Genomic DNA, 112,986 nt, shown 5'->3' with positions numbered 1-112,986 from the left:
GTGGGCTCGGCACACGGACCGTGCCGATGCCGCCGGCGCAGGCGCAGGCGCAGGCGCAGGCGCAGGCGCAGGCGCGAGCGGTGCACTCGGTCGCCTCTCGGGGGCGAGAAGCGAGGGAGGACGTGATCGGCATATGACGGAGACGGGGACGAGGACGGGGCTGGGGGCAGGGACGACGCGGCAGCAGCAGGCGGCGCGTTGCGCGATCGCGCTGGTCTGGTTCTACGAGGGGTTCTGGTGCAAGGTCTGGCCGGGGCGAGCGGATCAGCGGGCCATCGTCGCTGACGTTCCGTTCCTGCCGGGGTGGGCGGTGACAGCGGCGCTGGTGCTGATCGGACTGGCCGAGGTGGGGATCGGAGTGTGGGTCCTCAGCGGGTGGAGGACGCGTGCGGCGGCGGTCGTGCAGACGGCACTCGTGGTGGGGTTCAACTCAGGAGGGCTTCTGTTCAGTCCAGGCCAGATCGAGGAGCCAGGTCGGCTGGTCACGCAGGATCTGGCCTTTGTCGCGCTGATCTGGGCGGTGGCCCGGACGGCGCCGCGCAAGGTGGTGGTCGTGTGAAGGGGACACCTTGGCAGCGCGGCCGGCTCCTCGCCGGCGCGGGAGGGCCCCGCCTGTTGTTCGGGCGGATGTACGAGGACTGGGGCATCGAGCTGACGGTGCTCCCAGAGCCGGGCGCACGGGTGCTGTGTATCGCGTCGGCGGGCGACACCGCCGCGGCCTTGCACGACGCGGGCCACGACGTGACAGCGGTGGACATCAATCCGGTGCAACTCGCCTACGCTCGCGAGCGCCTCGCCTGCGGCAGGACCACCGAAGGATCGGCCGAGGCGATGATGCGGCTGGGGCGACACATCGCAGCGGCGATGGTGCCCGCGTGGCGACAACCGGCGCTGCGCGCCTTCCTGAGCCTCGAAGACCCGGTGGAACAGGCTCGCGTCTGGCGTGCGGAACTGGACACTCCGGGGCTGCGACGGCTGATGAGGGTGGCACTTCGCCCCAGCGGGGCCCTGGCCGTGGCGCTGCGCCCGTCGTTCGCGGACGTCGTGCCGCGACGGTTCGACAACGTGCTCCGGCGGCGCATCGAGCGAACAGTGGCCACTCACCCCAACGCCCGCAACCCGTGGCTGTGGCACCTGCTCTGCGGCACTGAACCGCCGGGTACCGCGGTCCCGACAGCCTCCGGGCCGGCACTCGTCTGCGACGACGTCGTGCACACCCTGGAGCAGGCGCCGGCGGGCAGCTACGACGCAGTGACCCTGTCCAACATCTTGGACGGTCCCGGACCGGACTTCGCCCGTCGGCTGCGCACCGCCGTGCGGCATGCCGTCCGCCCCGGCGGTGTGGTCGTCATACGCAGCTTCCGCGAACCGGGCCCCGCCGGAGCCGGCTGGGCCTCACAGGACCGCTCCGCACTGTGGGGCATCGTGCGGGTGATTCGCCTCGGCGGCGGCCGTGGCCCACGCGAGGACCGGAGGATCGAGCCGTGAGATACCTGCTGCAGCGTCACCCCATCGCGATCAAGGCGCACTTCGCGCATTCGCTGGTGCTGACGTACGCGCTTTCCGCCGAGGCGCTGCGTCCACTCGTCCCGCCCGGTCTTGAACTCGACACCTACCGGGCCACGGAGCAGGATCCGGAACTCGGGTTCGTCGCGGCCGCTCTGGTCGACACCCGCGCCCTGCGGCCGGCACGGTTGCCCGCCCGATTCGGCGGCAACTTCCGGCTGACCGGCTACCGCATCTTCACGCGTTTCCGTACCCCCGGCGGGCGCACCATGCGGGGGCTGCGCATCCTGCGCAGCGATACCGACAGCCGTCTGATGTCACTCGGCGGCAACGCGCTGACCCGCTACAACTACCGCCTGGCCCGCATCAGTTCACAGCTGAACGCCGGAGGGGACACTCTCGATTTCCGCGTGGACAGCGCCGACGGCCAGGCGGACCTGCAGGTGCGCGCCCACCTGCACAGTGCCCCCGCGCCACTGCCCGTCGCCAGCCCGTTCGCGGACCAGCACGCCGCCCGTCGCTTCGCCGGCCCGCTGCCGTACACCTTCGAACACGAACCGCAGACTCGCTCTGTGGTGATCGTCAAGGCGTTCCGTGCGCACTGGGACCCCCAGCCCGTATCCGTCGATGTGCACCGCCTCACCTTCTTCGACCACGGCCCGCTCGCCGGCACCCGTCCGGTCCTGGCCAACGCCTTCCATGTCGCCGACGTGGACTACGGATGGCACCGCGGCCTGCGCCGCGCCGAGAACGGCGGTCTCCGATGAAACGCGGGTCAGGCGTCCGTGACGTCATCGCCTACAACTGGCCTCGGTACGCCACAGGCCTGGCCACCGTCGCCCTCACGACCTCCCTCTCCGGGCGGCCGCACCGCCCTCTGCGCGCACTCGCACGAGCCGGCGCCGTCTCCGCGACGGGCCTGCTCGCCTCGGCGACGGCGGCAAGCTGGTACGTCTACGACCACTCCGGCCTGTACGACTACCACTGGCTGGAAGCACTGCTCCCCGACGTCCCGTCGGCGTACGTGGTGGTGAGCACGGGCCTCGACGAAGTGAGCGGCCCACTGGCCGCACGCTGGCCGACCGCGCGCCAGATCTCTGTCGACCTCTTCGATCCGGAACTGATGACCGAGGGCTCGATCCGCCGCGCCCGCCGCCGTGTTCCACCGCCGGAACACTCCGTCCCGGGACGACCACACGCACTGCCGCCGGAGTCCTCCTCGGTGGATGCCGTGCTGATGGTGTTCGCCGCTCACGAACTGCGCACTGCCGCGGACCGGGAGCGGCTGTTCACGGAGTGCGCCCGACTCCTGCGGCCGGCAGGCACCCTGATCCTTGCCGAACATCTCCGGGACACAGCCAACGTCCTCGCTTTTGGCCCCGGCGCCTGGCACTTCTTTGCCCGAACCGAATGGTTGCGCCTGGCCTCACACGCCAGACTGCGACCACGTGCGGCCAGCAGAATCGCGGGCCTGGTGACGGCCTTCGCGTTCACCAAGGAGTGAGGATGCATCAGTTCCCGGCGCTCGCATGGCAGTTGCGCCTGGTGGGAGTGGCCCTGATCGGAATGGGGCTCGTGCACGCCGCGCTGCCCCGCATCCTCGGCTGGCCCGCGGACCTGCGAGGCAGCAGCCTGCTGACCCGCCAAGTCTCCTACGCCCACCTGTTCTTCATCGCCCTGACGTGCGCCCTCCTTGGCACACTTCCTCTGTTCTTCGCGTCAGAACTCCTCAGCGGCGCGCCCCTGCCCACGTTCCTGTTGTGCGCGCAGACGCTGTTCTGGGGGCTGCGCTGGGCCATGGAGTTCGCGTACTTCTCGCCCAAGCTCTGGCGCGGCCACCGGCTGCGCACGGCCGGACACGCGGCGCTCGCCGTGCTGTGGACCTGGGTGACCGGGGTGTTCGTGACAGCGACGGCACACGCGATCGGCTAGCGAGCTGCTGCCGCCCACGCCAACTCACGGACCGGACAACCAGTCGGGGTCGCGGGGGCGGAGGACGGCTCAGATCACGCGGAAGAGGCCGGCGGCGGCGTGGACGTCGGTGAAGTCCTCGATGGAGCGGAGGTTGTCGCACAGCGTTTAAAGGACCGAGTCGGCTTCGGTCGCGCGTGGGGTGCCGACGGCCACGCCGAAGGCCCGGGAGTCCAACCGGTGCTTGGCGTCGTTCCAGGCGCGCATCCATTCCTCGGTGACGCCGCAGTCGTCGTCGGTGATCATCACAAGGTCGCCGCGCATGCGGGCGGCATTGTTGAACTCCTCCTCCAGCGGCCCCGAGGCTGCTGACAGCGGCCTCTGGTAGCTGGTTCCGCCGCCGAGGAAGGTCTCCGTGAAGTCGAGCAAGCTCCCTCAGGGCGCAGCCGAACACCGCGGTGGCGCAGCGCGGTTGGCCAGGTGGGGGGGGACTATGAGCGATGACGTCCTGTCGACAATTCCGACGGATCCGCGGTAACAACCTGAACGCGATGCGGTCGACCGTGTCGTCCCGTTCGCCGAAGAACTGGCTCCCGGGGTGGCCGGTGGCGTGGACGCAGCGATCGACGTGACATCCTCCTTGAGGCCCGCGGCGACGACGGTTTCACCACGCTCGCGATCGAGGCTCCGTGTTACGGAGCGTCCACCACGTTGGGCGCACTGGATTACGCCTGACCCCGTGGATTCGCCCGGTTTGAGTTCGCCATCTGGAATCCAGAACGCGCCTGGTTCAGCGAGGACCAACTGACCGTCCTGGCCGACCTGTTGGGCCACTCCATGAGGCAGGTCAGCCCGTTGCCGGTTGCTCGACCTGGGAGCGAGTCACGGCGAGCGGGGCGGTAGGAGGCGGTTCCTGTCTCGATGCATTCCGAGAGACGAAGAGCATCTCCAAGCCGCGGGTATCCGACGAGTCCCCCGCTGCCGGGACGTACCGGTCAGGGCACCTTGGCTGCCCGGGCAGTGGGCTTGCTTCCGCACCTGTCAACAGAACCCGGCGATACGTGTGACTGCTTCGGTGAGGATCTCCGGTGCGCGGCCGAAGTTGAGCCGGGCGAAGCCGGAGAAGCCGTAGCGGTGGCCGGAGTTCAGGGCGACCTTGGCGGTGTCGAGGATGTGGGCGGCGGGGTCGTCGCCCCAGCCGAGGGCGCGGAAGTCGATCCAGGCCAGGAAGCCGGCCTGTGGTGGTGTGTAGTGCGCTGCGGGGAGGTGTCCGTCGAGGAGTTCGGCGAGCAGGCTCCGGTTGCGGTCGAGGATGTCCAGGACATCGGCGAGCCAGGGCCCGCCGTCGTTGAAAGCGGCCACGGTGGCGATCACCCCCAGATGCCCGGTGCGGTAGAGGCAGTGCGGCGACATCCGCTCGACGTACCGCCGCGGCACCGGGTCGGCGGTGACGAGGGTGGCGGCCTTGAGGCCGGCCAGGTTCCATCCCTTGCTGGCGGACAAGAAGGAGAAGCCCCAGCGTCTTGCCTCGTCCGACACCGACAGGAAGGGGACGAACTCCGCGCCGGGGAGCGCAAACCGGAGCGGCCGGGCGGGGTACGGCCCGGCAGGGTGTTCGTACGGTTCAGGGGAGTGTGCGCGCGGAACGCCGGGAGACCTGAAGGTCAGGAGGAGGAGAGCCGTCCCTCTGCGGACGTCTCACCAGGGGCCGCGTCCAGGTGGCGGGTGAGCCATCCGGCGACGAGGTCCAGCAGGCCGGGGTCGACCGGCTCGCGCATCAGGCGGCGGTAGGAGTTCAGGCTGGGACGTCCGGAGTCGTGCCGCAGAATGTGGGTGAGGCCGGCGATGCGGTGGGTCTCCGCGCCGCCGGGGACCAGCCGGGCGATCCGGCCCAAGTCGGCCGGGCCGACCTGGAGGTCCTTGTCGCCGGTGACGGCGAGGACGGGGGCGTTGATGACGGCGAGGTCGTCCCGGGTGTCATGGACGAGCATCTCGCGCATCCAGCGGGCGTTGACCCTGAATCCGGCTACGCGCGCCACATCCGTACGGGTCTTCTTCACCCGGGCGAGGGCCCGGCTCCCCAGCGCCCCCAGCGGCCGGCGCAGTAGCCGGACGGGCGCGGGCATGCTTCCGACGACCGAGCGGCCCTGCCGCCGGAAGGCCTCCTCGCCCAGGTCCGCAAAGCCGGCCAGCAGCACCACCGCCCGTACGTCCGTCCGGGCAGCCAGTGCCATGGCGTGCAGGGCGCCCTCACTGTGACCGACCACGCCGACCGCCTCGGCGCGGATGTCGGACCGGCCGGCCAGGGCGAGCAGCGCCGCGGCGGCGTCCCTGCGGTTGTCGGTGAAGCCGGCGGCCCGCCAGTCGCCCGGGTTGGCGCCGGCGCCGCGCCGGTCGTAGCGCAGGGTGGCGATCCCTCGTACGGCGAGGGTTTCGGCCATCGGCCGCCCCAGATTCATGGTGAGTTTCGGGGTGTTGCCCTCGCGGTCCAGTGGACCGGAGCCGTGCAGCAGCAGGACGGCCGGGTGCGGTCCCGGGCCGGCCGGGAGTGTCAGGGTGCCGGCCAGCGAGGTTCCGTCGTCCGCGGTGACCGTCATGTCGACGTCGGGCAAGGCTCCGCCTCTTTCGTTTCGCGCCACGTTCATTCTCAACTTCATTTCAACTTTATTCTCAACTACGAGAACGTTATCAGATGTGAGATTATGAAGTCATGGCTACCGCGGATCTCCTCCTCCACCCGGTCCGGATGCGCATCCTCCAGACCCTGGTCGGCGCCGGTGAGCTGACCACCGCCCAGCTCCGGGAACGCCTCCCGGACGTCTCGCCGGCCAGCATGTACCGGCACGTCGCGACCCTCGCCAAGGCCGGCGTCCTGGAAGTGGTCCAGGAACGACCCGTACGAGGGACGGTCGAACGCAGCTATCGGGTCAGGCAGGACGGGGCACTCGTCGACGAGGAAGCCCGTGCCGCCATGACCAAGGACGACCACCGGCAGGCCTTCACCGTTTTCACCGGGGCGATGATGGCCGACGTCGACCGCTACCTCTCCCGCGACGACGCCGACCCCTCGCGCGAGGGCGTCCTCTACCGGCAGGGAGCGGTGTGGGCGACGCCCGAGGAGTTCACCGAGCTGGTGGAGGAACTGGAGGCACTGGTCGCCCGTCGTACGGGACACAGCCCCGGCGACAGCCGCGTCCGTCACGTCATCAGCCTCGCCCTGGTCCCTGACAAGGCGGCGGGGGAGGAGGACCAGGCCTCCTGACCCCCGTACAAACGCGAGCCCCGGAGGGCACCCCCGGGGTCGCCCGTTACGGGCCCGGGGCTGTGGGCCCGTAACTACGAGGTCGGGACTACGAAGATGCGCCTACGAGAATGTGTCTACGAGCCTTGGTTCTTGCTGGGGGCGACCGGGAAGGATGCCTCGTCGCGGTCCGTGCCGTCGGTGATCCACCATCTGTCGTCGCCGAGAAGGGTCAGTTCCGCGCGGCCGTCGCCGTCCCAGTCCTGGACGGCGAAGAGTGCGCCGTCGGGGCCGTCGCCATTCGGAACGGAGCGCTTGGTGGCGCGCCAGGGCTTCGACCCGAGCCCGTGCTCGGAGCCGCCCCGCAGCACCTCGATCCGCGCGTCCCCCTCCTCCTTCTTCTTGGTGAGCTGCACGGCCAGGTCGTCGCAGCCATCGCCGTTGAAGTCTCCGGCGGCGAGCCTGGTGCCGAAGCCCTCCTTGAAGTCGCCGCCCTCCATGGTGACCCACTTCCCAGGCTCCTTCCCGTAACGGACGCTGACCTGGCCGCGCCGGTGGGGAGTGTCGACCTCGTCGTAGCTGTCGACGAAGCTCCGGCCGACGGCGACGTCCTGCCGCCCGTCGCCGTCGAAGTCGCCGAAGACGACGTTCTCGCCCTCCGGCAGCCGCTCGGGTTCCTTGCTCAAACCGCCGGCGGTACGGGCGCCGCCGGTGAACAGCAGGGGCGGATCCCACGGGGAGTCGTAGAGCGCGAGATCGGTGGCGCGGTCGTCGTTCGCGTCCCCGGCGACCAGCAAGGGATTCGCGCCGTCGTGGACCGGACTGGGAATCTCCGCGGTCCGGGCGGGGGCGCCGGAGCGCTTGAACGGTCCCTTGAGGACTACCAGTTCCTTGTCCTCGATCGAGTCCCTGAAGACCACCAGGTCGGTGTGGCCGTCCCCGTCGAAGTCACCGGCGATCGGCGCGGTGTGGTACCCGCTGCCCGGCAGCGGGACGCGCCCGTGCGGTCCGTCGGCCTGCGGGCCCTTGGGGCCTCCCCACAGGACCTGGGCGGCAGAGCTGACGACGAGGTCGGCGTGGCCGTCCTCGTCCAGGTCGGCGACCGTGGGCTGCAACGGGTCGTCGCCCACCTGGATGCGGTCCGGCACACCGAGGTCTTCCTGGGTGAGGACGGTCGTGCGGTCGTGGTCCGGACCGTGCTCGGAACCGGGCACGACGACCACGTCGACCTTCAACGACCGGGAGATCTCATGCACCAGATCGACGGAGCCGTCTCCGTCGAGGTCGGGGGTCGCGGGCGGGTCCTCGCGGGCCGCATCAGCCGGGCGGCAGGGGCTGTTGGGCACCGGGCGCACGCCGTCGGACGGGCGAAGGACGAGGAACGCCACCACCGCCACCACTACGAGGGAGGCCGTCACGGCGTGCCATATGCGCAGGTGGCGGAAGAACGGACCGCCTGCTGTCGGAGAGTGCATCAGTTCACTGCACGGGCGTGAACGCGGCCCGCGCAAGGAAGTGGATCATTTTGTTACGGGGGTGATGCACGACGGTCCTTCATGGACGAGTGGCTGTGCCCCGGCCGTCACGCGGTGGGATTCACATTCCAAGCCGCAGGCAGATCAGCGCCGCAGAGGACACGGACGAAGTCGTCCTCGCGCACGATGTTGTGCTCCTGGCAGTCGGGGCACCGGCGGAACACCACCTCGTGAGTGAAGCCGGAGGGCCGCCCGGGCTCCACGTCGTCCAGAGCACGGGCGACTTCCGATCAGGAGCTGACATCCGGGCAGTACCCGGTTGACTGATTGCTGACCTCGCTCACGGCCCACCGGCCCGCCGCGCGCACGAAGCCGATCTCACCGGCACCCAGCAGCACGTCTCCGCCGGCACAGGCCACATGCTCACTTCGTCGCGGCGCCGGCCGTAGCACACCGTCCATACCGATAACGAAGGTGAAAGGTTCGGCCGGCTCCGCCGCGGATCTCTCAGCTGTCCAGCTGCCGAAGTCGGCCGCCGAGCTGATACGGCACCCGCCGCCACCAGGCCGGACCCCAGCCTTCAGTTCGACCGGTCCGACATATGCCTAACTCCGCCCCCGCGCACTCACGTCAGCCAACCTGGAGCACTTCCGGCACACGCCCCAGCTGCGTCGCGCCGCACCCTTGCCGCAGGGCCCAGGCTCCGCACTGCGCCATGGCTTGGCTCAAATCACCAGTCACCATGGAGAGTTGACCATGAGGAATTGTCAAATTCTGTGGATTGAGCAGGGGTTTCAGGGCGGTGTTTGCGTTGGGTGCGTTGCGTCGTAGCGGTGTCGGTTGTTGTTGATCTCGTGGCGGTGTGTGGTGGCCCATCCTCCGAGAGCGACGACGGAGTCCAGGAGTGTCGCGCCGAGTGCGGTGAGCGTGTAGTCCACACGTGGGGGAACGCTGGGGTTCGTTTCCCACTGTGCGGGCTGGTGCATTTCACTACACGTAAGTCGCCCAGACACCCGTGACGGGTCACGCCTCGGCGGACACGGTGGCCTTCGCCTTCTCGCGGACGTTGAGTCGCCACCGGCACCGCTCTGGCGCGCACAGCAATAACAGGACTGATCGGTGACAGTCGTCACGGTCGGTCAGTTGTGCTTCCTCCTCCCCAGAGACATGGAGTTTTCCATGCACACGACTGGAGACACCGGCCGCACCACGACCGGCCGGCGCCGGTTCCTGGGCCTGGCCACGGGGGCCGTGGTCGCCGCCCCGCTCAGTGCACCCTGCCAGGCCCAGGCGGCGACAGGCAGTTCGGTACTCGCGGGTATGACCGCTGCGGCCGTCGCATCTCAAGAGCCGGTACAGCCGGTTGCCGGGTTGGTCTGGGCAGTTGGACGAGCGGTCGTACTTCTTCGACACGCTGGCGGAGTACCAGTGAGCGCGTGACGCGGCCGGGCTCATGCCGTCCTCGAGTGACCAGCTGGTCAGGCCGGTGCTTGAGATCTGCGAGCACTCCGACCTCGTGCCGTGGCAGCTCACCTCGACGTTGCTTGACCGCTATAGCGCGAGGGGGTTGGCGTCAGGAAAGGGGCGCTGCCACCAGGTCAGCCAGGACGGCAAGGGCGGAGTGGACCGATGGGCGATCATGAGGTGGTCCTGTTTACGCGGATCAGGGTCTGCTGCCCGTTGGCGACGAGCTTGCGGGCGCCGTCGGTCTGAACGCCGTAGACCTCCAGCTGACAGACGGTCAGGGTCCGTCCGGGCTTGAGGACGGTGCCGATCGCTTCGAGGTGGTCGCCGGCGGCGGGCGCGAGAAGGTTGATCTTGTACTCCACGGTGAGGACCTCGGAGTCCTCGTCGAACAGGGTGAGCGCGGCATAACCGCCGGCACTGTCGGCGATGGCGCTGGTGGCACCGGCGTGGACATAGCCATGCTGCTGAGTGACCTCAGGCCGGGCCGGGAGCACGATGTGTACCCGGCCGGGGCCGATATGAGCGAGTCGCGCGCCAAGATGTGACATCAGGCCCTGCCGGTCGAAGCTGTCCTGGACACGCTTTTGCACCGTGGGGCTCGTCTGCTCCTGCCGCGTGTGGTCTTCCATGTGCGGACTCTCCTTCGGGTGCGTGTCGGATGAAGCGGGACGGGTTCCTCAGCCAGCCAGGCGTTCCACCAGCAAGAAGGCACCGACGGCGATCATCATGGCACCGCTGATGCGGGTGACGACCCGGGCGGCCGAGGGGCGGGTCTTCAGCACCGTGCGCGCCAAGAGACCGACGGCGAGATAGACGAGGGCGCAGGCCGTGACATGGATCGCGGCAAGGAGCCCGGTCTGCGCGGTGACAGGCCAGCCCGTCCCGTCACTGATGAACTGCGGGAACAGCGAAAAGTACAGCAGCAGCACCTTGGGGTTCAGGCCACTGATCACGGTGCCCTTGAGTGCGATCCGCCGACGCGACGGGGCCATGGCCTCCTCGGACGCTGCTACGACGCCGGGCTGCCGCAGCAGCCCCCAGCCGAGCCATATCAAGTAGGCGGCTCCGGTAACGGTCAGAGCGGTGAGGACGGTCGGGGAGTTTGCCACGATCACCACCAGGCCGACCACGGCGAGCAGCGCGTACGCCAGGTGCCCGGCTATGAGTCCGGCGACGGCCGGAATGACTGACCGCTCCCGCAGCCCGGCAGTGATCGCATACGCCCAGTCCGCGCCCGGCGTGAACACAAACAGCAGGTCCACTGCCAGGAAGGCCGCCACCGTCGTCGTATCCATCAATCGTTCCCTCTCACTCTTCCAGCCCTGGAGGGAAGATTAGGTTGGATATCCCCAAAGATGTTTGCGTATTTACCTCATGATCGCGCCTGGTCGGGGAGAATCTTCTTCATGGATGCCTTGGACCGGAAGATTCTTACCGAGCTGCAGCTCGACGGCCGTCTGACGGTCACCGAGCTGGCTGCTCGCGTGCAGCTCAGCGTCTCGCCCTGCCACCGCCGGCTGCGCGACCTCGAGCGCGAGGGCGCCATCCGCAGCTACCGCGCCGTGGTCGACCCTGGCGCCGTCGGCCTGAATTTCGAGGCCCTCGTCTTCGCCACGCTGCGCTGGGAGACTCCCGACACCGTGACGGCCTTCGAAGAGGCCGTGGCCGCCGTCCCGCACGTCATCGAGGCACAGCGCCTGTTCGGCGAGCCCGACTACCTCCTGCGGGTCGCAACCGTCGACCTTGCCGCGTTTCAGCAGCTCTACGACCAGCAGCTCGCCCGACTGCCCGGTGTCCAACGCCTGACTTCGACCCTGGTCATGAAGAACGTGGTTCAGGACAGACCGCTACCTGAATAGCTGCACCCCGGGAACAGAACTCGCACGCTCGCCGACGCCAGGGAGCCGCACGGCGTCCGGTTCGGGCGTCACCTCCTCCGGGAATTTACGAACCCGCGCGGTTCCGCGTTCGACTGCCTGATGGTGGCCGGCCGGGACCTTCGAGGCCGCCCGTACCTGGAGCGGCGCGCCGCCCTCCTGGACGTCCTGGAACCCCTCGGCCCGCCCCTGCAGTCCGTACCCGCCAGCGACGACATCGACGTCGCCCGCGCCTGGTTCGAGGTGCTGCCCGAGCAGGGCATCGAGGGCATCGTCGCCAAGCACGCCACCGGCCCCTACCGGCCTGATCGTTCGTGGCGGAAGGTGCGGCACAGCGAGACGGTCGATGCCGATGTCGTCGGATACACCGGCACTCCCGCCCGCCCCCAGCGGCTGGCTGTCCGGCTGTCCGACAGCCGCTCCGTCCTCACTCAGACCCTCACCGCTGCCCTGGCCGCTCAGGTCACGCCGTACCTGATCACGCCGGGCCCGGTGCGGCAGCTTCGCACCAGCGCGGGCGACGGCTACACCACCGTGGCCGACGGCCTGGTGGTCGAGGTCGCGGCAGGACCACGCGGCATGCAGTAGTGATCCTGATCCGCCTGCGCTGAGATTGCGTTATGCGGGCGGGGGTGCTGCGGCCGGCGAAGTGCCGGCCCTTCTGGTCCCTCTGGACGGTCGGCTGCGTGCCGTGCGAGGTTTCGATGCGACGTCACCGCGGGTCTGGTGGCGATCGGACGTGAGAGGCACGAACGGACAGCTGCCTGCAACGCGATGTCTCGCAGAAGGACCTGACATCCCGTCATCACCCCGACCAGCTGAACCGACTGGTTCGCATCCGATTGCGGCCTCAGGATTCCCTCCGCTGTGGAGCCGGCGCTGAGAATGTCACCCCGGTGAGTTCCTCGGAGACGTTCCACAGGCGCTGCTGGACGGCCTGGTCGTGGGAGTCGGGGCTGGAGGTGACCGGCTTCGGGTAGCCCCGGATCTCCCTCCGGTTTCCGGGGCCGTAGTACTGGCCGCCGGTGACGGCCGGATCGGTGGCGGCGCGCAGGGTGGGCAGGGCGCCCATCTCGGCCTTCTGGGTGAGTAGCGGCGCGAGCCAGGTGAGAGGCACGCGAAGTGCGGCGGGCGTGTTGCGGGCGAGTTCGGTGTTGGACACGCCGGGGTGGGCGGCCGCCGCGATCGTGGTGCCGTGCGGTGCGAGCCGGCGCTGCAGTTCGTAGGTGAACATCAGGTTGGCGAGTTTGGCCTGGCCGTAGGCGGCGGAGCGGCTGTACGAGCGCTCCCACTGCAGGTCGTCGAAGTGGATGGCGGCCCGGATGCGGTGACCGGTACTGCTGACCGTCACGACGCGGGAGCCGGGTACGGGCAGGAGCCGGTCCAGCAGCAGGCCGGTCAGGGCGAAGTGGCCGAGGTGGTTGGTGCCGAACTGCAGCTCGAAGCCGTCGGCGGTGGTCTGCCGCGGGGTGTACATCACGCCCGCGTTGTTGATCAGAAGGTCGATGCGGGGGTGGGCCGCGCGCAGGTCGGCCGCCGCTGACCGGATCGAGTCCAGGGAGGCCAGGTTGAGGGCCTGGACGGTGACGTCGCCGGTGATGCGGGCAGCTGCCCGCTTGCCCTTCTCGACGTCACGGACCGCCAGGACCACCGCCGCGCCGCGCGCGGCGAGCATCCGGGCGGTCTCGAAGCCCAGCCCGGTGTTGGCTCCGGTCACGATCGCCACCCGGCCGTGCTGATCGGGGATGTGCTGCTCAGTCCAGTTGCCGCTCATGACGCACTCCTAAAGAACCATCGGTCTCTTACGTGGGCCAACGTAAAAGACCGGCGGTCTCCTGTCAAGGGACCGGTGGTCTTTAAGCTAGGCTGAGGTCGTGACATTTCAGCGGGCGCGAAGCGAGGAGCAGCGGGAGATCCGCCGCCGGGCGATCCTGGACACGGCGGCGGCGATGCTCGACGAGATGCCCGTGACCGAGGTGAGCCTCAACGAGCTCAGCCGGCGAGTGGGCCTGGCCAAGTCAAACGTCCTGCGGTACTTCGAGTCGCGCGAGGCCGTGCTGCTCGAACTGCTGGACGTCTTCCTGGAGAGCTGGCTCGCCGAGCTGACGGACGAGCTGGCCGCGGGCATCGAGGCGCATGCCGCACCGGAAGTGCGGGCGGCCCAACTGGCCGAAATCCTCAGCCGATCACTGGCGGGCCGGGTGGTGCTGTGCGACCTCTTCGGCGCGCAGGGCGGCGTCCTTGAGCACAACGTCTCGATCGAGGTGGTCAAGCGGCACAAGCGTTCTTCCCTCACGCGCCTCGCGGCCATGGTCGAGCTCGTGCGCTGCCACGTGCCCGAGCTCGGCGACGGCGCGCAGATGTTCTGCCTGATGAGCCTCGTCTCGGCGGGTGCCCTGTCGGCGTACGTCCCGCCGCCGCCCAGCCTCCTCGCCGCCTACGCGGACGAGCCCGCCCTCGGCGTGCTCCACCTGGAGCTGCGTGACGCTCTGCGGATCTCCTTCACCTCGACGCTCCTGGGCGTGCTGCCGCGCGCCTGAACATTTCCGCAACCGGTCCTTCTCCGCCGATCCGTCCGGAACAGGCATCACCAGGGATCTCCTGCGCGACGATGCCAAGGGTGCCCGGGCAGACGCGTCGACCACGGCCGCTCAGCCGAACCGATAGTGCCGGGATGTCCCACCGATGCGGAGGGGCCGCGCGCGGCAGACTTGAGCACCGCACGAAGGAAGGCACCTCGATGAGTGCGCAGCTGGTCCGCCCGCACCAGCCGGAGCGGGTCCCCCGCAATGCGGAGGGCATCGAGGCCGCGCTCGTGGGCGAGCGCCGCATCTTTCGGAGCCGCTGCCCAGTCCGGTCGAGCCTGGTGCCTTCCTGGCGCGGTTCTTCCGGGACCAGCGGGAATGCGTTATCCGGTACCTCTACCTCCGTCCGACGAGCGAGGCGTTCGTGGTGTACCCCGACCTCGACTACGAGTACGAGTACGAAGCGCGGCGCGCGACGGGGAAGAGACACAGACCGATCTTGAGGATGCGGAGGAGCAGAGGGTCGCGATCCTGTGGTGTGCGCCGTTGTTCGAGGAGTTTGCCCATCGGTTCTGGGGCGAGAACCGACTCTGGCATGCGGTCAACGACCGTGACCTGCCACGGCTCGAGCCGCAACTGCAGGATTACTTGAATCACTACGCGCCGCCTGGGGCTCCCAGGTGATCGCGCAATGAGCGAGATTCCATGCGGATGCCAGAGCGTGTATGGGTTCGCGAAATCGATGACGACGAGGGCAGGCTGCTGCTGCGGATCATCCGCAGGGGCACCGGGTCGGTGGTGACCTGGCGGCGGGCCCAGATGGTGCTGCTGTCCGCGCAGGGGATGCCGGTGGCGAGGATCGCCGAGGTGTCGTTCACCAGCGACGACCGGGTCCGGGACGTGATCCACAACTTCAACACCGACGGCTTCGGCTCGCTCTATCCCCCATACAAAGGTGGCCGGCCGACGTTCACGCTGCCCGAGCGCCGCGAGACCAAGAAGAGCGTCAAGTCCAAGCCGACCGAGCACGACCTGCCGTTCTCCACCTGGACTCTGACCAAGCTGGCGGACTTCCTGGTTGCCGAGGAGGTGGGTCGCGGTGCCTGATGCGGCGGCTGAACCGGCTTCCACAGATCATCGCGAAGGCAGGCAGGACGCATCCGGCGCTGCGGGCTGCAATGGGTGGGTGCAGGGATCCAGGCCACTGGCAACGTACGGGCGGGCCGAGTCCGTGGCCGGGTGATCCAGGGCACTGCGGCTGGAGGCCCGGCGGCTGTCCGCGGAGAGCCGCTTGCTGCGCTGTCGCCGCCCGAAGGTAGGACTCGCCCAGTCGAGTACGGCCGGCTGACCCTGCCGGGGGCAGGCGGGCGAGCCCATGGCCGCGGGCCTTGTCGTAAGGGCACGCCCGGCTGCAAAGATTCAGGCGGGCAGCAGGGACTCGTCTTCGGGCCGGGCGCCGGGCAGTTGGTGGCGGGCGGCGATCAGGGCGGCGTCGATGTCGGCGGTACCGGTTGCGATGCACAGGGTGTAGGCGATGTCGCCCATGCGCTGCTGCACACCGTCGTTGCCCTCTGCGGCGTTGAGGTCCTGCAGGGTCTCGTACTGCTGGATGAGGTCGTCCAGGACGGCGGGGTGTGCCATCAGCATGACGTCGACTCCTTGGGGTGCGGTGCACGGTGAGCGGGACGAGCCCCAAGTGCCCGGCCCGGCCCTGGGCACACCTGTGAAAGCGCGGGCCGCCGCGACGGTGGCGCGTGAAGCCCCGGCGCGGGGGCGCCGTGAGTGCGGCGGCCGGTGTACGGGGGACGGGCAGGCTCCGGCGGCCGCCGAAGCAGTGCGGCCCTACGGGGCGGCCCCGCTACCTCGCGGTCATGCGCCTCGACCAAGCCTTCACCGCCCCGGCCGGTGCGCCGATTCCGCGGTGTCCGTGGCCAGTTCGAGTATGGCGCTCATGGCGCCGAGGTGGATCCCGTACTCGGTGCGCTGGCCGGGCACCAGGTCGGTGCGCAGTGCCTGGGCATAGAAGTGGCCTGCTTGGGGGTGGTCGATCTGGCGTAGTGCCACGGCGTGTGCGACGGGCGAGAGCGTGGAGCCGTGCACGGTGCGGCGGAGGTAGTACTCGACGGTACGCCGCCACGTGTCCGGGGTGCTGTCGTATCCGAGGTGGGCCAGTACGGCGAAGGTGCGTTCGGTGCCCAGCACGGTCGCCAGCATCAGGGTGTCGGCCTGCTTGGCGATCTGATAGTTGCGCGGGTGGTCTCCGTCCTCTTCCATCAGCCGGTCGAGTCGGCCGAGGTCACTGCCGTAGCGCTCGGCGAGATCTTCCAGGCTGACGTGGCGCAGCTGTTCGTAGTGGGCGAACTGCGAGATCACGCCGTCGTGGTGGGGTACGAACATACGGCGGGAGATGTGCTCCCACGCGGCTGCCCGGTCCTGGTCGAGGCCAGTGGTCTCTTGGAGGTCTTCGCGGCGGCGGTCGGGCAGATCGTGCCAGAGGCGGGCGGCGAGTTCGAGGGTGCTGGCGGCCGCGATGTTGGTGTACGCGTTGTCGTCCACGCCGGGTTCGGCGCTGTCCGGGAGCATGTCGTGGAACTCGTCGGGGCCGACGACAGTGCGCAGATGGTAGCGGCCGGCCGGCGGATCGCGGGTGCTCGCGGTGGCGTAGAACTGGGCGATCTGGAAGATCATCGCGGCGCCCTTGGTGTGCAGGTACTCCAGGTCCGAGGTACGCCGGGCGTACCGGAGGATGCTGTGGGCGAGGGCGGCGCCGACATGCTGCTGCAGGGCCGTGTGGTCCCGCTGCCAGTGGCCGGTCAGGGGGTTGCGCACCCAGGGAACAGTGACCTCGTTGCCGTCGATGCCGCTCTGCCAGGGGTAGCGGGCGCCGCTGCTGCCGTGCCGCTGTGCCTCCCGGGTCGCCGCCGCCAGACGGCGGTGCCGGTAGTCCAGTGCCGATCTCGCCGCTGAGGGGAAGGTGCGCGCCAGCCAGGCGATGGCCGGGGCCTCGTCCCAGAAGACCCGTCCCTGATACTCCTCACCGTGCAGGCCGCGCGCCGGGATGCCGGCGTCCCGCGTGCGGGTGGAGGTGTTGATGACCTGTTGCAGGTGGAAGCGGTAGAGGCGCAGTACCTCGGCGTGCTCCAGGTGTGGTGGCAGGGGAGTGGTGGTCCATTGCCGGTGCCAGGTGCGGCTGTGTGCTGTCAGAAGGTGTTCGGGGTCGGTGCCGGTGGCGAGGTCGTCGAGGACCTGGCTGCGCAGGTCCTCGATGGAGGAGGAGCGGTCGCACCGCAGTGCGGTCAACTTGTGCACGGCGAGCGGGGCGTCGGGGGCGACGTGGCATTCCATCTCGGCGGTCGCCATGTGGGCCAGACGTGTGAGGGGAGTGCCAGGGCGCGGGGGAGCGGAGCGGGGGGCGGCCGGCAGCAGGACGCAGGCGACGGCGATGCCGATCAGTGACTGGGTGGTGTGGCAGGTCAGCCACGCCGTACGGCCGCTCGGCTGCGAGACGGTGACGCCGTCGAGATGCCGGCCTTCCACATACCGCTCGACCTGTGCGTTGCGCACGTCCGCGTCGATGGCGGCCGCCGCGGTCAGGGGGCCGCTCCAGTTCTCCGCGTGGACGGTCACCTTCTGCAGGGCCAAAGACGCGTGCTCCGCGTGGATGATCCGTTGTTCGTGGATGCGAGTGCGCCGGCCGGCGGTGTCGAGCAGTACGCGGTGATGGTGCAGGATGCCGTGGCGCATGTCGAGGACGAAGCGCTCGCTCTGCACGGCACAGTGCGGACCGGGGGCCAGCGCCGGTCCTCGACGTCCGTCGGCGTCCCGGTGGTGGAAGACCAGGGGGAGCCAGTTGGGCAGGCGCACGGCGGCTTCGATGTCGACGTGGTCGCCCTCGATGATCGCGTGCGTGTTGTTGTAGACACCGGCCGCGTACGTGCCGGGATAGCAGGGTGCGGTGTGGTCGTCGCTGGTGGTGGCGCCGCGGGTGGCGAACGTTCCGTTGCCCAGCGTGCACAGCGTGGCGTGCCGCGCTGCTTCCTCCGGTGCGTCGGGGTCGGCACGGAACTCCCAGAGCCAGGGCTGAGCGCTGGACATGCCGTATGCGTGGGCGGGGGGTCTTGGGGGGCAACTGTGGTCGCTGTGCGTCATGGCGTGTCCGTCAGAGCAGTTCGGTGAGGTCGCAGACGAGAATGTCGGGGTTCTCACGGGTCAGGTGGTGCGCGGAGCCCGAGCGATGTACGGCCACCACTGTGTGGAAGCCGCCGCTGCGCGCCGCCCGGATGCCGCTGGGCGCGTCCTCGAACACGGCGCAGCGCGGGGCGGGGACGTCGAGCTGACGCGCCGCGGCGAGGAAGCTGTCGGGGGACGGTTTGCCCGCCAGGTGCTGCCGCTTGATGTCGGGGCCATCGACGACGACGGGAAAAGAGTCGCTCAGCCCGGTTTCTCGGAGCACCTCCCGGCACGACGAACTCGCGGACACCACGGCGAGCGGAATCCCTCTGTCCCGTAGGTGGGCAAGAAATCGCAGGGATCCGGGATAGGCCTCGGCTCCTTCGGCCGCGAGCATGGAGCGGTACAACTTCCTTTTGCGCGCGACGATTCCGCGGACCGTGGCATGGCCCGGCGGATCGTCGGCGGACCCTTCGGGTACGCGCACACCGTGATGATCGAAGAAGGCCGAAAGGGCGGGTAACGGCGCTATGCCGTCCAACTCGTGATAGTCGGCGGCGGTGAACAGATGTGGGTCGCCGAGCGAGGTGTTGATCGCTTCCTGCCAGGCTCGCCGGTGCTGTGTCTCCGTTTTGGTCAAGGTCCCGTCGAGGTCGAACACGCAACCTGCGACGCCTTCCGGCAATTGCTCGCAGTTCCCTGTCAACGGTCCGTCCTCAATGCAGAGTTGTACCGCGCAGAATGAAATCCGGTCCGGCGGTGTAGCGCTGTACCTCGGTCAGGAACTCCTTCGCCGGATCCGCTGTGACGTGCCTATCGAAGGCCTGCTCGTCCGCATAGGCCTCAAGGATGTAGAAGCGGCTCGGGTTCCACTCGTCTGCGAGAACGTCGAACCTCTCGGTGCCGGGCTCTGTGTCCAGGACCCTCTGCCGGGCTTTCACAGCAGCGTCCCGGAAGGCCTCACGGTGATCGTTCTCGACGGTGAAGGAGACGACGACTTCGTACACGGCTTCTCCTCAAATCGAAGCGGAATTCCTAGAGTTGCCGAGGCGCCGGCTTTCAACCGCTCTTTCAGTGGCTTGTCCAACGTACGAGCGAACCCGCTAGGCCGTCCGAGTGAACGTCGGCCTACTCCTGGCCGACCGCGATACCCGTATACCGTGAATGGAAAGGTGACTCGTTCAGGCGCTACTGAACCGACCGCAGACCTCACGACCGCACCCCCCACACAATTCCTGATGACGGCGGGCGCTCTGCGCCGCGTCGCCCTGACCCTCGTACGCGATCATGTCGTGCGGGTATGGGCGCGGGAGAAGAAGCAGCAGGCCCGATCGGAAAACGCCGCCTATCACCAAGGGCATGGATACGAACTGCCCGAGGGGCGCGAACAGACCGATCTGGCACAGCAGATCCACCATCAGGCCGACATTCTGACGGAGGAGTTTCCTCAGCACGCGGCCCTCGCGGAGCAGAGCAGACGCTATGCGCGGCAGCTCGCCGACGCAGGCATCGACATCCGCACGCAATGGGAGAACCTCCAGGCGTTCCTGCGAGGATGTGCGGAGACGGAGATCATCTCCCACACGGGCCCAGGCCTGGCGCAACTGTCCTTGCGGAACGGGCAGGTGACGGTCCGTCTGGGATCGTCGGAGCAGACCCGGGCGCAGGCCTTGCCCGCTGGGGCCCCGCAATATCTGCGCGCCGTGTCCCAGCTGCTGTCGGCCGCGCGCGGTGAGGGCCGGGCCCTGACCCACGCCGAACAGATCGCGGTGCAGGTCGCCTACTTCCTGCTGGACCAGGGAGCGCGGATCGACGAGGACTTCCAGCTGTGGGGCGCAGCGGGATTCCGTACCCGTCAGACATACCTGTCGATCACGGACCCGGGCGAGGGCCACGTGCTCGGCAGCACCCTGCGCGAAGCCCACCTCGACGGCACCGTCGTCCACGTCGAGCACATCGAGCGCGCCGAGAGCGAGGACCGAGAGGCCTGCGAGCCCTACCGCCTGCCTTCGATCCGGACCATCGCACGCGTACGGCTGCACACCGGCGTCCGCGCACCCATCTCGGTCTACGTCGGCCGCCCCATGTTCGAAGGCGACTTCGAGACCTCGTTGGTGAAGTCCGTACGCTTCATGGCCGCCGCCTGCTCGACCCTCTTCCAGGCAGGCGTGGCGGAATGCAAGATCTCCATGGAGCACATGACGGCACGCCAGGCCGTGCGCTTCATGCGCGCGGTCGCCGCCGACACGCTCATGAACCCGCACAGGCAACTGCTCTCGGCCGCCTTCAACCTCAACGACCCCTTCACCGACGACCGCGATCAAGACAAGCCGTCGCGGATCACCGACCGGCTCGCCCTGGGACGCCTGGGGATCGACCTGACCCGGCAGGGCGGTTTCGCCAAAGTGGCCTGGGACGGCGCCGGCGACTCCCACCCCAGCGACCCCGTCATCGTCCAGCTCGGCCACCGCACGGCGTCCACCCTCGTACACGAAGCCCACACCGCCGGCCTGCTCACCTACATGTCGGCGGGCATCAGCTTCGACAATCTGGCCGACGTCGTCCACACCGGCGTCGACGCCGTCGGCATCGGCAGTGCCCTGCACTACAAGGACTCCGACACCGGCTTCCACGGACCTTTCATCGAGGAACGCATCACACGCCTGCGCACTCTGCGCGACGAGGGCGAAGCGTCCGTACAGGGCAGGGCCGCCCGTCTGCTGGCACGGCTCGACCGCATGCACTTCGAAGGATCCCTCCGCGCCGCCGACGCGGGCCCGCGGGAAGAACTCGCGAACGCCGTTACCGGGCGCGGCGCACGCACAAACGAAGCGCAACTCGCCGAACTGCTGGGGCGACTCGCGCACATCGCAGCCATGCCCGACGACTCCCGGCACCCCTACCTGACGTCTGCGGCAAGGATCCTGCACGCAGGCGAACAGAGCCTTGCCGCCCGTCGCTGCGCGGGCCCGTGGGACGAACAGGCCGCCCTCCTGCAAGAACTCATCGACAGGGAAGACCTGGACGAGTTGCACACCAGACTCCGCGAGTTCGCCCCCGACGCCACGGCGCACACCACGATATGACCCCGCATTCACACGTGTGATGGGGGCGGACCCGCGAACCGTACCGTCACCCATCCCCTTTCGCCGAGGAGGCGAGCAGTACATGAAACACACGCAGACCAACCAGCTCATCCGGCAGGATGTCGAGGTCGGCGTCCTGGGCCTGGGCGGCGTCGCCCTGGCCGGACTGTACGAACCCGTCGACCACGACCAGGCCGTCGACACCGTCCGTGCCGCCCTCGACCAGGGAGTGCGCTACCTGGACGTGGCGCCCTTCTACGGCACCGGACTGGCAGAACTGCGCTACGGCGACGCTCTGCGCGAGGCCGACCGCAGTCGCTTCACCCTGTCCACCAAAGTCGGGCGGCGGCTGGAGAAACTCCCCGACGGCCGCCACCGCGAACCCGACGCCATGTTCGCCGGATCCACCCCGTACACCTTCACCTGGGACTGGTCCCGCGACGGACTCAAGCGCGGACTCGAGGGGTCCCTGGAACGCCTGGGAACCGATCACGTCGACATCGTCTACTGCCACGACTGCGACTTCTACGAGAAGGAGGAGAGCACCACCTTCGACGACCGCACCGCCCACGAGGTCTTCGAAACCCTCGACGATCTGCGCGCCCAGGGCCTGCTCAAGGCCATCGGGTTCGGGCTGAACATGGACGACTTCCTGCTCCGCATGGTCAGGAACCTCGACCTCGACGTCATCCTGTGCGCCGGCCGCTACACCCTCCTCGAACAGCCCGCCGCCCGCGAACTGCTGCCCCTGTGCGAGGAACGTGATGTGTCCGTGGTCGTGGGAGGCCCGTACAACTCCGGTCTCCTCGCCGACCCCGAGAACGCACACTACGAGTACGACGACGCACCGGAGGACAAGGTCGCCCGGGCACGCGAGCTCGCCGGGATCTGTGCCTTCCACAACGTGCCGTTGCAGGCCGCAGCCCTGCAGTACCCGCTGCGCCACCACCAGATCGCAAGCGTCCTCGTCGGCTGCAAGAGCACGCGGGAACTCACCGACAACCTCGACTACTTCAACACCGAGATTCCCGACGAGGCCTGGTCCGACCTGGACAGTTTCCACACGGAGAACCCGTGACCCCGACCACCGGCGACATCCCGGAGCCAGCCGTCACCACCACCGCACGTACACGGCGCCCGCTGCCGCCCGCGGCCGCGCTCACCCAGACCTATGACTGCGCCTTCCTCGACCTCGACGGCGTCCTCTACCTCGGCTCGCAGCCCGTCGACGGCGCGGCGGATGCGCTGGAGCAGGCCGAAGCCGAGGGCATGCGCCTCGCGTTCGTCACCAACAACGCCCTGCGCACCCCGCAGCAGGTCTCCGAAAGGCTCCGCGGCCACGGCGTCGACGCACCACCGCAGGACATCATCAGCTCCGCCCAGGCCGTTGCCGCGGTGATCGCCGACCGCCATGGGGAGGGGGCCCGCGTCCTGGTCGTAGGAGGCTGCGGACTCGAAACCGCCCTGCGGGAAGCTCAGTTGGAGATCGTGGAGTCGGCCGACGAACGGCCCGACGCGGTGGCCCAGGGATTCGGCGGCCCCGACATGCCCTTCAGCCGCTTCACGGAAGCCTGCCACGCGATCAACGCCGGCGCCGCCTGGTACGCCTCCAACCCCGACCCCACCATCCCGACCGACCGGGGGCCGGCCCCCGGCAACGGAGCCGCCGTCGACCTGCTGCGTACCAGCACAGGGCAGAAACCCTTCATCGCCGGCAAACCGTACCCACCCATCCACCGACTGGCAGCCACCCGCACCAAGACCGCCAGGCCCCTGTGCGTCGGGGACCGTCTGGACACGGACATCGCCGCGGGCCACCACAACGACTGCGACTCCCTGCTGGTCCTCACCGGCGTGACGTCCCCGAAGGGCCTCGTCGCGGCCGCCCCGCAGGAGCGGCCCACGTACATCGCCGCCGATCTCAGGACGGGCCTCCTGCAAGCACACCCGACGACCGAGAAGACTCACGAGGGGTGGTCGCGCTGCAACGGGTGGAGAGCGCGCCCGACCTCTGCGACGGACCTTGCCCTGGAAGGCTCCGGCACCGCGATGGACGCCTTGCGGGCACTGTGCCACGCGGCGTGGACGGCCGCACCTGACGCGTGCAGCACGCTCGGATGCGGCGATGCTTTGCGCGTCATCGACGCGCTGAGGGCGGAGGACGGTGTTCGGGCGGGGAGGTTCACGGGCTGATGCGCGGTCGATGTGCTGTCCGCTGTGAATGGTCGGCCTGGCACACCCCGCCTCTGTCTGGGGTGGGGGCGAATATTCCTGTGCTCTTGATCAGGGCAGGGGAGTGCGCTGGTGGGCATGAGGGGCGTTCCGCCATCCGCACTCCCGCCGCTGCCGGTGTCATCGTTCCCGGTTCCACCCGAGACAGCGGCTGCCGATTCCGGGACGCGGGATCGGGCGTCGTTGCGGTCTGTGGTGGCGCGGGACCTTCTCTCGCTGGATGAGGCCGGGAAGCTGGAGACGGTGCACGTGCGGATCTCAGATCAACCCCGCCCTCACCGTATGGCTCGTCGACGTGCGCGGAGAAGCCGTGCGCTGATCTCGGGGGATGTGCTGTCGTCCGCTGCCAGCCCGATCAGGAGGAGTTCGACGAGTCGCTGAAGGTTTGTGGAGGAGTGCGCCAGACGGAACGAGGCAATGGCGCCGAGGCATACGCGTACGTCCTCCACCGTGACGTCCGGACGCACTGCACCGGCCTCGCGGGCGCGGTCTACGAGCTGCTCCATTGCCCGTGCCTGTTCGCGGCGGTCGACAGCGAAGGCTGCCGCCGCCGGGTGGGAACCGAACAGAGCCTCATTCAGCCCGCGGTCCTGCAACCGGTGCTCCGCGAAGCTATGTACGGCGCCGCTGAGCGCGCGCCAGGGATCGGGCTCGTCCAGACATGCCTGCATGTCCCCACGGCATTCCGCGACAAGTTCAGCGAGCGCCGCCGTGACGAGGTCGGTGCGTGCCGGGAAGTGCCGATGGACCGTGGCAATACCCAGACCGGTGCGGCGGGCGATCTCGCGCATCGGCAGGTCGAGCCCTTCGTCGGCGAAGGCGGCGCGGGCGATGGCGATGATACGGCGACGGTTGAGCTCGGCGTCCATGCGTGGTTTCCGAGTCACTTCGATCTCCGGGATTCTCACTTCAGCCTGATACGGAACAGCTGCTCCACATCCATGTTTACCGTAAGGCAGCGCCCGGAAATTCCGGTCCGGAGAGGTGAGCATGCAAGCAGTACAGTTCGACCGTTTCGGCTCTCCCGACGTACTCGGCGTCCGCTCCGCGCCCGAGCCGCACGCAGGCCCGGGCGAGGTGCGCATCGCGGTCCGCACCAGCGCGGTTTCGCCGGTCGACCTCGCGCTGCGGGCCGGTGAATCACCCTCACGCGACAGCCTTGCCCTGCCCCACATCCCTGGCGTGGACGCGGCCGGCGTGATCGACGAGGTCGGCGAGGGCGTCGAAGGCTTTGCCATCGGAGACGAAGTGTTCGGCGCCGTCGATGTCGCCCGACTGGGCGGGGCGAGCGCGCAGTTCGCCGTCCTGGCGTTCTGGACGGTGAAGCCGGCCGCTATGTCCTGGGAGGAGGCAGGTGCCGCCGGGACGAGCGTGGAGACAGCGACACGTGCTCTGGACCTGCTCGGCGTGCCCGAGGAGATGGACACGACATTGCTGATCGACGGCGCGACGGGTGGCGTCGGGAGCATCGCCGTGCAGCTGGCCGTGGCTCGCGGAGCCCGTGTCGTCGGGACCGGCCGCCCCGGCAGCGAAGAATTCCTCTCCGGTCTCGGCGCGACCCCTCTGCCCTACGGGCCTGGCCTGCCCGAGCGGGTTCGCGCGCTGGGCATCTCACGCGTCGACCGCGCGCTCGACGTGGCCGGAGCCGGCTCGCTCGACGAACTCATCAGACTCACCAACGGACCTCAGTCGGTGGTCACCCTGGCGGATTTCACCGGCCCCAGCCGTGAGGTGCGCCTCTCCCTCGGCCAGTACGGCGGCCAGCCCGACGGGCGCCACGGACTCGCCGTCGCTGCAGATCTCGCCGAAAAGGGACTGTTCCACGTACCGGTCCAGGCGGTCTTCCCTGCCAGCCGGGCGGCCGAAGCACACGCGGCGGCGGGGACAGGCCCCCGCCGCGGGAAGACCGTCATCGATCTCACGGCACTCACGCCTGGCCTCTGACGCTGGTCAGGCGAGGCCAACATCCCTGATTCCCGCCAGCCAATGGGATCTCTGGTGCGCGGACCGGGGCAGAACACCCAGCGCCCCATCCAGTAAGCCACCTGCTCCTCGGCGCTCACCCGCATGCCTGTACTTCAGATCTGCCGTGCTCACACTTACTGATCCTTCCAGAATGATGTTCCGCGAGCTGGCCCCTGAGCCATCCGCTCGGAAAGTTCCGGCGAGAGCACTGGCCGTTCCAGTCCAGGGATGGTGATGAGTTGGGTAGCGCACGTGATGATCTCGGTCGACATGGGCATTGCGCTCGTCGATCTTGGTCGGACCGTGTGTCCGGGGTGCGTGCTGATCTTGTTCCTGACGACCTGTCGGAGCGGATTGCTCCGCTGCTGCCGCCCGCTCCCGAGCGACGCCACCGCTGCCCCGGACGGTCGCGTGGTGCGGACCGGGCGGCACTCGTCGGCATCCTGTACGTGATCAGGACCCTGCCGAGTGGCTGCCGCCGGTGGCCGAGGCGTACTGCCATCGTTTCCGGCTTGTGGCGCAGTGTCATTCATTGGGACCATCTCCGCATGTTCGAGTTACTCCCCGAAGTCGGTCTCCGGCTCCCTGGCTGTGCCGGCGCCCTCCGCTTCGGCATGGACGAGCGCACCGCCCAGTGGGCTGTCGCCACCGTCGCGGATGTTCGCGTTGGTTGGGTCTGTGGCGCCCGCTGGGCCTTCAGTGCGCAGTACCGGGGCCTGACGCTGGACGCATACGGCGACACTACGGACCGCCGCGGCTGGCACCAGGACACCCCTGGCCTGGCCGGCATCGGCCTCACCCGCGACCCCTTCACACTCACTGGGCCGTCTGCCTGCCCAGTTGTCCTCCGCGGCATCGACCTCTTCGGCTACCCGACCGCCGAGGTTTCGGATGCCCTCAGGGACAGCCTGCCCCCGACGCTCCGGCTCAGCGGCGACGGTCTCTACCTCACCGCCGTGTCGGTCCACGCGGAACACGTACCCGTCGAGACCTGATAACGACGGCGAGCCGGATCGACCAGACCGAGCACACCGCCGACGTCCTCGCCCCCCGTCAATTCCGTGGCGAATGTCAGTGTGTTGCGGTGTCTCTCCGCGGGCTCCAGCCGGCTGCCCGTCCTACCGACTGCAGACCGCAACTGCCCACTACCCGACACGGCACGGCCCGTGAGACGCGCGCACCGCGCCGGTACTCACCTTGCTCAGCCGTGGGCCGACCCGGCTCTCCGGCGAGACCAGGATCGGCATTCCGTCCCGCAGTCCCAAGGTCCGCTCCCGCAAAGCCAGATCGCTTCAGCGGCCGAGCGGTTCCTCCGCGGAGACGTGAGGTGCGCCGCCACCCACCCAGAACAGTTGCCGGTCGACCCCAACTCACGTACCTCCGCGCCGCAACATGACGTCCGACAACACGCGGACCTGGGCGAGCGTGCTGAACTGCCTGATGCGGATCGTCCTGCCCGAGCGCCGGGCACCGCGGGTGACCGGGATCGACGAGTTTGCCCTGCTCAAGGGCGACCGACATACCCGTCATCATCACGGGCGCCGACACCGGCGAGCGGATCGAGGTGTTGCCCGACCGGCGGGCCCCGGCCGTTACCGCCTGGCTGCGGGACCACCCCTCGATCCGGGTGGTCTGCCGGGATGGCTCCGGCTCGTTTGCGCAGGCCGTTCTCGACGCCGATCCGACGATCGCGCCGGTCATGGACAGGTGGCACCTGTGGCACGGCCTTGTTGAGGCGGTGCTGAAGGAGGTAACTGCCCACGGGTCGTGCTGGGGGAAGTCTCGCGGCCGCGCGCTGGTTCTTCGCCCACGCCCCGACGGGGCAGCCGTTCCACACGGCGGTGACGGGTGGCAGGAAGTGCCCCTGTCCGGCGGCCCATTCATGGGCAGCACCAAGGCCTTCCTCGAACGCGAGGCACTGGTGCGACCAGACCATCCCCAGCTGGTCGAGCTCACCGGTCCGCTCGGCGTCCAGGTGTCCGGCCTTGTAGTTCTTGCGCTGCGTGGCCGGCCACATCCCGCGGGACGGCGGCGTCGGCTCAGCGGCGCCCGCCGCCGCCACCTCCGCCCGTACGGGAGCCGTCGCTCGTGGATCGGACACAGCCCGAGCAGGATCCGGTGCCCTGCCGAAGATACCGGTGCTGATTCGCCAGGTCGACCGCGGTCGTGAGTGACGTGTCCTCGGCGGGGGCGCCGAAACCGAAGCGGCCGTAGAAGGCGAGCAGACCGGCATCGGCGCGGGTGACCGCCGCCTGGGTGCGCTCGTAGGCGACGGCGGTCAGGCGGTGGACGTCGATGGGCACCAACCGGTCGCCGTCGGGCGGCTCCTGCCCGACTCGTTCGCCCCACCGCAGGAACATCTTCTTGACCGGGCCGTCCTCCACCATCCCGCCGAGATACTCCTTGACCAGCGCGACGACCTGGTTGTCGCCCAGGTCGATGGCGTCGAACGTGCGGGTAATCGCGAGGGAGGCGAGCTCGGCGAACCGGTCGGTCCGCTGCTCCCGTTCCGCGGCACTGCGCTGGGCCTCGTCGAGCTGGTCGAGCCGGCCGTCGAGGCCGTCGGCGGCTTCCGGCTCCGGCTGCTGGGCGGACGGTGACGGGGCGGGCCCGTCGGGCGTGATCGTGGCGCCGTTGAAGCGGCCGACCTGCCGCGCGATGTCCAACGCCGTCCCGTTCACGGGCTCCCCGCGCCGCGAAGGAGCGGCCCGCTGCACGGCCAGGACCACGTCCCTGAGGCGGGCGGCGTCCCGGGGATGTGCCGTGACGTGCCGATGGATCTCCTCGTAGGCGGCCGCTGAGCCTTCGGCGTACTGCCGGCGCTGCACCTCCAGCGCGTACCTCTCGGCCACGGGATGCTGCCACGTCCCCTCGGACACCGGAGCGAGGACGACGAGGAACAGCAGGGCGACCATGATGCAGACGTTGATCCCGGACAGGGACCGTCGACCGAAGTTGGCGGTGAGGCCCAGCGGCAGCCGCGCCCCGGCGAACCGGGCCGGACGCAGCCGACGCCGGATCCGCGCGATGCGCTCCGGCCAGCGAAGGACGACATAACTGCCCACCGCCAGCAGCGTGTACGCCGCCAGCCAGTACCGCCAGTCCACCTCCGTAAGACCCTGGATCCGCTCCGCCAAGGCGCGTACGACGGTGACTTGGGGCGGGGCGAACGACAGCACGTTGGCCAGCCACACGAGCGACACGGTGAGCACGAGGCCGAGTTCCACGGACACGACGATGTCGGCCGCGGCCTGCACCGTCGCCCGCGGCGAGTCCTTCAGCCTGTGCCAGCCGCGCCAGGAGAGCCAGATGGCGAGCGGGAAGAAGAGCCCGGCGGCCGGCGTGGTGGTCAGCACGTCCCCGGAGACGAGCTGCTGGACGGCGAGGGTGACCAGGAACACCCCGGGAAGGTCGGGAAGGTGCCGCACCACCGCGCGCTCGGCGGGGAGGCACCGCCGCACTGCGAGCAGCAGTGTCCAGCCGCCGAAGAAGAGCAGCACCACCAGGGGGACCAGACGGGAAGGGAAGGCGCGGAACAGTACGAACAGCAGGGCCACCGGCGGAGCGAGCGCGCAGATCGCGAGGACGGCCGCGGCGAGGTACCGGCCGTGGCGGAGCCAGCGGATGAGCGGTTCGAGGAGGAACGTTCCCCCGGCTTGCGGCACCACCATGACCGCTGCCGAGAGTCCGAGGCCGAAGACCGCTCCGACGACTGCGCCGATGGCGGCTCTGAGAACGGCTATGAGCGCGGATCCAAGGCCGTCGATCTCCGACCCGCTGCCGAGGTGCCAGGCCGCCCACAGGCCCACGCCGCAGGTGACGTACCAGGCAAGCTGCTCAGGCACCTCGCTCTCCGCGTCCTGGTCGGCGCGGGCGCGCGTCGCCGGGACGGTGACGGACCGAGGTCCGCGGGCGCGCAGAGAGCCGACGACGTCGAGGAGGACGTCCAGATCGGGTACCTGGTACTGCCGTCCTATGAAAAGCGTCGGGAAGTCGCTGCCGCGCGAAGAGATCAGGAGGCCGCCGTCGTCCGTGGCGTCGAACGAGTCGATGTCCTCCCAGGCAGTGAAGTCGGCCCGACCGTGCCTGCGCCGTACGGCCAGCCCCGCCTGGCTCAAAACGAAACGTCCGAAGGTGACTTCGGCGCCGCCGAGGACCCTCTCGACGACGGCGGAGGCCGGCTGCGCGCCCCCCACGCCCTGCAGGATCGCCGGGCCCCACTCCTCCTCCCGCGGGAGCTGAGCGCCTCTGATCACCGTTCGGGTGCGTACGCCCCGGATCCTCTCCCCGCCGAGCATGGGGCGACGGTCCGCTGCCCCGAGCGTGATGAGCTTCCCCTCGGGGTTGCACAACTTGTAGTGGTGCGCTCCGTTCGTGAACACGGTGGCCGATGCCCAGCTATAGACCGTCTCGCCGCCGTCCGCCGCGATCGCGGCGAGGCCGCGCTCGTACAGACGGAGCTCCACGCGCGCGTGGCGCCGGTACCACTGCGCCCTGACGGCGAACGGCACCAACAACGCAAGGCCGCCGACCACTTCGGCCAGGGTGGCGCCGTCCCAGCCGAAGAGCGCACCGAGGAGGAGCGTCAGGAGGTAGGCCAGCCCGGCGAAGGGGATCAGGGCCAGCATGAGCCGGACGTACGCGGCGGGCCTTCTGCGCTGCGGGCGGTAGGCGCCGCGACGGCACCCCAGCTCCGGATGCTCTTCCTCTGCCTCCGCACCCATGACCTCGCCCGTCCCGGGATCGCTCGGCACAACATCCCTTGAGAGATGGCCAGTTGATGTTGCGCCGCACGGTAGCACTGCCGCGGACCGGGAACTGCGAGACTCCTCGCTCGGGTGATCCGTCCGCGCCGTGGGCCAGGTGCCTCAGGGCCTGTCCGAGAACCCTTGATCTCAGGAGTAGAAGCCCCTGCCGTATGCATCACGGCTCAGACCGAAGTCGTCTGGACGGTCACGCCGAAGCTCCTCATACCGTTGGGCGAAGACATCGATCGCCTGGTGAAGACCGCACCCCGATGCTCCGCGGATAGCCATGAGCGCAGGGATGATTCGATGATCCAGAATGTCGCGATCTACGCTCTCGGGTAGCTGTTCCATGGCGTCGTGAGCCTACTTGGGGTTCACGAACAGGTTCTCGGCTTGCCGTTCAACCTCTGGTGCGGTGCGGTGCGGTGCGGTGCGGTTGGCGGATTCAACGCGTGGGCTTCACGACATGCCCCCATGCGACGAGGCCGATTCCTATGGCGAGGAGCGAGGACGAGTGAACGTTCCAGCTGACCAGCATCAGTAGGGCCCCTGCTCCCCAGAGCCTCGGTTGCCGCACTCGTTGCTGGAGCCGGCGGCCCGGCATGCGGCCGAGAAAAAGAGCGTGGACTCCGAGGACGGCCCACATGATGGCCAGGATGAACAACGTCAAGGTCAGCACGCCAATGATGAACGACTCATCCCCCTGATCCTGCTGCTGTCGCGTCATGCGACGCTGCAATTGAACCTCAGGGAAGGGGAGTTCTCAGTTTCGGTGGAGAGCGGCGTTCCGCGCCCTGGTTTGGTGCCGGTCTTGTGGTGGGCCGGGCGGCCGTATAACTCGCCGGTGGCGAGGACTCTGCCCACGTCGTGACGGGTGGCGGGGTGACGGTTCTTCGAGCCCGGAGGTCGGCCAGGCCCCGGGCGGGACAGTTTCGGTGCACCGGCAGGAGTGCCGGTCTTCGTGCGCAGGTTCCTGAACCCCCGCCAAACACGGGCAGGGGTGGGTCTGTTCGGCTCGGTCGGTTTCTCACAGGGTCTGCGGAGGTCGGTGGCCAGTCGCCGGGCGAGCCGGAGCCGGGCGTAGGCGCCGATCACCAGCCAGGTCCACCGGTCGGCCGCATCCGAACTGCGAAGCCGGGGTTTGGTCCAGCCGGGGGTCTGCTTGAGCAGGCGGAACGTGTGCTCCAGGTCGAAACGCCGGAGGAAGGACTGCCAGCAGCGGTCGACGTCCGCCGCGCTGGCCCCGGTGCCCGACCACCACAGCCAGACCGGCTTGTTCACCCCACCGCTGGGCAGCTCCTCCACAGCGAGGCTGCTGACGGTGCCCTCGATGAGGGGCAGTAGTCCGTCCTACTCGATCCAGGCCGGCCGCCGGGTGAGTCTTGGATGCAGCCGGTCCCATGCCCGCGCGGTCACCTTGCCGTAGAGGCGGGTGTCGGTGACTGTCACAGCCTGCTCGATGCCCCAGGCTCAGCCGCGGTCTGACGGTGGTCCGGAGCGGTGACGCGGTGGGCTCGGCTCGGCGGCGGTCACCGGGCTGTGTGCCGGTAGCGGCGTGTAGTAACTCCAGGTCGTCAACAAGCGGATGCGAGATCTTCCCCGTTTCACCCCGTCTGGGGGAGGGGCGCCGGTGTGTCGTCGACGTGCGCGCATGGATATCGCTACGAAGTTCACGACCAGTTGGATCTTATGGAACGGGACATCGTGCGCTTCCTCATGACGGCCGCCACGGCCGCTGCCGCCCTGCTTGCCGTCGCGGCGCCGGCCGATCCGATGCCCGCTCGGGGACCCAGGTGATGAAGTGACGATGCCGGTCACCAGCGCCCTCACGGTGCTGCCGGTGAAGGCGGAGGACCGTACCGGCTACCAGCGCACCAAGTTCCACCATTGGGTCGATGCCGATCACGACGGCTGCGACACCCGAGCAGAGGTTCTGAAGGCAGAGGCGTTCATCACGCCGACGGTTGACGCCGCGTGTCACGTCAGCGGCGGCGAGTGGTATTCCGCCTACGACAATCAGTACATCGATGACGCCGACATTGACCACCTGGTGCCGCTGGCGGCTCGGGGGCCTCCAGGTGGTCGTCGAGGGAGCGCGAGGCGTACGCGAACGGTCTCGGTGGTGCGCGCTCGCTGCTCGCGGTGTCGGCGAAGACGAACCGGGCCAAGGGCGACCGGGACCCGGTCCAGTGGTTGCCGCCCTTCGCCGGGGAGCGCTGCACCTACGTCGCAGACTGGGCCGCCACGAAACTGCGTTGGCAACTCGCCCTCGACCCACAGGAGAAGGCGGCCCTTGCCGATGAGTTCGAGCGCCGTCCGAATGCGCCGGTCGAGGTGACGTCCGCGCGCTGACCGCGCTCCCCCGATCGAGCTGAATCCCTCGCAATCTACCCCCGCGTCCCCGCCCTTGGGAGTTTCATGAGATCCGATCTCGGATGGAGCACCGCGGCCCTGGCCGCGGTCCTGCTCGCTATGCCGCACCCGCCCGTCGCCGCAGCCCAGTTGGCGGCGCCGGCCAAGTGCACCGGCGGTCAGAAGGACTCCCGCGGCCGCTCGGCCGTCGACGACAAGGAGGTGCGCTGGGAGGACGAGACGGTGTTCGACGACGCGATCCGCCACGCCCACCATGCCTGGACCTCCCACGGCCTGAACAAGGTGAAGATCAAGCCGGACGACGGCGGCACGATCGCCGACCTGCAGTGGCAGGACAAGAAGGCGACCGGGCCGGGCTGGAAGAACGTCTACGGCCGGTACACGCCGTTCCCCGGCGCCGACACGATCTACCTCAACCGCGCCTACCTCGACAAGAACAAAGTGCACGGCACCACCAGCGACCGGCGCCGCGTGGCCGCCCACGAGCTGGGCCACGCGCTCGGCTTCTGTCACAAGAAGGTCGACTGGTACCGGACGTTGATGGAGGGCGACTTCTTCTTCCTCCCCGACAACGGCCGGCCGACCACCGCAGACCGCCGCAACTACCACAAACTCTGGAGGTGACCCGATGACCCGCATCCGGCTCGCGGCCCTGGTCGCCGGCGCGGCTCTCGCGCTGTCCGGCCTGGGCTGGATCGGCTACCAGCAGCTGACCACCGCCGTGGCCCCGGCCGAATCCCTGACCGGCTACGACCCGTCCGACCCCGCACAGGTGGCGGCGACCGCGGATGACGTGTTCACCGCGACCGTCCTCAGCACCCGTGGCCGACACCGGGTCGACGACGTTGACTGGCAGCAGTACGAGGTACGCGTGCACAGCGTGCAGAAGGGGCACCGTTCCGGCACCGTCCGGGTCGCGGTCGAAGCGGCCGGCCCCATGCTCGCGACCGATGCCTTGTACGTCTTCGCCACCACCCCCTTCGCCGACCCGGACAACGGCCACGGCCAAGTCATCGAAGCCGCCCCGCAGCCTGCGAGTGAACAGACGGTACGCATCTGGGAACGCGCGGCCCACCAGCGATCCTGAGCGGTGCGATGACAGCGAGCAGGCAGTGGGGCGACGAACAGCGTGCTGAGCAAGCGTGGGCGCGTATGAGGCGGCCGAGCAGCCGCACGGCGAGGGCGGTCCTGCCGCTGTCGGGGCCACCGCTCACGGTGACTACCTGTGCGAGAGGCAGCCTGCGCTGGACTCACGTCGCTGTCGGCCGTCTCCCGTACGTTGGGGAGTCTGTTCAGGAGGAACCTGGAAACCCACCACCCGGGCATCGACTCCCTTCGCCTGCCACCGGAGGTTGCCTCCCTGGACCAGCGCACACGGGAACGACTGCCCGTGCTTCCACTCCTCGTCAGCACCAGCCAACGCAACCGCCTCCAGGCCGCAGCGATGCTCGCGGCCGCGCGACAGGCCGAGCCTGGCACCGGCTGCAGTGTCGACGGCCAGACGTTCTTCCGGCCGGTGCTGAAGTCCGCGTCCGGCACCAGGATTTGGGCCCAGGAGCTTGAAGCGCCCAGGACCGCGGCCCGCGCCGTCCGGCGCGACCTTACCCACGAGGACCAGTTGACCGTGATGCCGCGTGGCCCGAGCTCCCGGGCACACCGTCTCTCCCGGCGCGACCGACACTGAGCTGCTCCATGGAACCAACCCCACCCCGCAAGCCCTCCAAACGGTCATCGGCATGACACCGCTTGGCCGACCGGGTCAACCGTCCGACGTGGCCGATGTAGTCGCGTTTCTCGTGCGTCCGGACGGCGGGTGGATCACAGGCCAGAACCTGCGAGCGACGGGCGGGCCGGCTTGAGTTCAACCTGCGATCCCGGTGCCGGAACGAAGCGACTGTATGCCTGTGACCTGCGGGAATATCTGGTGACACGGCTTCTAGTTGTACTGACCCGGGACATTGGTTGAGCGGCTCAGCGAAGAGCGCTCTGGAGAGTTCCGTTGTCGCTGGGCTGGTGGGCCTACCCAATGCCGTTGATCAGTTGCTCGATACGCGGTCGGTCGAGCAGTGAGTAGATCTGGGCGATTCGGCCGTGTGCGATCACGAAGGCCATGATCGAGATGGGTTGGCGGTTGCTGCGGACGATAACGGCTGCGCTGCCGTTGAGCGTGATGGGCTGGAACGTGGCGTCCGGGATGGCGAATGCCGCTGCGCGTTGTGTCACGTTCTCTGGGCCGCGGATCGTGGCGGACGCGGCAGGCCGGGTGGCTCCGCCGTCGGCGTGGAAGGTGATCTCGGGGTGCAGCAGAGTGAGAAGCGCGTCGATGTCACCGTCGCGGGATGCTGCGAAGAAGGCGTTGACCACGCTGCGTTGACTGGCGGGGTTGGTCTCGATCTCGGCGGGATCTACGGCGTGCACTCGTTGACGCGCGCGGCTGGCGAGTTTGCGGGTAGCTTCGGTCGACTTGCCGAGGACGTTGGCGATCTCGTTGAACGGCATTCCGAAGGAGTCGTGCAGCACGAACGTGAGGCGCTCGGGTGGTGTCAGGCTTTGTAGAACGATGTGGAGCGCCAGGCTGACCTGCTCGGCGAGAAGAGCCTGATCTTCTGGGCTCAGTGCCTGATCGGGGCGCACGTGGAGTTCGGGCCCGGCTGCGTCCGCTGGATTCTCGGGCCGCGCGGTTCGTGCTCTGAGTTTGTTGAGACAAGTGCGTGAGACGACGGTCGTCATCCATCCCTCAAGGTTGGTGACGGCGGCGACGTCTGTTGCGCCGGGGCGGCTGAGGCGAACCCAGGCATCTTGGACGGCGTCTTCTGCGTCCGCGCTGTTGCCGAGGATCCGGTAGGCCAGTGCGGTCAGCCGTTGACGGCTCTCTTCGAAGTGTCGGCTGAGCTGTTCGGCAGAGTCCATCCAGTCACGTCCTCGTGTTGCGGGGTGTCAGTGCCTGTGACACGCCCACGGGCGAGAACGTGACAGGAGCACGATGTGATGACCCCGAACCAATCAGCGCCAACCCTAGATCCCCGACGACGACGCCGGATGGCGCTGCTGGCGCTGTGTCTGGCCGGCTTCGTGATCCAGCTCGACGTCACGATCGTCAATGTCGCCCTCCCGACGATTCAGCATGAGCTGCAGGTGGCGCCAGGCTCGTTGGAGTGGATCATCAGCGGCTACGCACTCGGGCTGGCCGCACTGATCCCGTTGATGGGTGCGCTCGGTGATCGGCTTGGCCACCGGCCGGTCTTGCTGGCCGGTCTGGTCGTCTTCGGCCTCTGCTCTGCCGGAGCAGCGCTGGCGTCAAGCCCCGCGACGCTTGTGGGCGCGCGGATCGGTCAGGGAGTTGGCGGCGCCGACATCTTGGCGCTCACCCTCGCCGTACTGACCGATACCTACCCGCCGGAACAGCGCGGTCACGCGATCGGCTGGTGGGCAGCGATCGGCGGCATCGGCTTCGGCGCGGGCCCGATCGTCGGCGGCCTGCTGCTGTCGGCCTTCGGCTGGTCAACGATCTTCTGGGTCAATCTCCCGATCATTGTCGTCACGGGTGCCTTGATCCTGCTGACCGTCCCGCGGGCCGCTACGACATCCGAGTCACGGCCGCTTGACGTTCCGGGCGTCGTGCTCGCGTCGGTGGGCCTGGCCTCAGTGACTTTCGGGCTGATCACCGCGACGGAGGTGCCCTGGAATCCGTCCCGAACCCTGTTGCCGCTTATCGGTGGCGGGCTTATTCTCATGGCGTTCGTGCAGTGGCAACGCCGCGCCACCGATCCCCTGGTACCGAAAGCGGTGCGCAGCAACTCGGCGTTCATCGGTGCCTGCTTCATCTACTTCACCAGCTACCTGGCCTTCAGCGGCACGCTCTACTACGTCACCTTGATGTTCCAGAACCTCCTCGGCTGGTCCGCACTTCACACCGGCCTGTCGTGGCTGCTGATGAACGCCCCCTTCCTCGTGGCCGCGCAGATGGCCGGCAAACTCAGCCAACGCTTCACGCCACGTGCCATCGTGACCACGGGCAGCACGGGCGGAGCGCTCGGTGTGGCGGCACTGAGCACCTTGACGCCAACCACCCCATTCGCCGTGGCAGGTATCGGATACCTGGTCGCCGGAGTCGGTTTCGGACTGCTGGTTCCTGGGATCACCCACGTGGCCATGCGCGACGTCTCCGCGCCCGTAGCGGGTGCCGCCTCGGCGGTACTGAACTCCTCACGCCAGCTCGGCACCGCCGTAGGCCTTGCGCTCGTCGGCGCCATCGGCGCGGGGGTGACCCACCACACCTGGGTCGCATCGCGATACGGGCACACGCACTCCGCCCCCGGCACCATCGCCACCGGCGACCTCCATGCAATCCCCGCTCAGTTGCAGGGCACGGCCCGTCGCGCATTCGAAACTGGCTACCACGTCGCACTCGGAATCTGTGTCGCGAGCCTCCTTTTTGCCGTTTGGCTGTCACTGCACGCGTTCAAGCAGCCGACAGCATGTCCTGAGGCAGCCCAGGTAAAGGAACTGAGTCTGTGAGTCAGGCCAACGCCGCCCTGACCCCACGAGCGCGGCTCAAGGTCGCCCAACTGGTCGTCGACCAGGGAGTCCCGATCCGCGAAGTCGCCGCCCGATTCCAATGCTCATGGCCAACCGTCAAGCGATGGGCGAGCCGATACGCAGCCGGGCAGCCCATGACCGACCGATCCTCCCGACCACACACCAGCCCTGCGAAGACGCCAGCAGCAACGACGAAACGAATCGTCTCGCTGCGCCTGCGCAAGCGCATCGGCCCTGTCCAGCTCGCTGCCTTGACCGGGGGCGCGCCATCGACCGTGCACCGGGTGCTTCGGCGCTGCCACATCAGCCGTCTGAGCTACCTCGATCGTGCTACGGGCGACCCCGTACGCCGCTACGAACACTCTCACCCAGGGGCGATGATCCACGTCGACGTCAAGAAGCTCGGCAACATTCCCGACGGAGGCGGATGGCGATTCGTCGGTCGCGCGCAAGGCATACGCAACCGCGCGCGAACAAAAGGGAAACCGAAGAATCGGCACCACAACCCAAAGATGGGCTACGCATTCGTTCACACCGTCATCGACGACCACTCTCGTATCGCCTACGCAGAGATACACGACGACGAGACCGCGGCCACGGCTGTCGCCGTACTTCGCCGAGCCGTGATTTGGTTCGCCGACCGAGGCGTCACCGTCGAGCGGGTGCTTTCCGACAATGGCGCCGCCTACGTGTCACACCTCTGGCGCGACACCTGCACCGAACTTCGGATCAAGCATTCACGCACGCGACCCCGCCGCCGCAGACCAACGGGAAGATCGAGAGATTCCACCGCACCCTCGCTGACGGGTGGGGATACGCCCGCTGCTACGTCTCAGAAGCCGAACGCAGGGGCGCCCTCTCCGACTGGCTGCACACCTACAACCACCACCGGCCGCATACCGCCCTTGGGAACAAGCCACCCATCACCCGCTTGACCAACCTCCCGGGTCAGTACATCTAGTTGTTGCGGGTCAGGACGTTGATGACGCTTTCGGCAGGGCGGACCTTTGCAGCCGCGGAGCCGGGGCCTGTCGCACTATCGCCGGCGTAGCGCACCCGAGGCGGTTACCTCAGGTTGTCGGATCCCAGAGCCCGTTGGCTTCACCGCGGGCGAGGTGTTCGGCGTAGACGTCGACCTTCCAGGCGATGACGGAGCGGCACTCCTCCAGCGCCTGGATCTGTGCGTCGACGCGCTGCCGATGGGCGTCCAGTAGTCGCAGACGTGCCTCTTCGTTGCCCGGTCCCTGGCGTACCAGTTCGGCGAAGTGTTTGAGGTCGGCGAGCGGCATGCCGGATTCGCGGAGCTTGACGCAGATCAGCAGCCAGTCGACATCGTAGGAGGTATAGCGCCGTCTGCCGCCGGGTGTGCGCTGGACAGGTCCGACGAGCAGTCCCTCGCGCTCGTAGAAGCGCAGAGCGTGCACGCTCAGTCCGGTTTGCTCGGCTACCTCGCCGATGCTCAGCGACTGCACGGCAGCCTCGGTGGTCGTCATGCCGCTCACCTCCGGACTTGATCTAGACCTCTCTCTAGATCGTAGCGTCTGCTGCATGACCATTACTGATCAGCAGCCGCTAGGCTCGCCCTTCTCCGCGTCCACCACTGCCGAGGACGTCGTGGACGGCCTCGATCTCTCCGGAAGGACAGCCGTGGTGACCGGGGGCTATTCCGGGCTCGGCCTTGAGACCACCCGGGCTCTGGCGGCCGCAGGAGCACGGGTCGTCGTTCCCGCCCGCCGCCCCGACGTTGCGCGTGCTGCTCTGAAGGAGGTGAAGAATTGCGAGGTCATCCCCATGGATCTGGCCGACCTCGACAGCGTCCGCTCAGCCTGCGCGCACATCAGCAGCCGTCTCGACCGGCTCGACCTCCTGATGGCCGTCGCCGGAGTCATGGCCACCCCGGAGCGACGCGTCGGGCCCGGCTGGGAAGGGCAGCTCACCGCCAACCACTTCGGGCACTTCACCCTCGCCTGCGAGCTCTACCCGCTTTTCGCCGCCGCGGACGGCGCGCGCGTCGTCGTCAACAGCTCGGCCGGGCACACCCTGACCGGCATCCGCTGGCACGATCCGCACTTCCGTACCGGCTACGACAAGTGGCTGGCCTACGGCCAGGCCAAGACCGCCAACGCCCTGTTCGCCGTGCACCTCGACGCCCTCGGAAAAGACGACGGCATCCGGGCATTCGTCCTCCACCCCGGCAAAATCATCACTGGACTCCAGCGGGAGATGCCTCTCCGGGAGCAGATCGACCGCGGCTGGGTGGACGAGCACGGCAACGTCATCGGTGACGGTTTCAAGACCCCCTCCCAGGGGGCCGCCACCGGCCTGTGGGCCGCCACGTCCCCGCTCCTCGACAACAGCGGCGGCCTCTATCTGGAGGACTGCGACGTTGCGCATGTCTCTGCACCCGGCACCCCCATGGACGACGGCGGCGTCCGCGCATACGCCATCGCCCCCGACGAGGCGGCCCGGCTCTGGTCCCTGTCTCTCGCCGTGACCGGCGCCACGCCGATCACCCGATGAACGCACGCTCTGCATATAGCGCGCTGCCCGCCGTTGTGGCGGGCAGCGCGGTGCGCACCGGCCTCGGGCCGCCTTGTGCAGCAGTGCGGCCAGCCCGACGCTGCCGTTGCCGAACCGCTGGTTGGTGCGGTCGACGGCTTGCTCGGCGCGCAGGCGCATCTCACGGCTGTGGTCGAAGGAGATCCGCTCCGCGGTGGCGCCGGCGGCGACCAGGTCCTCGGCCCGGACCAAGAGGCCTGTGAGGCGGCCGCGTTGGAGGCCGGCGCGGGTCCATGACCCGGTAGGCGGCGGTGCGCAGGTCGTCGTCGCGGGCGGAAGGCTCGGGCAGGCGCAGGGTTTTGGTCCAGCGGGCGCCGGCGGCGAAGCCGAGTTGCGGGGTGAGACCGCGGGCGACCTGGTCCAGGGTGCGCAGTGTGGCAGCGAGTTCGATGACGAGGGCCAGGAGGCGGGCGCGCAGGGTGGCCCCGTCCATCTCCTGCCGTTCGAAGCGATGCCGCACCGCCATCCACATCGGCAGGGACTTCGGCGTCACCGGCCGTAGGTTGATGCCGCGGGCCCGCTCGGACGCCGTCCGGCCGGCGCGCCCGCCCAGCACCCGCACTCCGCCCTCGACTACCTCCCACCCGAGGAATTCGAGGCCCAGCACTACCGACCACAGGCAGTCCCGAACACCGCCTGAAACCTCGCAAACCGGCCGCTACGAAACGCGGGGCAGCTCACCACTGCGCCTGTGCTGCTACCTGGGTCGGCACGAAACTGCGGTGGAGCCGGCCGCCGACGACGCCCAACTGACGGCACTGCGGGCCCTCGCCACGCACTGCCCCGCCGCCGAGGTCGTCTACGAGTCCGCCCCGTAACCGACGGAGCCTTATCCGTGCCGGAGGTGTTCGGCCCGTCAAGACACTTGCTGCTGCCGCCGCCGCCGGCTACGGCTGGGACGCCGTCGGGAGAATTGTTCGACGCCGTCCAACACCGCCCCGTAGAGCCAACGGACACACCGTGGGCCGTGCGCGTCGGGTGCTTCCGGTCAGTTCGCCGTGGCCCGCTCGATCCATGCGCGGTGGGCGGTCAGGTCGGTGTAGATGCCGGGGCCGGTGGCGCACTTCGGATCGGCGTCGCCGTCGCGGCTGGTCGCCCCGATCAGTTGCCACCGCCCGGGACGGCCCTTGATCTGTGGGCCGCCGGAGTCGAGGATGCACGCCTGCGCGTCCTGGGTAGGGCTGTCGGTGCACAGCTCGTTGCGCGCGTCGTAGTTCTCGCTGCACTGTTCGTCGGCGACGAGCTTCGTGTCCAACTCCTGCAACGTGACCGGCGGTTGCGGGCACTCGCTGCCGTCCTCGCAGGTCATGCCCCAGCCGAGGATCCGGGTGTGGGTCCCCACCGGCCCGGACGAGGCGGCCACCTTGATGGGCTCCGCGTTCACGGGGTGGTCCAGCTTCATGACGGCCACGTCGTCGCGGAACGGCTCGTAGGAGAAGTCCGGGTGCGCGACGACCTTGGTCACCTTCGCCGTGGCCCCCTTCGTACGGTCGTGGTCGCCGACCCGCACGGAGAGCTGCTCGGGCTTGATGTTCACCGTGCAGTGCCCGGCCGTCACGATCCAGTCCCGCTTGATCAGAGAGGCTCCGCAGTAGTGGTGGCCGTCCTTCTGCACGCTCACCATGAACGGGTACTCCGAGGTGGCGTCGTGGCCCCCGATGATCGCCGATGCCGACGGTGCCACCGCCATGGAGAGGGTGATCGCGCCCGCCACCGCGCACAGTGCCGCCTTGCCGCGCCTGGTCATCTGTCCTCCTGTGTTTCGTTCGGTCCTCGTTCACCTACGAAGATCGTGTCGCGGGAGGCGGTGCCGGCGCGTCACCCTTCTCGCCCGGGTGAACTCGCCCTCAGGTCGTACGGCACGTCGGCCGGATCATGCTGCGGGACGACCACCCGTGGGCAGCGCGGCATCGATCCGGAAGCCGCCGTCACCAGTCGGCCCGGACTCGATGGTGCCTCCTGCCAGGCGGACCCGCTCCGTCAGGCCGATGAGCCCGTGTCCCCCGCTGGGCAGCAGAGGCTCACCGTCCGCGGTCGGCTCGGCGAGCCTCTCGGGCGGTCCGTTGACGACCCGCAGGCGCACGGTGCGCGGGTCGAACGCGAGGTGGATCCGCGTCGTGGCGCCCGGGGCGTGCTTGTGCACATTGGTCAGGGCCTCTTGCACGACCCGGTGCGCGGCCCGCTCGACCGGCTCCGCCAGTGGCTGAGGCGCGCCCTCGACGCTCACAGTGACGGGTAGCCCGGCGGTCCGGGAACCGTCGGCCAGCTCGGAGATTCTGTCGACGGCCGCGCCCGGGGCGGGCCGTCGCTCGGCCGGCACGGCAGGATCGGCCGCCGCGTCCCCTGCCCCACCCTTCGCGGCGTCGCTCTCGGCGTCGCTCCCCGGTCCGTTCCTGAGCAGCCCCAGCATCTCGCGGAGTTCGGTCAGGGCCCGCCGACCGGCGGTCTGGATGATCTCCGCGGTCTCGCCCGTCACCTCCGGGTCGTGGGCGACGGCGCTGAGCACGTTGGCGTGCACGACGATCAGACTCACCTGGTGGGACACCACGTCGTGCATCTCACCCGCGATACGTCGGCGCTCCTCCTCCCGCGCGGCCTCGGCGACGAGCCGCTGTTCCCGCTCGGCGCGCTCGGCCCGTTCGACGAGACCGGCGACGACGGCGCGCCGCTGGCCCACGTAGAGCCCGAGCAGCAGCGGCACCAGGCAGGAGAAGACGAAGTTCACCGCGAACCAGAGCGCCACGGTCCGCGGACTGGACCACGCGGCCGCGTCCCACGGCGCGAGGACCACGAGCCCGATACCGGCCGAGGCCCAGACGATCCGTCGGCTGTGCGGGCCGCGATAGGCGCCTTGCGCGTAGAAGGCGAGGGGCGCCACGAAGGGCGAGACCTGGAGGACCTTGGCGAGCAGACCGACGGCGAGTACGAGTTCGGGGGCCCGGCGCCGTGCGAGCAGCGGCAGTGCGCTCACGGCGGCGAACAGCAGATTCGCCCAGGGAGCGGCCGGCCCCATACGGGGGTTCTGGTAACTGTTCACCACCGCGAGCAGCAAGGCGACGGCCGTCAGCCCCAGGTCCGCGGCCGGCGCGGGCAGGACGGGCGACCGCGGCATGGGCCGCGCCGCAAGGCTCTGCGCCGCGCCTCCGTCCCCGGAGGGCAGGAGGGCCCCGTTGCGCAGCGTGTTCATGAGGCGGTGGGTGCGACTGGTGATACTCACCCAGCGAGGATAGGAGGAGGCCCCGGGTCCTCGACATCCCGGCCTGGGTCGCAGCGTGGGCACATGATCGGTACGAGGCAGATCGAGAGCGACGAAGCCCGCAGGATCGTGGATTCCGACGCGGTCCGTCCGCCCGGAGAGCTCCTCCGGATCGCCGAAGCCCCGTACGAGGACGGCAGAGGCGGGCTGGGGCCCGAATACGGACGGGACGAGGAAGGCCCGGGCCGCTACCTCTTCTCGACCGAGGACGCCGACGGCATCGTCTGACACATGCTCCTGGACGCGCCGCCCGCCCGACACCGACGGAGGCCCTGATCACGGTGTGAGAGACACCCCGTCGGAGAGGCTTGTCGTGCTGCTCGGGCGCCGGGGAGAACCATCCGGCCCTAACAGGATACTGACAGGGCACTGACGGGAAACTGAAAAGTGACTGCCAGTGTGCGCCTCATGAGACACCTCAGCCGTAGCATCCTGCTGACCGGTGCCGTGACCACCGGCGTCCTTGGTCTTTCCCTCCCGGCGGGCGCGGTCGGCGCCCCCGTCGCCGGACTTCTCGCGGACCAGCCGGCCGATGCCGGGCCCGAGCTGCTGTTCCTCCCGAACATCGACGACGACGCGGGCGTCTGCCGGGACCGGGCCCGCACCCTCGTCGAGAAGGCCGCGGACCGCGAGGCCGCCAACGACGACGCGTTGTACGAAAAGCGTGAGCAACTGGAGCAGGAGCCCGACCAGGAGAAGGCCGAGGCGGAGTGGGCCGAGCTGGTCCGCTCCCACCGGTGGGCACAGAACGAGACCGACCGCGCCCTTGCCGCCTGCAACGACGCCGCCGACGACGTGGTCAACGGACACGCCGACGAAGCCGACCTGGCCCGTCTGCGCACCCGGGCCTGGCCCGGTGCCGCCGCCTCCGCGAGGGGCCGTCTCACCGTCCCCGTCCGGGACGCCGACCGGATACGTCTGTTCATCCACCGCCCGGGCGGCTCCGCGCCTTACGGCTGGGAGGTGGTCGGCCCGCGGACCAGGCTCACCGCGGAGGAACTGCGGCACGGAGTGGAGATCGGCGTCGAGGGCCGTGACGTGGTCCGGGACGCCGCCGTCTGGAACGGCCGCACCAGCGTCACCCTCACCGTCACCGCAAACGGCGCGAGCGCCTCGGCGGCGCTGACGCTGCGCCAGGCCCCCGTCCTCACCCAGCTCAACACCGCCCCCGTCCGAGAGGTGCTGCGGGCCCGGACCGACGAGAGCGACACCTACACCCAGGCGTTCGTCGGGGAGCTGGACGCCGCGCTGCCGGCCGGCGGGGTGCAGGGCCCCTCCAGCGCCCTCGACACCCAGGGCGACGCCTGGGCTCAGGACATCTTCGAACCCGCCTACACAGCCGTCCCCGGACCGGACGGCCGTCCGCACGGTATGCGCGTCCTGATCACCTCGGTCAACGACGACCGCCGGGTCGCCGCACGCACCGCCTTCACCGAGCTCGCCGGCCCCGACGTGGCCGCCGTCCACATCACCCACGTCCCCGACGTGAACGAGAAGAGCGGCTACGACTCGATGGGCAACCTGGAGACGGTCCCGCCGAGCCCCGGCAACCCGCATGGCCGCGTCGTCATCGGCGGCGACGGCTCCGCCCCCGGCGCGACCGGCCCCGCCCCGGAGATGCTCACCTTCCTGCGCGCCCAGGGCGTGCAGGACCCGATCTCTCTCGACACCTCATGGCTGACCGTCGGTCACGTCGACGAGTTCGTGCAGTTCCTGCCGGTGCCCGGCAGCCGGCTCGGCTGGCGGGCCGTGGTCGCCGACCCGCGTGCCGGCCTCGCCCTCCTGCGCGACGTGCGGAAGAAGGGACATGGCGGCGACCTCCTGCACGGCGGACTGCCCGAGCTGGAATGGCCGTACGACACGCGAGTCGACCAGCGCAGTGTCGACGCCTTCCTGGCCGACACCCAGTTCATCGGCACCAACGACCGCGCCGCCGAGCGGATCGACGCCGACCTTGCCCTGCTGAAGGCGAAGGCGGGCCTCACCGACGCGGAGATCGTCCGCGTCCCCGCCCTGTTCACCGCCCGCTCATTGGACTACAGGATGCTGGAGACTGAGATCGCAGGCATGGAAGACGGCCCGGAGAAGGAAGCCAGGCAGAAGGAACTGGCAGGGATGCGCGACGCGGTGGCCGAGATCCCCGGAACCGTCAACGGCCTCGTGCTCAACGGCGGCCGCTACGTCGCCCCCAAGCCCTACGGCCCGGTCTTGAACGGCAAGGACGTCTTCGCCGAAGCGATCACCAAGGCCTTCCGCGGCATCGGCCACCAGGTGACCTACGTGGACGACCTCATCAGCTCGCACATCAGCGAGGGTGAGATCCACTGCGCGACCAACACCCTCAGGGACGTCTTCGGCCCCAGCAACCGCTGGTGGCGGCGGCGCTGACCCATCACTCGGCGCGACCGTGAATGGTCGGCGTCGTGGCAGTGGGTTGGTCGGCAGTGGGCGGGTCGGTGTTTTGCCAGCATGCAAGGGCCTGGTCCTGTCTTCGGCAAGAGCTGGTCGCCCGGATCTCTCATGCTGTGGTGGAGGTGGGCGCGTTCAGCGGCAGGCGCTGACGCCGGACAGGTACAGGGCGAGGGTCGAGGCGACGGCGCTGGCGCCGAAGAGAACCGCTGCCGGCGTGTTGGTTCCTGCGCGTCGGGCGATGAGGGCGGCGGGTGACGGTGGTGGCGCGGGCGAGGCGGTTGATCATGTCTCAGCCGAAGCCTCCGGTGCCGTGACTCAGGTCGGGGGTGCGGCGGCGTGCGGGTTGCCGGCTGGGGTCGTCGATGGCCACTTCGATGTGGTCGGGGTGGGCGGTCAGGCGGAGGGTGTAACTGCCGCCGCCATGGCGCAGAGCGTCGGTGACGAGTTCGGAGACGACCAGCACGGCGGTGTCGGCTGCTTCCGGATCGGTGGCCGGGGAGGCGCTCCAGGAAGGCCCGCGTGGCCTCACCCGCGACGGCGACGGCGTTCGTGGAGCCGGTGGCCGTGGTGGCGGGGCATGCCATTTCCATGGGGTCCCCTGCTCTCTGTCTTGTCGGCGGCTGATCCTGACTCAACGCGCCGGTTCTGCCCCTCCCTCGCCTGGTTAACCTACTGCGAGCCGATTACCTCTGGGGTCGAAATGCAGAAATCTATGTTCGCCAGAGTAGACATTGACTGGCGGTGTGGTTACGGTTTCTCTCGTAGCCGAGACGAACAGGGCCCGACCGAGACCCCGCCGGGCAGCAGTAATCGCAGTGGCAGTGCGCAAGACGGTGCGGTGGCGGAGTTTCGGAGCCAGGTTTGTGCAGGACGGCGACGGGACTGGCGGCCGGACCGGGTGGCCCGCGGTGATCAGGGGCCGCCGTTGAGCAGGATCACGGGCACGCAGCGGCGGCACCCGCGAAGGCAGTTCGCTGGACCCAGCAGTGAGGTAACTGAGCAGCACCTTGGCGAAGGTGTCGACTGCGGGCGCGCACCAAGAAGTCCGGCAGTGGGTTCCCAAGCCAGATGCAGACGCAGGACGGGCAACGGGGCTGGCTGCCGGAGAAGTGGCGCTACCGCAGGCCACAGAGCAGTACGCAGGAGAGCAGTACCAGCAGCAGGCAATTGATCGATCCCAGAGGGAAGCACGGAGGAAGCAGGCGCATCAGGATCGCCCGGGCGGAAATCTTGGGCCCGGGTACCGCAGGACATCGATAGCGAGGTGGTCTCCGGTCAAGCAACCGCGATCCCCGTACTCCCGACGGCAGTTCGGTCGGGTGCGCCGACACAGAAGGCCGGCGCGGCATCAGGGCCGGCATCTGGTGCAGCAGTTCCTTCGGGGTCCTGGTGCCCATGGCACCAGGACCCCTCCACGTGGGTCCGTGGGTATGACGGCTGAGGGCTGAGAACCTGTATCTGAACCTCAGGTCCCAAGGTCACCGGCCCTGCCACTGCCGCCGCGTGCGAACAGAGGGGCAGGAGTCAAGTTCGGGCCGCCGACTTTGGCCCGGTCGCCGCCACTTCCAAGTACAGCCACTGCCTCTGCGGCCTGCAAGCCTGGGTTTGAATTCAGGTTCTGATACGTGGGGAGGGGCCCGTGCGGGCAGGTGGCCCGGCGGGTGTGGATACAAGCAGGAAGAGAAAGGGCACAGAACATGGCCACCGTCGTGTCGCAGCAGCCGGCCCAGGACATCGGCGAACGGGTGCAGCAGGCACTGGTGGAGCGTGCGTATGCGGATCCGTCTTCGGTGGCGCCGAAGGACGCCCGCGAGATCGGCCGGCATTTCTTCGGCCGGCTGACCCGGCTGGAGGAGGGCACGGCCGAGTACAGCCATGTGCGCAGAGCGCTGATCGAGATGAACCTTTCCCTGGTGCAGTACGCGGCCTCGCGGTTCAGGCACCGTGGGCCGCAGGAGATGGAGGACATCGTCCAGGTCGGCACGATCGGGCTGATCAAGGCGATCGACCGGTTCGAACTGTCCCGGGAGGTCGAGTTCACCTCGTTCGCGGTCCCGTACATCACGGGGGAGATCAAGCGGTTCTTCCGGGACACCTCCTGGGCCGTGCATGTGCCGCGCCGGCTGCAGGAGGCGCGGGTTGAGCTGTCCAAGGCGACCGAGGAGTTGCGTACCCGGCTGGGCCGCATGCCCTCGACGGCCGAGCTGGCGGAGCTGATGCAGCTGGAACCGTCCGAGGTCGCCGAGGCACAGAAGGCCTCCAACGGCTACAACAGCATCTCCCTGGACGCGGCCGTCACCGGCTCCGACGAGGAGTCCGACACGATGCTCGCCGACTTCATCGGTATCGACGAGGACCGCTTCGAGCTGGTGGAGAACTTCCACTCCCTGGCCCCGCTCATCGCCGACCTCGATGAGCGCGACCGGCGCCTGCTCCACCTGCGCTTCGTCGAAGAGCGCACCCAGCAGGACATCGCCGACGAGCTCGGCTGCTCCCAGATGCACGTCTCCCGGCTGATCACCCGCGTCATCGCCGGGCTCCGCACCGGCCTGATGGCGGCCGAGTAGACGCCTGGCCCCACCCCACCATTGGCGCCCGACATGACCTCGTCCTTCCGGCCCGCAAGGCCCGCAAGGCCCGGAAGGACGAGGCTCATGCACCACCGCTCCATCGTGCAGAGAACCAGCAACCGACCCTCTTTGCGCATGAGCCATGGATTGTCGGGCACCCGCTCGGCCACGGCGTACCCAGAGCAAACCCTCCCAGGGGTCGGATACGCCCGTGCTCCTCCGGTTCGGGCAAAGAGCTGGGGGAGCCACCCCGCTCAGGAGGCTAGGCCTCCGCGATCGACGGTGCGCCGCGCTACCTCGCGCAGCTTGAGGTTCTTCTCCTGTGAGTAGCGGCGGAGCACGTCGAAGGCCTGCTGTTCGCTGAGGTTATGGCTGGCCATGACCAGGCCCATTGCTTCGCCGATGAGGCCCCGGGTCTCCACGGCCTGTCCCAGCTGGTCCTGTTCACGGGCCGCGGCGAAAGCGACGGCCGCATGGGAGCTGAACAGCCATCCGGCGGTCTCGCAGTCCTCGGTGAACGCGTCAGGGGCTGCGGCGTACAGATTGAGGGCGCCCAGGTCCTTTTCATTGGTGTAGAGGAGGAAACCCATCATGCTGCCGACGCCGAGTTCCCTCGCCTCGGGGGCGTACTGACGCCAGCGTGTGCGCTCGCTGGTCATGTCACGGACCCGGAAGACGGGATGGCCCAGTCGTGCCGCATCGAAGCAGGGCCCTTCACCGCAGCGCTCCTGCAGATGGTCGCTCTCCAGGACGAGCTGGTCCGTCGGGGCGAGAGAGACGGCTTTGCCGTCCTTGAGCCACAGGATGCCGGCTGATTCACAGCCGGGGACGAGTTTGACGGCGGCCGAGGTGATCGAGGCCAGGGTCGCGTCGACGCTCTCCTCATCCTGCAGGTCGCGGGCCAGCGCGGCCAGCTGTACGGCGAAGTCCCGCCAGTCCATGTCGTACCTCTCTCTTTAATGCCGTAGACCGACACTCTCGCAGGCTCGTACAGGCTTCCACAGCAACGAGCGCAAGCTCCTCAAAGACTCGAGGTGCCCGTCTGAAGAGACCAGCCTTGCATGCGGCGGAATGCTTCCCTCGCGGCAGCCGGGGCGCTGCGCTCGCCCTGCGGCTGCTCACGGACGCTTCCCAGGCGTCTCCCGCCGCTAGACAGATGTACGTCCATCGGACGCGACGCAGCTGCTGGCGGGGCGTTTGCGGGGAAGTTGCCTGAGGGGGAGCCGGCTTGGACGCCGGGCGGCGGGTGGGGCCGGCTGCCGCTCCGGTCGAGCGAAGAAGTTCGGCGCGGAGAAGGCACGCCGGGAAGAGGACCCGGGTGTCGCGTTCTCCTGCGTGTGACGGGGCCGGCTGACTCTTCCCGGTGCACTGGCAGCGCTGCAAGCACCTCCTGATCGATCCCGCCTGGTCAGGCGGATTCAGCAGCAGGCCACGGAAGTTGGTGGTGGCCGTCACGTGCACTGCCGCTGCTGCGGGCGATGCGGCGCGTGTGAACTGGGCCAGGGTGCGGGCTCGTCGGGTGCCACCGGGCTGTTTGCGTCGAGGATTCCGTGAATGCGCCGCATCCCGTCGCTGCGGGTGGCGGTCAGGACCAGGACGTCGGTGACGCCGGTGATTCTGAAGAGCCGCTGCACGCCACTGCGGCAGGGGCCTGCGAGCACGAACGGCCGCAGCGCGGCCCGGTGTTCGGCGTGCGCGCGCAGGACCAGGTTCAGCAGCGTGCTGTCGGCGAAGGTGAGGTCGGACAGATCCAGCAGCGTGCCCACAGTGCTGGTGCTGGCTCGCGCGCACCCGATTCCGCAAGCCCCTGCTCCTGTCGCCCTACAAACAGAATCACCGCTGCCACCGCAAGGTCCTCGTGGTCGACGAGGTGACGGCGTTCACCGGCGGTGTGGGCATCGCCGAGGAATGGTGCGGCTCCGCCCGAGGCCCGAACGAGTGGCGCGACACCCACGTCGAGGTGAGGGGCCCCGCCGTCGACGGGATCTGCGCCGCCTTCGCCCAGAACTGGGCCGAGTGCCACGACGAACTCTTCGACGAACGAGACCGGTTCATCGAGCACGAGCCACAGGGCGACGCCATCGTCCAGGTCGTACGCGGCTCGGTCAGCCTCGGGTGGCAGGACATCCAGACGCTGCTGCGGGTGGCGATCGAGTCGGCCGAGGAGCGGCTCCGGTTCGCCACCGCCTACTTCTCGCCGGACGACCACTTCGTCGAGTTGCTGTGTGCGGCGGCCCGCCGGGGCGTCGACGTCGAACTCCTGCTCCCCGGGCCGCACACCGACATGAAGATCAGCCGGATTGCGGGCCGCCACCACTACCACCGCCTCCTCGAGTGCGGGGTGACGGTGCGTGAGTACCAGCGGACGATGCTCCACTGCAAACTCGTCACGGTGGACGGCACCGCCGCGCTCATCGGATCCGCCAACCTCAACCGGCGCTCCCTGGACCACGACGAGGAAGCGATGCCGGCCGTGCTCGACGCGTCCTTCACCGCCGCGCTCGACGGCGACTACGACGCGGACATCGAGCAGAGCGTCCGGGTCAGCCCGAAAATGTGGGCGCGCCGTCCCTTGTCGTTCCGCGCGGCAGAACTGGCGACCCGCACGGTCCAGCACTTCCTGTGAACGACGAAGAGTGCAAGACGTTCGGCCCTTCCACTGAAGGGAAGGGGGCGGGCGGCGTGGCCGCGGCCGGGGATCGCGGCGCGCTTGCTTCGTTGCGTGGCGGCAGGGCGTGTGGCAGCGATCTGACCAGCACAGATGACAGGTGGGAAAAGGCTCCCTGCCGGGCGGAGCCTGCATTGTGTGCCTGGCGCACGGCCCGCATGGGCTGGTGGGCCGGAGATTCGCCACCGCGGGACGGCCCCGCCCATTCACGGACCTACCCGTTTCCTGCGGCCTCGCTGCACAACTACAACTATGGAGCCTGCGTGGCTCCGGCGGCCCTCTCCCTGATGCTGCGGCCTCCAGCTCCGTGGAGCTACCTCGACCGAATCCAGCTCCAGATCGAGGTACATCTCCACACCTGCCAAGGCGAGTTGGACGCCGACTTCACCCGTGGAGATGCGCACCAGAACGTGCCGACCGGATACTCGGGACGGTCGGTCTCTCCACTGACATCAGAACCAGGTGGTATCTGTGAGCCAGGCGTCGCCGCGCTGCGCGCACTGGTTTGCTTCAGGGCATGACCTCACGGGCGCCAGAAGCTACGCCGGTCCGCGTCGTAACGTCGCTCATACCGGTCGCGCTGTGTCCGGCTCCGCCGGTACTCCACGTACTCCGGATCGTCCCTGCGCCACGGTCGGTCCCTGCGGCAGTAGCGGATGATGCCGTAGATCAGAGCGGCCGCGGCCAGCCACAGGATGGGCTTCACGAAGCCGAGCCCGACCAGGATCACGAAGACGACGAGCAGGGCAGGTATCACGTTATGCCCCTAACGGGGATTGTCGTCCGCGGCGCCTCCTGCCGAGGAGTAGCCGGTCCGGCCCCTCCGGTCCGGAGGAGGCCGGATCAGTTCATCGAGGCCGAGTCACCGGCGCGTGGTGTCCGTGCCTTCGCGGCTGCCGCTCTTGGCCAGTCCGCGGCTGATCACATAACCGATGGTCAGCAGGGTGACGTACAACCATGCTCGGTCGGCGGGGAAACGGTCCACACCGCTTGAGCCGTCGCCGACCGCCCAGGAGGCGACGAGGACGGCGATCACCGACGCGACGTAGGCGAAGAACTCCGAAGTCCTGAACGAGGGTTTCGTCTCCGCCGAAGTACGAGGTGTCGAATGCGTGTCCCGGATCGGGCCGGATTCCGGATACCCAGGGGACGAAGCTGCGGTCATCGTGTCTCTTCTTCCTGGATCGAGATGCCTGACGACATCTGTGCGAGCAGGCGCGTACCCGAGACGTGGGCATCGGAACGCGCCGGGGCGTGCGCCCTTTCGCCACCCGCGCTCCTTGGCCATGTGCCAGGGAGGCAGCAGAGGAGGCTGGGCCAGCCGCAGCTGTATCAGGCGGCCCCCGGAGGTTCCGGGGGCCGGTGGGGCCTTGCATCAGCGTGCATTCCGGCCGGAATTGTGCGCTTGCCGACCCGGCTGTAGCGGTCGCTGGCGGCCTCTGGCGCACATTGCGCCTGCCGAGAACGTCGTCCATGCAGATCAGAGGCTTGCTCGGGTGGTACGGCAGGATGACCACCAGTGTTGCTTCGTCTCTCCTGCCTGACCGTCACCAACATGTTCGCTGCGCTGGATTACTGCCGATGAGCGTCCACGACGAGGACGTGGAGAACTTCGCCCTGCCCCACCAGATCACCATCCTTGAACGCCAACTCAAGGCAGACCGGGCGCGGTTCGCCCCGGAGGACCGAGCGTGGCCGGCCGCTCTGCTGACACCCATGCCCCGCGCGGTGCTGCGCGGCTTGCGACTGCTGGTCCGGCCCGACACCGTGCTGCGCCGGCACCGCGACCTGAGCAAAACGGTGCCACGCCCGCACGTGTCGGCCGAAGAGGCCGGGCCGACCACCCACGGTCCGCTCGATCCGCACGCTGATCTTGCGCATGGTCCGCGAACTCTGCTGGGGCCAGGGAGTGTCCTCAAAGTGGGCGGAGCCAGAGGAGCGTTGATGCGAGGGTGACCGCGGCTTCGAACGAGGCCGCGGTCTTGTCGTAGCGGGTGGCGATGCCGCGCCAGTGCTTGAGGCGGTTGAAGCAGCGTTCGACGACGTTGCGGCGCCGGTAGACAGCCTTGTCAAAGCCGCATCGTCGTTCGCGGCGTCGTGCGCGCCCGGCGAGTTGGTCGACCCGTTCGGGAAGGGTGGCCTTGATGCCGCGTCGGCGCAGGTGTGCGCGGATGGCCCGGGATGAGTAGCTTTTGTCCGCGACCACCTGGTCCGGGCGGGTGCGGGGGCGTCCCGGCCCGGGGCGGGCCACGCGAATGCCCGCCATGAGCTGTTCGAACTGGGTGCAGTCGTTGCGGTTGCCGCCGGTGAGAGTGAACGAGAGAGGACGGCCGCGGCCGTCACAGGCCAGGTGGATCTTGGTGGTCAGTCCACCTCGGGATCGGCCGAGGGCGTGATCTGCTGGTTCGTCCCCTGCCCGGCCCCCCTCTTCGCGCCGGCGGCATGCTGATGGGCGCGGACCAGGGTGGAGTCGACCGCAACCAGCCAGTCCACGTCCGCTTTCGCATCCTGCTCGGCCTGGACCGCGGCAAGCATGCGGGTGAACGTGCCATCCAGCGCCCACCTGCGGAAACGTGTGTACAACGACTGCCACGGCCCGTACCGGGCGGGCATATCCCGCCAGGCGGCACCCGCACGGATCTTCCACACGATCCCGTTCAGCATCATCCGGTCGTCCGCACGAGGGCGACCGAACGATGCTGCCGGAAGGAACGGGCGACACAACTCCCATTCCTCATCGGTCAGTTCATAGCGGCGACTCACAAGAGCCATCATCCCGCGCCACTACTTTGAACACACGTCCTAATGGCTCGGGGAAACCAGCGGCGGGGCAGGCACAGCCAGGTACCGCCAGGGGCGGGCCCCTCGCCTGCCCGGGTGATCTTCGCTGTAGTGGCTCTGTGCAATCGGTGCGCGTCGGCAGGATGCGGGGCATGGTCTCCTTTCCCGGCGGAAATTTCACGATCACCAACTGTGATACCGGCCGGTGCCTTCGGGCGCGGCTGGGCGAGAGCAAGGACATCAGTGACTGCAAGGAGGGGACGAAGTACCTGTTGTCGAAGACCGATCCGCCTGCGCTGGAGCTGGGCGCGGACGACGGCAGCGCGGCGTGTGCCTGGTATCTGAACACCGGTGAGGACCCGCAGTACCGGATCCCGTACCTGCAGATCGTCAATGTCGCGGTGCGGGACCTGCAGAACATCGGCAACTACTGCGTCTGTCTGCAGACCGAGCGCCGCGCCAAACACGCCCCCGAGCACGACGAACTCGCCGCCGTTCACCGGGCGCTGACGGGCGGGCAGAAGCAGGAACTCGCCGCGGTGATCCCCACGGCATGGTCGGGGGACCAGAAGTCTGGTTCGCCCACTGCCTGGCCCACCTGCGCAAAGGCGAGGACACCTACCTGGATGAGGACTTCACCCTCGAGCTTCCCTGGGAGGGCGACTGCGGCGACCTGTTTGTCGCCTTGAAGCAGTACGCGCGCGCGGTCCGCTCCCACCTCCCTGTGGAAGAAGACCCGGGATTCTACGTCTCCCGGACGATGAGGATGGAAGGCTGCGGTGTCCGGGCACGCGGCGGCGCCACTCACCGGTGGACCACCGACGGCATTCACATCTACGCCACCGACAGCCGCACCCTCCCCGCGCCCCGAAGCTACTGGACCGACAGCGGCGGCCGCCTGATGGGCCAGGGGCAAGGCAGCGGCGCCCAGACCTGGACGATCAAACCCTGGGAGCCGCCGGCCGGCGAGCCCGCTGCGAACGCCTATGCGCGCACCGGCCTGTTCGGGCCCCTCGCCGCTTTCCTCTGAACAGCACTGGCCGCGGGGGTGCTGTCGCCACAGCCGGCGCAGGCGACCGCCCCTGTTCCCAAGCGCGCTGCCGGTGGCTGAGATCAGCGGTGTCGCCGTCGACCTGCTCCATGCCGAGGGGTAAGGAAGTCCGGGGACGGGGCCATGGCCCGACTCTCCCCGCTCAACACCTCAACCTGCACCTGCTGGGCCGATACAGCGGCCCGTCAGCATCCCGGCCGCCGGCGCTCCCGCGTCCGCTGCGCGACCCGGCCCGGGGCTGTACGCGGACCGTGACCCCGGTCAACACCTACCGCTTTTCGGCCGGGCACTTTCCGAGGTCCAGGATGCGTCAGGCTTGTGATTCGAGCAGCCAGCTGAGCGGGGTGTCCTCGTTGCGGTCACCGGCGGCCGTCTTCATCCGGCCCACGCTCACCTTCTCGGTACCGGTCTCCAGGGGGATGCGGTGATCGCGCGCCGGCGGACCTGGGCGGACTCGACGAGCTTGAACACCATCGACAGGGCCGCGGCCGGGTTGCCGGCCCCACGGGTGACCTTGGTCCTCACCAGCCTCCGGTGCCCGCGGCAGCGAACAGTTCGTGAGGCCCGGCCCGGCTCCGCGCCTGTCTGGCCGTCTGGCAGGAGGCGAACAGAGGTCCGCACGTCGCGTACATAGCCAGGTGTGTGTCAGGTGTTTCGGCGGTTTCCGTTGTCGTCGCAGGGCAGGTCGGCGGCGGTGTGGTGGGTGAGGAAGTCGCGGGTGGCCTGGCGTTCGGCTTCGGTGATGGCGGTGGGGCGGACGTTGATGGTGCCGCCGAAGGGGCGGTCGACGTCGCGGATGATGCACAGGGTGGTGGTCAGGAGCGCGGTGATGACGACGAGAGTGATGATCTGTCCGCGGTTGTTGCGGCGCGGCAGGCAGATGCCGAGGGCGATCACGGTGATGACCAGGGTTGCGAGCAGGAACCAGAGGATGGCGCTGGGGATGCTCGCGGTGGCCTGGGTGAGGCGTTCCTCGCGCTCGTCCGAACGCTTGTTGTCAGCGGTGACCAGCATGCCGAAGACCGGCTTGCCGTTCACCTCGCGAAAGACGCGCCGGAAGTCGGTGGACCAGACGCTGGGCGCCGCGGAGGCGTTTCCGTCGGCCATGGCCGGCCATTCCTTTGCGCGTACGGCACGGGCGTAGCAGACCGCGTCTGCCTGGACTTCGCCGCGCTGTGTCTCAGGAGCGTATTCGGCGGACTCGACGAGCTGGTCCAAGGCCCGGGCCTCACCGCGCGAGGCGACCTCGGCCTTGCCGTAGGAGCCGTTGGCGGTGACCAGGACGAACGCGAGCAGCAGCACGGTCAGCGTCAGCAGGGGGCCGACCAGGTCCTTCACCGCCATACCCGTGTCGTCGTCCTCGTTCAGGAGCCGGGGCCGCAGCCAGTGGTTGGCGGCGAGGCCGGCGAGAAGGGCCACTGCGGCGACGACGATGACAAGGACCATGGACGGGCACCTCCGGGTGGCACGGGTGAAGAGCCCCGCGTTCGGGGCGTCGGCATGATGTCCCGCGCCCAGGGCCGCGTGGAACAGCCGAAACGTCTCCTCGCCCTCGAATGAGTGAGGTCCTTTGGGCCGGAGAGCCCCGCGCCCCGAACCCCCCGTCACACCGCGCGCTCCCCATCTCTTCCGGCCTGCGGGGAGGGGGCGGCTCAGTCGTAGAGGAGGGAGGCGGAGTCGGTGATCGCGCCTTGGCGGCCGGGTGTGGTGTAGGCGAAGTTGAGTACGGTGCGCCGCGGTCCGGGACGAGCGAGGGGGGTGACGCGGTGGGCGGTGAGGTCGCTTCGCAGGAGATAGCCGTCGCCGGGCCGGTGGTGCACGTGCCGGGTGCCGGGTGCGTCGAGGGCGGCGAGGTCCCCGCGCCCGGGGTGGAACTCCAGCAGTCCGCCGTCGGCGGGGTGCGGTGGGGCCTCCAGGAAGAGGACCAGGGCGAGAGGGTAGTCGTCGGTGTGCCCGCCGTGGGTGTCCCCGGGGCGGTGCAGGATGTTCAGAACGTGCCGCTCGACGGGGTCGTGGACGGTAACGGCTGTCTCACCCAGGAGTGAGGAGAGCAGCCGTATCAGGTCCGGGTCCTGGTAGAGGCGCGTGATCAATGGGGAAGTACGGGCGATCCGGTGGCCGCCGAGCGTGGTCATGTGCCGGGGGCTGTCGGCCATGCTCGGCATGTCGAAGTCGCGCCGTACCGCGTCGGCCTCCAGCCGGCGGGCTTCCCCGGCGAGTTCCGCGAGCCCGGAGGGGCTGATGAGGCCGGGCAGGGCGAGGTAGCTGTCGGCACAGAACCGCCGCCGCAGGGGCTCCCGGCGCGCGGGCGCAGGCAAGGTGAACACGTGCGAAGCATCCCTCCTCCACGCAGGGGACAAACCGCCCCGACCACCTGCTCCTGTCTGCTCGCATGAGCGGAGTCGGGTGCGCGAAAACGGACTTTGCACGTCCGTGCCTCGCCGTACCGGCCGTCCCTCTCAAACGATCGAGTCCCTACCGGACCCGAAACGCCTCAGTGAGCCTTTCCCAACCTGCTGGACCTGGCCAGTTGAGTCCCTCAGGAGTGCCCGCCCCGCAACGGGTGAGCACCACAAGCACAGCTCGACTGCTCGTCCACGACTACGCCTCTCGTGTGGCGGCGATCCGACCAGCACAGATGACAGGTTGGAAAGGCTCAGTGCTTGACCTGGACGATGACCCGCTCGGTGCGTACCCCTCCCGTGCCGTCGCGCAGTACGCGATCCAGGGAGATATCGCGTCCGGGGTCCGGGGCGTGGGTATGCATGAGCCATTGAACGTTCTCGTGCTCAGGGATGTCGCGCCGCAGGTCGTACAGCAGCCGTTCGAATCCGTCGTCCGCCGGCTTCTCCCATGGCAGAGCCAGCGTTGCGGAGCCGGGTGAGGCGCCCGCCTGCGGCTTGACCGAGATCGATCTCTGGAACAGGGAGCGGGTCGCTGTCGCCCAGCGAGCCGGCGTCGATGTCGGCCAGCTCGCTCGGCCAGTCGGACTCGAAAATGTCGTGCCAGTCCTGCCTCTGGTTGAAGCGCAGGTGACGGTGCATGTCGGATCAACGCCCGGTGCGCTCGGTGCTGTCTCCCAGCAGTCGTTCGATCTCGCCGATGGCCGCCTCTATCTTCGGAGTGTGGGCATTGGCCAGGAGCTCCCTGGGGTCAGCAGGTGCTGGGTGCGGTCTTGCCGGTGAAGCGGTCGGCGAGCCAGGGCAGGCCGTCGGCGCTGGTGGCCGCTGCCGCGGCGATGTGGCCGGGGATGAGGTTGCCGGCGAACTTCACCGTCGCGCCGCGCCGGCACCAGTCGGCGGCCAGGGTCTTGCCGACGTATTGGGGGATGACGTCGTCCAGGGCGCTGTGGGAGAGCAGGACGGGCACTACGGGCTTGGCCCGGCCGAGTTGTTGGTCGGCCACGATCGTCTTCCACGGTGCGCGGTGCAGGCGCTCGGTCAGCGGGCGCCCGTCCGCTGTCAGATGGCGCGAGTTCAGAAACGGGTATCTGGCGAGAGCCTGCGCGGTGCACAGGTTGTCCCTCAGGTCGTGGGTCACGCGTTTGCCGTGGGCGTTCAGATAGGGGTCGATGTCGATGCCGTAGGCGGTGGCCAGGCCGGAGAGGGCGTAGTTGAAGAATGCCCCGTAGGCGGAGCCGTCCAGGTTCTCGGCCACCTTGTTCATGTCGGCGGGCGGGGCGCCGACGACGGCGCCCTTGATCTTGAGCTCGGGTGCGTAGGCGGGGGCCAGTTCGGCGGCGGCAGCGGTGGCGCCGCCGCCCTGGGAGTAGCCGTAGAGCGCGACCGGGCCGGCGTCCGGAAGATCGACCGTGTCCAGACGCTGAGCGGCCCGGACGGAGTCCAGGACGGCGCGGCCCTGTGCCTCGCGGGTCATGTACGTGTGCACTCCGGGCGTGCCGAGCCCCTGATAGTCGGTCACCACCACGGCGTAGCCCTGCTCCAGGAGCTTCTTGACGGGCAGCGCCTCGTACTCGGTGCCCTCGGCCAGCTGGCGTGAGGGGGCGCATTTGTCCGCCAGGCCCTGCGTGCCGGGGGCGAAGGCGACGATGGGGCGCGGGCCGTGTGGAGAAGTGGCGGCATTCAGTACGGTGCCGGTGACGGCGATCACCTTGCCGGTGCGGTCCGTGGTGCGGTACATGATCCTGTGCGCGGACGCCTTGACCTTGATCGCCTTGAGCGGATCCAGGTAGAAGACGCTCGGTTCAGAGCTGAGCACGTCACCGTTGCGGGCGGCCAGGAGGGCCGGCTGGGCAGGGGAGTGCGGACGGCTGTCGGCACTCGCCGCCGGGCCGGTGGTGAAGACGAGGGTCAGCGCAGCGGCGACTGCAGCGGTCAAGACCGCCGCACGCTGGCCTGACGCGTAACGACAAAGCACGAGGTCCCCCTCGATCGATGAGATGAATGACTGGCCGGCCGCCGGAGGGGCAGCGCCACACACGACACATCCACAGACGCGCCGCCTACGTGCCGGGCTCGGCAGCTGACCTACAGACCCCTCGCCCAGGCGCTTCGAGGAAGGCGCGCTTGTTCACTCGCTGCGAAGAAAGCGTGCCGCTGCCCCGCTGACAAGCCGAAAGCGCACCAGGTGCGGCGGCCGCAACACTGCACCGGACCCGCTGCCAGGGCCACCGACCCTGGCAGCAAGCCGGTCCTGAGGGGACATCAGCGGATGAAAATGCGCTCAGTCGAAGACGACCGAGCGCACCTTCAGTCGCTCCGAAGCCCCGCCGGTGTGCGGGCGGAGCCTGAAGAACTCGCCCTGGCAGCCGGGCTCGCTGAAGACTGTGGCCCAGGCGTCGGTGCGGTTCTTGGGGGAGTGGCCGGGCTGTGGGTTGTCCTGGCCGACGCCGGGAAGGGTGAGGCACTGCTCGTTGGGCGGGTCGGTGAGGAAGCCGGTGACTGCGTAGCCCTCGTCGGTGACGTAGTCGTAGCGGAACTGGCCGGTTGCGGCAGAGGCGGAAGCGGGGTTCACGGCGAGGAGCAGTGCGGCGCCGAGAACGGCCGTGAAGGCGGAGCGAAAACGCATCGAGGGATCTTTCTGCCGGTGGAAACGGAACATGCCGTGGCCTTACTGCCCACTCAGCGCGCAGGGCACCGGCGCTTCACCCGTACGGACAGTGAGGAAACGAACCTGCACTACCCCGAATGGCTCCGAGACCCGCCTGGGGGCCGAGGGCGGGTGGTCAGGGGCTCTGCGGCCCGGACGCGATCGGCGGGGGCAGGCTGCGTTATGTGGAGGAGGTGTGCCCGCGATGTCGTTCACACGGTTGTGGGGCCGCAGCGGCCCAGGCGAAAACCAGGGTGTAGCCGAGTTGTCCTGGACGAAGCCCAATAGCCTGGCCTGCGACCCCCTACGACCTGCGAGCCGCGCTTCGTTCCGAGGGGACGCCGGCCAGCTCCCCCTGAGGCTGGTCAGGTAGCCGACGGCCCTGGCGGAGCCGCCCGCACGCACCATCAAGGGGACAGCTACGTCGGGCGTGGCCGACGGGCCGGTCGTCGAGGTGGCGGCGGGCACCACACGGCATGCGGTAGGCGCGCTGACCCGCGTGCGATAACAGGCAGGTCATGATCCATGTCCAGGCTTGGGCCATTGCGCCCCGTGGCCCGCCGACGCCGGACTACGCTGCCGATCGTGCGGAACACGAAGGCCTTCAAGGAATCCGTAGCCCAGACACTCGCCGAACTGGCCTCCTCGCTCGGGTCGATGCGGAGGACCAGCACCAGCAGTTCCCGACCGGTCATGATTGTGGAGAGGCCGCGTTCAGGAGAGCGCGTCCAGCTGGGGTGAGTTGGTGCGTGGCCGTGCGACCGGCCCGGCTGCTGTCGATCAGCCCGGCGTCTCGCAGGATGGTCAGGTGTTCGCTGGCCGTCGGGGGAGTGCGCTCACCAGCCTGGCCACAACGGTCGTCTGCAGGGGAGTGGTGAGCGCCGCCAGGATCCTCGACCGGGTCTCTCCCAGAAGACGGTCGAGGGACCTCGGGGTGGCGGGTGCCGCCCAGAGGTATCGTCCGGATGCCGGGTAGTAGATCGCTGGTGCCCAGTGGTCGGAAGTGGTGCACTGCATCCGGTCGGTGATGAACAGCGACGGCACCAGAATGAGTCCCTCAGGGCAGTCGACGTCGATGTCGACGCTCTTCTCGACGTCAATGGTGTCGCCTCCGCACACGGCGGAAGGGTGCAAACGCGGAAGGAATGCGCGGAGCCCCTCGCGGTTGACCTGGATGGCCCGGTCCAGCATTTCGGCACGCAGCGCCTGCCGCTTGGACGGCCATTCCGGTTCGACCGCTGCCTTCCAGAGTCGGCGAAGCGCAACGGCGGCCTCGGACCTGGCTCGGTCGGGGTCATCGAGCAGTCGGCGGCCCATGTCCGCCCCGCGCCCCTTCGTGGCGTCGACCAGCTCGGCGTACGTCTGGTCCGTGGGCGCGGCGAGAAGGGCGTCCATCCCTTCCTCGAACGTCGGCTCACTGGACATCGGCGACGGGTCGAGGAAGTCGGGTCGAGGAAGTCGGGTCGATACGCGCCATCGGCCATGAAGACCGTGAGCGCCCTCAGGTCCAGGAGCGGGAGAGGGCGGCGGCGACGGCGAAGCCACGGGTGGAACATCGGGTGACGCTGCGGTTCGGTCAAGAGCTGGGCGAGGCTGACCACTTCGTGGATCGGCGACATCGCCCACCGCACGCTCCCAGCACCAGCGCCCAATCGGTAGCGGATCACTCCTCTATCGTTAGGCCACCGTCGAAGTGAGCGCAGGCAGAACGGCGAAGCCTTGAGACTCGGGTCATGACGGACACGGAGTCGACAGCCCGGGTTTCCGGGCAACCCGAGCGAGCCCGACAGACACGGACGATCCGGCTGGGCGCCGGCAAACCGACCATCGAAATTCTCGCCGGCCCGGCGGAGACCAGCGGGATCGTGAGCATCTACCGATGGCGCATGTCGCCCTCCAGCCGGGGACCCGCCCCGCACTTTCATACGATCTTCAGCGAGACCTTCATCGTGGAAGAAGGTGACGTCGACTACTTCGACGGGCGGGCCTGGCGAACTCTGCTGCCCGGCGACACCGCGCATGCCGCGGCGGGCGACATCCACGCACTGCGCAAGGAGCGTGCCGGACCTGCCACCCTCCTGATGGCACTCTCGCCAGGCGTACCGCGAGAGCAGTACTTCGAGCAGCTCGCCACCGTGGACGAGCGGGACATGAGCCGACTTCACGAAGCCCACGACAACCACTTCGCCGACGTCCACGAGCGGTGAAGACACTTCCCTGTTCACGCGTGATCGCCACCGTCAAGCCCGAGTCCGGAGGCCGACGTCGTCCGCAGGCACCCGCAAAGTGCCGGTGAATTCCGTCGACGACCTGGAACAGGCTCGTGAGACGTTCGCCGCGTTCGACGCCGGCACCCTCGGCAAGTTCGCACGCACCATCGGTGGATCTCCCTTCCCCACTGGTTCCCCAGCAAAGGATTCACTGTGCCTAGCATCGCCATCATCGGAGCAGGCCCCGGCATGGGCCTGGCCATCGCCCGCACCTTCGCCTCCCACGGCTACGACGTCGCTCTCCTCGCCCGCAACCCCGACAAGCTCAACGACTTGGCCGGCCGACTCGAGGCCGAAGGCATCACCGCCGCCGCATTCCCCGCGGACGTACGCGACCACGACGCACTCACCCAGGCACTCAAGGACGCCGCCACCGGCTTCGACGGCATCGACGTCCTGGAATCACTCCCCCGCCGGCAGCCTCCAGTCCACGACGCTCACCAACCCGTCCGAGACCAACCCGTCCGATGTGCAATGGGCGATGGACCTCCTGCTCTACGGGGCCATCGCCGCCCCACGAGCCGTGCTGCCCGCAATGCGCGAAGCCGGCGCCGGCACCCCGCTCTACACCAACGGCGCCGGCTCGCTCGCCCCCACCCCGATGCTTGGCAACCTCAACGCCGCCCAGGCCGCGCTGCGCAACTGGGTAATCGGCCTGCACAAGGAACTGGCCGACACCGGCGTCCAGGCCGCACACGCCGCCATCGGCGTGTGGATCGGCACCGACGGCCCGCCGGGGGTACCGGCGGCCTCGGCCGAGGAGATCGCCCCCTCTACTGGGACCTGCACACCCAGCGCAACGAAGCCGAGCGCGTCTACACCGTCTGACGCCGTCGGCGCGAACAATTCACCGAAGGCGGTGGCCCGACCCCTGGGCAGTGCAGCCGAATCGCCCCGCGGGTGTCCGGACTATGCAGCACAATGAGTCGCATGACAAGACTTCGCATCGCGCTCGCCAACCTTGAAATTCCCGAGAATCCAGAAGACTCCGTGGTGCGAGCCGAGCGCGCGGTCAGAGCCGCTGCTGCTGCCGACGCGCGTATCGTGTGCTTCCCGGAAGCGTACGTGCCGGGCTACCCATGGCCGCCGCAATCGCGTAAGGCCGTGAGCGCCAACTTCTTGGAAGCTGCGCACGAGCGCATCGCCCAAGCCGCGCGGGAGAGCCACATCTCCGTGGTGCTCGGTACGGAGCGGTACATTTCCGACAAGCCACGTCTGACCACGCTCGTGCTTCGGCCCGACGGCGAACGAGCGGGTTATCAGGACAAGGTGCAGCTCGACCCAGCAGAAGATTCCACATATGAAGCGGGCAGCGATCGCCGAATATTCGAGGTCGACGGCTTCCGCTTCGGCATCGTGATTTGCCACGAGGGCTTTCGCTATCCGGAGACGGTACGCTGGGCCGTTTGCAACGGCGCCCAGTTGGTGTTCCACCCGCACTATAACGAAGCAGAGCCCGGCGCGTTTCAGCCAACTGAATTCGCCGACCCGAAAAACTCCTTCCACGAGAAGGCATTTCTATGTCGCGCCGCCGAGAACAATTGCTACATCGCCGCCGTCAACTGCGCGAGCCCGGGATCGCCCACGACATCCGCCGTAGTGCGGCCAGACGGCACGCTGCTTAGCCATCAACCTTACGGAAAGCCCGGGCTGTTGGTCTGCGACATCGATCCCGCCGAAGCCACGCCACTGCTCGCGCAACGCCTGAAAACCTGTTCTTGAGTTGTCGAGCAGCGCTCGGTTGAGTCGTTCGACCTTGCCGTTTGACTGGGGTCAGTGCCGCACGGCCCACAGATACGGACACCTCACGGAGAACGATCACACACCTCACGGGAAACGACCTGCAAAGCGCCGAGACGTCCCTGATCAGAGGCAATCGTGAACACCGGGCGTGCGCATCAACGCCTCGTCGGCCGGGCAAAAGAGCGCCGACGTGCCCGGCCCCGCAGGCCGGCGCCGCCTTCGTCGGCCCGCGGCGACCGCGGCGGCCCGGGCGGCCTGCTGTTCGGCGCGGGCGCGGGTGGCGGCCAGCCGGTAGGAGTCGGTGCCGGTTTCGATGATGTTGCCGCCGAGCGTCAATCGGTCCACTATGGCCGCGCAGAGCCTTGGATCCGTGAAGGTTTTGGTCCAGCCGCCGAAGGATTCATTGGAGGTGATCGCCACAGAATTCTTTTCCTCACGCTCCGTCAATACCTGGAACAGCAGCTCCGCCCCGCGACGATGAAGCTCCATGTAGCCGAGTTCATCACTGGCGCAGCAGGTTCCCGCCCTGCCCGAAGGCCCGGGCTGGTGGTACGAACCGAAGCTCGACGGCGACCGCGGCGTGCTGTGGCGACGCGAAACCGTCCGCATCCAAACCCGCTCCGGACGCGACGTCACCCAGCCGTGGCTCGACATCGCCACGGCCGCCATGGAGCTCCCGCCCGACACCGTCCTCGATGGTGAACTGGTCATCTGGCGCGACGGGAAAAGCGACTTCGACGCGGTCCGCTCGCGCGCCTCGGCCCGCGGCCGGCGCCTGGCCTACCTCGCCCACCGCTACCCCGCCAGCTGCGCCGCGTGGGACTGCCTCATGACCGACGGCCAGGACCTGCGGGCCCGCTCGTACCTGGAGCGGAGCGCCGCCCTCCTGGAGGTGCTCGAACCCCTCGGTCCGCCATTGCAGGCGGTGCCTGCGACCGATGACGTCGACGTCACCCGCGTGTGGTCTGAGGTCCTGCCGGAGCAGGGGGTGGACGGCATCGTGGCCAAGTGCGCAACGGGCCTCTACCGGTGGGCCGGTCGTGGCGGAAGGTGCGGCACAGTGAGAGGCTCGACGCCGACGTCGTCGGCTGCACCGGCACCTCCACGAGCCCCAAGCACCTGGCTGTGCGGCTTCCTGATGGCCGTACCGCGCTCACCCAGACCCTGCCCGGGACGCTGGCCGCGCAGATCGTAGAACACCTGAGTGCCGCCGATGGCCCGACGCGGCGCGCGCGTACGAACTCGGGTGACAGCTACGCCACCGCGGCGCACGGCCTGGTCGTCGAGGTCGCGGCGGGTACGACGCGACCCGGTCGTGACCGTGACTCGCGTGAGATGAGCAGATGGTTCCGCCTCCCGACCACCTGTCAACCCCAGGGGTAACTCCCTCTCGGTACCCGACGAGAGGGAAACGACATGACCCCACTTCCCCGCGCCCCTGAACAGACGATCCCCACCCCGCTGCGCCACGCCGACGCCCGCGCGGCGCAGCAGCGCGCGGCCACCTCGCTGACTTCGTTGGCACGGTCGGCGGTCAGATGGAGGCCGCGGCACTACTCAGCATCAGCAAAGCCGCCGTCTCCAAAGCGTTGGTGAGGGCGCGGAGCCGTGAACTGCGGGAGCCCGTGCTGGCCGACTACGCGGAGCTGGACCTGCCCGCCTGCGCGGTGCAAGTGCCCACCGTCGAAGAGTGGCAGGCGATGGAAGGCAACGAGCAACTGGTGGCGGCTGAGCGGGCCGTGCAGACCTGGTCGGCCCTGGCCACGACGGGGGAGCGCCTGTACCGCGAGACGCACAGCGCTGGCGAGTGGCTGGCCAGCGCCAGCATCGGATACGCGGACCCGGACGACGACGAGGACGCCGCCCAGCGGCCGGCTCTGGTCACGGACGCCGACGTCACCGCCGTCACGGCACAGGACCGCCACGCCTACTCGCCGCAGATCACCGTGCTCAGCGACATCGCCCGCGCCCTGGAGGACCAGGCGCACGCCGTATTCCGCGCCCGCGACTGGTGGCAGAGCCAAGTCGACCACCAGCACGGCGAGTTCGAGTAGCACGACCCGTTTCGGGAGGGTGGCCGTCCACTGCCAGGCGCACGGCCACCCCGCTGCTCCCGACCCGTCACAGACCAGGAGAGCAACCATGATGCCGTTCCCCCGCTACGTCCTTGCCCCGACCCACCTCACCGGCGACCTCTTCGGCTGGCAGCTGCACCGCGACGGCCGCCTCCTGGACTGCCACGAGACCTTCGCGCAGGACTTCGACCGCGACGTCGAGGCGACATGAACTGGGCCGAGCAGATCATCGGCACCCGGCTGAACTGGCAGCACACCCGCAAGGGCGGCCCGGACCGGTGGCTTGCCACCGACGACCGCGCCGCGGCCGGCACCGACGTGCTGCGCTCGGTCCAGCCCGGCACGCTCTTGGTCGCGGTCGGTCCCGGCGCCTCGGGCAAGAGCACCTTCGCGGCCGAGGGTCAGATCGTCACGGTGGTCTGCCTCGACTCGCTACGCGTGGAGATCGGAGGCGACTTCTCTGTCAAGTTCCGCGCGTTGAACTTTGGCCTCTCGCGGGAGCCCGCTCAGTAGGACGGCGCCACTAGACCCGCTTCGTAAGCGAGGATCACGAGTTGTACCCGGTCACGTGCGTCGAGCTTGGCGAGCAGCCGGGTCAGATAGGTCTTGGCTGTGGCGACGCTGATGGAGAGCTGGTCGGCGATCTCGGCGTTGGACAGGCCCCTGCCGACCAGGGTGAGCACCTCACGTTCCCGGACGGTGATGCGCTCGAGTTCCGTCCGCCATGTCGGCGTCGCTGTAGGGCGGTCGGCGAACTCCTTTATCAGTCTGCGGGTGACGCTCGGTGCGATGAGGGCGTCCCCGGCAGCCACGATACGGACTGCGGCCAGGATGTCGTCCAGGGCCATGTCCTTGACCAGGAACCCGGACGCGCCGGCGCGCAGCGCTCCGTAGACGCAGTCGTCGTCGTCGAAGGTCGTCAGGACAACAACGCGTGCGGTGTTGGTGCCCGTGGTGATCAGGCGGGTGGCTTCGATGCCGTCCACGCCGGGCATCCGGATGTCCATCACCACCACGTCGGGGCTGAGTTCCTCGGTCAGCCGGACCGCTTTGGCACCGTCTCCGGCCTCGCCCACGACCTGGACGTCCGCGGTGTCGGTGATGACCATCTGCAGGGCGGCGCGGATCAGGGGCTGGTCGTCGGCGAGTACCACCCGGATGGTCATCTGGCTCCAGCCTTCACTTCTGCTTCGGTCCCTGCCTCTGTCGGCACCGGTAGCCGGGCGGCTACCCGGAAGCCGCCCCCCGGACGGGGCCCGGCGGTGAAGCGGCCGTCCAGTAAGGTGACCCGCTCCCGCATACCGACCAGGCCGAATCCGGTGTCCGTGTCCTTCGTGTTTGCGCCGCCGAACTTCCCTCGGTCGACGACCTCGACGACGAGTTCGTCCTCCCGGTATTCGACTCTCACTTGACAGCGATCAGCAGCCGCGTGTCGTACGACGTTGGTCACTGCCTCTTGGACGATCCGGAACGCCGCGAGGTCGATGTCTGCGGGGAGCGGGCGGCGTTTGCCCTGCCACCACACTTCCACACGGACACCGGCGGCTGTGGTCGTCGCGGCGAGCCGTTCCAGGTCCGCCAGTCCGGCGGCCGGTTGCGAAGGAGTCTGTGTACGCCCCTGGTCGTGGTCGGTTGGTTCCTGATCTCGAGGGGCGGGTTCCTGCTCCTGGTCGGCCTGCCGTAGTGCGCCCAGCAGCCGCCGCAGTCCCGCCAGCGTCTCACGCCCCACGTGCTCCACGGCGATCATCGCCTCGCGAGCCCTGGCCGGCTGTGTCTCCACGACGCGGGCTGCGGCTCCGGCTTGCAGAGCGATGATGCCGATGCTGTGGGCGACCGTGTCGTGCATCTCGCGGGCGATGCGCAGCCGTTCTCTGGTGACTGCCTGGGCGGCGGCCCGGGCGTGCAGCTCTGCGGTGTGGGCGCGGGTCTGGTGCACAGAGTTGCCGATGAGCCAGGCGATGATGGCCGTCAGGGCGACGAAGGGTTCGGATGCGGTGCCGGATGCTCCACCCGTGATCCACCGCAGGAGGAAGTATCCGGCAAGCACGCCCAGCGCCCCGGCGCACGCGGTGATCGCGGTGCGCCGGGGCCGGGTGACCGCGACGTGGCAGAGGGCGACGTCCACTCCCAGGAACTGCAGGGGCGGAATCTCGTCCTGCTGCCAGGCCGCCGACGAGATGACCGTGCCGACGATCACCAGGCCGTACGCCAGCGCGGCTCTACGGCGCAGCAGCGCGCTGCCGGACAGGACCGCCAGGAAGGCAAGGGCGAGCAGCGCCTTGGCTGTGAGCGGGTCAAGGCCGTCCCGGGGATAGCTCAGGGAGTACTCGTGCCGCGGCGGCAACAGGACGTACTCCACGATGGGCTGCACTGCTGCCCCGACCCATACCAGTGCCGTCCACAGGCCCGGCGGTATGCGCTTGAGCAGCGGCAACGGCGGTGGCGGCGAGGCGGACATGCCGAGATCGTAAGCACGTACAAGCCAAAGGACATCGGCCTGTGGTCGTACAACCAGGGTCGACACCTGCGCCCGGCGATTGTCAGCACCGGTCCGACGACGAGCGGGGGCGTCGAACGGCACTGTGGGCGCCGTGATCCAAGTCAACGAACTCACGAAGCGATACGGCGGCACAACAGCTGTCGCAGACCTGACCTTCACCGTGCGCCCCGGTCAGGTGACCGGATTCCTCGGGCCGAACGGCTCCGGCAAGAGCACCACGCTCCGGGTGATCCTCGGCCTGCACAAGCCCACCAGCGGTACGGTCACTATTGCAGGTCGCCCCTTTTGCGATCGCCCTCGCGGCCTGCGGCACGTCGGCTCCCTCCTCGACGCGCACGACGTACACGGCGGGCGCAGCGCGGCGGCGCATCTGTCGGCGCTGGCGCGCAGCAACCGCATCCCCCGACGCCGGGTGGACGAGGTGCTGCGGGAGGTCGGTCTCGCCGGGGTCGCGGGGCGCCGCATCGGCGGATTCTCGCTGGGCATGAAACAACGGCTCGGCATCGCGTCCGCACTGCTCGGCGACCCACCGGTGCTGCTCTTCGACGAGCCGCTCAACGGCCTGGACCCCGAGGGAGTGAAGTGGCTGCGTGAGCTGTTCAGGCGGCTCGCCGCCGAGGGCCGTACCGTGTTCGTCTCCAGCCATCTGATGTCGGAGATGGAGCACACCGCCGACCAGCTGATCGTGATCGGCCGGGGCGAACTGCTCGCGGCGGAGAGCCTCGCGGAGTTCTCAGCCCGCAGCGACCGGCGTAGCGTCACCGTGGCCACGCCCGCCGCGCCCGCTCTGAGGGACCTGCTGACGGCCGAGGGCGCGGCCGCGCACTTGGAGGGCGAGCAGCTCACCGTGACCGGTCTGAGCGCGAAGCGCATCGGTGAGATCGTCCGACGGCACGGTTTGCCGCTGTACGAGCTCAGTACCCGTTCTGCCTCGCTGGAAGAGGCATTCATGGAGCTCACCGCCGACCGTGTCCAGTTCTCCGGAGGAGAGCCTCGATGACCGCGACCACCACTGTGACAACGGATGTTTCCGGCGGCGACCGACCCGCCCGCGAACCCCGCGCCCGGTTCCGTGACCTGGTCGCCGCCGAGTGGATCAAACACCGTTCGCTGCGTTCGACCTGGATCGCGTACGGGGCCGCCGCCCTGGCCGTCATCGGCTTCAACGCGGGCACCGCCTATGACACATACAGCCACTGGACGCTGCAGGTGTCGAAGGACCGCGCAGCCTTCGTCGGCGACGGGATGGCGCTGCAGCATGCGTTCACCTCGAACGCGGCCCTGCTCATGGCCCTCGCCCTCGGTGCCATTGGCGCCCTGGTGATCCTCGGGGAGTACAGCACGGGCACCAATCGGACGACATTCGCGGCCGTCCCGGCCCGCCGTTCGGTGATAGCTGCCAAGGCGGTCGTCGTCACGGTGGTCACGACCGTCTTCGGCGCGGTCGTCGCCGGGGTCTCGTTCGCTCTGACGCAGGCCATTCTCGATCGCCGGGATGCGGGCGTCTCCATCGGCGACCCGGGAGCCTTCCGTATCGTCCTGGCCTCAGCCCTTCTCGCGCCGGTGTGCGCGCTCGCCGGCTTCGCGCTCGGCGCCGTCGTCCGACACACCGCCTCCACCATGATCACCTCGGTGGTGGTCATCCTCGTGCTGCCGCTGTTCCTGACCGACGGCCGCCACTGGTCGGCGGTCGCCGGGCACACCCTGCCCTACCGTGCGTGGCTCCGGCTCGTCGATGTCAACTACTCCCCAATTGCCTTCTCGTGGAGCACCGGCGGAGCCTGGACCGTCTACACGGTGTGGGCGGGCGTCGCATGTGCGATCGCCGTCACCAGCGTCCACCGGCGAGACCAGTGAGTGGTTAGAGATTGCAGAGAGCTGCTGATCAGCCTGGACTGTTGCCTCCGCTCACAAACAGTTTCAGGCGGATCTGCAGTGTCGGCGCCGCCACCAGGCCAGGCCAGAGGCCAGGGATGTGGAGCCTTCCCGGCGGCACCGACGCCACAACACCACCCACGCCAAGATCCGCTGTGTCGGCGAGCAGGCCTTGGCTACGCTCAAGGGCTGGCGCCTCCTGCGCAAGCTGCGCTGCAGCACCCACCGCATCACCGCAATCATCAAGGCAGTCCTCGCCCTTCACCTCGCGGCCGCGTCAGGATGAAAAACCCTCAATCGAACGTGGAAGCGCGCAGGTTCGAAGATTCCCGGTCGTAGTAGAACCCGAACCGGATCGTGTGCGAAGCCAGCGCACTGCCGTACGCGCGGGTTCCGGCCTGACCTTCGACCTCGTTCAAGGAATAGGGACGTGAACTCCGACCCGCGCCCGCGGATCGACGCCGCCTCGCTGGGGTCCACGCCACCGATGGCGGCTACTGACTTCGGCGTTTCGGGGTGACAGAACAGGGCCCGCGCCACCCCGCCGGCGCCGCTCGGTGGTACCGCCGTTCAGTGTGGGCCGGACCAGCCGCGGCGCCTCGTCCGGCAGGTCGATCCTGCGCTACGCCGTGCCGTGAGCGGGCCTCATCCTCGCCGCAGAATGTCAATCTGCGCTGCAGGGGCTGGACTTGTGCAGGGCGGATGCACGGCTCAGGCGATCACCGACCATCGCCAAGGGGTGCCAGCTGTCGGCTGAGCCCGAGCACGTCGTCGACCGTCCGGGAATCGGTACTTCCGCGGAAGGCGGGGACGGGGTGGGCCTGGGGGCCGATGAGCAGGCCTGTCTGCCCGTCGAGTGAGGCGTCGGTGGCTGCGACGATGGACGACCGGGCGGCCGCGGACGCGGGGCCGGCCGTGGAGCGTTCGAAGGTCCGCCGGACCAGCGGCCACAGCAGGCGCAATGTCGGGGAGACGATCTTCGGTGAGCTCATGGTGTCATTGGTCATGTCGGTCGCGGCGCCGCCGGGGTCGGCCGCAAAGACGGTGATACCGCTGCCGCGCAGGCGCTCTGCCAGGTCCAGGGTGTAGGCAAGGTTGGCGAGCTTGGCCCGGCCGTACCAGTGGAAGCCGTAGTAGGCGCCCGGCGGTTCGACGGCGTCGAAGGTGCGCTTTGCTGCCCGGATCGCTCCGGAGCTGACGTTCACGACCCGGCTCGGCCCGTCGGCCCGGAGCTGATCGAGGAGCAGTTCGGTCAGCAGGTACGGCGAGAGGTGGTTGACGGCGAACGTCGCCTCGATCCCGTCGACGGTCTGCTGCCGGTCCGTGAACATCGCGCCCACGTTGTTGACCAGAACTTTCAGCGGCCCCTTGGCCGCCAGTTGGGCGGCGAGTGCTCGGACATTGCCGAGCGATGCGAGGTCGGTTGCCACGAACTGCGGCTTGCCTCCGGTCGCGACCGCGGTGATCCGCTCGACCGCACGGGCGCCACGCTCGGCGTCGCGGCCGACCACGGTGACGGTGAGCCCGTACGCCGCCAGTCCCATCGCGGTCTCCAGGCCGATTCCCCCGGTCCCCGCCGTTACTACCGCCCGCTGCTCCATAGGTCTGCCCTTCGCCACCTCGCCGCCGAAATCGGATAGGTATCCGTTTCGATGGAGGCACGCTAACACGACCGGATAGCCATCCGGTTAGTGAGGGGGTGAGGCGGTGAAGCGGCCGGTGTCCCTTGTGCCGATTGCTGAGCTGCTGTCAGCGCGGGGGACGCAGGCCCTCAAGGAGGACATCGAGGTAGACCTCGGTGCGTGTTGGGTCGCTATTGCCGGAGCGTACGGCGTGCTCGATGCCGCAGAGCAGGCGGCGCACGTCGTCGGCCTCGACGTCGCGCCGGATGGCGCCGACCCGGCGGGCACGGTCGAGCAAGTGCGCGACGGCCCGGTCGAGCTCAGCCTTCAACGCCGAGGTCTGCGCCTCGGTATCGCTGGCGGATTCGAGCACGGCGGCGAACCCGGCGTCGTCCAACGCGTGTATGAGGGTGAACCGCAGCAGGCGGTGCAGACCCGCGAGGGCGTCCTCGTCGCCGGCCGCGGCCTGGGCCTCGTCGACCAGCTCCTGGAAGCGCTCGGCCGACAGCGCCTCCCACAGCGCGTGGCGGTTGGGGAAATGCCGGTACACGGTTCCCACCCCCACCCCGGCGAGACGGGCGATGGCGTTCAGCTGGAGCGAGTCGTCACCGGCGGCCAGTTGCTCGCGGGCGATCCGCAACACCCGGGCGCGGTTGCGTGCGGCGTCCGCCCGCAGCGCCGGCCCTTGTTCGCCTTTCGGTGTCACGGGCCCAGCATAAAGGGCTGCCGGCCGCAGCCCGATGCTCCCCGTCTCCCCTGTCTGGTCCAGCTGGTACGGCAACCGGCTCTCCAGCGCATCAGTGTGACGGCGGTGGAAGATCGAGTGTGAGGCCGGTAGCCGCGATGAAGCCGTCGAGGATCTTGGAGCGATACTGCAGGCGTTTGAGCCGGTTTCGCACGAGGGACTCGAGTCGGTCGAACGCGACGCCGGCGAGGTTCGCGAGGTTGTGCTTCATGTGCGCCCAGAGGCGCTCGACCGGGTTCAGCTCGGGTGCGCATGCGAGTAGTAGGAACACTGTCAGCCACTCACGCCCGCCGATCAGGTGGCGCATCGCGTGGGAGACGTGGGTGTCAGCCGGTCCCACACCAGCACGATCGGTGCCGCGGCGCGCGATGTCGGGGCTGACCCCGAGGGCCCGGACCTGCTTGCGGCGGCACTGTGGGGGCTGCGGGGCTTTTCTGGGGCGCCCGGCCGCAGACGGCCGCCCACGGCGGGCGCTCGCCTGACACTTCCCGGCGCGCGAGCGGTCAGGCCGGCGACGGAGCGTCGCAGGTCCGGCCGGATGCTGCGGTGCGCTGGTCGAGGCCGCCGAGGATGAGTGCGAGGCCCGCCTCGAACGCCTCCTCGTGGTCGAGGACGGGGACGTCGTCCGGCAGGTCCTCGGCGTGCGGCGAGTCCGCGTCGGCCTGCTCCTCCAGGACGCAGCCGACGGTGAAGCGGCCGGCGGCGAGCATCGCCATCTGCGCGTCCCGCTGGGGCACGCCGGAGGCGATGAGGAAGGCGATCTTGCGGCGGACCCGGTCGAGGTCGCCGGTCGGCGTGGTTCCGGCGTGCAGCCGGGCACCGTCACGGCGCACCAGCAGCGTGCGGCGGAAGCTGCGGGAGTTCTCCAGGAACCAGTCGCGCCAGTCGTCCTCGGGGGAGGGCAGCGGCGCGTCGGCGTGCGGGGCCATGGCCACCTCTGCCATGGCGGCAAGAAGGTCCTTCTTGGTTTTGAAGTGGTAGTAGAGCGACGGCTGCTCGACACCGAGTCGCTTGGCCAGCCGCCGGGTGCTGACCGTTTCCAGGCCGACGTCGTCCAGCAAATTCAGCGCCTCTGCGACGACGGCCTCACGGTTCATCTTGGTCACGTTGACATTCTATCGCTGATAGAAGACCGTGGAAAGGAATCAATCACCGATAGATTTTGGAGTGGTCGGACATGACGAACACCGCCACGAAGCGTCCCTTGCGGATCCTCATCGCGGGCGGCGGCGTCGCGGGACAGGCGCTGGCCTTCTGGCTCACCCGCGGCGGTCACCAGGTGACGGTCGTCGAGCGCTTCCCAGCGCTGCGCGCCTCGGGCGCGCAGGTCGACCTGCGCGGACAGGGCATCGAGGCGGTCGAGCGCATGGGGCTGCTGGAGGCGGTGCGCAGCCGGCTGGTGGACGAGGCGGGCGTCGCCTTCGTCGACTCACGCGGCAAGCCGAAGGCGACGATCATGGCGAACACCTCCGGCAAGGGCCGCCAGACACTGACGTCGGAGTACGAGATCATGCGCGGCGACCTCGTGCGCATCCTGCACGAGGCGACCAAGAACGACACCGAGTACGTCTTCGGCAAGAGCGTCGACGGCTTCGACCAGCACGGGGAGCGGGTCACCGCGCACTTCTCGGACGGGACCTCAGGCGCGTACGATCTGTTGATCGGCGCGGACGGGCAGGGCTCACGCACCCGGAGGGCACTGCTGCCGGAAGGCTTCGACCCGTACTGGCGGGTGGGCATCCACATGGCTTACTGGTTCGTGCCGCGCATCGCCTCCGACACCAACATTCGCGACACCTACATGGTCCCGGGCGGCCGCCAGATCATGCGGCGCAGCCACAACGCGACCGAGACCCAGGTGTACTTCGTGATGCGCGAGGAGTCGGCCGAAGCATCCGCGATCCACCGCGCGCCCGTCGAGGAGCAGCAGAAGTTCTGGGCCGGGCGGTTCAGGGACGCCGGCTGGCAGACCGACCGCTTCATCGAGGGCATGAAGGACAGCCCGTTCTTCTACTCCCAGGAGGTCGCCCAAGTGCGCACCGACCACTGGTCCAAGGGCCGGGTGGTGCTCGCCGGGGACGCCGCGCACTGCGCCTCCCCCTACAGCGGCATGGGCATCTCCGGCGGACTCGTCGGCGCGTATGTCCTGGCCGGAGAGATCAACCGGCACGCGGACGACCTGCCGACCGCACTGGCCAACTACGACCGCATCCTGCGGCCCTTCGTCGACGAGATCCAGGGCGAGGTGAACCCCCGCATCCTGCGGGTGGGCATGTCCCTGAACAAGCACGCCATCAGCGCCTTCCAGAACGCCACCGCACTGGCCTGCTTCTTCCACATCCCCGACCTGGTCGCACGGTTTTCCAAGGAGGACCGCGGCGGCAACTGGCAGCTGCCGGCCTACACCGACGTCCTCGCCGCCTGAGCCGCCCCCGCGCCGCGCTCGGGGGGCGCGGCGAACCGGAACGTCGGGGGCGTCCTGCGTGTGGGGGAAGGTGCTGTGGCGCGCCGGTACCGCTCCGTGGGCTGTCTCTCTGCTCACCTGACCGATGACCGACCGGCCCCCGGCACCGTGCGCCCGGACATCAACGCCGCGTGCGACGACCTGGTGCTCACGCTCCTGAGCAAAGACCCCGACGAGCGACGCGCCTCAGCTAACGCCGTCGCCCAAGCGCTGCGCCATCTCGGCCAGTCGCAACAGCACCCAGGCCGCGCTGACGACCTCATCGTCTTCGGCGACGGCCGCTACTTCGCGGTCTGGTCCCGCCCTCGATGCCCCATTCACCACGGCATCACGCCTGGCAGCCTGTCCACATGGACACATTCGAGGACCGACTCGACGGCGGGTGGAAATGGTGGGAGGCCGCCATCGAAGAAGCGCAGGAAGGGCGCTGGGTCCGTGACGCCCCGTGGAACGGCAAGTCATCAAAGACATCGCTGCCGCCACCAACCCTCTCCATGATGGACGGATGGCCCCGTTCACCGAGGACTCGTGGCACGTACGCATCGGCAGGATCGCGAACTGGGCCGGGGTGCTGCGGCTCGCGGCCCGGTCAGGCGGCTTGGTGCTCCAACCCGTCGCCGGACGCATCCCGTCAACCCCTGCCAGCTTGACCGAGCTGCTGTCTGGCATCTACGCGGTCGGCGAGCAGAGAGAAATCTGGATGCAGCGGCTCCTGAAGGGCGAACTGCCACCAGAGGATCAGATCGCGAAGGCTGAAGGCTTCCTCACCGGGCCGGGGTCCATCGAGGACCTCGAGCTCTTCTTCTACGACTGAAAGGCCGCCCCTTCATCGTCACCGCCGCGCCCAGATGAGAATGACTCCAACCGTTCCCACTTCGCGTTCGTCAGATCCCCACGGCCCATATGACGAGCCTGACCTCAACACCCCACCCCTGCCAGGAGATCCCAGAAACAGCCCCCTAGCAGCGGCACACTACGCGTCAACGAACTCGCCTGGCCGGCGACCCACCGCCCCAGCAATGCCACCGTCGACCGCTGCGTCCTGGCCGGCATCGTCACCGGCAGCCGCATCACCCCCTCTGCATACTCTCGCTGAATCCCCGAGGTCGGCCTGCCCTTAGGTCAACCTTCGCTTCCCGGGGATGCCGGCGTCGGCGGTTGAACCGGCACTTCCTGTCCCAAGCATCTGGCCATCCGACTCCCTGATGGCCGTATCGCTCTCACCCAGACCCTCACCACGACGCTGGCCGCCCAACTCGCCCCATACCTGACCACCGACGGCCGGCGCAACGCGCCCATACCCTGCACGGCCGATGACCACGTCACCGTGCACACGGGGCTGCACGGGGAAGTTGCGGCGGGCACCACGCGGCATGCGGTGGTGACGTTGACACGCGTGCGTTGGGCAGGACGTGGACGCCAGAAGGGGGCGGCCTGTTCCTGCCTGCGGGCGCCGCCGGGAGTGTGGCGGGGCGGGCAGGCCTGGGGCACGGGGGTGTCCGCGGCCTGCTTGCTGTCCGGGCGCCCGTTGCCCCGTGGCGCACACCTTCCAACTTGGCTTGTTGCGGCTGGTCCTGGCCTGGCCTGGGGTGCATTTTGACGTGTGGGTAGCCGTGGCATTCTGTGGTGCTGATCTGCACACGCACTCGGGGCGAGGGGTCTGATGGACTGGCGCGAGTTTTCCCTGCAGATGGCGTCGATGGCGCGGGAACTCCTGTCGCAGGACTCGGTCCCCGCCACCCTGGCCAAGATCACATCGTCGGCCGTCGAACTGGTCGAGGGCTGTGACGCGGCCGGCATCCTGCTGCTGCGCAAGAATGAGGTGCTCTCTCTGGCGCCCACCGGGCAACTCGTCAGCGACAGCGACCGACTGCAGGAGCGGCTCGGTGAGGGCCCCTGCTTCGACGCCGCCCGCCAGGGGCATCCCGTCTTCCGCATCGAGGATCTGAGCACCGAGACGGTGCGCTGGCGCGCCTATGCGCCGCAGGCCCACGCTCTCGGCATCGGCAGCATGATGGGCCTGTTGCTGTACACCGAGGACGAACACGACCTGGGCGCCCTGAACTTCTACTCCCGAAAGGCCGGGGCGTTCACCGAGGCGAGCGAGACCGCGGGATGGCTGCTGGCCTCGCATGCGGCCGTCGCGTTCTCCGCAGCCCGGGACCATGCCCAGATGCAGCAGGCGGTCGAGACCCGCCATGTCATCGGTGAGGCCATGGGCATCGTGATGGCCCAGCGCAACGTGGACGAACACGAAGCCTTCGCCGTGCTGCGCCGCTCCTCACAGACCCGGAACGTGAAGCTGCGTGAGGTGGCCCGCCAGGTGTGTGAGCGCGGCACGCTCTGACGCTCTGGACCGACACCGCAGCAGCCCCGTATACACTCCACCGATTCACAGAGATTTCACATCTGGAGATGGTGTAGTGCGGCGAGCAATATCAGTCTTTCTCACAGTTCTGGCAGTGGCGTTGGGCCTGTCGATTCTGCCCGCGGCGCCGGCGCAGGCGGCGACGGTCTCCGCGGACGCGGCCAATGTCGCCAAGTCGGCCGGTCAGAGATACGCATTGAGATCCGAGGCCAACGGGCTGTACGTGACCGCAGATCCGAACGACGGCGGAAAGATGACGGCGAAGGCCTCAAAGGTCGGCTCCTGGGAGCGCTTCACGCTGCACACGAACCACGCCGGAAAGAACATCGCCCTGCGTTCCGAATCGACGGGCTTCTTCGCCTCGGCCGATCTGGGTGGGGACGGTACGGTGCGGGCCAAGGCCGGAGCCATCGCGTCATACGAGCAATTCACCGTCGAGTCCAGGGCATCCGACGGCCCGGGGCAGTTCGCGCTGAAATCGGTGTCCGACGGAACCTACGTCACCGTCGAGCACACGACCGAGGGCGGCGACGTCCTCCACACCCGGGCGACCTCCGTCGGCAGTTGGGAGCGGTTCACGCTGGTTCCGCAGGGTCAAGCGGGCACGGCCGGAGGCACACCGTCGCCTGCTGCCGCGCCCAGCTCGAAGCTGAACGTCATGACGTGGAACATTTGTGGCAACAACAACCCGGGTTGCTGGGACAAGAACCTGGCCGGCAAGGACCAGGTGAGCACGGCGATCGCCGAACGGCTGCCGCAGCCGGGCGGCGGTGCCATGCCCGACGTGATCTTCTTCCAGGAATTCTGCGAGAAGCACGCGAAGCCGGTCGAGGAAGCCCTGGAGCAGCGCACCGGACGCGGCTGGGACGTGCGCTTCGCGCCGACCCAGTACGTCATCGGCGAGCTCGGTGATCCGGTCCTCGGCAACGTGAAGGCGCAGAAGGAATGCGCCAAGGCAGACGGACTCGACCGCGGATCGTTCGGAGTGGCCATGGCCTTGCCGGACTCGAACACGTCCTACGAGGGCTACGTTCTCAGCTCCCCCGTCTCCTACGTTGCGTCGAACGGCAAGGTGTACAAGGCCGAACAGCGCCCGGCCCTCTGTGCGGACCTGCCGGATCGCGCGCTGCACGTGTGCACGTCCCACTTCAGTGCCGGCGCGGGCTACGACGATCCGGACGGAAAATACCGGAAGATCCAGGCCGGGGAGCTCATGGACATCGTCCGACGGGCTCCCGCCGGCTACCGCCCCGTCTTCGGCGGTGACCTGAACTCGGCAGCGCCGGACTCGACCGGCCCCGACGGCGGCGATCAGGACCGCAGCGTTCTGACCACCATGTACGCGTCGTACCGCGAGTGCGCACAGCGCGACGACGTGACCAGCCCCCGCACCGGCACGCCCACGGCTGTCTCCTCGGGCCCGGCGGGCACGGGCGATCCGACGATGAAGATCGACTACATCTTCGCGCCGCGGAACGCTCCGTTCACGAGTTGTGAAGTCTCCTCCACGCACGGCTCGTCGGATCACTGGACGCTCTACGGCACGATCGCCCTGCCCGCTGCATGAGATGAGCGGGAAAAGCCCCTGGCCGCACAGGCCAGGGGCTTTCGTGTGTTCGGGAGTCATGGTCAGTGGTCGCGGGGGAAGCCCAGGTCCACCCCGACGGGCCTCGGACGGGTCCGGCCAGCGGGTGGTGGCAACCTTCGCCGTGGGCGTCGTGGGTCATTTGAGTTGCGCAATAGGGGTTCCTCCGACCTGTAATGAGCGGGTTCGGGGTGGCTTCGTCCAGTCAAGTTGCGTGCCGATGCGTGCTGTTCACCTTGTCGAGATGGGGTTTTGACGGTCGGCTTTGCCGGCTGTGCAGGTTGGTTGGGCGGTGTGCAGTTCTGCTGGTCCTCGATATGTGTTGCTACCGGAAGTGATCGCGACGGGGCTGCCGGCACCGGCGTGAGAGGCCGACCCGCAGGGCTGGGGCCGGCGCGGCGTTCACCCGGCGCCCCGGGACAGGCTCTTCCGGAAACCGGCCGCTCCGCGCCCGGTAAAGACCCCACCTCCTAGGCCGCCCGCCTTGGACCGCATCAGGGTCGCCGACCAGGATCCGCGCCAACAACCCCGTATTGCCACGACCCCGCGGAAGCCACGGCCTCGGACCTACTGATCAGATCGACCTCTCGATCTTCCACCGGTGCCTTCCGAGGCGTTCGGAGGACTGCACTCCCGGCCGGGTGATCCGTGGAGTGATGTTGCGTTCGCGCAGCCACGCCAGGTTGCCGGCCGACAGCTCGCCCGCCACGACGAAGCCCGCCCAGCCAAGACGTGACCTTGCTGCCGTGGTGCTCAGACCAGCGGGCACCACCGGGCACCGACTCACGGCAGTGCGCGAGACGAGCGTGCGCGGCCGACTCGCCGAAGTTGTCGCGCAGTAAGCCTGCGCCTCAACTGGTCACATCCTCACGAGAGGTCACCGGTGAGGCTTCAGACAGGAACAATGGCGGGCTGAGTTCCTTGGGGCCCCGCTCCGATATGCCGGACGAAGTGACGTCCGACCGGGAGCGGCGTTGATTCGGTATGAAGCGGATGCCTGCACATGCGGTATTGACCGGCGTGTTCTCTGTGCTGATCCTGGCCGCGCCTGTTGCCGCCGGCCTTGACGACCGCCCGGCGCCGGCCGAAGTTGCGACCTCCTGCAGCGGCGTCGTCGCGGGCCTGCCCACCCTGGTCAGTGACGGGGACAGCTTTGATGGCCTGTGCGAGGTGGTGGAAGACTGATTGCCAGTTCCTTCCGGCAAGATCTGTGCCAGTGCTGTCCCGTCCCAGGTCGGGCTGTCGCTGTACTGGTCTGGCCTTCATGCCCTGGCGCTGGGGAGTCCCAAGCCGTCCATGTAGTCGCGTACTCGCGTGATCAGTCCGTTGTGGACATGGAGTATCAGGAGACCGGGGACGGTTAATGTGGTGGCCCTGGTCGTCAGTGTTGCCACCACGACATGCTCGGCGATGATCACTTCCGGATCGGCGGTCTCGTAGGCCGCGACCCTCCTGACCTCCTGCACCTGGACAGGGCTGGCGCCCCAGGCCGCCCGGTATCCGGCGCGCACGGCCTCACGCCCCTCGTAGCGCGGGGGGAAACCGGGAGAGGTGAACGGGAACTCGTGCACCGCGTCCATGGCATAGAGATCGGCCAGATCGTCCGGGGACTTGTCGAGCATGGCCTGGTAGTAGCAGGTCAGCACCTCGTGAGGGGTGCGAACAGCAGGTGTATCCAGATGCGACACGGGGATATTCCCTTCGCTCAGCATTTGTTGACCCACTCACCCTAGGGTCGGCCGGAAGTACCCGCCTCGTCCCGGTCAACTCCCCGACCCCGCCCGGTAGGAGCGGTCACCGGCGATACGGTCCCGCTCGTGCTCGGAGCGATTGCCACAGCATGCGGAGCAGTTCTGGCAATCTTCACCCTCCTTGCCCACTGGAAGACTGAGCCCATTCCAACCTGTCATCTGTGCTGGTCAGGTCACTGCCGCATGCGCGAGACGTAGTCGTGGACGAGCAGCCGAGCTGTGCTTGTGGTGATGGCCTTGCTGCGGGGCGGACAGCCCTGGCGGACTCAACTGGCCAGGTCCAGCAGGTTGGAAAGGGCTCCCTACGCTTTACTGCGGGATGTGGTGAGCCCTTCGTATGGTTGACCCGCCCAGGGGCGCCACACGCCGCGCCAGAGCACCATCTTCATGGGGAGGACGGCGGCGCGATTCCGGCCTCGGGAGTATTCGGAGCGAAAATTAGCGATAGCGGGGCGCTCCTCCACCTCGTCATCCTCATGGCCCTGCTCCGACGCCACTACGGGTGACGGAGTGCCACCGGCGCACGGCGGCACACCCCAGGTTCACGGAAATCTCCCCAGGGTCACTTTTGCGAGTACGCCGACAGTCGGCATCGTGGCTCGGCGCTCGCCGCGCACATGCAGCCGACCGATCGACGCGTGGGTCAGATCAGTTGTGCGTGGTGTCCAGTGGGCCGGCGATGGCGGTCAGTCGGAGCTTGGTCTCGTCCTCGCTGCCGGGCACAGCAGTCATGATCACGATCTTGAGTTCGCAGTCGCCGTCGGTCAGGGTGTCGCAGTCCACCGTGACAGGCCCTACTGAGGGGTGGTCGATCGTCTTGTGGTCCTCGCGGTGTGCGGCCACCTCTCCGGTCGCCCACAGCTCGGCGAACCTGGTGTTGCCGGCGGTCAGTTCGCGGATCAGAGAGGCAAGACGCGTGTCGTGGGGGAAGCGGCCTGTGGCGCGGCGCAGGTCGGAGACGATGGCGGCGTCGGTGGCGTGCCGGTCCGTCTCGGTCACCGGCCACAGGGCGAGGCGGGCGGGGCTTTCGTCGACCGGGAATCTGTCGCGGGCGAAGTTACGCAGGCGCGGCGGCGAGGCGGAGGGATCGCCAAGGAGTGCGGCCCATCCGCGGTTCCACCAGATCAACTGCCAGTCCGCGGCGAAGACGGCGACCGCGACGTCTCCGAGCCGGGCGAGCACCCTTTGCACGCCGGGCGGGAGATGGCCGGGGACCGTTCCGTGCGTCGGTGGGACCAGGTCGGCCAGCCGGTACAGGTGGTCTCGCTCGGCCGTGGACAGTTGCAGGGCGCGCGCCAGGGATGCCACCACGCTGGCTGAGGGTGTGGTGGCGCGTCCCTGTTCCAGGCGCACGATGTAGTCGACCGACATTCCTGCGAGGTCGGCCAGCTCCTCGCGCCGCAGCCCGGCCGTGCGGCGTCCTCGTGCCGTCGGCAGTCCGGCGGCCGAGGGGGGCAGCCGGTCACGCCACGTGCGGATCATCGTGCCCAGTCCGCTCCCGGGTCTTGCCGTCATGTTCCTCATTCTCCCGCGTTCATGGTCGTCGGGGCGGGCGCGAGGGTGGTACTGCTCTTCCTACCGTCGAAGTCTCCCTGGTCCGCACCTACCAGCCGCAGGAGGATCGAAGGCATGACGATCACTTTCATCACCGGAGCCAACAAGGGTCTCGGCCGCGAGACCGCCCGCCGCCTGATCGAGTGCGGTCACACCGTGCTCGTCGGAGCCCGCAATCGCGAGCAGGGCGAGGAGGCCGCCGCAGCGCTCGGCGCACGCTACGTTCCCATCGACGTGAAGGACGACGCGTCCGTGGCCGCCGCGGCCGCGAATGTCGCCGAACACGAGGGCAGGATCGACGTTCTGATCAACAACGCCGGTGTGCACGGTGCCGCCGGCGATCCCGGCGACCTCACCGCCGCCGATGCCCTCGCCGTCTTCGACGTCAACGTCATCGGCGTCATCCGTACCACCACCGCGTTCCTGCCGCTGCTGCGCCGTTCGGACGACCCTGTGATCGTCAACGTCAGCAGCGGCATGGGCTCCCTCGCCTTCACCCACGACCCCGACCGGCCCGAGTCGCACGTCGTCGCGCCGCTGTACACCTCCTCGAAGGCGGCGCTGACGATGCTGACCACGCAGTACGCCAAGGGACTCAAGGACATCCGCGTCAACGCCGCCGATCCCGGCTACACCGCGACCGACCTCAACGGTCACAGCGGCCCCCAGACCGTCACCGAGGGCACGGACGCGATCGTGGCCCTCGCCACCGAGGGGCCCGGCGCCGGAACCGGGCGCTTCGTCTCCCGCCACGGCGAGATAGCCTGGTCCTGAACCTGTCCGGGCTGGACCAGCCGTTCAAGGCGACCATGAAGACGTCGCGGTTTTCGGGTGGGTCCGAGGCGCAGATCGCACTATGACCGATGCGCGGGCTTCGCCTCTGCGGCGACGCCCGGACCGGTCGGCCTTTCTGTGCGACACGAGTACAGGCGGCGGACTATAAACAGGGGGGTTCGTCCGGCCGTATCTGCTCATCGGCGGAAGCGGCCCCTGCCCCCGAGCGGCTGCCGCAGCCACTCGGGGGCAGGGCCGCCTGGCAGCGACCCGGAGCGGACTCGCACCGGCAGGCGACGACGAACTTACGAACCATAATCAACCACCTACATGGCCAACTTCCAGATCTGCTGGGCGTACGAAAGCCCGAGGCCAGTTGGTCCCGAGGCTGATGCCGGGCTCCCTGCGCACGCCTGACCCGACCAACTACGCGTGACGCCCTGCGGTGGTCCGGCCGGACTTGACCCTGTCCGGGTAGTGCTTGCGCAGATCGGACATGGTCATCCGGTCGAACACCCGGTCGGGAAGCAGGCTGGAGGCACGGATGAGGAAGGCGGTCATCGCGCCGATGGTGTAGCGAGTGCGGGGCTTACGGTCAGTCGCGGCCTTGGCGATCTTTTGAGCCGCGGTGTCGGAGGTCGCGCCGGCCTCGGTGAACGCGGCGACGTGGGAGGGAATCGCCTGCATCAAGGCGCCGTAGCGCTCGTTCTGCTCCGGGGTCATCCGGGAGGTGAGGTCGCTCAGGCCCGAAAGTCCGACGCGGGCCATTTCGGTCTTGACGCCACCCGGCTCCACGACCACCACCTGCACGCCGTACGGGGCCAGTTCGCTGCGCAGGGCATCGCTCAGCGCCTCCACCGCGTGCTTGCTGCTGGCGTACACGCCGTAGCCGGCCATGGACACCTTGCCGTTCATCGAGCTGATGTTGACGACGCGGCCCTTGCTGCGCACCAGGGCGGGAAGCAGAGCCTGGGTGAGTGCGACAGTCCCGAAGACATTCACTTCGAACACGCGCCGCCATTCGTCGAGCGGCACCACTTCGACCGGTCCCGCGCAGGGGAGGCCGGCGTTGTTGATCAGTGCCCGCACGGCGCGGTGGTGCGGGTCGCCGTCGATACGTGCCACCAGCGCCGCGATGTGCTCCTGGTTGGTGATGTCGAGGATCACCGGCTCGACGCCGGCGGCGCGGAGAGCCTCGCCGTCCCTGTCGCGGCGCACGCCGGCGAGGACGTAGAAACCGCGCCGGGCCATTTCCCTCGCGGTGGCCGCGCCCATCCCGGTCGACGCCCCGGTCACGACGACGATTTCCTGGGTTTGCGGTGATTTCTTGGACATGATGTGCTCCTGGGAGAACTGGTACGAACAGTGACTCATGCCGGTCCGGTCAGGCCGTCGGCGGGAACTCCGCGGTGCTGACCGGCGCGTCGAGCCGGGATGTGGGTGGCAGCGCCGGCCGCGGTCCTCAGCGCTGTCGCGGCACGGCGGTGGCGTAGGTCTTGATGTTCTGGAACTCGCCGATGGCCGAGGGACCGCACAGCACACCGATTCCGCTCTGCTTGAAACCGCCCTGCTCGAAGTGCTCGGACATCGAGCCCCAGGTGTTGATCCACATCCCACCGAACCGGAGCTCGCGTCCGACCCGGCGGGCCCGGAAGTCGTCGTGCGTGTACAACGCGGCGGCCAGGCCGAAGTCGGTGGCGTTCGCCCGCTGGATCGCGTCGGCCTCGTCCTCGAAGATCTCGAAGGTCTGGACCGGGCCGAAGATTTCCTGCTGTACCAGGGGGACGTCGAGCCGCTCCACCTCCAGCAGCGCCGGACGGAAGAACGCGCCGCTCGCCAGAGCGGGGTCGGTGACGGTCCCGCCCCTGACGATGACCTTGGCGTAGGAGGTGGCCTCCTCGACGATGCTGTCGACCCGTGCGACGGCGGCCTTGTCGATCAGTGGGCCGAGCTGGGTGGAGGGGTCCTCGGCGGGCCCGACCCTGACCGCCTCCAGTGCTGCGGCCAGCCGCGTGCGCAGTTCATCGGCGATGCCCCGCTGCACGAGCACGCGCGAGCCGGTGCAGCAGAACTGTCCGTTCATCAGGATGGATGCCATCACCAACTGCGGGACGACGGCGTCCAGGTCGGCGTCGTCGAAGACGATCAGGGGGGTCTTGCCGCCCAGTTCGAGGTTGAGCCGCTTGAGCGTCGGTGCGGCCGCAGCGGCGATGAGGCGGCCGACGTGGGTGCTGCCGGTGTAGCTGAGCACATCCACGTCCGGCGACTCGACCAGCGACGGCGCCACCTCGTTGCCCGCCTCGGTGAGGATGTTGACCACACCCGGGGGCAGGGATTCGGTGGCGGCGACTGCTTCGGAGAACAGGGAGTTGGTCAAGGCGGTCTGCCCGGGCAGCTTCACCACCGTCGTACAGCCCGCGCCGATCGCCGGACCGAGGGCACGCACCGTCAGGCACATCGGGGAGTTCCAGGGCGAGATGATGCCGGCGACCCCCATCGCCTCAGGCGACGAGTAGAAGTACTGGCCCGGCGTCGGCTCAGCGGCCCGGCCAGCCACCTGAGTGAGCGCGGACGCGGCGCTGTAGCGCAGCCAGTCGACGGAGATCGCGGCCTCCCAGGCCGTTTCGTCCAGCCGCTTGCCGTTCTCCCGAGTCAGGGTCCGACTCAGAGCGGGGACGCGTTCGGCGATCCGGTCGGCCAGCTCGAACAGGGCCCGGGAACGCAGCGCCGGATCACGGGACCAGCCGGTGGTGTCGAAGGCGGTGCGCGCCGCAGCTATCGCGGCCTCAGCCTCCGCGCGGCCCGCAGAGACATACCTGCCGACGACCTCGCCGGTGGAGGGGTTGACCGACTTCTGTGCGGAACCCGACTCGCTCCACTCTCCGCCGATCAGGTTCCGGGCGAGCGTGTTTGCAGACATTGACCTCAACCTCTCGTAGCGGACTGCACGCAACCGCTCGCTCGGATCCAAGAGCTCAAGCGGAATTGCCTGCTACGACCACTGTCGACCGGCATGAGGACCGCAACCAGTGCAACGGACAACGGTAGGAATGGCGGTACCACCCTCACCTCGGGCCGGGCGGTGATACTGGAACGGTGACCGAGGAACAGAACCAGCTGGGCACTGCGCTGCGTCGTTGGCGCGACCGGCTGGCACCTGCCGACGTGGGCTTGCCGGCAACAGGCAGACGCCGAGCCGCGGGCCTGCGCCGTGAGGAACTCGCCGCACTCGCCGGACTCTCCGTGGACTACCTCGTCCGCCTGGAACAGGGACGCGCCAGCCGCCCCTCTGAACAGGTCGCTGCGGCGCTGGCCCGCGCACTGCATCTGGAGGTGCCCGAACGAGATCACCTCTACCGCCTCGCACACCTTCCCCTGCCGGGATCCGGGCGCATCTCCACCCACATCCCGCCCAGCGTGCAACGCTTGATCGCCGCCCTCACCCGCGAGGCGCTGGCCGTCTTCGCCGCGGACTGGACACTCATCACGTGCACCGGGTTGTGGGCCGCACTGTTCGGAGAGCCCGCGCAGCCCCCCGCGGACCAGCGCAACCTGGTGCTGGAGACGTTCCTGCCCGAGCTCGTTCCCGGCCGTCTGCCTCGGTCCGAACGTGGCCGGGAAGCCCTGGAAGCCGCCCTCGTCGCCGATCTGCGTACCGCACAAGGCACCTTCCCGGACGACCCCCGCCTGCGCGGACTCATCCAGGAATGCACCACCCGCAGTCCTCGCTTCGCGCAGCTCTGGTCGCAGGGCGTCGCGGGCGCACTCGGCCATGACCGCAAGATCGTCACCCATCCCGCCGTTGGGGACATCACCCTCGACTGCGACATCCTCACCGTGCCCGGATCAGATCTCAGGATCATCGCCTACACCGCGGCCGCCGGAACGCCCTCCGCGGAACAGCTCGAATTTCTCAGAGTCACTGCTACACGTGCCCCGCTGGTCTCCCGCGCCGGAAATTCGTGAGCGGTTCCGGCGCGGGACAACAGCGCGACGGGCGCCACGATCCACACGGCCAGAGGTCCGGGGTGTACCGCCCCAAGGGCCTCACACTTGTGTCGGACTGACGCCGCCACGTGAGGATCATGGGTCTCGTCCTTGAAGGCCCTGACGAAGCTGTTGGATGTGCCGGTGGGTGATTACTGACCCTTTTGGATTGGCTTCGGGGCGCCTCAGGCGTTGTGCCTGCTGGTCTGGCCGCCCCCATCTTCATGCCGTCTGCGGCCGCGCCCACGCCGCCGCCTGAGCTTGGCGTTCGTCCTCCCGAGGTCGGATGACCTGCACGGTCAAACGCCGTGCTCAGGGGCCTGATGAAAACTGTCCCGTTGACGACCTGCCGATCCTCCACGCGCGGACGGCCTGTCGCGGCCCGCGGAATGAGGGGAGCGAATCACTCCTACTCCTGATCGGTCTCCTGACCGGTGAGTTCATGGCGACGTATCACCCCACCAGGGTCTGTAAAACGTTCGGCTCTTCCAAGAATTTCGTAGGCGTTGATCGAGTGCCTGGTTCGGGCCCGGCTGTCGGTGTGGTGGGGCAGGCTGGTGACGTGTCTCCCCTGTCCGTTGTCCGTGTGGGAAAGACGACTCCCTCGACCCGGCCGCCGCGGGCGGCTACTGCCTTATCGATCGTGTCGGCGACGAGCTGGGTGCGCGTGTGGTCGGCGATGGACCTGCCGATCACGCGGCGCGAGCAGGTGTCGAGTACCGTCGCCACGAACATCCACGACGGGCCGAGAGCGATATACGTGATGTCGCATCAGCGCCTGGTGTTCAATGCCGTGGCGGTGACGTCACGCATCACCAGGTCCGGCGCAGGCGGTGCTGTCGTGTCCGCGATCGTGGTCCGCTTCCTCCGGCGCAGCTGACGGCCCGCGATGTGGTTGATGCGCATCGGCACCGGGTGACGCGCTTGCGGTTCATCTTCCTTCCCTGAGAGCACAGTTCGGCATGGATGCGCGGGGCTCCGTAGGCGCCGTGGTGTTCGGCGTGGATCAGTCGGATCTCGGTGACTGCCGCTGCCTGCTCGGCCTGGCCTACGGCGCGGGCCGACGTGATGGCCTGGTGCCGGTAGCAGCCGGGGCGGGAGACGTCCAGGACCCGGTGTATCCACTGCACGCCGAAGACGGCACGGTTCTCGGAGATGAAGTCCCAGCTGTGGTGGCTCACTTCACCTCCCGAGCGAAATCGGCGGCTGCCCGGCGCAGGATCTCCCGCTCCAGCTGCCACTCCTTCTCCGCCGCCTGCAGCCACTGATTTTCAGCCCCCAGCCTGGCCGGTTCCTCGGCCGGGCACCGCACGCTGACGTCCGGCGGCTCGGGCCCGGGCCGGCGCGCGGCATCCAGCGGCCCGGGATTCTCGCACCTGCTCCACACCGCCTAAGGTCCCGTCCGCGTCCCGCGCACCGGCGGAAAAACGCCGAAAGGCCGGTTCCGGAAACCTCCGGAACCGGCCTACCCAGGATCAGGGGGTCATCCCTTTTGGCCTGCGCTCCGGCCTCGGAGGCGCATAAGCCTTGGCGGGACGACGAGCAGTACCAGGGTGTAGTACTGCAGCACGGGTACGGCAAGCGCGAGGGCAAAGGCGATGACCAGGGCGAGAACGTTGAGGTAGCTCTCGGTGTACATGCCCCCGATCCGTCGGCGGGCCCCTGGGCCGTCCCCCTCGATCAGAGTCGGGGTGGCGTTCAGGATCTTCATCATCCCCAACCGGGACACCAGGTTGGCCAGAAGCACCGCGTAGTAGAACACCATCGTGAACCGGTCGCGGGCGCCGAAGGAGCCGATCATCTCGGTCGGCAGGGGGAGCACGACGACGGTGAGCAGCCACCCCATGTTCCAGACCATCAGGGGGCGGGTGACCTTCATGGCCGAGAAGGCCCGGTGGTGCTCCAGCCAGATGTTCGCGACGACCGCGAAGCTGAGCAGGAAGCTCCAGATCTGGGCGAGGTGTTCGGTGATCACCTTGCTGGCGGCCTCATGGGCGGACACGACTTCCGGAACGAGGTCCACCAGCGGCAGGATCAACAGGGTGATGGAGATCGCGGCCACCGCGTCGGTGAACAGGACCAGCCGCTCAGCCGAGGCACCCCCCTCAATGCCGTCCGACGCGGGAACCGACGGCTCTGCCGGGTCGGGCCCTCCTGCGCCGGTCCCCTTGACGGCACCACTGACACTCATACGTTCGTACCTCTCCTCGCTCGGCCGACAGGGCTTGCCGCACTTGCCGGAACTGCTGGTCGCGGACATCCCGACAACCCGGACGGACACTACTCTGGGCGGTGGACGGGGAGTCGGCGGGGCACTGCTTACGCCCCCGGTCGCCGACGGACCGCAGCCGCCGCGCGCCCCGGACCCGTCCGGTCGGGTGCGCGGTTCCGTGCCCCCGCATGCTCGCGGCCGCCGGATGCCGAACAGCGGCCTGCTGTGCTGCTGATACGTGCGCAGAGCTGATGCCAGGCACGGGCGAGAAGTACGCGCATTCTCCCGATCAGCCTCCGTGGGCGGGGAGCGGAGCCCGGCGCAGTCGCTCCTCCAGTGCATCCAGCAGACCGGACAAGTCGGGTGCGACGGCGAGATCGTCGAGAGTGGACGCGGGGAGGAAGCCGGAGTCGGCGATGCTCCGCAGGGCGTTGACCAGCGGTGTCCAAAAGCCCCCGGCATCGAGGAGACCGACCGGCTTGGCGTGAAAGCCCAACTGGCGCCAGGACCACACCTCGAAGATCTCCTCCAGCGTGCCGAGCCCACCGGGGAGCGCGACAAAGGCGTCAGCGTACTCGGCCATCAGCGCCTTGCGCTCGTGCATCGAATCGCATATGAGCAGCTGCGTCACCGTCTCGTGCGCCCACTCCCGCTCGACCATGCTGCGCGGCATCACGCCGATGACCTCTCCGCCTGCCTTCAGCGCAGCATCGGCCACCACCCCCATCAGACCCCTGCGGCCACCGCCGTAGACGACGCCGATGCCCCGCTGGGCCAGCCCTGTACCGACGCCGGCGGCCAGCTCGGCGTATGCAGGGTCCTTTCCGTCGGACGAAGCGAGGAAGACGGCAAGGCGGCGCATGAAAACCTCCGAAGAAAGGCTGAGGACGGGCGTGTTGGGGGTGCACACGGGATCTCGCGTACGGGACGGTGTGCAGTCTGCGGGAGGGCTCGCGGGCCGTTGGACATCGGCCGAAGCCGAAGGGCCTCTGTAACGCCGCCATAATATGTAGCGGCCCCCAACGCGGCGCCCACGTCATGGGGTGCCCTCGGCCGCGCCTTGGACACCCGCGCCATCGGTGATCACGGGAACCCGCATCCCGCAGCTGCGCTACCGAACAACAAGACACACAACCGGCAAAAGCACCAAGCCGTGCCTCGGCTGGGTGTCCGCCAGTTCCCTACCGACCGTTACGGCCTTATCCGCCTCTGGTGCTGGCCTCCAACGGTTGTGCGTTCTCCTCTGCCACCGCCGACTCAGGCGGTGGCAGAGGCGAGCATCGAGCCCCTAGGCTGGCCGGCCATGCCCCTGGGGTGCGCGGGACTAACGGGTTGTCGTGCGGTCCGCGCCGACGGAGATGGCGACGAGCGTGCAGGGCTCGGTGCCGTAATTGCGCCACACGTGCCGGGTGCCGTTCTGGACGATCACGTCGCCTGCCCGCAACACGGCTCGCTCGCCGTCGCCGAGTTCGAGTGTGGCCTCGCCTTGCACGACCATCAGGTAGTCCATCGTGTCGGTGGTGTGCATCCCTGAGCCGTCGGGCTCCATTGAGGCCATCACGCCTGGCATCTGCCGCTCCAGCTCGGCGGTAGCTGCGGCTGTGTCCACGTCCGGCGGTGGGGTCGCCCCCTCCGGAGGATGCGTAATGATCACGAAGCGCGATCCCTCCCGCGGTGGGAAGTACGTCTCGACGCCGCTGGGCGACCCGTCGTCCGGGAACGTGGGCGGCTCGTCTCGTCCCCACAGCCGGTAAGCGGCGAAGCCGGGCGTCAGCGCAGAGGTGATCGGCTCCACGTTCTGGTCGTCGACCACGCGCGACCTGCCCTCGCTGTCGTGTCCGGTGACGACCCGGCGAACCGTCATGCTCCCACCCCGCGGAAGACCACAGCGCCCTCCTCGACCGTCCCCGGCGTCGTGGCCAGCCCGATGCCGGTCGATCCGCGGGCGACGACGGCGGTCCCGCCGGTCAGACGTTTCATGTTTTTCTCCTCGAATCCGTCCTGGCAAGGCCCTGGTGATGAGTCTTGGTCTCAACACCGTATCCGTTGACGAGACCCAGTCGCAACGCGCCGCTATGATGGCGTCATGGCCCGCTGGCAACCGGACGCGCACGCCCGGCTAGAGGAAGCCGCCCTCGAGTTGTTCGCCGAGCGCGGGTACAAGGCGGTGTCGGCCGCCGAGATCGCCGGCCGCGCCGGACTGACCAAGGCGACGTTCTTTCGCCACTTCCCCGACAAGCCCGAGGTGCTGTTCTGGGGCCAGGACCTGCTCGCCAACACCTTCCGGCAGACCATCGCGGACGGCGCGCCAGGTGCCTCGCCGCTCGAGCTCGTGCGTGCCGCGGTCCTCGCCGTCGACCCCGTTTTCGACGCCGACCGGCACCGCCATGCCGCGACCCGTCAACGCCTGATCGCCTCCTCGGCGACCTTGCACGAGCGCGCCGTGCTCAAGCGCGCCGCGCTTGCCCAGACGATGACCAAAGCGCTGCAGGCTCGGGGCGTCGCCGCCGGGACGGCCGAGCTGGCCGGACTGGCCGGCACCGCGGCCTTCGGCGCGGCATACGCGCGCTGGGCCGCAAGCCCGGCCTATCGAGGGTTCGCCGGCCTCGCCCGCCGCGAACTCGACCGGATCGTCAACGCCGCTGTCAGCCTGAGCTAGCCAGCCTCGATCGTTCATGAGGGGCCGTCAGCTTGTTGACGGTCCTTTGTGGTGAGTACCGGGGGGCAGGGTCTGGGCAGGTTGAGCGCCCGACTGTCGCGTCGGGTGGGCGCCGGGTTCCACGGCTCCGGTCGGGGTAGTGCTGCTCGCGGGGATAGGAACGCTGCTGGTCAGCCGGGGTTCGAGAAGGCGTGGAGCCGGTCCAGGCCATCGATGATCACGTCGGTCCATGGCAAGTGCCTGGCGAAGTGGAAGTAGCGGCGGCGGCCGGTGGTGACGAGATGAGCAACGGTGGAGAACAGCCGAAGCCGTAGGCGGCGGGGCTCCCAGAACCGGGCTTGGCCGGTCAGGGCGAGCAGGGGCATCCAGGCCAGCAGGTCAAGGGCGATCTGGACGATCTCCAGTCAGATCTGGTTCTGCGCGGTGCCGTAGAGGGGGAGGTTGCGCAGGCCGATGGCGCAGTTCGAGGGTGGCGATCGTCTCGCTGGCCGTGTTGGTGGCCAAGCAGGTAAGACGCATGCCGTCGGTGTCGGTGAAGCGCAGTTGGGCGCCGGGGTGCGGCCGTTCCTTGCGTTCGATGAGCCGTAGTCCCTTCGGCCGGCCGGTCAGGCAGTCGCCAAGGAGTTCGGTGACCCAGGCGCCGTCGCGGATGTCACCGTCGGGTTCCACGGCGGGCGTCCAGGCAGAGGCCGGGACCTTCAGGACGGCCTGATGGATGGCGTCGGTGATGGTCATGCCGACCGAGTACGACAGCCAGCTTCCGCGCTTTGCGAGCCAGGCGACGAACTCGTGGGTGCCGCCGCCGGAGTTGGCACGGATTCGCGTCTGCCGACCGCGCCGCAACCGCTTCGGCAGCTGGGCCAGGGCCAGCCTGGTGGCCTCGATGTGGTCCGCGGCGGTGTTGGATCCCGCGTTGCCGGGCCGCAGCAGGCCCACCACGGCTCACCGGACCCGACATGCGCTCCACCACGACCGCCCGTATCGCCCGCCGCCGCAACGTGTGGATCGCCGATGCGACCTTGACGGCGGTGGCGGGGCTGTCCCTGACGGCCTGCTCCGGCTCGGACACCGATGCGGCAGGCGGCGCGAAGACCTCCACGGGCACCTTGTCCTCGACGTCCTCGACGTCCTCGGCGTCTCCGTCGTCTACGTCTTCGGACGGTGGCTCGAAGGTGGAGGGCGGCTCGGCTTCCGGTGACACGCGGGCCGGCAACACCAAGGCCGGCAACGCCAAGGCTGGATCCGGTGACGGCACTACGGCAGAGGCGGCCGTGAACGGCGCGACGAAGACCGGCAGCAAGGTCTCGTTCTGCAAGACGGAGGGCCTGGCCATCGACGCGGTGGACGCAGCCCTCGACGAGAACGAGGGCAGGATCAACATCGCGATGATCAACCGGAATACGACGACCTGTTCGGCGACGGGCTTCGCGGGCGTCGGCCTCAAGGACGAGGACAACACCTCGAACCCCATCGAGCGCGGCCCCGTCCAGCCGCGTATCACCACGCTGAAGCCCGGCGACGCCGCGGTCTTCGACCTCGCCTACACCGTCGACAACAGCGGCAACAGCCTCGCGTCCCCGCCCAACATCCTGGTGACGCCCCCGAACGAGACCCATACCGTGACCCCATACTGGCCCGCGGGCGCGGGAGAGAGCCGGTCCGCATCCGCACACTCCGCATCACTGCAGGCCCGCTGGAGACCGACGCCGTGATGTGATCCCGTCTCCCAGGGGCGGGCCCGTCAGGGGAGCGGTGCCGCCACGCCTTCCAGCGCCACGTCAAGTGCGGCGTCGACCGTGACAAGGAGCTGCTCCAGACGACCTCGCGCGGCCCGTCGGCGGGCGCGATCAAGGCGATAGCGGCACGCGGCAATGTCAGACAGCGCCGCCTTGACGGGCGTGAAGAAAAGCGTGTGTTCTCCTTGTTTTCCCCGTGGACAGCGGGGAGTTATTTCTTGAAGTGCTTCCTTGATTACGTTGGTCCCCTCGCAGCAAGCCGTGGATCACCTCCTTCCAGCTGCCGCCCTACGCACCCGAACTCAACCCGGTCGACGGCCTCTGGTCACTGGCCCGGCGCGCGGGCCGGAACAACATCGCCTTCACCGACCCGGACCACCTGATAGGCGTCCTGCGCCGGTTCTCCGCGAGACCCAGTACCGCAGCGACGTCATCGACGGATGCCTCGCCGCAACCGGACTCACTCTGACGACGCCCAGCCCGAAAGCTCAGTAGTGTTCCGGCTGCTCCTGCGACGGGGATGCGACGGGACACGCGTAGTCCGACTGCGTCATCGTCCATCCGTCCCCGAGCACATGGATGCCGGGGTGCGCGGAGGAAGTGGGCATGGCCTCGCCGTCGGTTTCCCCGGTCGTGCGGGGGACAGCGACGGCGAGCGCCAGAGCCACCTGCTCCACCGTGCACGCCAGCTGGAGCATGGCCTGGCGGTTCAGCGGAGCCGCGACACCGGGGAGCTGCACGGAGAGCGCGCCTGCGCCGCCGGTAGCCACCTGCGGCGCACCTGTCAGGCGGGGCAGCTCCGTGGTGGCCGTCGCGGCCTCGCTCGCGGTCGGTCCCTCGAACAGTAGACGTACGACAGCCTCGACGTCCCCGGCGTCGCCGATCCGGCGAGGGTAGGCGGTCAGGTCTCCGTCGCGCAGGAAGAAGAGGGAGACGGTGGCGGGTGCCGAGGGTTCCGAGGTGGGGGAGAACAGGCCGCTCGCCGGTTCACCGGCCTCGATGACACCGGACGGGGGCACTCCGCACGCGGCGAGCGTGACTGCGGCCGTGAGCCCGAACAACATAGCTGCCACCCACGAGCCCCTCACAGAGCACCCCCGTCGGCATCGGCGTGGGTGTCGGTGTCGTCGTGGCGCAGCGGGAGTTCGACCGTGAACACCGCGCCGCCCTGGGGCAGGTTCGCCGCCCGGATGCGCCCCTCGTGCAGGCGCACGTTCTCCGCCGTGATGGCCAGGCCAAGCCCGCTGCTCTCGCTCCTGGTCCGTGAGGTACTCGCCTTGTAGAACCGCTCGAAGATGTGCGGCATGGCCTCCTCGGCGATTCCTGGTCCGTTGTCGATCACCTTGATGACGGCCCACGCCACGTCCGCCGCCTCCTCTCGCACTTCCATGGTCAGCAGCACGGGCGGCGCCCCGTGCCGCAGCGCGTTGCCGACCAGATTGGCCGTCACCACGTCAAGTCTGCGCGGATCGACGCGCGTGCGGAGTACACCCGGCCCGGGCAGTCGGGTCTCCACCTGCCCCTGCCACCCCCGCGAGGCGAGGGTGCGCTGTACGGACTCCGCCAGGTCGATCTCGTCCTGGTTGAGTTCGACCGCCCCCGCGTCGAAGCGCGAGATCTCCATCAAGGCGTTCACCAGTTCGCTCAGCCGGGCCGATCCTTCGCTGATGAGGCGCAGCGCGTCACCGGTTTCCCCCTCCTGACGCAGCGCGCTCTCGTCCAGCACGTCGGTGACCGCTGACATCGCCGCCACCGGCGTGCGCAGTTCATGGGAGACGTCCGCCACGAAGCGTCGTGCCTGGGCCTCCAAACGGCGCAACTCCCCGACGGTCCGCTCCAGTTCGGCCGCCGTGTCGTTGAAGGTCCGGGAGAGGTCGGCCAGTTCGTCGGAACCGGTCACGGTCAGTCGGACGTCCAGGTGCCCCGCGGCCATTCGGCGCGTCGCCCGGCGCAGCGCCCGTACGGGGCGCAGTACGCCGCTCGCGGCGAGCAGCGCCAGGATGACGGCGAGCCCCAGGGCCACCAGGGTGCCCCGCTCGATGCCGCTCACCATGGCCTCGATGTACGCCTCTTCGCTGTTCTGTGGGACCTCCAGGTACATCACGATCCCGGAGAGCCCGTGCTCCGTGCCCTCGCCTGAGGTGTTCGTGATGGGCATGCCGACGATGAGTTGGGAGTGCCCGTCGACGTTCACCCGCTGGAACACCGTGGCACGTCGGTCTCGTACAGACCGGCGCAGTTCGGTGCTCAGGTTGTCGAAGTCGGCGTGCGGCGTAGCGGCGCTCACGCCGCGGTACGTGGCCATGACCCGCCACCCCGATGACCGGTTGGCGTACAGCACCTGGTTCACCGCGGACTGGAGTTCCGATCGGTCCGGTGCGGGGGTGAGGTAGGGCGCGATGGCGTCCACGCTCGTACGGAACTGGCGGATGACGGAGTCCTGGCTCTGCTGGAGCACCCCCGTGCGCGCCTCGCGGAAGGCGAGGGCCCCGGTGCCCAGAGCGCTGGCCATGGCCACCAGGACGAAGGCCGCCAGCAGGCGGGGGCGCAGGCCGCGCAGGGGGAGTGCGATGCGCGCCAGGGCCGCCCGGGGGGATCGCATGGGGCCGGCTCCCCGTATGGCGGCGGGGGCTTCTTCGGCCGTGGCGGACGCGCGCAGGCGTTCCGCCTTCCGTGCCCGCACGGTTCTTCGCGCATGCGGGGAGGTCTGTGCGGGCACGGAGGTCTGCGTCCGCGCAGATGCCTGCGTCCGCGCGGAAGGTCGGCCGCTCATGAGGTGCCGAAGCGGTAGCCGAATCCGCGTACGGTCTGCACATAACGAGGTTTCCTGCCCTCGCCGAGCTTGTTGCGCAGCCGCTTCACGCAGGCGTCCACGAGCCGTATGTCGCCGTGGTAGCTGTGTTCCCAGACCACTTCCAGCAGTTGCTGGCGGCTGAACACCTGGCCGGGAGAGGCCGACAGAGTCAGCAGCAGCCGTAGTTCGGAGGGGGCGAGGGCGACGGGTTCGCCGCGGTGCGTCACCACGAGGCCGGCCCGGTCGAGGACCAGCTCGCCGTGTGTCTCCGCCCGTGGCCGGGTGCCTTCGGGTACCGACGCGTCCTGTCTGCGCAGTACGGCCCGTATCCGTGCGTCGAGTACCCGGGCTCGCACGGGCTTGACCACGTAGTCGTCCGCACCGGCTTCCAGCCCCACGACCACGTCGATGTCGTCCCCCCGGGCGGTCACCATGATGATCGGTACCTGGTCGCTGTCCCTGATTCGGCGGCACACGTCCAGGCCGGAGATCCGGGGCAGCATGAGATCGAGTATGACGACCTCCGGCCGGAAGGGGCGTAGCTGTTCCAGTCCCTCTTCCCCCGTTCCCACGGCGCGGACCTCGTGTCCCTGATGCTGCAGTCCCAATTGGACGGCCATGCGGACATTTTGGTCGTCTTCGACAATCAGGACCCGTGACATTTCGAAAGTGTAAGCAGATCGGATGACGTGACTGTCGTGCGAGGGGCCCCTCTCTGCAGTCCGTTACGTAACGATCACAACGGGCCGAGAGGGTCCGGGCGGTCCGGTCCGAATCGGTGCGGCGGATACCGGAGAAGCCGTGCACCGTTACCTTTTCGAGATGGTCCGGGCTCATGGCGATCATCTGAATCGACCAGTTTGAACTGCCATGCACTCGGCACGACAGCGGCAATCCGCACCCCCCGCGGGCAGAACCGCGGACGTTCACCATGAAGGCCGTCGGCGCCGGTCCTCCCATCGCCGGGGACGTCCGCGCCGACGGGGGCAGAGTCTGCTGGTCGGCACACTGGTGACCGTCGGCCTGCTGGGTTCGGCGACGTATTTCCTGTACGGAGGGCGGAGCGATGCGTCGAGCGCACCGCGTCCGCGAAGCACGCACGTCACCCGCACTCCCGGCCTGGCTCCTACGCCTACGCCCACTCCCACTCCCACTCCCACCCCGAGCCGGACCGAGATCGACGTCCCCCCGACGGGCAGCGGGACGTTCGTCACCGCGCAGGCCAGTGGCGCGACGGTGGGCAGCGGTTCCCACCCGCTGCGCTACGTCGTGGAGGTCGAGACCGGCCTCGATGTCTCGGCGTCCCAGGCGGCGAAGGAGATCGCCGGGATACTTGCCGCTCCGCAGGGCTGGACCCACGACCCGGACCACGCGTTCCAACTGGTGAGCGCGGGAGCGCCGCACGACCTGACGGTGAGGATCGCGACACCGGGAACGGCGGACTCCCTGTGCTGGGCGGGTATCCAGCAGGACACCGGAGGCGAATACAACTGCGAGGTTCCCGGAGGGGTGGTGGTGAATCTCAAGCGCTGGGTCAAGGGTTCGCCCACCTTCGACGGACCGATCCATGACTACCGGGCGCTGATCATCAACCACGAGATGGGGCACTTCCTCGGCTACTCGCACGTGACCTGCGCGGGCGCCGGACAACTGGCACCCGTGATGATGCAGCAGATCAAGGGCCTTCAGGGATGCGTCGCCAACGCCTGGCCCTACGACAAGAACGGTGACTTCGTCACCGGGCCACCCGTATGACCGGTGCCGGTGCCGGTGTCAACGCCGTACCTGGCGCCGGAGCCAGTGCCGGTCTCCACGGCGAGGACCGTTACAGCTCGGTCATGTGCTGAACCCATGGCCATGAACTGCCAACGCCACTGTGAACTCCGCGTTCTCCCGCGCTGTCGGGCGACAACCCTCTTTCGATCGGATGGAAATACATGACTCGATCCCGCACTGTCCGAAGGCTGGCTGTTGCGGTGAGCCTCCTGCCGCTGCTGGCGGCTTGCGGCACCGGCTCGAAGTCCCCCTCGGCGGACGGAGAGAAGACCACGGCCGGATCGTCGGGACAACTCGACATTCCCGCCGACGCGAACGCCGATCTCAAAAAGCAGTACCTCTTGGAGAACGCGATCGCGGCTTGCATGAAGAAGCAGGGATTCACCTACACCCCCGTGGCCCCCGAGAGTCTCGCCGACTCCTGGGCCACCGACGGGGCGGACTACACGCTGACGAAGAAGTACCGGCAGAAGTACGGATTCGGCCTCTATGCGGGCATCGTCTACCCCAACGACGCCAGTACGGCCGCTCGGCAGGACTCGGACGACACGCCCAACGCGGACTACGTGAACACACTTACTCCAGCGCAGAAGACCGCGTACAACAAGGCGTTGGGCTCTCCCCCCGACCCGAAGTCCGGAGAGAAGAAATCGACCGGCTGTCAGGGAGAGGCCGACACGTCTGTCTACGGCTCCGAGCCGGTCCAGGAGCGGAGCACTACGACCGAGAGCCGGAATCAGGCCAACGCGCAGGCGCTCAACGGTGATACGAAGCTGGTCGCGCTGGCGCAGTCGTACGCCTCGTGTCTGAAGAAGGAAGGCATCTCCGTTACGACCACGCAGCCCACCGGCATCGGGGAGATGGTCAAACTCCAGGCGCTCAAGTCCGCTCCAGCCGGCGCCGGTGGCGTCGCCGCGGTCGAGGAGGACGGGAGCACCCAGAAGTCCCTGAGCAAGGAGGAGGCTCTCCCTCTGCTCACCAAGGACATCGAGCTGGCGATGCGGGATCTGGAATGCGGCAAGGAGTTCCGGGCCGCCTATTTCCCGAAGTTCCTGAAGGCCCCGGCCAGCGGTGGCGGTGCCGGATGAGACAGCGTCCCAAGCTGATCGGCACCCGTACTGCTCAGCACCCCACGCCGGTCGGCACCCGCCCCGAACAACTCCGCAAGCTGATCGGCACCCGTCCCGGACAACTGACAGTCGTCATTGCGGCGGTGGCGCTGGTCGGAGCGGGCGGTTGGTTCGCCGGATCGCAGATGCAGTCGCCCGCCGATGCCGCCGCCGCCCACCAGCCACCGAAGGCCGGCCCGGTCACCGTCACGGTCGAGCGGCGCTCGCTGACCGCGAGTGTGGTGGCCCAGGGCTCGGTGGAGTTCTCCTCGCCTCAGAGCGTCACCCTGGCCGGGCTCGTCGGCTCTCCGGACTCCGGGTCCGGTTCCGGCGATTCGGGAGCCGGCGACGGCGCCGCCCAGCGGGTCACCAAGGCACCGGCCACCGGGGCCGAGGTGCGGGAGGGGACCGTGCTGATGCAAGTGAGCGGGCGGCCGGTGCTGGTGCTGCGGGGCACCGTGCCGATGTACCGCACGCTGGGCCCCGGCGCCTCCGGGGACGATGTCAAGCAGCTTCAGCAGGCGCTGATCCGGTTGGGTTTCGACCCCGGTTCGGCCAACGGGACGTACGGGCAGACGGACGCCGCGGCGGTGAGCCGCTGGTACAAGAGCAGGGGATACGGCGCCATGGAACCCACCATCGCCGACAAGCAGCAGCTGGGTACGCTCGAAGCGGCGGTGACCACCGCGCAGCAGGCTCTTCTCGCGGCACAGAACCCGGGCGGCGACTCCGAGGAAACCGGCAGCGGCTCCAAAGACGCCTCGGGCCCCGACGCAGGCTCCACGAAGCTGCAACTCAAGTCAGCGCAGCAGCAGTTGGACGCGGCCAATGCCGCGCTCTCCGACTTCCAGGCCGGTTACGGAACCAAGATCCCCGCCGGCGAGGTGGTCTTCCTGCCAGAACTCCCGGCCCGGCTGGACAAGGTGTCCGTGAAGACCGGAGACACCCCCACTGGGCCGGTCGCCACGGTGACCAGCTCCACAGTCGTGGTGAAGGCCGTGATCCCGGCCGAGGACGCCAAGTTGCTCCACAAGGACATGCGAGCGCGGGTGGAGACCAGCGACGGCACGAAGGTGGACGGAAAAGTGCTGGCGCTCGGCGACGACGTGCCGAAGGACGTTCCGACCGATGCCGGCACACAGCAGAAGAGCTCGGACGGCGGGAGCGACGACGCCTCGGCCCCCGTGCCGGTGCAGATCTCCGTGCCTGCGGGGAAGCTGACCGAGAACGCCACCGAGTCCGCGAAGGTCACCATAGAGGTGGGCTCGTCGGACGGCAGGGTGCTGACCGTGCCCGTCGCCGCGCTGCACACCTCCGCCGACGAGAAAGCCCGGGTGCAGGTCGTGCGCGGCGGCAAGGTGGTGAACGTATCCGTCGAGGCCGGGCTCTCCGCGGACGGTCAGGTGGAGGTCACCCCCTCCTCCAGTGCCGCCTTGAAGGCCGGCGACCATGTGGTGGTCGGGCGATGACCGGTCCGCCGTTCTCCGGTATGCCCGATGCCGACATCGTCATCCAACTGAACTCCGTATGCCGGACTTTCGACTCCGAACCGCCGGTGCACGCCCTGCGTGACGTGAATCTGACCGTGCGACGCGGCGAGCACCTGTCGATCGTCGGCCCGTCCGGTTCCGGTAAGTCGACGCTGCTCAACACCCTGGGGCTGCTGGACCGCCCCACCTCGGGCGCCTACTGGCTCGACGGGGTGGAGACCAACGCGCTCGGCGACCTGGAGCGCACCTCGTTGCGCGGCAGCCGGATCGGCTTCGTCTTCCAGTCCTTCCACCTGCTGCCGTACCGGACCGTGGACGAGAACGTCATGCTCGCTGAGACCTACCGTCGGCCGCGCCCCGGGCGCGGCCGTGCGAACCGCCGTGCCAGGGCAGAGCAGGCGCTGGAACGGGTGGGTCTGGAACACCGGTCCGGCTTTCGGCCGGACCGGCTCTCCGGCGGTGAGAGACAGCGTGTGGCGATCGCCCGGGCGCTGATGAGCGAGCCGGCCCTGCTGCTCTGCGATGAGCCCACCGGCAACCTCGACAGCGAGAACACCGAGTCGGTGCTGGACCTCTTCGGTCAACTCGGCTCTCAGGGAATGACTTTGGTAGTGATCACTCACGAGGAGGCAGTCAGCAGACGGGCCGACAAGCGAGTGAGGATCAGCGACGGACAGCTTGCCGAGGAGCACCGATGAGGTCCCGGACGCACGTCCCGCAACCTGCGGCACCTGAGGGCACGGCACGGGCCGAAGGGATCGTCGAGCGCCCTTGGATGGACTTCAGAGACCTGTGGTCCGAGGCGCTGGCGGGGGTGCTCGCGCGCCCGATGCGCTCCGCGTTGACCACGCTGGGCACCGTTCTGGGCATCACCACCCTGGTCATCACCATCGGGATATCGTCCACGGCGGGCAACCAGATCGTGGGCCGGTTCGACGCCCTCACCGCCACCTCGGTCACGGTGGGGGTGCCCTCCGCGGCGTCGGCCGACTCCGGTCCGCTCGTGGACTGGTCGGGTGTCGACGCCGTACGCCGGCTGGCCGGGGTCGAGTCGGTGGCGGCGCTCGCCGACTCGAAGGAGACCGCGAGTGCCGAGGTGCGTTCCAACGATGTGGTCGCTCCTGGCGAGGTCAGTGGCCAGACCATGGCGGTCGTCGCCGCTTCCCCCGCGCTACCGGCCGCGGTACGCGGCGAATTGACCGCCGGGCGCTTCTTCGACGACGGGGACATCGCCCGGCACGACCGGGTGGCGGTCCTCGGCGACCAGGCGGCACAACTCCTGGATATCAGCTCGGTCGAGGACTCTCCCGCGGTCTTCCTGAAGGGGCAGGCGTACACGGTGATCGGGATACTCGGCGGAGTGGAGCGGGAACAGCAGCTCGCCACCGCGATGATCCTGCCGCCCACCACGGCCGCGGACCGGATAGGCCTTGGAACCGTGACCCGGGTACTGATCAACACCTCGCTCGGCGCAGCCAAGCAGGTCGCCCGCCAGGCACCGATCGCGCTGGCCCCCGGAGCCGAGGCCTCTCTGACCGTGACGGCACCGGCCGACCCGACCAGGGCCCGCAAGGGTGTGCAGGGTGACGTCAACGGCCTGTTCCTGGTTCTCGGCCTGGTCTCGCTGGTGGTCGGGGCCATCGGCATCGCCAATGTGACGCTGGTGACGGTCATGGAGCGGGTCGGGGAGATCGGACTGCGCCGCGCCCTCGGCGCCTCGCGGCGCCAGGTCGCCGGTCAGTTCCTGGTGGAGTCGACGACGATTGGACTTCTCGGCGGCATCGTGGGCGCCGCCCTGGGCATGGTCGTGGTGGTGACCGTCTCCGCTGTCAGGGACTGGACCCCGGTCCTGGACGTCCGCCTGGCCCTCGGAGCGCCGGTCGCAGGAGCCCTGGTAGGACTCTTGGCCGGCCTCTACCCGTCACTGCGGGCCTCCCGTATGGAACCGGTCGACGCCTTGCGCTCGTAGCCGTGCCCCGCCCGGAGCCGGGCGGGGCGGAACGGCCGGTGAGGGCTCCAACGCCGCTCCGCAGCGGCGACCGACGAGCTACGGCCACTGGTGAGGGTCTCCCTCGACCCGCGCGACGTCCCCTGGCTCGAACCGCATCCGCACCGGGTCGAGCGAGTGCGGCAGCTCGGCCCGTTCGACGCGGCTCCCGCGAGGTCATGACCCGGCAAGCCGCTTTCCTTCCAGAGATCCCGCCGGGGCCCAGCCGGCGGGTGGGCGACACGCATGGAGCCCCCATACGCACCCCTGTCACCATCATCGGTGTCGGCCTCGGCGGCCTCATGCTGGCCCGCGTCCTGCACGTTCACGGCATCCCTGCCGCGGTCTACGAGGCGGAGCCCTCCCCGACGGCGCGTTCGCAGGGCGGAATACTCGACATCCACGGCCACAACGGCCAACCCGCCCCCACAGCGGTCGGCCTGATGGACGAGTTCCGCGGAATCGTCCTGGAGCGCCGCCGAGCGACACGGCTCTTTGACCGGGACGGCACCGGCCTGTTCGACAAGACCGACGACCGCACGGGCAGAAGTCGGGGAGAGGTGCGGCGCCGGATGCGGGATTACGTCCGGGGGCTGCTCGGGCCGGTGGGCCGCAAGAATAGTTGGCAGCCGGATCGTCGTGGGGGCGCCGGGCGGCCAATCACTGAAAGCCACAAGCGGCAGAGCGTTTTGAACCACACCCGGCACCCCTGGGTGGGTGAACCACACGAGGGGCTCATCCCGTCCCGCAAGACAACGTAGGGAGCGTTTTCCAACCGCATCACCGACGTCGTGAAGGCCGTCCTCGTCCTTCACCACGCATCAGCGTGAGGTTGGAAAACGCTCAGTGTTTGGTGCAGCACCGTCAGCAGCCGTGCCGCGGCCGGCCCCGCCAGGACCACCGCGAGCCCCTCAACGATCTGCCGTAGCACCGGGGTTCTGCGCTGATAGCGCTCGGTCAGCCCGTCGACCTGCTCGACCAAGGTGGTCTTCGCGCAGTCGGGGTTCTCGCAGTACAGGCGCCGCACTCAAGACGTCGATCAGTACGGGTCTGCCGCCGATCGCCTCGTCGGCGACCTGCCGGACATAGCGGCTGAGGTCCCAGTCCGAGGGCTGCCCGCAGCCGGGGCAGTCCACCGGCAACGCGGCCGGGGTCCGCACCATGATCCTGACCAGGGACGCACCCGCCTCCACCGTCTCGACCAGCACCGATGACAGGCGCGGCAGCAGGTCCGCCAGATCGACATCACACACCACCACCCTGCCCGTGCTCTGACCGGCGGACCAGGCACAGAGTGGATGGGCTCATGCAACTGGGCGAACTGAAATCGCGAGGGGCCGTAGTCACATCGCGCTGCGAGAGGCGGTCTGCCGGAAGGCGGACCGCCTCTCCGCCGTAGGTTGCTGACGGATGCCGAAGGTGTGTGATCGTCGCCGGTGACAAGGTCACCCTGCTGGGCACCCGCCCGGTACTGGACTCACTCGCCTCGCCGCCAGCATCGAGGTTGGGCTGGCAGCACAAGGTGCCGGCGAAAGCACAGTGCCCTTCCAGCCTGGCCTGACCGGGCTTCCCTACACAGACAGCTATACAACTTCTCCGCAGCGGCCAGCACGGTACGGCTCGCAAGAATGGCAGTCGTGCGGATGGTGGGTAACAGCGGGCCTTGTCAGCCAACCGATGGGATGAGGCTGGTGCGGTCGAACGGGCCTCCGTGCGCGGCGGCGTACGCGATGGCGTCGTTGACAGCATCGAGGCCGAACGACCGGACTCGTTCGGGGGCGAGATCCAGAGTGCCCGAGGCGAGGAGCCGGATGATGCCGACATTGGCTGTGCGCGGGTACATCCATTGCCCGCGCACGGTGATCGAGTTGCGCATGATCCATGGGTACGGGAGTGCGAGGTCGTCGCCACCGAGCATGCCGACGCCGCCCATGAGGACGACGCGGCCGTACTCGCGCACGGTCATGGCCGCCGCGCGCGACGCCGAGGTGGGCGCGCTCGGCGGCAGCATGTCGATCACCATGTCGATCGGGCCGTCGGCCGCCGCGGACATCGCCGCGCGGTCGGCGGCCTCGTCTCCGGTCAGCCGCACCGGGCGCAGCCGCGGACCGAACCGGTCGGCGAGGAGGTCGAGCGCGGCCTGGTTGCGGCCCGGGGCGACCACGCGGCCCGCTCCCAGCGCGAGCGCGACCGCGACCGCGCTGCTGCCCAGGTTGCCGGTGGCCCCGCTGACGAGCAGGGTCTCGCCGGCTGCGAGCCCGCCTGCCAGCAGCCCGCCGTAGGAGATGGTGTGCACGGTGAGCGCGGCCCAGCGGGCCGGGTCGTCCCCTGCCACGCCGGGCAGCGGGAAGACGTTCTCCGTCGGAACCCGCATCCGCTCGGCGAACGCACCGTCGCGCAGGTGGCGGGCGAGCCTCGCGCCGCCCTCGCCGCGCGAGCTCCAGCCCTGGAGCGTGATGTCGGGCGTCAGGGCGTCGTCGCGCGAGCGCACCGTCGAGTCGCACCACACCAGGTCGCCAACGCGCAGCCGGGTGGCGTCCGGGCCGACGTGGACGATCCGCCCCACGCCGCCGACACCGGGCACGACAGGAGGGACGAGGGGGTAGTTCCGCTTGCCACTGAAGACTTCGGCCGCATAGGGCGCCACGCTGGCGGCGAGTACCTCGACCACCACCTCGCCGCCCCCGGCCTCGGGGTCGGGCACCTCCCGCACCGTGAGCGGGGCGCCGAACTGCGTCAGAACTGCTGCTCGCACGTGATGACCTCCATGTTTGTCCGTGTCTGTGGGAGCCTGCGGGATCGACACTAGGAGTTGGGCGAGCATGCGGGAAGCGATGATCTGGCATCCGTGGTATGCGTAGGCCGCATGGACATCTCCAGTGCGGGACTGCGGGTCCTGCGGCAGATCGCCGAGTCCGGCAGCTTCACCGCGGCGGCTGCCCGACTCGGCTACACGCAGTCGGCCGTCTCACGCCAGGCCGCAGCCCTCGAACGCAGCGTGGGCACCACCCTGTTCGAACGCCGCCCGGACGGCGTACGGCTCACCCCCTCCGGCCTCACCCTGCTGCGGCACGCCCATACGGTCCTGGCCTCGCTCGCAGCGGCCGAGCGTGAGCTCACCGGCACCGTCCCGCGGACCGAACTGGTGCGGCTCGGGGCAGTCCCGAGCGCGGGCGCGGCGATCCTGCCCGCCGCACTCGCACACCTCGCGACGGCCGGCCCGCAGATCACGGTCACCACCCGCGAGGGCACCACGCCCACCCTGATCCGGGCGCTGCGCGCGGGCTCGCTCGACCTCGCCGTGCTCACGTCCCGCCCACCTCACCGGCCCTTCGACGGCGACGCGCCGCGCCTGCACATCGAGACCGTCACAAACACCGAACTGGTCGTGGCGGTGCCGTCGACCGGAGAGTTCGCCGGACGCACCACGGTGCACGTCGACGAGCTGGTCGACGCCGCGTGGATCGCCACCCCGTCATCGAGCTCCGAGCCGCTGCTCGGCGTCTGGCCCGGCCTGCCCGGACGGCCTCGCGTCAGCCACTCCGCGCGCGACTGGCTGACGAAGCTCCAGCTGGTCGCCGGCGGCTTCGGCGTGACGACGGTGCCGTCCCGGTTCTCACCGGTGCTGCCACCCGGGGTGAACCTGCTGCGCGTCGACGGCGCACCCCCCGAGATCCGCAGGGTGCTCGTGGCGCGCCTCCCCGGCCACCCCGCCCCGGCGATCACGGCCGTCACCCGAGCGATCACTTCGACCGCCTGAACCGCATCTTCTACCGCGAAGAAGACGACATCTGGATCCGCGTACTGGAACTACCCGACGGCCGCGATCACGACAACAAGGGAACCGAGATCTGGTCGGGTCAGCTCGACGTGGACGGGCTTGCCCGCGCCGTGATCCGTTGCTTCGACGAGGCCGTGCGGAACTACGGTGAAAGCGGCTACTGTCGTCGTTCAGTGAATCTGCGTAGTTGTCGCGTCTGTGGCCTGGCGCTGTGCAGATTGATTGGGCGGGATAACGGCCTGTTGATGCATTGATTCTGCGCAGGGTGTATGGCGTGTGACCCACGTGAGCTGCAGCGTTGTCGGCTCTGCATCTGACTGTGCAGGTTGTTTGGGTGGTGCGCGGTTTTGCTGGTCCTTGGTATGTGTTGCCTGCTGGCAGTGGTCTTGAAGGGGGAGGGGTTGCTGGTCTGGTGGTGTGGCAGGGGGGCGCAGTGTGTCTTCGCTCAACCTCATTGCGACCGTTGTACAGGGGCTGATTGGGTACGGGGTGCGTCGCGGTTACCGTGACCACTGGCGTGAAAGGGTGGCCCGCAGATCCCGCCCGGGTGTTCGCTCTGGCTGCCTGCCCGTGAGACGGATGACCGGCTGGAGGCCTTTGTGACGAGCCCTGACCTGTCCCGCGGAGCTCGTCTGGCCGCTCATGCGGCCGTTTCCGCACAGTTGGCGCTGTGCAGCGATCGGGAGCTGCGTGACGTCGTGGACGCTGGCACACCAGTCGGTGCCGGTATCGGCGGGCAGACGGTTCTGCTGGAGGTCGAGGGAACGCCGGTTTTCGTCAAGCAGATCCGGCTGACCGATCTGGAGCGACAGCCGAGATTCGTTCACTCCACGGCGAACCTGTTCGGGCTGCCCGTCTTCTGCCACTACGGCATCGGCCGGATCGGCAGCCCGGGGTTCGGGGCCTGGCGTGAGCTGGCCGTGCACACGATGACGACGAACTGGGTGCTCTCGGGGGACTACGACGGTTTCCCTCTGCTGTATCACTGGCGCCTACTGCCGGACTCGGGCCAGCCGCTTTACGAGGAACTGGCCGATGTGGAAAGCGCAGTGGCCTATTGGGGAGGCGGAGCGGAGTTCCGCAGTCGGCTCGAGGGTTTGCGGGATTCCTCGGCGAGCATCGTGCTGTTCCAGGAGTACATCCCGCAGACCCTGCATGACTGGCTGGGTACCCAGGTCGAGGCCGCAGGCGAGGAAGCCGAACGGGCCTGCGCGATGGTGGAGAAGGAACTTCAAGCTGGCATCTCGTTCATGAACGCCCGCGGGCTGCTCCACTTCGACGCCCACTTCCAGAACATCCTCACCGACGGCCGACGCCTCTTCTTCGCCGACTACGGCCTCGCGATCTCCTCCCGCTTCGAACTCGCTCAGGATGAAACCGACTTCTTCGCCGACCACCGCACCTACGACCAGGCCTACGCCGTCACGCATCTGGTGAACTGGCTGGCGGTCGCCTTGTACGGCTACAACCCGGACGAACGCAGGGCGTTCATCCGCAGCTGCGCGGCGGGCCAGCCTCCCCAGGATGTTCCAGCGGGCATCGCGAAAACCCTGACGCGTCACGCGCCGGTCGCCGCGGTGATGGGTGATTTCTACTGCCAATTCCAGCAGACGAGCCGAATAGTTTCTTACCCGTTGGAAGCGCTCCGCCGAACCATCGGCCGTGGCTGGTAGCCGAGTTCGGTGAGTTCGGCGGTGCAGGGAGTCGAAGACATGCGTGCGGTGTGGTGGCGGTAGGCCCTCTGGCTGTGCCGGTCGCGTGGGGCGGGCCCGATGAAACGGGAGAGGTCTTCGGGGTAGTGGGCAGGGTCTTTCAGCCAGGGCTGCTCGAGGAGTTCGGCGATCACGGCATGGAGAGGATGAGACTGACCGGGTCGTGTGCGCAGGTAGCGGGCGGTGGGGCGGTGTTCGAACAGACGGGCCAGGGCGATGGTTTCGGGGTAGGTGATGGCCTCGCGTGCCAGGACGGACCACAACAGCGGATCGTGAGTGTCGCGTGGGGCGAGGCGTTCGGCGCGTTCGCTCCAGAGGCGTTCGGTCGGGGGTGCGTGGCGGCGCCAGTGTTCGGTAATCCGGGCCGCCTGGGCGATGACGTCGTCGGCATCCGGCCCCCACCGGCGCACCAGCCGCTGGTGGGCGTAGCGCGCCTGCACGATCTCAAGGGCGCCATGGAGCAGTACATGAGTGTGAGTGACGGGCACGCCCTGCAAGGTGTGCGGGCCCAGTGCCCAGGTCCGGTGCCGCCCGCACACGAGCCGGTCGTGGGGGAGGTAGCGCCAGACAGGCTGCGTCGTGCCGGTGCGGGCAATGGTGCAGTGCGGGCATCCGATAACGGCCGGCAGATCGGAAGGGCGCCAGGCGCCGCCAGGGCGAGCTCCGGCGGTGGGGCGGCGGCCACGGCTGCCCTCGTGGTCTTTCCAGCAGGGCAGCGCACGGGCGAGGTGCTCGCCGGGGATGCCGGTGTACTGGCTGATGCGCTCCCGTGCTGCGGCGTTGAGGTAGAGCTCGGTTACGGAGTGCGGCCCGAGGCGGTCTTCACGGGGGTAGAGCTTGGGCCGGTAGATCCGCAGTGAGCCCAACAGCTCCTGCACCGTGAGGTGGTGCGCTCCGGCGAGCCGGCCGATGAACGAGGCGTTCGTCTCGAAGGCGAGGGGCCGCACCCTGAACAGCGCTCGGGGCGTGTGCTCGGGCCGTGTGCGCGGCATGTCAGCGCCGCCTGCCGGGCCGGGATGCTTCCTCGGCCAGCTCGTCGAGATCGATCTCCTCGAGCAGCGCCTTGGTGATCTTCTCGGTGCCGTCGAGGATCGCGGCGATCGCTGCTTCCCGTACCAGGGCGGACAGGCTGCCGATCCGTCCGCCGGTGCGCAGGTGCAGATACGGGGCGTGCCGCACCAGCGCCCCTGTGCGGTGGGCGTTCAGGCGCAACGCCTCGTCCATGCCTTTGATCAGCCCCTCCCACGCCACGCGCTGCGCGGTACTGCCGTGGCCCAGGGGCGGGTTGCGGACGGTCTTGAACCGGCCGGCGAGCTGCGCACCACGGGGCCCGGTCAACAGCGGTGAGGAGTCGAGTGCGACGCCGGCGTAGACGAACGTCGCGGGGATACGTTCGCTGAGGTGCTTCATCTGATCCGACGTCTCGGCGCCGTTGCGCGTACGGGTGTTGAGGAGATGGACGTCGTCGACCAGGACGAGCCGGGTGCCGAGCTGGTGCAGGGCGGCGCAGACGATGTCGGTGATGCGGGCCTGGTTCATGGTCGTGGTCAAAGGCAGGTCGAGGAACCGAGCCAGTTCGGACACCAGCATCTTCGGTGTCGCGGCCGGCGGCACCGACAGGAACACGACCGGCAGGTGCTCATCGCGTCCGCTGTGCCGGTCCCGTTCGGCCAGGTGGAAGGACCGGCCGAGCTGCTGCAGGGTAGTGGTCTTGCCCGTAGTGGGCGGCCCGGAGACCAGCAGCCCACGCCGCGCGGTGCCGTTGTGCCGCCGGTTGAGGATCATCAACCGGCGCAGCGTAAGGGAGACCTTGGCCATGGTGGGGGTGGACAGGACCACGAACCGGGAGTGGTAGTCCAGGCGTTCCTCCTCGCTGAACGGGCCGGGCCCGGGCAGGCACGGCGGGTCGGCATCAATGAACCGCATCCACTCGTGCCAGGTGCTCGGTGCGGAGTACGGATCATCGCGTGCCTCCGCAGCATCGGCTGCTACCACTGCTGCGCCTCCTGACGGGCATCGAAGATGTCCCAGGCTCCGACCGCCTTTCCCGCAGCGACACTGCCGCCGTCCTCGTCACCGTCCGGGACCTGCTCGCCCAGGTCGTCCGGCCCCGCCTGGGCAGCCCGCCCGCGTGCCCCTCCGTGCCCTGCCGGGCGCCCGTGCACAGACGTGTCCTCCTCGGCCCCTTCGACGCCACCAGCGCCCCCGGTGACCTCGTCGAGGACGCCAGGGACACGGTCGGCTTCGCCCTGAGCGTTCATGGCACGGCGCAGGAGCTCATCGAGCCGGCGGGCGAGGTGTTCCTCGTGCTCGGCCCGGTCCGCGCGCCGTTCGGTCACACGGCGCATGTGCCGCCACATCGCGTCGGTGAACGGCCTCGACACCAGCCCCTGATGGATCCACCCGACCTGCTCCCAGCCATCGGGCAGCCGTACCCAGCAGTGCCATGGCTCGTACGGGTTGTGGTGGACCTCCCACTTGCCGTCCGCGGCGGTGGAGCGGTGCCGGTGCCCGTTCAGTGCGGGCCCGTCGTAGGTGCGGTGCGCGAAGCGGATACCTTCGTCTCCGATCGCGCACCGCCTGGAGGGCAGCAGCTCGATCCAGTCGGCCCCGTTCAACGGGACGGGAACATACCCCGTGATGCCGATCAGCGCGGCCCACATTTCGTTCGGGGTGAGCGTCAGACGCGGCATAAGTGGATGGCGTAGCCGCTCATGCCGCCTCTCCTGCCAGCCGCAGACGATCCACTCGTCCAGGAGATCCTGCAGCTGCGACAGCGTCCAGCACGCCTCGTCCTCCACACGGCTGCCGCGCGCTGCAACGCTGTTGCCGGTGTACCCGGCGACGTACTGGGCGAACAGGGTGCCGATCGAACCAAAGCCCCGCTCCACATGGCCCTTGGCGTGCCCGGACGCCGGGGGACAGGGCTGGACCGAGATCCCCAGATGTTCGGCGGACGCCAGAAAGCAGCGGGAGACGAACACCCTGCCCTGGTCGATGACAACCGTGGACGGCCAGATCACCGGTCGGGCCGCCGCACCCTGCATCCGCGCATCGATGGAGACAAGCCGCTGGTAGGGGATGACGGAGGCGGCCATGGACAGATACTCGGGCCAGCCGGGCCGCATCGGCTGCGGCACCAGTGTCTGCGCCAGCAACACGGCCGCATCCACCGCCTTGGTGCCCTTCGGCCGCAGCACGGCCGCGGTGATGCTGCGCGTGGCCACGTCCACCGCCATCGTCAGCTCCGGCCGCCGCGCCTGTCCGTCCTCACACACCGCCATCACGTCCAGCAGGGTGCTGTCCATCATCACCAACTCCCCAGGCCGCGCCGCGACAGTCGGCGTGAACACCGGCACCGGCCTCGAGACCCGACGCCGCTCACCTGCAGCCGTCAGCGCCAGCCCCTCCCGCTCGGCGACCGCCCGTACCAGCCGGTTGAACGTGGAGGCCGGCGGTACCGCCACCGCCCCCGGCCCGTGCTCGTCCTCCAACGCCCAGGCCACCTGCCGCCGCAGCCGGCTCAACGTCCCACTGGCACGCCCCTGCTGCTCCGTCAGTGCCCGCACGATCGCGGCCACCACCCGCGGATCCGCCCGCCCGAACACCGACCGCTCCCGTGTGAAACGGCCATCGACCAGCCCCCACACCCCCTGCTCGCGGTAGCGGGCCCGCATCCTGCGCACCGTCGCCACACTGACGGGTCCCCCGGCCGCAGTCAGCTCGGCCGTCTTGGCCGCCTCCCGCTCGGCCAGCCCGTACACGGCCGGGTCGTACCCAGCCCGAGGCGCCTGATGACGGCACCGACCGGGATACCCGCTCTCGACCTCCAACACGTGCCGCTCCCAGGCCAGAGCCTTCTCCCGCACCGCCCCATCAAGCCCGTCCAACGGCCCATGGACCGGCGCCCGCCGCGACCGCGGTTGGTCCAACACGGCGAAGTCCCGCGCGCCCAGCACCTGGGTGAGCAGCAGCACCTGCACACCCACCCCCTCCTCGGTGACCAGCCGACACCGCGGCCCGTCCAGTCCCGCCAGGACATGCACGCCGTCCTCGAACCGAACCCGGTCCCCGACCTCGACGACACCCGCCGGCCGCTTCACCGCCCCGCCCCCTTCTGCCGACCGACCGGCACAGCACCCACCACAGACCCCTCACCCAGCGGACTGCCCCAGTCCGTCCTCAACAGGCCGTGCCACAGCCCGTGATAGACGCCCGGCAGCGTTGCGACGGGGTCCCCGAGCCGCCCCGCCCCCTCCACCAACGCAACCGGCTCGACGAACGCACCACGCAAACGCACAGGAGAGATCCCGACCGCACACCGGGGATGCCGATACCCCGACAACCACCGCACATTGGCCACGACCACCGGATCAACAACGCCCGCGAACCGGTGCTCCCACCCCACCTCCCGTGCGCATGCCCCCACCACCCGCGCCCTGCCGACCAGCCGCTCAGAAGGCCCACCCCGCCCGGGGCAGTCCACCCAGTGCATGCCGCCCCCGACCACAGCCACGACCAAATCAGGAGCATGAGCCACCACCCGGCCCCGCTGCTCCCAGGCGAACTCCACCGGCCGGCAGGCCAGGCCGACCACCTGCGGATCCTGATCCAGCATCATGACCGCGTCCCGCATCGCCGCACTGCCGTACCCGACCAGACGGCCCGTGGTCGCCGACCACCACCATCCCGGGGCCAACCGGCGCCCCCGCCGCAGCGGGTAACTGCGCACGACCGAGCGGTCCAAGGGGCTCAGTTCCTCGACCGCCGCCCGCCACGGCCGTTCCACCATGACCCCGTCGGCCCCTACATACCGGACGCTCACATGACGCGGATGCATCCCACCCCCTGCACCGAATCCCGAGGCCCACTGCAGGAGGGCCTCTCCACCCAGTGAAGACTGTGAGGTTCGGGGGAGACGCCACTGGTGTGTTCGGGTTTTCGTGCCACTGATGT

The 112,986-nt window shown here is 68.8% G+C and carries 101 protein-coding genes and 17 pseudogenes (1 of these 118 only partly in view); 60 read left to right on the top strand and 58 right to left on the bottom strand.

What is annotated here, in order from left to right; genetic code table 11:
• The 5 genes in view from AB0J02_RS33065 to AB0J02_RS33045 are tightly spaced (at most 2 nt apart) and all read left to right on the top strand, a layout consistent with a single transcriptional unit that may run on beyond the window.
• Positions 1-559: the 3' portion of a DoxX-like family protein gene (locus AB0J02_RS33065; protein WP_363197501.1), read on the top strand. 320 nt of this gene lie to the left of the window's left edge; the window shows 559 of its 879 coding nt (coding positions 321-879); the start codon falls outside the window, past its left edge; the stop codon is at positions 557-559.
• Positions 556-1,488, top strand: coding sequence for a DUF3419 family protein (locus tag AB0J02_RS33060; protein WP_363197500.1), 933 nt, complete (start codon positions 556-558; stop codon positions 1,486-1,488). The genes AB0J02_RS33065 and AB0J02_RS33060 overlap by 4 nt, the downstream gene beginning before the upstream one ends.
• On the top strand, positions 1,485-2,273 hold the full coding sequence (locus AB0J02_RS33055; protein WP_363197499.1) for a DUF2071 domain-containing protein: 789 nt from the start codon (positions 1,485-1,487) through the stop codon (positions 2,271-2,273). The genes AB0J02_RS33060 and AB0J02_RS33055 overlap by 4 nt, the downstream gene beginning before the upstream one ends.
• Positions 2,270-3,010 carry a methyltransferase domain-containing protein gene (locus AB0J02_RS33050; RefSeq protein ID WP_363197498.1) on the top strand — a complete coding sequence of 247 codons (741 nt, stop codon included), beginning with the start codon at positions 2,270-2,272 and terminating at the stop codon, positions 3,008-3,010. The genes AB0J02_RS33055 and AB0J02_RS33050 overlap by 4 nt, the downstream gene beginning before the upstream one ends.
• 2 nt (positions 3,011-3,012) lie before the next feature.
• On the top strand, positions 3,013-3,438 hold the full coding sequence (locus tag AB0J02_RS33045; protein WP_363197497.1) for a hypothetical protein: 426 nt from the start codon (positions 3,013-3,015) through the stop codon (positions 3,436-3,438).
• Positions 3,439-3,507: 69 nt separating this feature from the next.
• Here AB0J02_RS33045 and AB0J02_RS33040 read toward each other — a convergent pair.
• From AB0J02_RS33040 to AB0J02_RS33030, 3 genes and pseudogenes are all read right to left on the bottom strand, one after another.
• Positions 3,508-3,846: pseudogene (locus AB0J02_RS33040) on the bottom strand (hypothetical protein); the annotation flags it as partial.
• A 612-nt stretch (positions 3,847-4,458) separates the two neighbouring features.
• Positions 4,459-4,920 (bottom strand): aminotransferase class I/II-fold pyridoxal phosphate-dependent enzyme, encoded by a 462-nt coding sequence (locus tag AB0J02_RS33035; RefSeq protein WP_363197496.1) that lies wholly within the window; start codon positions 4,918-4,920, stop codon positions 4,459-4,461.
• Between the two features lie 161 nt (positions 4,921-5,081).
• Positions 5,082-6,029 carry an alpha/beta fold hydrolase gene (locus AB0J02_RS33030; RefSeq protein WP_363197495.1) on the bottom strand — a complete coding sequence of 316 codons (948 nt, stop codon included), beginning with the start codon at positions 6,027-6,029 and terminating at the stop codon, positions 5,082-5,084.
• A 98-nt stretch (positions 6,030-6,127) separates the two neighbouring features.
• On the opposite strand from AB0J02_RS33030, the gene AB0J02_RS33025 reads away from it, so the two are divergent.
• Positions 6,128-6,679, top strand: coding sequence for a helix-turn-helix domain-containing protein (locus tag AB0J02_RS33025; RefSeq protein ID WP_363197494.1), 552 nt, complete (start codon positions 6,128-6,130; stop codon positions 6,677-6,679).
• A 116-nt stretch (positions 6,680-6,795) separates the two neighbouring features.
• On the opposite strand, the gene AB0J02_RS33020 is transcribed toward AB0J02_RS33025, so the two are convergent.
• The 4 genes from AB0J02_RS33020 to AB0J02_RS33005 all read right to left on the bottom strand — a co-directional run bounded on the left by AB0J02_RS33020 (position 6,796) and on the right by AB0J02_RS33005 (position 10,895).
• On the bottom strand, positions 6,796-8,133 hold the full coding sequence (locus AB0J02_RS33020; RefSeq protein WP_363197493.1) for a VCBS repeat-containing protein: 1,338 nt from the start codon (positions 8,131-8,133) through the stop codon (positions 6,796-6,798).
• 794 nt (positions 8,134-8,927) lie between these two features.
• Positions 8,928-9,119: a winged helix-turn-helix transcriptional regulator gene (locus tag AB0J02_RS33015; protein WP_363197492.1), complete on the bottom strand. Its 192-nt coding sequence runs from the start codon at positions 9,117-9,119 to the stop codon at positions 8,928-8,930.
• 651 nt (positions 9,120-9,770) lie between these two features.
• The gene (locus AB0J02_RS33010) at positions 9,771-10,229 is read right to left on the bottom strand and encodes a PaaI family thioesterase (protein ID WP_363197491.1); all 459 of its coding nucleotides are present in this window, start codon (positions 10,227-10,229) and stop codon (positions 9,771-9,773) included.
• A 48-nt stretch (positions 10,230-10,277) separates the two neighbouring features.
• A complete protein-coding gene (locus AB0J02_RS33005; RefSeq protein ID WP_363197490.1) occupies positions 10,278-10,895 on the bottom strand; it encodes a LysE family translocator in 618 nt (205 codons plus the stop codon).
• A gap of 111 nt (positions 10,896-11,006) precedes the next feature.
• Between AB0J02_RS33005 and AB0J02_RS33000 the strand changes: the two genes are divergently transcribed.
• The gene (locus AB0J02_RS33000; RefSeq protein WP_363197489.1) at positions 11,007-11,459 is read left to right on the top strand and encodes an Lrp/AsnC family transcriptional regulator; all 453 of its coding nucleotides are present in this window, start codon (positions 11,007-11,009) and stop codon (positions 11,457-11,459) included.
• The gene (locus AB0J02_RS32995) at positions 11,460-12,065 is read left to right on the top strand and encodes an ATP-dependent DNA ligase (RefSeq protein ID WP_363197557.1); all 606 of its coding nucleotides are present in this window, start codon (positions 11,460-11,462) and stop codon (positions 12,063-12,065) included.
• A 262-nt stretch (positions 12,066-12,327) separates the two neighbouring features.
• Here AB0J02_RS32995 and AB0J02_RS32990 read toward each other — a convergent pair whose 3' ends face one another.
• Positions 12,328-13,251 carry an SDR family NAD(P)-dependent oxidoreductase gene (locus AB0J02_RS32990; RefSeq protein WP_363197488.1) on the bottom strand — a complete coding sequence of 308 codons (924 nt, stop codon included), beginning with the start codon at positions 13,249-13,251 and terminating at the stop codon, positions 12,328-12,330.
• Positions 13,252-13,351: 100 nt separating this feature from the next.
• On the opposite strand from AB0J02_RS32990, the gene AB0J02_RS32985 reads away from it, so the two are divergent.
• Positions 13,352-14,017 carry a TetR/AcrR family transcriptional regulator gene (locus tag AB0J02_RS32985; RefSeq protein WP_363197487.1) on the top strand — a complete coding sequence of 222 codons (666 nt, stop codon included), beginning with the start codon at positions 13,352-13,354 and terminating at the stop codon, positions 14,015-14,017.
• A gap of 696 nt (positions 14,018-14,713) precedes the next feature.
• Positions 14,714-15,094: pseudogene (locus AB0J02_RS32980) on the top strand (helix-turn-helix domain-containing protein); the annotation flags it as partial.
• Between the two features lie 327 nt (positions 15,095-15,421).
• On the opposite strand, the gene AB0J02_RS32975 reads toward AB0J02_RS32980, so the two are convergent.
• From AB0J02_RS32975 to AB0J02_RS32960, 4 genes are all read right to left on the bottom strand, one after another.
• Positions 15,422-15,649: a DUF5133 domain-containing protein gene (locus AB0J02_RS32975; protein ID WP_363197486.1), complete on the bottom strand. Its 228-nt coding sequence runs from the start codon at positions 15,647-15,649 to the stop codon at positions 15,422-15,424.
• A gap of 243 nt (positions 15,650-15,892) precedes the next feature.
• On the bottom strand, positions 15,893-18,097 hold the full coding sequence (locus AB0J02_RS32970; protein WP_363197485.1) for a glycoside hydrolase family 65 protein: 2,205 nt from the start codon (positions 18,095-18,097) through the stop codon (positions 15,893-15,895).
• A 64-nt stretch (positions 18,098-18,161) separates the two neighbouring features.
• Positions 18,162-18,833, bottom strand: a complete 672-nt coding sequence (locus tag AB0J02_RS32965) for an HAD-IA family hydrolase (RefSeq protein ID WP_363197484.1) — start codon at positions 18,831-18,833, stop codon at positions 18,162-18,164.
• A gap of 55 nt (positions 18,834-18,888) precedes the next feature.
• Entirely contained in the window at positions 18,889-19,179 is a 291-nt protein-coding gene (locus AB0J02_RS32960; RefSeq protein ID WP_363197483.1) for an antibiotic biosynthesis monooxygenase, read from the bottom strand.
• 231 nt (positions 19,180-19,410) lie between these two features.
• Between AB0J02_RS32960 and AB0J02_RS32955 the strand changes: the two genes are divergently transcribed.
• From AB0J02_RS32955 to AB0J02_RS32945, 3 genes are all read left to right on the top strand, one after another.
• Positions 19,411-21,258 (top strand): hypothetical protein, encoded by a 1,848-nt coding sequence (locus AB0J02_RS32955; protein ID WP_363197482.1) that lies wholly within the window; start codon positions 19,411-19,413, stop codon positions 21,256-21,258.
• A gap of 82 nt (positions 21,259-21,340) precedes the next feature.
• Positions 21,341-22,336: an aldo/keto reductase gene (locus tag AB0J02_RS32950; protein ID WP_363197481.1), complete on the top strand. Its 996-nt coding sequence runs from the start codon at positions 21,341-21,343 to the stop codon at positions 22,334-22,336.
• A 62-nt stretch (positions 22,337-22,398) separates the two neighbouring features.
• Positions 22,399-23,451, top strand: a complete 1,053-nt coding sequence (locus AB0J02_RS32945; protein ID WP_363197556.1) for an HAD-IIA family hydrolase — start codon at positions 22,399-22,401, stop codon at positions 23,449-23,451.
• A gap of 314 nt (positions 23,452-23,765) precedes the next feature.
• Here AB0J02_RS32945 and AB0J02_RS32940 read toward each other — a convergent pair whose 3' ends face one another.
• Positions 23,766-24,359 carry a TetR family transcriptional regulator gene (locus AB0J02_RS32940; protein WP_363197480.1) on the bottom strand — a complete coding sequence of 198 codons (594 nt, stop codon included), beginning with the start codon at positions 24,357-24,359 and terminating at the stop codon, positions 23,766-23,768.
• Positions 24,360-24,480: 121 nt separating this feature from the next.
• Between AB0J02_RS32940 and AB0J02_RS32935 the strand changes: the two genes are divergently transcribed.
• The 4 genes and pseudogenes from AB0J02_RS32935 to AB0J02_RS32920 all read left to right on the top strand — a co-directional run.
• On the top strand, positions 24,481-25,434 hold the full coding sequence (locus tag AB0J02_RS32935; RefSeq protein ID WP_363197479.1) for an NADP-dependent oxidoreductase: 954 nt from the start codon (positions 24,481-24,483) through the stop codon (positions 25,432-25,434).
• 335 nt (positions 25,435-25,769) lie between these two features.
• Positions 25,770-25,916 (top strand): annotated as a pseudogene (locus tag AB0J02_RS32930) (IS5/IS1182 family transposase); the annotation flags it as partial.
• Between the two features lie 87 nt (positions 25,917-26,003).
• Positions 26,004-26,450: a hypothetical protein gene (locus tag AB0J02_RS32925; RefSeq protein WP_363197563.1), complete on the top strand. Its 447-nt coding sequence runs from the start codon at positions 26,004-26,006 to the stop codon at positions 26,448-26,450.
• 569 nt (positions 26,451-27,019) lie between these two features.
• Positions 27,020-27,136, top strand: a pseudogene (locus AB0J02_RS32920) (hypothetical protein); the annotation flags it as partial.
• Positions 27,137-27,494: 358 nt separating this feature from the next.
• On the opposite strand, the gene AB0J02_RS32915 reads toward AB0J02_RS32920, so the two are convergent.
• From AB0J02_RS32915 to AB0J02_RS32905, 3 genes and pseudogenes are all read right to left on the bottom strand, one after another.
• A complete protein-coding gene (locus tag AB0J02_RS32915) occupies positions 27,495-30,179 on the bottom strand; it encodes a hypothetical protein (RefSeq protein WP_363197478.1) in 2,685 nt (894 codons plus the stop codon).
• 469 nt (positions 30,180-30,648) lie between these two features.
• Complete coding sequence (locus AB0J02_RS32910; RefSeq protein ID WP_363197477.1) at positions 30,649-30,930, bottom strand: hypothetical protein; 282 nt, start codon at positions 30,928-30,930, stop codon at positions 30,649-30,651.
• Positions 30,927-31,649: pseudogene (locus tag AB0J02_RS32905) on the bottom strand (transposase); the annotation flags it as partial. The pseudogene AB0J02_RS32905 and the gene AB0J02_RS32910, both read right to left, overlap by 4 nt.
• Positions 31,650-32,345: 696 nt before the next feature.
• Here AB0J02_RS32905 and AB0J02_RS32900 point away from each other — a divergent pair.
• The 4 genes and pseudogenes from AB0J02_RS32900 to AB0J02_RS32885 all read left to right on the top strand — a co-directional run.
• On the top strand, positions 32,346-32,555 hold the full coding sequence (locus AB0J02_RS32900; protein ID WP_363197476.1) for a hypothetical protein: 210 nt from the start codon (positions 32,346-32,348) through the stop codon (positions 32,553-32,555).
• Between the two features lie 66 nt (positions 32,556-32,621).
• Entirely contained in the window at positions 32,622-33,200 is a 579-nt protein-coding gene (locus AB0J02_RS32895) for a hypothetical protein (RefSeq protein WP_363197475.1), read from the top strand.
• Between the two features lie 4 nt (positions 33,201-33,204).
• The gene (locus AB0J02_RS32890; RefSeq protein ID WP_363197474.1) at positions 33,205-33,663 is read left to right on the top strand and encodes a hypothetical protein; all 459 of its coding nucleotides are present in this window, start codon (positions 33,205-33,207) and stop codon (positions 33,661-33,663) included.
• A gap of 565 nt (positions 33,664-34,228) precedes the next feature.
• Positions 34,229-34,435, top strand: a pseudogene (locus AB0J02_RS32885) (SDR family oxidoreductase); the annotation flags it as partial.
• 160 nt (positions 34,436-34,595) lie between these two features.
• Here the strand turns inward: AB0J02_RS32885 and AB0J02_RS32880 are convergent.
• Positions 34,596-35,486 carry a sigma-70 family RNA polymerase sigma factor gene (locus AB0J02_RS32880; protein WP_363197473.1) on the bottom strand — a complete coding sequence of 297 codons (891 nt, stop codon included), beginning with the start codon at positions 35,484-35,486 and terminating at the stop codon, positions 34,596-34,598.
• 129 nt (positions 35,487-35,615) lie between these two features.
• Here AB0J02_RS32880 and AB0J02_RS32875 point away from each other — a divergent pair, with 129 nt between their 5' ends.
• Entirely contained in the window at positions 35,616-37,094 is a 1,479-nt protein-coding gene (locus AB0J02_RS32875) for an MFS transporter (RefSeq protein ID WP_363197472.1), read from the top strand.
• Positions 37,091-38,076, top strand: a pseudogene (locus AB0J02_RS32870) (IS481 family transposase). Before AB0J02_RS32875 ends, AB0J02_RS32870 begins: the two are co-directional and overlap by 4 nt.
• 109 nt (positions 38,077-38,185) lie before the next feature.
• Here the strand turns inward: AB0J02_RS32870 and AB0J02_RS32865 are convergent.
• Positions 38,186-38,608, bottom strand: a complete 423-nt coding sequence (locus tag AB0J02_RS32865) for a MerR family transcriptional regulator (RefSeq protein WP_363197471.1) — start codon at positions 38,606-38,608, stop codon at positions 38,186-38,188.
• 55 nt (positions 38,609-38,663) lie between these two features.
• Between AB0J02_RS32865 and AB0J02_RS32860 the strand changes: the two genes are divergently transcribed.
• Positions 38,664-39,635, top strand: coding sequence for an SDR family NAD(P)-dependent oxidoreductase (locus tag AB0J02_RS32860; protein ID WP_363197470.1), 972 nt, complete (start codon positions 38,664-38,666; stop codon positions 39,633-39,635).
• 160 nt (positions 39,636-39,795) lie between these two features.
• Here the strand turns inward: AB0J02_RS32860 and AB0J02_RS32855 are convergent, their stop codons facing one another.
• The 3 genes from AB0J02_RS32855 to AB0J02_RS32845 all read right to left on the bottom strand — a co-directional run bounded on the left by AB0J02_RS32855 (position 39,796) and on the right by AB0J02_RS32845 (position 42,891).
• Positions 39,796-40,167 (bottom strand): hypothetical protein, encoded by a 372-nt coding sequence (locus AB0J02_RS32855; RefSeq protein WP_363197469.1) that lies wholly within the window; start codon positions 40,165-40,167, stop codon positions 39,796-39,798.
• Positions 40,168-40,662: 495 nt separating this feature from the next.
• On the bottom strand, positions 40,663-41,421 hold the full coding sequence (locus AB0J02_RS32850; protein WP_363197468.1) for a serine protease: 759 nt from the start codon (positions 41,419-41,421) through the stop codon (positions 40,663-40,665).
• Positions 41,422-41,547: 126 nt separating this feature from the next.
• The gene (locus AB0J02_RS32845) at positions 41,548-42,891 is read right to left on the bottom strand and encodes a histidine kinase (RefSeq protein WP_363197467.1); all 1,344 of its coding nucleotides are present in this window, start codon (positions 42,889-42,891) and stop codon (positions 41,548-41,550) included.
• Positions 42,892-42,954: 63 nt separating this feature from the next.
• Between AB0J02_RS32845 and AB0J02_RS32840 the strand changes: the two genes are divergently transcribed.
• Positions 42,955-43,158, top strand: coding sequence for a hypothetical protein (locus tag AB0J02_RS32840; RefSeq protein ID WP_363197466.1), 204 nt, complete (start codon positions 42,955-42,957; stop codon positions 43,156-43,158).
• Between the two features lie 180 nt (positions 43,159-43,338).
• Complete coding sequence (locus AB0J02_RS32835) at positions 43,339-45,318, top strand: protein-arginine deiminase family protein (protein WP_363197465.1); 1,980 nt, start codon at positions 43,339-43,341, stop codon at positions 45,316-45,318.
• Between the two features lie 316 nt (positions 45,319-45,634).
• On the opposite strand, the pseudogene AB0J02_RS32830 reads toward AB0J02_RS32835, so the two are convergent.
• Positions 45,635-45,932 (bottom strand): annotated as a pseudogene (locus AB0J02_RS32830) (ATP-binding protein); the annotation flags it as partial.
• Positions 45,933-47,039: 1,107 nt separating this feature from the next.
• Between AB0J02_RS32830 and AB0J02_RS32825 the strand changes: the two are divergent.
• Positions 47,040-47,909 (top strand): SigB/SigF/SigG family RNA polymerase sigma factor, encoded by an 870-nt coding sequence (locus tag AB0J02_RS32825; RefSeq protein WP_363197464.1) that lies wholly within the window; start codon positions 47,040-47,042, stop codon positions 47,907-47,909.
• Between the two features lie 257 nt (positions 47,910-48,166).
• Here AB0J02_RS32825 and AB0J02_RS32820 read toward each other — a convergent pair whose 3' ends face one another.
• Complete coding sequence (locus AB0J02_RS32820) at positions 48,167-48,853, bottom strand: GAF and ANTAR domain-containing protein (RefSeq protein WP_363197463.1); 687 nt, start codon at positions 48,851-48,853, stop codon at positions 48,167-48,169.
• A gap of 510 nt (positions 48,854-49,363) precedes the next feature.
• Positions 49,364-49,678, bottom strand: a complete 315-nt coding sequence (locus AB0J02_RS32815; RefSeq protein WP_363197462.1) for an STAS domain-containing protein — start codon at positions 49,676-49,678, stop codon at positions 49,364-49,366.
• A gap of 29 nt (positions 49,679-49,707) precedes the next feature.
• Here AB0J02_RS32815 and AB0J02_RS32810 point away from each other — a divergent pair.
• Positions 49,708-50,538: pseudogene (locus AB0J02_RS32810) on the top strand (phospholipase D-like domain-containing protein); the annotation flags it as partial.
• Between the two features lie 565 nt (positions 50,539-51,103).
• Here AB0J02_RS32810 and AB0J02_RS32805 read toward each other — a convergent pair.
• Both AB0J02_RS32805 and AB0J02_RS32800 read right to left on the bottom strand, forming a co-directional pair.
• Positions 51,104-51,337 carry a hypothetical protein gene (locus AB0J02_RS32805; protein ID WP_363197461.1) on the bottom strand — a complete coding sequence of 78 codons (234 nt, stop codon included), beginning with the start codon at positions 51,335-51,337 and terminating at the stop codon, positions 51,104-51,106.
• A gap of 105 nt (positions 51,338-51,442) precedes the next feature.
• A complete protein-coding gene (locus AB0J02_RS32800; protein ID WP_363197460.1) occupies positions 51,443-51,745 on the bottom strand; it encodes a hypothetical protein in 303 nt (100 codons plus the stop codon).
• Between the two features lie 416 nt (positions 51,746-52,161).
• Between AB0J02_RS32800 and AB0J02_RS32795 the strand changes: the two genes are divergently transcribed.
• Positions 52,162-52,536, top strand: a complete 375-nt coding sequence (locus AB0J02_RS32795; RefSeq protein ID WP_363197459.1) for a hypothetical protein — start codon at positions 52,162-52,164, stop codon at positions 52,534-52,536.
• On the opposite strand, the pseudogene AB0J02_RS32790 reads toward AB0J02_RS32795, so the two are convergent.
• Positions 52,496-53,355, bottom strand: a pseudogene (locus tag AB0J02_RS32790) (IS5 family transposase). The gene AB0J02_RS32795 and the pseudogene AB0J02_RS32790 sit on opposite strands and share 41 nt — an antisense overlap.
• Positions 53,356-53,480: 125 nt before the next feature.
• On the opposite strand from AB0J02_RS32790, the gene AB0J02_RS32785 reads away from it, so the two are divergent.
• The gene (locus tag AB0J02_RS32785; protein ID WP_363197458.1) at positions 53,481-54,050 is read left to right on the top strand and encodes a hypothetical protein; all 570 of its coding nucleotides are present in this window, start codon (positions 53,481-53,483) and stop codon (positions 54,048-54,050) included.
• Positions 54,047-54,391 carry a hypothetical protein gene (locus tag AB0J02_RS32780; RefSeq protein ID WP_363197457.1) on the top strand — a complete coding sequence of 115 codons (345 nt, stop codon included), beginning with the start codon at positions 54,047-54,049 and terminating at the stop codon, positions 54,389-54,391. The genes AB0J02_RS32785 and AB0J02_RS32780 overlap by 4 nt, the downstream gene beginning before the upstream one ends.
• 666 nt (positions 54,392-55,057) lie before the next feature.
• Here the strand turns inward: AB0J02_RS32780 and AB0J02_RS32775 are convergent.
• The 5 genes from AB0J02_RS32775 to AB0J02_RS32755 form a co-directional block, all read right to left on the bottom strand.
• On the bottom strand, positions 55,058-55,858 hold the full coding sequence (locus AB0J02_RS32775; protein ID WP_363197456.1) for a hypothetical protein: 801 nt from the start codon (positions 55,856-55,858) through the stop codon (positions 55,058-55,060).
• Positions 55,859-56,064: 206 nt separating this feature from the next.
• Positions 56,065-56,739 (bottom strand): hypothetical protein, encoded by a 675-nt coding sequence (locus AB0J02_RS32770; protein WP_363197455.1) that lies wholly within the window; start codon positions 56,737-56,739, stop codon positions 56,065-56,067.
• Positions 56,740-57,565: 826 nt separating this feature from the next.
• Complete coding sequence (locus tag AB0J02_RS32765; protein ID WP_363197454.1) at positions 57,566-58,750, bottom strand: lipase family protein; 1,185 nt, start codon at positions 58,748-58,750, stop codon at positions 57,566-57,568.
• A gap of 345 nt (positions 58,751-59,095) precedes the next feature.
• Entirely contained in the window at positions 59,096-59,440 is a 345-nt protein-coding gene (locus AB0J02_RS32760) for a hypothetical protein (protein WP_363197453.1), read from the bottom strand.
• Positions 59,441-60,265: 825 nt separating this feature from the next.
• A complete protein-coding gene (locus AB0J02_RS32755) occupies positions 60,266-60,856 on the bottom strand; it encodes a DUF5937 family protein (protein ID WP_363197452.1) in 591 nt (196 codons plus the stop codon).
• Positions 60,857-61,347: 491 nt separating this feature from the next.
• Between AB0J02_RS32755 and AB0J02_RS32750 the strand changes: the two genes are divergently transcribed.
• The 4 genes and pseudogenes from AB0J02_RS32750 to AB0J02_RS32735 all read left to right on the top strand — a co-directional run bounded on the left by AB0J02_RS32750 (position 61,348) and on the right by AB0J02_RS32735 (position 63,453).
• A complete protein-coding gene (locus AB0J02_RS32750; RefSeq protein WP_363197451.1) occupies positions 61,348-61,668 on the top strand; it encodes a hypothetical protein in 321 nt (106 codons plus the stop codon).
• Between the two features lie 216 nt (positions 61,669-61,884).
• A pseudogene (locus AB0J02_RS32745) lies at positions 61,885-62,118 on the top strand (SDR family NAD(P)-dependent oxidoreductase); the annotation flags it as partial.
• Between the two features lie 94 nt (positions 62,119-62,212).
• Entirely contained in the window at positions 62,213-62,656 is a 444-nt protein-coding gene (locus tag AB0J02_RS32740) for a hypothetical protein (protein WP_363197562.1), read from the top strand.
• A gap of 5 nt (positions 62,657-62,661) precedes the next feature.
• Positions 62,662-63,453: a carbon-nitrogen hydrolase family protein gene (locus tag AB0J02_RS32735; RefSeq protein ID WP_363197450.1), complete on the top strand. Its 792-nt coding sequence runs from the start codon at positions 62,662-62,664 to the stop codon at positions 63,451-63,453.
• Positions 63,454-63,747: 294 nt separating this feature from the next.
• Here the strand turns inward: AB0J02_RS32735 and AB0J02_RS32730 are convergent.
• Positions 63,748-63,978: pseudogene (locus AB0J02_RS32730) on the bottom strand (ATP-binding protein); the annotation flags it as partial.
• A 76-nt stretch (positions 63,979-64,054) separates the two neighbouring features.
• Between AB0J02_RS32730 and AB0J02_RS32725 the strand changes: the two are divergent.
• The 4 genes from AB0J02_RS32725 to AB0J02_RS32710 all read left to right on the top strand — a co-directional run bounded on the left by AB0J02_RS32725 (position 64,055) and on the right by AB0J02_RS32710 (position 66,062).
• Positions 64,055-64,669, top strand: a complete 615-nt coding sequence (locus tag AB0J02_RS32725) for an ATP-dependent DNA ligase (RefSeq protein WP_363197449.1) — start codon at positions 64,055-64,057, stop codon at positions 64,667-64,669.
• Between the two features lie 397 nt (positions 64,670-65,066).
• Positions 65,067-65,528, top strand: a complete 462-nt coding sequence (locus AB0J02_RS32720; RefSeq protein ID WP_363197448.1) for a hypothetical protein — start codon at positions 65,067-65,069, stop codon at positions 65,526-65,528.
• Positions 65,529-65,616: 88 nt separating this feature from the next.
• Entirely contained in the window at positions 65,617-65,760 is a 144-nt protein-coding gene (locus AB0J02_RS32715) for a hypothetical protein (RefSeq protein WP_363197447.1), read from the top strand.
• Positions 65,757-66,062: a hypothetical protein gene (locus tag AB0J02_RS32710; protein ID WP_363197446.1), complete on the top strand. Its 306-nt coding sequence runs from the start codon at positions 65,757-65,759 to the stop codon at positions 66,060-66,062. The genes AB0J02_RS32715 and AB0J02_RS32710 overlap by 4 nt, the downstream gene beginning before the upstream one ends.
• Here AB0J02_RS32710 and AB0J02_RS32705 read toward each other — a convergent pair.
• Positions 66,056-66,715 carry a response regulator transcription factor gene (locus AB0J02_RS32705; RefSeq protein WP_363197445.1) on the bottom strand — a complete coding sequence of 220 codons (660 nt, stop codon included), beginning with the start codon at positions 66,713-66,715 and terminating at the stop codon, positions 66,056-66,058. The two genes, AB0J02_RS32710 and AB0J02_RS32705, sit on opposite strands and share 7 nt — an antisense overlap.
• Positions 66,712-68,007: a sensor histidine kinase gene (locus AB0J02_RS32700; protein WP_363197444.1), complete on the bottom strand. Its 1,296-nt coding sequence runs from the start codon at positions 68,005-68,007 to the stop codon at positions 66,712-66,714. The genes AB0J02_RS32705 and AB0J02_RS32700 overlap by 4 nt, the downstream gene beginning before the upstream one ends.
• A gap of 133 nt (positions 68,008-68,140) precedes the next feature.
• Here AB0J02_RS32700 and AB0J02_RS32695 point away from each other — a divergent pair, with 133 nt between their 5' ends.
• From AB0J02_RS32695 to AB0J02_RS32685, 3 genes are all read left to right on the top strand, one after another.
• Positions 68,141-69,049: an ATP-binding cassette domain-containing protein gene (locus AB0J02_RS32695; RefSeq protein WP_363197443.1), complete on the top strand. Its 909-nt coding sequence runs from the start codon at positions 68,141-68,143 to the stop codon at positions 69,047-69,049.
• The gene (locus AB0J02_RS32690) at positions 69,046-69,906 is read left to right on the top strand and encodes an ABC transporter permease subunit (RefSeq protein WP_363197442.1); all 861 of its coding nucleotides are present in this window, start codon (positions 69,046-69,048) and stop codon (positions 69,904-69,906) included. The genes AB0J02_RS32695 and AB0J02_RS32690 overlap by 4 nt, the downstream gene beginning before the upstream one ends.
• A gap of 73 nt (positions 69,907-69,979) precedes the next feature.
• Positions 69,980-70,210, top strand: a complete 231-nt coding sequence (locus AB0J02_RS32685) for a transposase family protein (protein ID WP_363197555.1) — start codon at positions 69,980-69,982, stop codon at positions 70,208-70,210.
• Positions 70,211-70,643: 433 nt separating this feature from the next.
• Here AB0J02_RS32685 and AB0J02_RS32680 read toward each other — a convergent pair whose 3' ends face one another.
• The 4 genes and pseudogenes from AB0J02_RS32680 to AB0J02_RS32665 all read right to left on the bottom strand — a co-directional run bounded on the left by AB0J02_RS32680 (position 70,644) and on the right by AB0J02_RS32665 (position 73,388).
• Positions 70,644-71,525: an SDR family NAD(P)-dependent oxidoreductase gene (locus AB0J02_RS32680; protein WP_363197441.1), complete on the bottom strand. Its 882-nt coding sequence runs from the start codon at positions 71,523-71,525 to the stop codon at positions 70,644-70,646.
• Between the two features lie 148 nt (positions 71,526-71,673).
• A complete protein-coding gene (locus AB0J02_RS32675; protein ID WP_363197440.1) occupies positions 71,674-72,252 on the bottom strand; it encodes a TetR/AcrR family transcriptional regulator in 579 nt (192 codons plus the stop codon).
• Between the two features lie 91 nt (positions 72,253-72,343).
• Positions 72,344-72,648 (bottom strand): annotated as a pseudogene (locus tag AB0J02_RS32670) (transposase); the annotation flags it as partial.
• Between the two features lie 146 nt (positions 72,649-72,794).
• Positions 72,795-73,388 (bottom strand): TetR/AcrR family transcriptional regulator C-terminal domain-containing protein, encoded by a 594-nt coding sequence (locus tag AB0J02_RS32665; RefSeq protein ID WP_363197554.1) that lies wholly within the window; start codon positions 73,386-73,388, stop codon positions 72,795-72,797.
• An 80-nt stretch (positions 73,389-73,468) separates the two neighbouring features.
• On the opposite strand from AB0J02_RS32665, the gene AB0J02_RS32660 reads away from it, so the two are divergent.
• From AB0J02_RS32660 to AB0J02_RS32645, 4 genes are all read left to right on the top strand, one after another.
• Positions 73,469-74,716: an FAD-dependent monooxygenase gene (locus tag AB0J02_RS32660; protein WP_363197439.1), complete on the top strand. Its 1,248-nt coding sequence runs from the start codon at positions 73,469-73,471 to the stop codon at positions 74,714-74,716.
• Positions 74,717-75,260: 544 nt separating this feature from the next.
• Positions 75,261-75,569: a hypothetical protein gene (locus tag AB0J02_RS32655; protein ID WP_363197438.1), complete on the top strand. Its 309-nt coding sequence runs from the start codon at positions 75,261-75,263 to the stop codon at positions 75,567-75,569.
• Between the two features lie 849 nt (positions 75,570-76,418).
• Positions 76,419-77,102, top strand: coding sequence for a GAF and ANTAR domain-containing protein (locus AB0J02_RS32650; protein WP_363197437.1), 684 nt, complete (start codon positions 76,419-76,421; stop codon positions 77,100-77,102).
• A gap of 115 nt (positions 77,103-77,217) precedes the next feature.
• Positions 77,218-78,690 carry an endonuclease/exonuclease/phosphatase family protein gene (locus tag AB0J02_RS32645; protein ID WP_363197436.1) on the top strand — a complete coding sequence of 491 codons (1,473 nt, stop codon included), beginning with the start codon at positions 77,218-77,220 and terminating at the stop codon, positions 78,688-78,690.
• 595 nt (positions 78,691-79,285) lie between these two features.
• Here AB0J02_RS32645 and AB0J02_RS32640 read toward each other — a convergent pair.
• Positions 79,286-79,378 (bottom strand): annotated as a pseudogene (locus tag AB0J02_RS32640) (IS5/IS1182 family transposase); the annotation flags it as partial.
• A gap of 314 nt (positions 79,379-79,692) precedes the next feature.
• On the opposite strand from AB0J02_RS32640, the gene AB0J02_RS32635 reads away from it, so the two are divergent.
• Positions 79,693-79,893 carry a hypothetical protein gene (locus AB0J02_RS32635; RefSeq protein WP_363197435.1) on the top strand — a complete coding sequence of 67 codons (201 nt, stop codon included), beginning with the start codon at positions 79,693-79,695 and terminating at the stop codon, positions 79,891-79,893.
• Positions 79,894-79,970: 77 nt separating this feature from the next.
• Here the strand turns inward: AB0J02_RS32635 and AB0J02_RS32630 are convergent, their stop codons facing one another.
• Together AB0J02_RS32630 and AB0J02_RS32625 are read right to left on the bottom strand one after the other, a co-directional pair.
• On the bottom strand, positions 79,971-80,396 hold the full coding sequence (locus AB0J02_RS32630; RefSeq protein WP_363197434.1) for a nuclear transport factor 2 family protein: 426 nt from the start codon (positions 80,394-80,396) through the stop codon (positions 79,971-79,973).
• 711 nt (positions 80,397-81,107) lie between these two features.
• On the bottom strand, positions 81,108-81,974 hold the full coding sequence (locus AB0J02_RS32625) for a helix-turn-helix transcriptional regulator (protein WP_363197433.1): 867 nt from the start codon (positions 81,972-81,974) through the stop codon (positions 81,108-81,110).
• 114 nt (positions 81,975-82,088) lie between these two features.
• On the opposite strand from AB0J02_RS32625, the gene AB0J02_RS32620 reads away from it, so the two are divergent.
• Entirely contained in the window at positions 82,089-82,787 is a 699-nt protein-coding gene (locus AB0J02_RS32620; RefSeq protein WP_363197432.1) for an SDR family NAD(P)-dependent oxidoreductase, read from the top strand.
• A gap of 426 nt (positions 82,788-83,213) precedes the next feature.
• On the opposite strand, the gene AB0J02_RS32615 is transcribed toward AB0J02_RS32620, so the two are convergent.
• Together AB0J02_RS32615 and AB0J02_RS32610 are read right to left on the bottom strand one after the other, a co-directional pair.
• A complete protein-coding gene (locus AB0J02_RS32615) occupies positions 83,214-84,122 on the bottom strand; it encodes an SDR family oxidoreductase (RefSeq protein ID WP_363197431.1) in 909 nt (302 codons plus the stop codon).
• 127 nt (positions 84,123-84,249) lie between these two features.
• Complete coding sequence (locus AB0J02_RS32610; protein WP_363197430.1) at positions 84,250-85,707, bottom strand: aldehyde dehydrogenase family protein; 1,458 nt, start codon at positions 85,705-85,707, stop codon at positions 84,250-84,252.
• A 176-nt stretch (positions 85,708-85,883) separates the two neighbouring features.
• Here AB0J02_RS32610 and AB0J02_RS32605 point away from each other — a divergent pair, with 176 nt between their 5' ends.
• Positions 85,884-86,753, top strand: a complete 870-nt coding sequence (locus AB0J02_RS32605) for a helix-turn-helix domain-containing protein (RefSeq protein WP_363197429.1) — start codon at positions 85,884-85,886, stop codon at positions 86,751-86,753.
• A 588-nt stretch (positions 86,754-87,341) separates the two neighbouring features.
• On the opposite strand, the pseudogene AB0J02_RS32600 reads toward AB0J02_RS32605, so the two are convergent.
• The 4 genes and pseudogenes from AB0J02_RS32600 to AB0J02_RS32585 all read right to left on the bottom strand — a co-directional run.
• A pseudogene (locus AB0J02_RS32600) lies at positions 87,342-88,021 on the bottom strand (IS3 family transposase); the annotation flags it as partial.
• A gap of 236 nt (positions 88,022-88,257) precedes the next feature.
• Positions 88,258-88,965, bottom strand: coding sequence for a TMEM175 family protein (locus AB0J02_RS32595; protein WP_363197428.1), 708 nt, complete (start codon positions 88,963-88,965; stop codon positions 88,258-88,260).
• A 310-nt stretch (positions 88,966-89,275) separates the two neighbouring features.
• Positions 89,276-89,848 (bottom strand): TIGR00730 family Rossman fold protein, encoded by a 573-nt coding sequence (locus AB0J02_RS32590; RefSeq protein WP_363197427.1) that lies wholly within the window; start codon positions 89,846-89,848, stop codon positions 89,276-89,278.
• A 462-nt stretch (positions 89,849-90,310) separates the two neighbouring features.
• Positions 90,311-90,850: a cupin domain-containing protein gene (locus tag AB0J02_RS32585; protein ID WP_363197426.1), complete on the bottom strand. Its 540-nt coding sequence runs from the start codon at positions 90,848-90,850 to the stop codon at positions 90,311-90,313.
• A 222-nt stretch (positions 90,851-91,072) separates the two neighbouring features.
• Here AB0J02_RS32585 and AB0J02_RS32580 point away from each other — a divergent pair, with 222 nt between their 5' ends.
• Positions 91,073-91,645: a helix-turn-helix domain-containing protein gene (locus AB0J02_RS32580; protein ID WP_363197425.1), complete on the top strand. Its 573-nt coding sequence runs from the start codon at positions 91,073-91,075 to the stop codon at positions 91,643-91,645.
• A gap of 170 nt (positions 91,646-91,815) precedes the next feature.
• On the opposite strand, the pseudogene AB0J02_RS32575 reads toward AB0J02_RS32580, so the two are convergent.
• Positions 91,816-92,575 (bottom strand): annotated as a pseudogene (locus AB0J02_RS32575) (transposase); the annotation flags it as partial.
• Positions 92,576-92,601: 26 nt separating this feature from the next.
• Between AB0J02_RS32575 and AB0J02_RS32570 the strand changes: the two are divergent.
• Both AB0J02_RS32570 and AB0J02_RS32565 read left to right on the top strand, forming a co-directional pair.
• The gene (locus tag AB0J02_RS32570) at positions 92,602-93,357 is read left to right on the top strand and encodes a DUF4232 domain-containing protein (RefSeq protein WP_363197424.1); all 756 of its coding nucleotides are present in this window, start codon (positions 92,602-92,604) and stop codon (positions 93,355-93,357) included.
• A 289-nt stretch (positions 93,358-93,646) separates the two neighbouring features.
• Positions 93,647-93,850: a hypothetical protein gene (locus tag AB0J02_RS32565; protein WP_363197553.1), complete on the top strand. Its 204-nt coding sequence runs from the start codon at positions 93,647-93,649 to the stop codon at positions 93,848-93,850.
• Positions 93,851-93,869: 19 nt separating this feature from the next.
• Here AB0J02_RS32565 and AB0J02_RS32560 read toward each other — a convergent pair whose 3' ends face one another.
• From AB0J02_RS32560 to AB0J02_RS32550, 3 genes are all read right to left on the bottom strand, one after another.
• Positions 93,870-94,445, bottom strand: a complete 576-nt coding sequence (locus tag AB0J02_RS32560) for a hypothetical protein (RefSeq protein WP_363197552.1) — start codon at positions 94,443-94,445, stop codon at positions 93,870-93,872.
• 20 nt (positions 94,446-94,465) lie between these two features.
• A complete protein-coding gene (locus tag AB0J02_RS32555) occupies positions 94,466-95,983 on the bottom strand; it encodes a HAMP domain-containing sensor histidine kinase (RefSeq protein ID WP_363197423.1) in 1,518 nt (505 codons plus the stop codon).
• Between the two features lie 167 nt (positions 95,984-96,150).
• Positions 96,151-96,837, bottom strand: a complete 687-nt coding sequence (locus AB0J02_RS32550) for a response regulator transcription factor (RefSeq protein ID WP_363197422.1) — start codon at positions 96,835-96,837, stop codon at positions 96,151-96,153.
• A gap of 349 nt (positions 96,838-97,186) precedes the next feature.
• On the opposite strand from AB0J02_RS32550, the gene AB0J02_RS32545 reads away from it, so the two are divergent.
• The 6 genes and pseudogenes from AB0J02_RS32545 to AB0J02_RS32520 form a co-directional block, all read left to right on the top strand.
• Positions 97,187-97,930, top strand: a complete 744-nt coding sequence (locus AB0J02_RS32545; RefSeq protein WP_363197421.1) for a DUF3152 domain-containing protein — start codon at positions 97,187-97,189, stop codon at positions 97,928-97,930.
• A gap of 221 nt (positions 97,931-98,151) precedes the next feature.
• Complete coding sequence (locus AB0J02_RS32540) at positions 98,152-99,039, top strand: hypothetical protein (RefSeq protein ID WP_363197420.1); 888 nt, start codon at positions 98,152-98,154, stop codon at positions 99,037-99,039.
• The gene (locus AB0J02_RS32535) at positions 99,036-100,529 is read left to right on the top strand and encodes a peptidoglycan-binding protein (RefSeq protein ID WP_363197419.1); all 1,494 of its coding nucleotides are present in this window, start codon (positions 99,036-99,038) and stop codon (positions 100,527-100,529) included. The genes AB0J02_RS32540 and AB0J02_RS32535 overlap by 4 nt, the downstream gene beginning before the upstream one ends.
• A complete protein-coding gene (locus AB0J02_RS32530; RefSeq protein WP_363197418.1) occupies positions 100,526-101,248 on the top strand; it encodes an ABC transporter ATP-binding protein in 723 nt (240 codons plus the stop codon). Before AB0J02_RS32535 ends, AB0J02_RS32530 begins: the two co-directional genes overlap by 4 nt.
• Before the next feature lie 77 nt (positions 101,249-101,325).
• Positions 101,326-102,519 carry an ABC transporter permease gene (locus tag AB0J02_RS32525; RefSeq protein ID WP_363197417.1) on the top strand — a complete coding sequence of 398 codons (1,194 nt, stop codon included), beginning with the start codon at positions 101,326-101,328 and terminating at the stop codon, positions 102,517-102,519.
• Between the two features lie 275 nt (positions 102,520-102,794).
• Positions 102,795-103,118 (top strand): annotated as a pseudogene (locus AB0J02_RS32520) (FAD-dependent monooxygenase); the annotation flags it as partial.
• Positions 103,119-103,348: 230 nt separating this feature from the next.
• On the opposite strand, the gene AB0J02_RS32515 reads toward AB0J02_RS32520, so the two are convergent.
• Complete coding sequence (locus tag AB0J02_RS32515) at positions 103,349-103,519, bottom strand: hypothetical protein (RefSeq protein ID WP_363197416.1); 171 nt, start codon at positions 103,517-103,519, stop codon at positions 103,349-103,351.
• A 684-nt stretch (positions 103,520-104,203) separates the two neighbouring features.
• Entirely contained in the window at positions 104,204-105,292 is a 1,089-nt protein-coding gene (locus AB0J02_RS32510) for an alcohol dehydrogenase catalytic domain-containing protein (protein ID WP_363197415.1), read from the bottom strand.
• A gap of 111 nt (positions 105,293-105,403) precedes the next feature.
• On the opposite strand from AB0J02_RS32510, the gene AB0J02_RS32505 reads away from it, so the two are divergent.
• Positions 105,404-106,297 carry a LysR family transcriptional regulator gene (locus tag AB0J02_RS32505; RefSeq protein ID WP_363197414.1) on the top strand — a complete coding sequence of 298 codons (894 nt, stop codon included), beginning with the start codon at positions 105,404-105,406 and terminating at the stop codon, positions 106,295-106,297.
• A 620-nt stretch (positions 106,298-106,917) separates the two neighbouring features.
• A complete protein-coding gene (locus AB0J02_RS32500; protein ID WP_363197413.1) occupies positions 106,918-107,991 on the top strand; it encodes a protein kinase family protein in 1,074 nt (357 codons plus the stop codon).
• Here the strand turns inward: AB0J02_RS32500 and AB0J02_RS32495 are convergent.
• From AB0J02_RS32495 to AB0J02_RS32480, 4 genes are all read right to left on the bottom strand, one after another.
• Positions 107,946-109,022, bottom strand: coding sequence for a TniQ family protein (locus AB0J02_RS32495; protein ID WP_363197412.1), 1,077 nt, complete (start codon positions 109,020-109,022; stop codon positions 107,946-107,948). The two genes, AB0J02_RS32500 and AB0J02_RS32495, sit on opposite strands and share 46 nt — an antisense overlap.
• Position 109,023: 1 nt before the next feature.
• A complete protein-coding gene (locus AB0J02_RS32490) occupies positions 109,024-109,956 on the bottom strand; it encodes a TniB family NTP-binding protein (RefSeq protein ID WP_363197411.1) in 933 nt (310 codons plus the stop codon).
• Positions 109,957-110,018: 62 nt separating this feature from the next.
• Complete coding sequence (locus AB0J02_RS32485; protein WP_363197410.1) at positions 110,019-112,133, bottom strand: transposase; 2,115 nt, start codon at positions 112,131-112,133, stop codon at positions 110,019-110,021.
• Positions 112,130-112,822, bottom strand: coding sequence for a TnsA-like heteromeric transposase endonuclease subunit (locus AB0J02_RS32480; RefSeq protein ID WP_363197409.1), 693 nt, complete (start codon positions 112,820-112,822; stop codon positions 112,130-112,132). The genes AB0J02_RS32485 and AB0J02_RS32480 overlap by 4 nt, the downstream gene beginning before the upstream one ends.
• Between the last annotated feature and the right edge of the window lie 164 nt (positions 112,823-112,986).

It is taken from the genome of Streptomyces sp. NPDC050264 (assembly GCF_040655895.1).
GTDB lineage: Bacteria > Actinomycetota > Actinomycetes > Streptomycetales > Streptomycetaceae > Streptomyces.
Note: the sequence above shows the minus strand (reverse complement) of the source record. Positions and strands in the feature narration are given on the sequence as shown.

Bases quoted from the DNA above. Each gene is read 5' to 3' on its own strand.
- AB0J02_RS33050 (WP_363197498.1), top strand. From the start codon at position 2,270: ATGAAACGCGGGTCAGGCGTCCGTGACGTCATCGCCTACAACTGGCCT.
- AB0J02_RS33045 (WP_363197497.1), top strand. From the start codon at position 3,013: ATGCATCAGTTCCCGGCGCTCGCATGGCAGTTGCGCCTGGTGGGAGTG.
- AB0J02_RS33025 (WP_363197494.1), top strand. From the start codon at position 6,128: ATGGCTACCGCGGATCTCCTCCTCCACCCGGTCCGGATGCGCATCCTC.
- AB0J02_RS33020 (WP_363197493.1), bottom strand. From the start codon at position 8,133: ATGCACTCTCCGACAGCAGGCGGTCCGTTCTTCCGCCACCTGCGCATA.
- AB0J02_RS33015 (WP_363197492.1), bottom strand. From the start codon at position 9,119: ATGCACCAGCCCGCACAGTGGGAAACGAACCCCAGCGTTCCCCCACGT.
- AB0J02_RS33010 (WP_363197491.1), bottom strand. From the start codon at position 10,229: ATGGAAGACCACACGCGGCAGGAGCAGACGAGCCCCACGGTGCAAAAG.
- AB0J02_RS33005 (WP_363197490.1), bottom strand. From the start codon at position 10,895: ATGGATACGACGACGGTGGCGGCCTTCCTGGCAGTGGACCTGCTGTTT.
- AB0J02_RS33000 (WP_363197489.1), top strand. From the start codon at position 11,007: ATGGATGCCTTGGACCGGAAGATTCTTACCGAGCTGCAGCTCGACGGC.
- AB0J02_RS32990 (WP_363197488.1), bottom strand. From the start codon at position 13,251: ATGAGCGGCAACTGGACTGAGCAGCACATCCCCGATCAGCACGGCCGG.
- AB0J02_RS32975 (WP_363197486.1), bottom strand. From the start codon at position 15,649: ATGCTGATGGCACACCCCGCCGTCCTGGACGACCTCATCCAGCAGTAC.
- AB0J02_RS32970 (WP_363197485.1), bottom strand. From the start codon at position 18,097: ATGTCCAGCGCTCAGCCCTGGCTCTGGGAGTTCCGTGCCGACCCCGAC.
- AB0J02_RS32955 (WP_363197482.1), top strand. From the start codon at position 19,411: ATGACGGCGGGCGCTCTGCGCCGCGTCGCCCTGACCCTCGTACGCGAT.
- AB0J02_RS32950 (WP_363197481.1), top strand. From the start codon at position 21,341: ATGAAACACACGCAGACCAACCAGCTCATCCGGCAGGATGTCGAGGTC.
- AB0J02_RS32940 (WP_363197480.1), bottom strand. From the start codon at position 24,359: ATGGACGCCGAGCTCAACCGTCGCCGTATCATCGCCATCGCCCGCGCC.
- AB0J02_RS32935 (WP_363197479.1), top strand. From the start codon at position 24,481: ATGCAAGCAGTACAGTTCGACCGTTTCGGCTCTCCCGACGTACTCGGC.
- AB0J02_RS32925 (WP_363197563.1), top strand. From the start codon at position 26,004: ATGTTCGAGTTACTCCCCGAAGTCGGTCTCCGGCTCCCTGGCTGTGCC.
- AB0J02_RS32915 (WP_363197478.1), bottom strand. From the start codon at position 30,179: ATGGGTGCGGAGGCAGAGGAAGAGCATCCGGAGCTGGGGTGCCGTCGC.
- AB0J02_RS32910 (WP_363197477.1), bottom strand. From the start codon at position 30,930: ATGACGCGACAGCAGCAGGATCAGGGGGATGAGTCGTTCATCATTGGC.
- AB0J02_RS32895 (WP_363197475.1), top strand. From the start codon at position 32,622: ATGAGATCCGATCTCGGATGGAGCACCGCGGCCCTGGCCGCGGTCCTG.
- AB0J02_RS32890 (WP_363197474.1), top strand. From the start codon at position 33,205: ATGACCCGCATCCGGCTCGCGGCCCTGGTCGCCGGCGCGGCTCTCGCG.
- AB0J02_RS32880 (WP_363197473.1), bottom strand. From the start codon at position 35,486: ATGGACTCTGCCGAACAGCTCAGCCGACACTTCGAAGAGAGCCGTCAA.
- AB0J02_RS32875 (WP_363197472.1), top strand. From the start codon at position 35,616: ATGGCGCTGCTGGCGCTGTGTCTGGCCGGCTTCGTGATCCAGCTCGAC.
- AB0J02_RS32865 (WP_363197471.1), bottom strand. From the start codon at position 38,608: ATGACGACCACCGAGGCTGCCGTGCAGTCGCTGAGCATCGGCGAGGTA.
- AB0J02_RS32860 (WP_363197470.1), top strand. From the start codon at position 38,664: ATGACCATTACTGATCAGCAGCCGCTAGGCTCGCCCTTCTCCGCGTCC.
- AB0J02_RS32850 (WP_363197468.1), bottom strand. From the start codon at position 41,421: ATGACCAGGCGCGGCAAGGCGGCACTGTGCGCGGTGGCGGGCGCGATC.
- AB0J02_RS32840 (WP_363197466.1), top strand. From the start codon at position 42,955: ATGATCGGTACGAGGCAGATCGAGAGCGACGAAGCCCGCAGGATCGTG.
- AB0J02_RS32835 (WP_363197465.1), top strand. From the start codon at position 43,339: ATGAGACACCTCAGCCGTAGCATCCTGCTGACCGGTGCCGTGACCACC.
- AB0J02_RS32825 (WP_363197464.1), top strand. From the start codon at position 47,040: ATGGCCACCGTCGTGTCGCAGCAGCCGGCCCAGGACATCGGCGAACGG.
- AB0J02_RS32820 (WP_363197463.1), bottom strand. From the start codon at position 48,853: ATGGACTGGCGGGACTTCGCCGTACAGCTGGCCGCGCTGGCCCGCGAC.
- AB0J02_RS32800 (WP_363197460.1), bottom strand. From the start codon at position 51,745: ATGACCGCAGCTTCGTCCCCTGGGTATCCGGAATCCGGCCCGATCCGG.
- AB0J02_RS32795 (WP_363197459.1), top strand. From the start codon at position 52,162: ATGAGCGTCCACGACGAGGACGTGGAGAACTTCGCCCTGCCCCACCAG.
- AB0J02_RS32775 (WP_363197456.1), bottom strand. From the start codon at position 55,858: ATGGTCCTTGTCATCGTCGTCGCCGCAGTGGCCCTTCTCGCCGGCCTC.
- AB0J02_RS32760 (WP_363197453.1), bottom strand. From the start codon at position 59,440: ATGCGTTTTCGCTCCGCCTTCACGGCCGTTCTCGGCGCCGCACTGCTC.
- AB0J02_RS32755 (WP_363197452.1), bottom strand. From the start codon at position 60,856: ATGGACGCCCTTCTCGCCGCGCCCACGGACCAGACGTACGCCGAGCTG.
- AB0J02_RS32750 (WP_363197451.1), top strand. From the start codon at position 61,348: ATGTCGCCCTCCAGCCGGGGACCCGCCCCGCACTTTCATACGATCTTC.
- AB0J02_RS32740 (WP_363197562.1), top strand. From the start codon at position 62,213: ATGGACCTCCTGCTCTACGGGGCCATCGCCGCCCCACGAGCCGTGCTG.
- AB0J02_RS32735 (WP_363197450.1), top strand. From the start codon at position 62,662: ATGACAAGACTTCGCATCGCGCTCGCCAACCTTGAAATTCCCGAGAAT.
- AB0J02_RS32715 (WP_363197447.1), top strand. From the start codon at position 65,617: ATGATGCCGTTCCCCCGCTACGTCCTTGCCCCGACCCACCTCACCGGC.
- AB0J02_RS32710 (WP_363197446.1), top strand. From the start codon at position 65,757: ATGAACTGGGCCGAGCAGATCATCGGCACCCGGCTGAACTGGCAGCAC.
- AB0J02_RS32705 (WP_363197445.1), bottom strand. From the start codon at position 66,715: ATGACCATCCGGGTGGTACTCGCCGACGACCAGCCCCTGATCCGCGCC.
- AB0J02_RS32700 (WP_363197444.1), bottom strand. From the start codon at position 68,007: ATGTCCGCCTCGCCGCCACCGCCGTTGCCGCTGCTCAAGCGCATACCG.
- AB0J02_RS32690 (WP_363197442.1), top strand. From the start codon at position 69,046: ATGACCGCGACCACCACTGTGACAACGGATGTTTCCGGCGGCGACCGA.
- AB0J02_RS32680 (WP_363197441.1), bottom strand. From the start codon at position 71,525: ATGGAGCAGCGGGCGGTAGTAACGGCGGGGACCGGGGGAATCGGCCTG.
- AB0J02_RS32665 (WP_363197554.1), bottom strand. From the start codon at position 73,388: ATGAACCGTGAGGCCGTCGTCGCAGAGGCGCTGAATTTGCTGGACGAC.
- AB0J02_RS32660 (WP_363197439.1), top strand. From the start codon at position 73,469: ATGACGAACACCGCCACGAAGCGTCCCTTGCGGATCCTCATCGCGGGC.
- AB0J02_RS32655 (WP_363197438.1), top strand. From the start codon at position 75,261: ATGGCCCCGTTCACCGAGGACTCGTGGCACGTACGCATCGGCAGGATC.
- AB0J02_RS32650 (WP_363197437.1), top strand. From the start codon at position 76,419: ATGGACTGGCGCGAGTTTTCCCTGCAGATGGCGTCGATGGCGCGGGAA.
- AB0J02_RS32635 (WP_363197435.1), top strand. From the start codon at position 79,693: ATGAAGCGGATGCCTGCACATGCGGTATTGACCGGCGTGTTCTCTGTG.
- AB0J02_RS32625 (WP_363197433.1), bottom strand. From the start codon at position 81,974: ATGACGGCAAGACCCGGGAGCGGACTGGGCACGATGATCCGCACGTGG.
- AB0J02_RS32620 (WP_363197432.1), top strand. From the start codon at position 82,089: ATGACGATCACTTTCATCACCGGAGCCAACAAGGGTCTCGGCCGCGAG.
- AB0J02_RS32615 (WP_363197431.1), bottom strand. From the start codon at position 84,122: ATGTCCAAGAAATCACCGCAAACCCAGGAAATCGTCGTCGTGACCGGG.
- AB0J02_RS32610 (WP_363197430.1), bottom strand. From the start codon at position 85,707: ATGTCTGCAAACACGCTCGCCCGGAACCTGATCGGCGGAGAGTGGAGC.
- AB0J02_RS32595 (WP_363197428.1), bottom strand. From the start codon at position 88,965: ATGAGTGTCAGTGGTGCCGTCAAGGGGACCGGCGCAGGAGGGCCCGAC.
- AB0J02_RS32590 (WP_363197427.1), bottom strand. From the start codon at position 89,848: ATGCGCCGCCTTGCCGTCTTCCTCGCTTCGTCCGACGGAAAGGACCCT.
- AB0J02_RS32585 (WP_363197426.1), bottom strand. From the start codon at position 90,850: ATGACGGTTCGCCGGGTCGTCACCGGACACGACAGCGAGGGCAGGTCG.
- AB0J02_RS32580 (WP_363197425.1), top strand. From the start codon at position 91,073: ATGGCCCGCTGGCAACCGGACGCGCACGCCCGGCTAGAGGAAGCCGCC.
- AB0J02_RS32570 (WP_363197424.1), top strand. From the start codon at position 92,602: ATGCGCTCCACCACGACCGCCCGTATCGCCCGCCGCCGCAACGTGTGG.
- AB0J02_RS32560 (WP_363197552.1), bottom strand. From the start codon at position 94,445: ATGTTGTTCGGGCTCACGGCCGCAGTCACGCTCGCCGCGTGCGGAGTG.
- AB0J02_RS32555 (WP_363197423.1), bottom strand. From the start codon at position 95,983: ATGCGATCCCCCCGGGCGGCCCTGGCGCGCATCGCACTCCCCCTGCGC.
- AB0J02_RS32550 (WP_363197422.1), bottom strand. From the start codon at position 96,837: ATGTCACGGGTCCTGATTGTCGAAGACGACCAAAATGTCCGCATGGCC.
- AB0J02_RS32535 (WP_363197419.1), top strand. From the start codon at position 99,036: ATGAGACAGCGTCCCAAGCTGATCGGCACCCGTACTGCTCAGCACCCC.
- AB0J02_RS32530 (WP_363197418.1), top strand. From the start codon at position 100,526: ATGACCGGTCCGCCGTTCTCCGGTATGCCCGATGCCGACATCGTCATC.
- AB0J02_RS32525 (WP_363197417.1), top strand. From the start codon at position 101,326: ATGGACTTCAGAGACCTGTGGTCCGAGGCGCTGGCGGGGGTGCTCGCG.
- AB0J02_RS32505 (WP_363197414.1), top strand. From the start codon at position 105,404: ATGGACATCTCCAGTGCGGGACTGCGGGTCCTGCGGCAGATCGCCGAG.
- AB0J02_RS32495 (WP_363197412.1), bottom strand. From the start codon at position 109,022: ATGCCGCGCACACGGCCCGAGCACACGCCCCGAGCGCTGTTCAGGGTG.
- AB0J02_RS32490 (WP_363197411.1), bottom strand. From the start codon at position 109,956: ATGCGGTTCATTGATGCCGACCCGCCGTGCCTGCCCGGGCCCGGCCCG.
- AB0J02_RS32480 (WP_363197409.1), bottom strand. From the start codon at position 112,822: ATGGTGGAACGGCCGTGGCGGGCGGCGGTCGAGGAACTGAGCCCCTTG.